Origin of the sequence: Methylobacterium sp. J-088, assembly GCF_022829295.1 — a bacterium.
GTDB lineage: Bacteria > Pseudomonadota > Alphaproteobacteria > Rhizobiales > Beijerinckiaceae > Methylobacterium.
This window is the reverse complement of the sequence record NZ_JAKSYH010000046.1, coordinates 1-111,422: the sequence shown is the minus strand read 5'-3', so window position 1 is coordinate 111,422 and position 111,422 is coordinate 1. Positions and strand designations below refer to the sequence as shown.

The following is a 111,422-nucleotide window of genomic DNA, read 5'->3' as shown; positions in this document are numbered from 1 at the left end:
GGCGGAGCGTTCGAGCCTCAATCCCATGGCCGCCGGCTATGCGGCCGGGCAGCTCGCCGGGATCCTGAAGGCGCTCCGGGTCGACATCGTCCACTGCATCGCGCTGCGCGGGATCCTGGTCGGCGGCACCGCCGCCGCGATGGCGGGCATCCCGGCGCGGGTCTACGCGCTGACCGGCCTCGGCCTCATGGGCGCCCGCAGCGACCGGCTGGGCTACGCGGCGCGGCTCGGCCTCCGGGGCTTGATCCGCGGCCCGCTCGCCTCTTCGCGCACCCGTTTCCTGTTCGAGAACCCGGACGACGCCCGGGCCTTGGGCCTCGACCCGCTGGATCAGGCGGTCACCGTCATCGGCGGCGCCGGGGTCGACCCCGCCGCCTACCGGCCGCACCCTCTGCCGCCGATGCCGCCCCTGCGCGTCGCCCTGGTGGCGCGCATGCTGTGGTCGAAGGGTGTCGACGTCGCCGTCGAAGCCGTCCGCCTCGCCCGTGCCCAGGGCGCACCGGTCGAACTCGATCTCTACGGCGCGCCGGACCCGTCGAACCGCCGCGCGATCGCCGAGGCGACGCTGCGGGAGTGGAGCCGCGACGGCGTCGCGTGGCACGGGCCTACCGCCGATGTCCCCGCCACCTGGGCGTCCCACCACGTCGCCTGCCTGCCGTCCCGGGGCGGGGAGGGCCTGCCGCGCACGCTGCTGGAAGCCGCCGCCTGCGGCCGGGCGCTGGTCGCCTCGGATGTCCCGGGCTGCCGCAGCCTCGTGCGCGACGGCGTCGAGGGACTGCTCGTCCCGCCGGAAGACGCGCCGGCACTGGCACGGGCTTTGGTTCGGCTGAGCCGCGACCCCGCCCTCGTGGCGAGCCTCGGCGATGCGGCGCGGGCGCGGATCGAGGCGGACGGCTTCACCGAGGCTGCGGTGACCGAGGCCGTCTGCGCCCTGTGGCGCGACCTGCTGGAGGGTTGAGGATGCGCCCGCCCGACGATCCCGCCGGCTTCATCCGTGCCAACACCCGCCTGATGCCGGTTCCCCACGCCCCCGAGATCCGGCTCCATGTCGCCGACGAGGCGACCGCGCTGTGGGAGAAGACCGAGGAAGAAATGGAGTCGATCGGCCTGCCGCCGCCCTTCTGGGCCTTCGCCTGGGCAGGCGGTCAGGCGCTCGCCCGCTACATCCTCGACAATCCGGACCGCGTAACCGGCGCCCGGATCATCGACTTTGCGTCGGGCTCCGGCCTCGTGGCGATCGCCGCGGCGCGGGCCGGCGCCCAGCACGTCACCGCCAGCGATCTCGATCCGTTCGCCATGGCGGCGATCCGCCTGAATGCCGCCGCCAACGACGTGGCGGGCCTGATCGAGCCGGTCTCCGACAATCTCCTGGGGACGGAACCTGAGGTCGATCTCGTTCTGGCAGCCGACGTCTTCTACGAGCGCGACCTCGCCGAGGCGGTGACGACGTGGCTCTTTGGCTTGCAGGCGCGCGGCGTTCAAGTCCTGATCGGCGATCCGGGCCGCACCTACCTGCCGCGCGACCGCCTCGAGTGTCTGGCGACCTACGCGGTTCCCGTCTCGCGATCCCTGGAAGACACCGAGATCAAGCGAAGCCATGTCTGGCGGCTGCGCCCATGAGTATCGCCAACGGCAAGCGTCTCGATCGATTCACCCAATCGCGGCGCGCCGACGCGCCGAGGGTTCTTCCGGGACCGAAATGCGCTACCCTCGCCTTGGCCCACGCGGCGTGTCGGGCAGGCGCCAGATCGTTCGACGTCCCGAATTCGGGCGTCCCGCCGCGGAAGGTTATCCGATGAATATGCAGTCGAGCGCCATGCCGCATTCCGCCCGCGTCGTCGCCTTCTCGGGAAGCGCCAAGCGCCCGTCCCGGACCCGCGTCCTGGTCGAGGCGCTCGGGGCCGAACTCGGCCGCCTGCGCCGGATCGACCTGACGGTCTACGACCTGATCGATGCCGGCCCGGGTCTCGGAGCGACGCAGCGCGACGCCTTGTCGGCCTCGGCCGCGCACCTGATCGCGGCGATCGAGGGCGCGGATGCGCTGATCGTCGGAACGCCCGTCTACCAAGGCGGTTACGCCGGGTTGTTCAAGCACGTGTTCGACTTTGTGGATCCGGCCCGGATGGCAGGAATGCCGGTGGCGATCACCGCCACGGGGGGCGGCCTGCGCCATGCCCTGGTGGTCGAGCACAGCCTGCGGCCCCTGTTCGGCTTCTTCGCCGCGCACGTGGCGCCGACCTCGGTCTATGCCGGCTCCGACGATATCTCCGACGGCCAGATCCTCGACCGGACGGTCGCGACCCGGATCGGATCGGCGGCGGCGGAACTCGCGGCGCTGATCGACGTGGCGCGGCCGGTGGACGTGGCCGTACTGAACGCCCGGTAGGGTTATTCCGGGCGTGGCGATCGGGGCGAAGCGCCAAGCATCCGACTCGCACCCTCGTCCAACCGACGACTCGAAATGACACGCGAAAGCGATGCGGTAACGCACTCCCCGGGGTCGCAGCCGGCCCTAAGTGCTGAGACGAGTCATGCTCATGCGCGAGGGATCATGTCAGGTTCTCCGATCTCGGTCGGCACGGCCGCGCCGACCGCGCTGCCCGCGACTTACGTCACGGCCTCCGGGATGCCGCGCTACAACCCGGTCGCGCAGGCCCTGCACTGGCTGACGGCCGCCCTGTTCCTGGCCGTCCTGCCGCTGGCCTGGGTGGCGATCAGCCTGCCGCCCGCGCCCGCCAAGGGCAGCATGTTTGTCCTGCACAAGTCGGTCGGCCTGACGATCCTGGCGATCGTGGTTCTGCGGATCGTCTGGCGCATGATCCGGCCCGCCCCGCCGGATCCCCAGGCGCCGCGGCTCCTGACGCTGATCGGGCGCATCAACCACTTTCTGCTCTACGCGATCTTCCTGATCATGCCGATCAGCGGTTACCTGCTGAGCGCCTTCTCGGGCCGCGACACGCCGTACTTCTGGCTGTTCACGATCCCGGGCCTGACCAAGGACGAGGGGCCCCAGAAAATCGCCGAATCGATCCACCTCGTCGGACAGTGGTTCGTCTACGCCCTGGTGCTCCTGCACATCGCCGGCACCGCGTGGCACCTGATCATCCGTCGCGACGGTCTTCTGGAGCGGATGCTGCCGGTTCAGGACGGCCGCAATTCGTCGCTGTAGCGGCTACTCCACGCGGCGCAGCACGAAGGTCGTACCGACCTCCGGATCGCGCCGCCAGCGGCCGTCGCCGCTCGGCACGAGGTCGATGCTGTGGCCGCGCTTGGCCGTGAGGGTCATCCGGCCGTTGGCGTAGCGCCAGCGGACCGGATCGAACACCTCCAGGCCGCCATCGTGGCAACCGGGAACGACGTGGACGCCGCCGCCCGCCGCATCGAGCGTGAGCCGGCAGGTGTCACGCTCCTGGAACCGGTCGAGGGTGTAGAGCCCCGGCGCTGGGCCGGGCGCCACGGCCGTGGCGGTCGCCGAGGGCTGCAACTCGGCCGGAAGGGGCGCCGTCGCCTGAAGCGGGGAGGGGGCGGAGGACGTCGCCGTGGTCGGCTCTGCCTCGGTGGCTGCCGCGGCGGCCGGACGCATGCCCACGGTATCGAGCGGGACGAGACTGTAGTGCTCGCCGTTCTCCAGCTTGGCGACGAGGCTGTGCTTGTCGGGGCGCCGGACGAATTCGAGGATCGGGCGCACGTTCTTATCGACCAAGCTCACGCCGTCATTGACGAACAGCCATCCGGCGATCCCGTTCATGATCGGCAGGGCCCGCCGGCAGCCCGCGGGAAAGCGCAGGCGCCGGCCAGCGTCGCCGCTGTCGAGGGCCAGCGTCATCACGCAGCGCCGGTTGGTCCCATCCCGCGACAGATCCCAGGTGCCCGGAGCCTCGCCGAGCCTCTCGGGGAGAGTTGGCAGGGCGGTCGGAACCGCAGGCGTCTCCACAGGTGCGGCCTCGGGCGGCGCATCCGGGGCATCCTGCGCCGCGGCGGGCCATGCCGACAGGGTGAGGGCGGCGAGCAGGGCAGCCGAGGCCGGCTTCACGATTTCGGTCTCCACGGCGTCTCGGCGACGGGCGTCAGCGGTCCCCGCCCCTCGAACCACGAGACGACGTTGTCGACGACGAGCTGGGCCATCGCCGCACGGGTGTGCTCGGAGGCCGAGCCGACATGTGGCAGGAGCACCGTGTTGTCGAGGGCGGCGAGATCCTCCGGCACGTGCGGCTCGTTCTCGAACACGTCGAGGCCGGCCCCCAGGATCGTGCCGGCCTTCAGCGCGGCGGTGAGCGCCGCCTCGTCGACCAGGGTACCCCGCGCCACGTTGATCAAGATGCCTTCCGGCCCCAGCGCCTCCAGCACGGCGGCATCGATCAGGCCGCGGGTCTCGGGCCCGCCGGGGGCGACCACGATCAGGATGTGGACCGCCCTGGCCATCCCGATCAGGCTGTCGTGATAGGTGTAGGGCACGTCCGCCTGACGGCGCCGGCCGTGATAGTCGATCGCGACCCCGAAACTCTCCAGCCGCCCGGCGATCGCCCGGCCGATCCGGCCGAGCCCCAGGATGCCGACGCGCCGCCCGCGCAGCGAGGCGGTGAGCGGGAAGGGGGCCTTGGGCCAGTGGCCGGCGCGCAGGTAGCGGTCGGCCTGCGGAAGCCGTCGCAGGGTGGCGAGGGTGAGGCCGATCGCGAGGTCGGCCACCTCGTCGGTGAGCACGTCGGGCGTGTTGGTGACGACGATGCCACGCTCTCGCGCCGCCACGGCATCGACCGCGTCGTACCCGACACCGAAATTGGCGATGAGTTCGAGCTTCGGCAGCCGGTCCATCAAGGCGGCATCGGCCCCGCCGCCGACGACCAAGGCTCGGATCCGCGGTCCGACCTCGGCGAGCAGGGTGTCGGGATCCGCGGCACCGGCGAGCCGATGGACGATGTGCCGCCCTTCGAAGGCCGCCTCCACCAGCGGGTGCATCTTCCGCAGGAACAGAATCTCGGCCGGCGCATCAGGCATCGCACACTCCCACCTTCGGCCGTTCGGCGGCACGGCCGGCTCCCCCATCCCGGCATAGGGCCTCGACGGGGTGCAACGCCAGCGGGATCCGGCGCGGCCCGTGACATCCGCTCGCCGGCGCCGGGCGGCCATATGACAGGGGCGGGGCTCGCCCCTTTCGCAAACCGACCGCGATGCCTACTAAGGAAGCCGCACCATCGCGAGAATTCTGCACCGCCCCAACGTCGAAGACGAAGACCGATGACCAGCCCGCGCACCCTCTACGATAAGATCTGGGACGACCACGTCGTCGATGTTCAGCCGGACGGCTCCAGCCTCCTCTACATCGACCGGCACCTCGTTCACGAAGTCACGAGCCCGCAGGCGTTCGAGGGCCTTCGCACGGCCGGCCGCAGGGTCCGCCACCCGGAGAAGACGCTGGCGGTGGTCGATCACAACGTCCAGACCTCCGACCGCAGCCAGGGCATCGAGGATCCGGAGAGCCGGACCCAGCTCGAGGCGCTGGCCGAGAACGTGCGCGACTTCGGCATCGAGTTCTACGACGCCCTCGACCGGCGCCAGGGCATCGTCCACATCATCGGGCCGGAGCAAGGCTTCACGCTGCCGGGCCAGACCATCGTGTGCGGTGATTCCCACACCTCGACGCACGGCGCCTTCGGGTCGCTGGCGCACGGCATCGGCACGTCGGAGGTCGAGCACGTGCTCGCCACCCAGACGCTGGTGCAGCGCAAGGCCAGGAACATGCGCGTCACCGTCGACAACACCTTGCCGCCGGGCGTGACCGCCAAGGACATCATCCTGGCGATCATCGGCGAGATCGGTACCGCGGGCGGCACCGGCCACGTGATCGAGTATGCCGGCGAAGCGATCCGCGCCCTCTCGATGGAGGGGCGGATGACGATCTGCAACATGTCGATCGAGGGCGGTGCCCGGGCCGGCCTCGTGGCGCCCGACGCTACGACCTTCGCGTACGTGAAGGACCGGCCGAAGGCCCCGAAGGGCGCGGCGTTCGAGGCGGCGTGCCGCCATTGGGAGAGCCTGGTCACCGACACGGGCGCCTTCTTCGACCGCGAGGTGCGCCTCGACGCCGCCAACCTGCCGCCGATCGTCAGCTGGGGCACCAGCCCCGAGGACGTGATCTCGGTCCAGGGCCGCGTGCCGGACCCGTCCGAGATCGCCGACGAGAACAAGCGTCAGTCGAAGGAGAAGGCGCTGGCCTATATGGGCCTGACGCCGGGCACGCGGATCACCGACATCACCCTCGACCGGATCTTCATCGGCTCCTGCACCAACGGCCGGATCGAGGATCTGCGCGAGGTCGCGCGGGTGGTCGGCGACCGCAAGGTGCACGACGGCGTCGCGGCGATGATCGTGCCGGGTTCGGGCCTCGTGAAGGCGCAGGCCGAGGCCGAGGGTCTCGACAAGATCCTGAAGGCGGCGGGCTTCGACTGGCGCGAGCCGGGCTGCTCGATGTGCCTCGGCATGAACCCGGACAAGCTGCGGCCGGGCGAGCGCTGCGCCTCGACCTCGAACCGCAATTTCGAGGGCCGCCAAGGTCCGCGTGGGCGCACGCATCTGGTCTCGCCCGCGATGGCGGCGGCGGCGGCGGTGGCCGGACGCTTCGTCGACATCCGGGAATGGCCACGGGGCTGAAATCCCGATTGACGGCGGCGGCTCGGTTGCCTAAACGGAGCCGTCGCCGGCCGATAGCCGGCGGCATGCCCAGGTGGCGGAATTGGTAGACGCGCTGGTTTCAGGTACCAGTCTCGCGAGAGGTGAAGGTTCGAGTCCTTTCCTGGGCACCAATTGAAAGATGCGAGCCCGCCAAGCTGTTGGCGGGCTTTATCTTTTCTGGGGTGCGCGTTTGCCTACGGCTCGCAGGCGATCGATACACTTCGCGATCCTCGCGGGCGCGGCACGCTCGCTGGCGATCCCAAACGTGCCGGGCGACGGCTGCTCCCTCACCGGCACGCCATAAGGCCGCTGACGGCCTTGGCTGCATCGGCGAGATCGGCCGGATCGAGCTTCGCTCGAGTGATCGCGCCGGGTCCGATCGCCCCCGTGTGCACATCAAGCCTCGACCGGACCACGGCAGCGACGTTGCCAAAGGTATCGCGGTATATAAGCGGTCAGGACGCTTTTAATCAAAAGTTCACGCTGCCCAACCAGTCTTCGACGGTCTGACGCGGCGGATGCAGGCGGAGACGTGGCGGAGGACAGCATGGCGCCGAGCGAGGTCGAGCGGTTCGCACGGGCTGCCTCCGAACTGACCGCCCTGGGCCAGCCTCCGCAGGCATCGCCGCACGATGCACGTCCAATTGCCATCGTTGTGCCCGTCTTCAACGACTGGGCCGCGTTCCGCATCCTCGCCCGCGCGATCGACACAGTTCTGGTTGCGGCCGATCTTCACGCCGACCTCATCGTCGTCGATGACGGGTCCTGGCAATCGGGGGAGGGCGTGCTGGCCGAGGTCGCGGAGGCGGCTCGCCGGCTGCGCCTGCGCCCGGCCGTCCTGGCCACCAATCTCGGCCATCAGCGTGCGATCGCGGTCGGTCTCGTCCAGGCGAATGCGCGGGCGAGTGCCTACCGCGCGATCCTCGTCATGGATGGCGACGGGGAGGATCCGCCGGAGCATATCCCGCGCCTCGTCGCGGAAGCCGAGGCCTACCCCGAGGCCGTGATCTGCGCCCAGCGCCGACGCCGCTTCGAGGGCGCCCGTTTCGCGCTCGGCTACGGGCTGTTCAAGCTGGTCTTCCGGCTCTGCACGGGGCGGCGCATCGATTTCGGGCATTATTGCGCGATTCCGCCGGCGCATCTGCCGCGGCTCGTCCATGCCCCGGCATTGTGGAGCCATTTCGCCGCGAGCCTGATCCGCTCCGGCCTGCCGCTCCGCCGCATCCCCCTCGACCGCGGCCAGCGCTATGCCGGGCGTTCGACCATGAACGCGACGGCGCTGATCCGGCACGGCCTCAACGCCATCGCGGTATTCGAGGATATCTGCCTCGTGCGCCTGCTCGTGCTCCTGGCCGCGTTCGGGTGCGGCGTGGTCGTCGCGATGATCGGCGTGGTGCTCGTCCGCTTTTGCACCGACCTCGCCATGCCCGGCTGGGCGACGAACGCGGGCGGCCTGCTCCTCGTCGTTCTGTTCCAGGCGGCCCTGCTCGCGGCGACGGCGGCAGCGGCCCACCTCAACCGGCGCGCACTGCCCGAGACCGTGCCGGCCCGCGATGCGCACTGGTTCCTGCTGGCCCCCGCCCCCGCGGAGATAACCGAAGACGGAGACGCGAAGTGGCCAGCGGATCAACGCGCGGCGTGACGGCGCCGCACGAGGGGTATGTCGGGACCGAACTGGAGTTGTTCGCGACCGCGCGCAACTGGAAGCGCTACTGGTCCGACGCGATCGCGCCGTTCGTCGGCGGCCGCGTCCTCGATGTCGGCGCCGGACTGGGCGCGACGGCCGAAATCTTCGCCCCGCGGACGGGCATCGCGGCCTGGACCTGTCTGGAGCCCGATGCACACTTCGCCGCGCACCTCGCGACGCGGATCGCGGCGGGCGGGCTGCCGCCGCGCACGCGGGTGCTGCGCGGCACGACCTGCGACCTCGACCCCACTGAGCGCTTCGACACCATCCTGTACATCGACGTGCTGGAGCACATCCGCGACGATCACGGCGAGCTTGCGGGGGCGGCTTCGCGCCTCGCGGACGGCGGACACCTCGTCGTGCTCTCGCCGGCCCATCCGTTCCTCTACGCACCCTTCGATGCCGCGATCGGACACGAGCGGCGCTACACCCGTGCGACCTTGCGCGCGGCTGCGCCGGACGGCCTGCAGCGCGTGCGCCTCGACTACCTCGATGCGGTCGGGTTCGGCGCCTCACTGGGCAACCGTCTGGTCCTGCGGAGCGCGATGCCGAGCGCGGGCCAGATCGCCGCCTGGGACCGCCTGATGGTTCCGATCTCGCGCCGGCTCGATCCCTGGCTGGGGTTCCGAGCCGGAAAATCGGTCCTCGGAGTCTGGACGCGATGAGCGCCGGGCTGATCACCGGTGCGGCGGCACCTGTCAGCCTGTCGCGCGGCACCGAACTCGGCTGGGGCCTGCTGACCGCCTGTCTCGCCGTTGCGACCGCGGCGATTCCGCTGGCCCACACACCGACCTTCTACTTCACGGACGATTACCAAGCCTACTTCATGCCGGGGTTCCTGGAGATCGCCCGGCTGATCAAGGCGGGGGAACTGCCGTTCCTGACGCCGCGCCTGTTCCAGGGGGGCGCGTTTCTCGCCGAGTACCAGTACGCGCTGTTCAACCCGGTCAGCGTGCTGCTCTACCTCGTGCTCGACGGGTTCGCGCGGCTCGATCAGGCCGCGGCCTTCTTCGCGCTCGTCCATGTCGGCCTGCTCGCCGGCGGCACTTACGCCCTGGCACGCGTGGTCGGTGTCAGCCGGGCGGCCGCCATGCTGGCCGGGCTGACGGCCGCGACCAGCGGATGGATCGTCTACTGGGGCGCGATCACGTGGATCCCCGGCCTCGTCAGCACCGCCTGGCTGTCCTGGGCGACCACCGCGTTGATCCGCGCCTATCGGGCACCGGGCTTCGTGCCCGCGGCCGCGGGCGCCGTCTCTATGACCATCGCGAGCGGCTGGCCGTTCTCCGACGCGGCGCTCATCGCCGGCCTCGGCGTCGCTCTCCCCCTGGCCTTCTGGGCCGGCCGCGACGGGCGGTCCTGCGCCCGTGCTGCCCTGGCTGCCGGGCTCGGCGGGCTGCTCGCCGCCCCGGCCTGGATGCCGCTCGTGGCCGCGATCGGGACGAGCTCCCGCCAGCCGGAGGTCCTGTTTCACGACATGCTGTCCACGCCGCTCGCCGTGATCCTGGCGATGGGCGTGCCGGTCTGGCCGGAGACCTGGCTCGGATTTAGCGGCTTGAAGATGCATGTCGGGCCACCGGCTCAGTACGTCTCCTGGTGGGTCCCGGTTGCCCTGGTGAACGCCTCCCGGGCGCGGCTGAACGAGCCGGAGGGCCGCGGCGTCGCCCTGTTGCTGGCCGTGACGGCGGTGATCGCGCTGCTCGCGATTTCACCCGGCGTGTCGCAGTTGCGCTGGCCGTTCCGCTTCCTGCCCTACGTCCAGATCGGCTGCACCATCGTGGCCGCCTGGTTCGCGACGCGGGATCGCTGGGCGCCGGGCCGGACGCTGGGGCTCATCGCGATCGGCGGCGCGGTCGCGCTCGTCCGCGATCCGGGCCTGCTCACGCTCCAGATCGGGCTGACGGCGCTCATCGCCCTCACGGCCGCGCTGGCGTTGCGGGCGCAGGGGACGACGCGCCTCGCGATCATCGCGGCGAGCCACGCGATCGTGTTCGCGATCCTCACCACGACGATGCCGGTCAACGAGCAGGTCGGCACATGGCCCGCGCCGATGGCACGCTCGGCCTATGTCGCTCTGCCCCTGCGCCCGGGCGACACGATGCTGGTCCTCCACAACACCGACTATCATCGCACACCGATGGCACCGCCGGCCCAGGGCGCCCTGTTCACCGAACTGCCGCATTCCAACACGCCGCTGCTGACGGGCGCCGCGGTGGTCGGCGGCTACTCGCCGATGCCGATGCGGGGCTTCCGTGCGATCTGCATGTGGCGGGGCGGGGCGACCTGCCCGGAGGCCGCCGAACGGCTGGCGCGCCCGGACCCAGTGACCGGCGCCAGCACCCTCGATCTCGCGCGCGTGGCGCGGGTCGCAGTGGAACGAGGGCCGCGCGCGGACGGCTTCGCGGCCGTCGCCGGGCCGGGCTGGACTCGGCGCAGCGGCGTGGCGGCCGAGCTGTTTGACCGGGTGGGCGGCGGCTCTATCTTGCCGGGAACGCTCTCGGCCGGGCCACCGGGCTTCACCGTCACCGCGGCCGCGGAGGGCGCGGCGTCGGGACGCTACACGGTCGCCTCACCGGGGGGCGGACGCGTCGTCTGGGCGCGCGCCTGGTATCCGGGCTACGCCGCGGCCTGGAACGGCGCGCCGCTGGCCGTCGAGACCGCCAACGACTTCCTGCTGTCGGCACTCATTCCAGCCGGAGACGGCGTGCTGACCGTGCAGTACGTGCCGGCCGGTCTGCGCACTGGCCTCGCCGTCTCGGCGCTCGCCGCGATCGCGCTGGTCGGCCTCGTGCTGTCGCGCCGGCGGATCGCCGGCTGAGACCGCATTGCCTTCCCGGCTGAGGTCCGAGAAGGGGCTCAATACCGGACGTCGGTGAACCCGCTCCGGCCCACGACGCTCTGGATCACGTCCCTGGTGGATGGGCTGAGCCCGCCATCGCCGCGCAGGCGGCGGCCATCCGCCCGTTCGAGGCGCGCGACGTCGTCGGAGCATCGGCCGAGCGCCTCGCGAATCCGCGACGACAGGGGCGCCCCCCGCGCCGCCGGAGCGCCGCTCATCTCGAACCGGAGGCAGGAGGCGAGGTAGCCTTTCAGGTCATCGAAGGCGGCGGCCTGCGCGCTCGACGTCAGGACGACGAAGAGCAGGGCGGATCGGGCGAGCATCGGGCGCTCCAGGTAGGGTCGGACGATCCTGACAACGCGCGGCCGGCGCTTTGGTGGCCCACGCTTTCGGATGCGGACCGCGGAGACCGGCGGCGGCATCCACGACAACGCCGCCCTGGCGGCGTTCGCGGGGCGGCGGTCCGAGGCGCCGGACTTCGCGTGCGTGTTCGTCGTGGCCGGCGTGGCGACGCAGGCTGGCACGCCGGGGCGGCTCGGCCTCATACACCCCGGATGGGTCTGCGTCGGCCTCGGCCGCCGCCGCGCGACGCTGGATGTCGAGACCAGCGCGCGCGGGATAATCGACCCGACCTGACGACGGTCTCAGGCGTTGTCGCCCCGGATCGCCGCGATCACGGCGTCCGTCACCTGACGGGTCGTGGCCGTGCCGCCGAGGTCGGGGGTGTGCAGGTTCGGATCCGCGGTCACGCGCTCGACCGCGCGCATCAGCCGGTCGGCGGCGGGCGCCTCGCCGAGATGCTCCAGCATCTGGCACGCCGTCCAGAAGGTCGCGACCGGGTTGGCGATGCCCTTGCCGGTGATGTCGAAGGCCGAGCCGTGGATCGGCTCGAACATCGACGGGAAGGTGCGCTCGGGGTTGATGTTGGCGGTCGGCGCGATGCCGAGCGACCCGGCGAGCGCCGCCGCGAGGTCCGACAGGATGTCGGCGTGCAGGTTCGTCGCCACGATCGTGTCGAGGGTCTGCGGCTTTACCACCATGCGCATCGTCATGGCGTCAACCAGCATCTTGTCCCAGGTGACGTCGGGGAAGTCTTGTGCCACCTCGGCGGCGATCTCGTCCCACATCACCATGGCGTGGCGCTGGGCGTTCGACTTGGTCACCACGGTCAGCAGCTTGCGCGGCCGGGACCGGGCGAGCTGGAATGCGTAGCGGATGATGCGGTCGACCCCGGAGCGGGTCATCATCGAGACATCGGTGGCGACCTCGTTGGCGTGGCCCTGGTGGACCCGGCCGCCGACGCCGGCATACTCGCCCTCGGAGTTCTCGCGCACGATCACCCAGTCGAGTTCCGGTCCCGAGACGTGGCGGAGCGGGCTGGTGATGCCCGGCAGGATGCGGGTCGGGCGGACGTTGGCGTACTGATCGAAGGGCTGGCAGATCGCGAGCCGCAGACCCCAGAGGGTGATGTGGTCGGGCACGTCCGGCGCGCCGACCGCCCCGAAGAAGATCGCGTCGTGGTTGCGGATCTGGTCACGGCCGTCGGCCGGCATCATGACGCCGTGCGTCTTGTAGTAATCCGAGCCCCAGTCGAAATGGTCGAACTGGAACCGGAAGGTGCCGGTCTTCTCGGCCAGCACATCGAGCACCTCGATGCCGGCGGCGATGACTTCGACGCCGATGCCGTCCGCCGGAATGGCCGCGATGGTGTAGGTCTTCATGGTGGGTCTCCGGGTCAAAAGGAGTCAGTGCAGGGCGACGCGGGCCTGTCCGGCGCGGTGACCGGCCCGGGCGACTGCGAGGGTCAGGATCGCGGAGAACAGGAGCAGGCCGGCCACGAACATCAGGCCGCCCGCGAAGCTGCCGGTCCGGTCCTTGATCCATCCGATCATCCACGGTCCGACGAAGCCGCCGAGATTGCCGACCGCGTTGATGGTGGCGATGCCAACCGCCGTGGCCGGGCCGGACAGGAACAGCGTCGGCATCGCCCAGAGGGGCGGCTTGGCGGCGCTGATCCCAACATTGACAAGGCTCAGCGCGGCGATGACCGCCACGACCGAGGTTGCGGCGCCGGCCAGCATCAGGCCCAGCGACGCGGCGAGGCAGGCGATCACCACGTGCCACGTGCGCTCGCCGGTCCGGTCGGAATGGCGCGCCCAGAGGATCATCGCCGCCACCGCGACGGTCGGCGGCACCGCGTTCAGCAGGCCGACATTCATGGTCGACAGGCCCAGCCCCTTGATGATCTGCGGCGCCCAGATACCGAGGGTGTAGAGCCCGGCCGAGGTGCCGAAATACACGAGGGCGAGCGCCAGCACCCGCGGATTGGTGAGGCCGCTGAGCAGACTGTGGCGGGCCTGCACCTGCCGTCCGGCGCGCTCCGCCTCCATCTCGGCCACGAGCCAGGCCCGCTGGTCGTCGGAGAGCCATGTCGCCTTTTCGGGCCGGTCGGTCAGGTAGACCAGCACGACGAAGCCGAGGATCACTGCGGGGACCGCCTCGATGAGGAACATCCACTGCCAGCCGTGCAGGCCGAGGAGCCCCTCCATCTCGAGCAAGAGGCTCGACAGGGGCGAGCCCAGCAGCACCGAGACCGGCGCCGCCGCCATGAACAGGGATACCACTGCGGCCCGGTAGCGGATCGGGAACCAGTAGCCGAGATAGAGGATGATGCCGGGGAAGAAGCCCGCCTCCGCGGCCCCGAGCAGGAAGCGCAGCCCGTAGAAGCTCGTCTCGCCCTGAATGAACGCGAAGGCGCCGGAGATGAGCCCCCAGGTAATCATCACGCGGGCGATCCAGAGCCGGGCACCGACCCGGTCGAGGATGATGTTAGAGGGCACCTCGAACAGAAAGTACCCAAAAAAGAATACCCCCGCCCCGAAACCGAAGACCGACGCCGAGAAGCCCAGGTCTTTGTTCATCGTCAGTGCCGCGAAACCGATATTCACGCGGTCGATGAAGGCGACGAAGTACAGCAGGCAGACGAAAGGGATCAGGCGCCACGCGACCCGGCGCATGGTCGCCTGCTCGAGCGAGCTGTTCATCATGTCCTCCCGTCGCCGGAGTGGCGCATCTGTTGCGCGCCATCTTCCATGCAAGCTTGAATACGGGTAGATCCGGGGCTGCGACGTGTCAACGGCCATTCCTCGACAGGGGCGGACGCTGTAAGGCCGGCGGACGAGGGGGGAGACGGTCAATGGCGCGGGCGCGGCCCAACGGGGATCCGGAGGCGCAAGGCGATGAGGACGGCGCGAAGCGCGGCTCCCTGGTCGACGACGCCTACGCGGCGATGCGTAACGCGATCCGCGACGCCAGCTTCGCCCCGGGCTACCAGGCCTCCGAGCAGGAGATCGCCCTGCGGCTCGGCATGAGCCGGACGCCGGTCCACGAGGCGGCGATCCGGCTGCAGGAGGATGGCCTCGTGCGCGTCCTGCCACGCAAGGGCATCCTGATCCTCGCCCTGGCGCCGGACGACATGCGCGAGATCTACGATGTCGTCATCGCCATGGACGGCCGGGCCGCCGAATTGGTGGCGACGCTCCCCGAGGCCGCGCGACTGGCCGCCGCGCAGGCCCTCGATGCCCACACGGATGCGATGGCGGCGGCGCATGCGCGGGGCGACCTACCGGGCTGGGGCCTCGCGGACGGGGCGTTCCACGCGGCGCTGATCGCCGAGGCCCGGAACGGACGGATGAGCCGGATCGTGCAGGCCATCAACGACCAGTCCCACCGGGCGCGGATGCTGACGCTGAACCTCCGCCGGACCCTGGACGCCTCGATCGCGGAACATCGCCGGATCGCCCAGGCCATCCGCGCGGGCACGACCGAGGTGGCTCTCGAGGCCGCGCGCCAGCATCGCATCCGGGCCCGGGACGAGCTGCTGCCGCTGCTGGAACGCTGCGGGCTCAAGCACCTGTAACGCAGCGCGGGCTGCGCGTTGGCCTACCGCACCCGCAGGGATCCGCGGTGCCGCGTCGGCCGAGGGAAGCGGCGCCAGCCCCTCTTGCGCCCGAACGATCGGCGCGGATCGGGCTGAGCCGAGTCCGCGAACCGACCAACAGCCCGCGGCGCGTGGGCGGCGCCGATAGCCACCAGTGCCGCGACGCAGATCAGGGCCACCAGCGTCGCGCCCCAGAACAGGTTCTCGAACATCGCGCGTACCGCCGCCGAGGAGCTTTGCCTCATCGGTATTAAACCACAGACGATTGCGTTCCGTCGGCAGCCACAACACTGTTTTCGTCGACCATCTGTGGATATCAGCACTATGTCCCACGCTGGCACGCAAATCCCGGATCGGATGAGAGGCTCGGCTACGAAGCCCAAGCCGGTGACGCCGGGCGGGGCGCAGGGCTGATCGTCGGTTCCGGGGCTCGCTCTGTGGCCCACCCATGATGGGCCGTTGGCCTCGACGAACCGGCGCGTGATGTCCGATCCGCCGAAGGCGCTCTCATGCACCGAACGGGTCTCCGCTTCGACGGATCGGAAGACGATACCGGCGCGACTAAAAGCGCGGCCGTCGTGCGGGCGAGGGCTTCACGCACGCCTCATTCACGTGAGGCCTGCCACTTGCATAGATGCTTTCACGGGCTGATCCGTCCGAGATCTATTGTGTTCGATCCTTGCTTTCGAACGCGGAAATCCGACATTGTTTTAACGTAAGATAGCGCACATTCACGGCGGTCATGGAATTTCTAATCCATGACAAGTGCGGGTACCCCGACATCCCAGTACGTCATCACCGCCCGGGGGCAGACGGGTCATATCCGCCAGACCAGGGTCCGGGCCGCGAGTGCGGTTGTGCTCGCCAGAACCTGGATCGCCGCCGGTTACGAGGCGGTGCAGATCGTCGACCCCCTGGGACACGTCCTCAGCCCGGAGCGTTACCGGGTCAAAATCATGAACGGCGGCCGGTTTTTCCGTTGAGCCTCTCCGAGCACGGCGAGATGCGGCGCTCCCGCTATCGCGCACAAGGCGGACGATCGGGTCCCGGAGAATTTACGAAGCGTTCATGCTCCGGGTGTCCCATCCGGTCCTCAGAGGCCGAAACGAGGACGCGATGCCGAGCGACACGACGAGAGCGCTCTCCGCCCAAGGTGACGTTGGTTCGGTGCATGGGAACGCGTCACGACAAGGTTTTGGAGCCGTCCGCGAGAGCGCTGCGATCGGAACCGTCTCCGAAACACAGGGCCCGATCCTGGAACCCTGGCGCATCCTGGCGCTCGCGCTGATCGTCGCCGCCGGCATGCTGTTCGTCCACTTGGTCGTTCCCGCCGACGCCGCCTCGGATCCCGCCAGGGCGACCCCGGCTGCAGTTCTCGGCCCGCAGCCGTAGATCGGCCGCGCTCCGGATCTCATTCGCCCGGCGCCCGTGGGCCGCCGGCCTTGTCGAGGGCGGTTGCGGCGGCGACCAGATCGCGCCGCGCCTCAGCGATCGCCGTGGTCTTCTCGGCCCGCTGCGCGTTGAGCGCTTCGAGGAACGCAGTCCAGTCGGCTCGGGCAGTCGTCGGGATCACACCGTCGAGCCGGTGGCGGAGCTCGGCGACCCGGCTGTCCGCCGTCGCCGGGGGTGCCGCAACGTCGGCGTCGTACACGCCGACCGCGCAGGTCTGATCGCCGGCCTTGGTGTAATACGTCGTCTTGGGCTCCTCGACGGTGCTGCCCGGCTTCGGAAACAGGTAGCGGATCACCGCGATCTGTCCGGGCTTGGCCGTCTCCATCATGGTTCGGATGAAGTGGTTGCCCGTCCTGTCATGCAGGTCATGGACATCGTGACCCTTCAGGATCGGGTTTGGGTGGGCCGACATGATGCCGTCCGGTCCGACACAGAATACGTAGGTGTCGGCGGTTCGGAAGCCCCGGGCCCCGTCGGTGAAGTCCTGCAAGGCCTGCGCCCTGTCGGCCGCGAGCGCTCGATCGACCCGGTGGAGCATCCAGGACGCGAAGCCGTTCGGGCTCGGATCGTCGCAGGCGGTGGGCGCCTCGCCGTCGCCGCACGCCCAGGCACAGCCCGGCGATGCCAGCCCGAGCAGCAGCCCGGCCGCAAGCGTTGCAGCTTTCAGCATCACGACGCGCCCCTCGAAAGCAGCATATTTCTGCGAATCGCCGCCATCAGAGACTGCATTCGCCGGCTTGGCAAGCGGCGAAGACAGTTTTCATGCGATCGTCGATCGGGCTGAATTCGGCGCGGGCCTATTGCAGCGGCAGCGGGATCGCCTCGACCGCGACCTCGCCGATCCCGTGGGCCGCCAGCGCGGTGCGCAGGGGATCGGTCAGGCAGGTCCCGGCTGTGAACGCCCCGTGTGCGGCACCGTGACCCTCCGCCCCTCGCGGTGCGGAGCCGATCAGCTGCACGACGCGCCGGGCGATGGCCGGCGCCGGATCGATCCAGGTCACCGGCCAGGGTGCCAGGGCTTCGAGGCGCGGCAGCAGCAGGGGATAGTGCGTGCAGGCGAGGCAGACCACGTCGGTGCGCCCTCCGTTCGCCCCGGTGACGAAGCAGGGCGCGATCTCGGCCGCCAGCGCGGCATCGTCAACGGGAAAACCGGCGAGTTCGGCCTCGGCATAGCCGGCGAGGTTCTGGGCGCCGACCAGCGTGACCGTACAGGCCTCGGCATAGGTGGCGATCAGGTCGCGCGTGTAGGAGCGGGCCACCGTCCCGGGGGTCGCCAGCAGGGAGACGAGGCGCGAGCGCGTGGCCGCGGCGGCCGGCTTGATCGGCGGGACCACGCCGACGAACGGGGTCGTGAAGCGCTGCCGCAGGGCCGGCAGCACCACGGTCGAGGCGGTGTTGCAGGCGATCACCACGAGGTCGGGTCGGTGGGTCGCGACCAGCCGCTCCATCACGGTCAGCACCCGGGCGACGAGGGCCGCCTCGGTGAGGCGGCCATACGGGAAGGCGGCATCATCGCCGACATAGACGTAGCGGGCGTCCGGCCGGGCGCGCCGCACGGCATCGAGCACGGTGAGGCCGCCGAGCCCGGAATCGAACACCAGGATGGTCGGCTCGGCGGCGCCGCGCAGAGCCGCGGAAGAGAGGCTGGCGCCGGCCATCAGATCGATCCGCATGTGACGTCCGGACTCCTCGCAAGGGTCCCGAGAATCGGCATCGCTGGTTAAGGCGGTGTCACTGCGGCGAGAGAAAGACCCGCGATCCCCAACCCGCCATGTTAACCGCGCCGCCGCGGTGGCGAACAGCCCTCGAACGACACCGAGCCGGAGGGACTCCGCCTGCGGAGGTTGTCTGACCTCGCCCGAGACATATCTTCTGCGCGCCAACCTGGGACCGAGGAAACGGTTCTCGGGCTGGCCGGGAAAGGGAACGATCGTCATGGCAGCGACGGCCGCACTGCGCACGGACGACACACACGCCCCCGGAGCGCCGGCCTTCCCGCCGCCGCCTGTCTCGGCCCGTCCGATCGACCGGGCCGCCTGGATCGCCGCCTACCGGCAGGTCCGGAGCGAGACCGAATGCCGCGCGGCGCCGCTCTCCGCGGAGGACCAGCAGGTCCAGTCCATGGCGGATGCCAGCCCGACCAAGTGGCACCGGGCCCATGTAACGTGGTTCTTCGAGCAGTTCCTGCTGCGCGAGCACCTGCCGGGCTACACCATCTACGACGAGCGGCTGCACTACCTGTTCAATTCGTACTACGTGGCGGCCGGTCCCCGGCAGCCGCGCATCCAGCGGGGCATGATCACCCGCCCGACGCTCGCCGAGGTCACGGCCTACCGGGTCCATATCGACCGGGCGGTCGAGTCCCTGCTGGGCCAAGCCTCCGAGCGCGCGCTGGAGGCGATCCTGCCCATCCTGGAGATCGGGCTCTACCACGAGCAGCAGCATCAGGAGCTCCTGCTCACCGACATCCTGCACGCCTTCGCGCAGAACCCGCTGAACCCGGCCTACGACCCGGACTGGCGCTTCCCGAAGGCTGCGGCGCAGCCGGGCCAGACCCGGCTCGACCGGGGCATCGCCTGGATCGGGCACGAGGGACCGGGCTTCTCCTTCGACAATGAATCGCCCCGCCACGAGACGCTGATCCAGGCGGGCCGGATCGACCGGGCATTGGTGACCAACCGCCAGTGGCTCGCCTTCATGGAGGATGGCGGATACGCCAAGCCCGAGCTGTGGCTGTCGGACGGCTGGTATGCCGGGCCGACAGAGGGCTGGGAGGCGCCGGGCTACTGGCGCCGAACCAGTGACGGCTGGGCGACCATGACGTTCGCCGGCGAGCGCCCGGTGGATCTCGACGCGCCGGTCACCCATGTCAGCTACTACGAGGCGGACGCTTATGCCCGCTGGGCCGGGCGCTTCCTGCCGACCGAGTTCGAGTGGGAGGTCGCGGCCCGCGACGGCGGCCTGCCGGACGCGTTCGGCCTCGTCTGGCAATGGACCCGCAGCGCCTACGTCGCCTATCCGGGCTACCGACCGCTGCCGGGCGCCCTGGGCGAGTACAACGGCAAGTTCATGAACAACCAGTTCGTGCTGCGCGGCTCCTCGGTGGCGACGCCCGAAGGCCATGCGCGGCTGCCATATCGCAACTTCTTCTATCCGCATCAGCGCTGGCAGTTCACCGGCCTGCGCCTCGCCGATGCCGCCTGACGCCCCCCGGAGCGACCCGTGACCATCAACCCGACGTTTTCCGACGCGACACCGGTCGCCCCGGCTTTCCTCGACGACGTGCGCGCGGGTCTCTCCCGCCCGCAGAAAGCGCTCTCGCCAAAGTACTTCTATGACGCGACCGGCTCGGACCTGTTCGAGAAGATCACCCGGCTGCCGGAATACTACCCGACCCGCACCGAGATCGGGATCCTCGACCGGCGCGGGCCGGAGATCGCCGCGCTACTGCCGGCGGGCGCAGCCCTCGTCGAGTTCGGCAGCGGCTCGACGGTGAAGCTGCGCCGCCTGCTGCGGCACCTCGACAAGCTGGCGGCCTACGTGCCGGTCGATGTCTCCGGCGAGTTTTTGCGCGCGCAGGCCGAGACCTTGAGCGCCGATTTCCCGCACCTGCGCGTCGAGCCGGTGGTAGCCGATTTCACCCACGATTTCAGCCTGCCAGAGAGCCTCGCGGGCCTACCGCGGGCCGGCTTCTTCCCGGGTTCGACGATCGGCAACTTCGAGCCCGAGGAGGCCGAGGCGCTGCTCGCCCGGTTCGGGCGGATCCTGGGATCTGGGGCTCACATGATCGTGGGCGTCGATCTCGTGAAGGATGCAGGCACCCTGGAGAGCGCCTACGACGATGCCCAAGGCGTCACCGCGGCGTTCAACCTCAACCTCCTGACGCGGATCAACCGCGAACTCGGGGGCGGCTTCGACCTCGACGCCTTCGCCCATCGGGCCGTGTTCAACCCGCAAGCCTCGCGGATCGAGATGCACCTCGTCGCCCGCGACGCGCAGGATGTGGCGATAGGCTCGGACACGTTCGCGTTCGCGGCCGGCGAGACGATCCACACGGAGAGCAGCTACAAGTACACGGCCGAGACCTTCCGGGCGCTGGCCGAGCGCGCCGGCTGGCGGTGGATCCAGGTTTGGACGGACGCGGACGGCCTGTTCTCGGTCCACGCCCTGCGGCTGGATTGAGGATCCGGGCTACGGCCGGGCCGATGAGGTTCCGGCCGCCCGGGTTCGTCCTCGTCGCCCCCGCGCTCGGCGCGCTGGCGGGCCTGCTCTATGGGGCGATCTTCGACGTCGGCCCCCTGGCCGGCGCGGCGATTCGCGGCGCGGTCATCGGCACGCCGATCATGCTGTACGAGCGGCGGCTCTTGTTCCCGACCCTGCGGGAGCGAATCCGGGGACTCGCCACGCCGCTGTTCCTGCTCGCCACGGTTGCGCTCTACGTCGCCCTGATCGTGGTCGGGAACGCGCTGGCCAGCACCGTGCTCAACCGCCTGTTCCGCTTCATGTACAGCGAGCGGAACGCGATGCTGATGACCGATACCGGGCTGCTCTACGCGCTCGCCATCTCGGCCGTCGTGGTGTTCGTGTTCCGGGTCCGCGACCTGATCGGCCCGGGGGTGTTCGCCAACCTTCTGATCGGGCGCTACCACCGGCCGATCAGCGAGGAGCGGATCTTCCTGTTCCTCGACGTGACCGGCTCGACTCAGTTCGCCGACCAGCACGGCGACCGGGAGGCGCAGGCTTATCTCGGGCAGGTGTTCAACGCCCTGGCGTTGCCGGTCTCCCGGGCCCGGGGATCGATCGACGATTATATCGGCGATCTGGCGCTGGTGACTTGGACGATGGAGCGCGGCGTCCGTGACGCCGCCTGCCTGCGGTGCGTGTTCGATTTCGAAGCACGCCTCGCCGCCGAGGCCGAAGCATGGCGCAACCGCTTCGGGCAAGTGCCGGAATTCCGCGCGGCCCTGCATTGCGGACCGGTTGTCACCGCCGAGATCGGGCTGGAGCGGCACAAGATCGCGTATTTCGGCGATGTGGTGAACACGACCGCGCGGTTGGAGGCCCTGTCGAAGACGCTGGGGGTCCACGTGCTGGTCTCGGCCGATCTCCTCGACCGGATCGGGCCGCTGCCCGACACCTTTATCGCGGAGGATCTCGGCGACCACACGCTGCGCGGGCGGGAGGCACCCCTGGCGGTCGCGGCAATCCGGCGCCGCCCATCCGGGGTTATCAGGGCCGGGTGAGGCCGGGGAGGGCGCATGCGCCTGTCCCCGGTATCCCCGCTGTCAACGGCGCGGAGCCGTCAGTTCAGGTAGGTACGGATCCAGTTGGGGGACAGGATCTCGCCCTCCTCGGTGATGATCCAGGGCTGCTTGGCCGGGTCGCCCAGGGCGCCGGCGGCGGCGTTGATCGCCTCGCGCAGGGTGTTGAACCGCTCGGGCTGCGCCAGCGGGGCGCTGGCCGGGGCCGTACGCCAGATCGTGAGATCGGCGGGCCGTTCCAGAGCTTCAGTTTCCATCGGTACTCGTCCTTCCGAACCGTGTGCGACCGTTCAGATACCCACCGCAGGCCTGAACCGGCTCGGCGCGGGGATCGAGGGTCTGAGCGTCAAAGCAAGCATCTCTGCGGCGGCTTTGCGATCAATTCGGGCGGTTTCCGAAACCAGCGTCCTCCGCGTAAGCACGATGGACGCAGCGGTCGCGTTTTCCCAGTCCGTATTAAGCGCGTACGCTTTGCCGAGAACTTGCGAGAATTGTGGTCCTCGAATGATGACCATTCCGTTAGCCAGTCTGTTCCGCCCGCCCGTGTGTGCCAGAACACGTCTGAGGCCCGCAGGCGGCGGTACGCACCTGTGTTGACGCTTCGATCCTGAACGCGCACTTAAGACCCGCGCCTGCCGGAGCCGACCTCCGGTTCTCTCTCGGAGACATCCGTGCCGGATCGTACCGTGCGCTTCGTGCTCGCCGCGGTTCTGGTCCTGCTGGCGCTGTACGTGGCCCAGCCCTACCTGCAGCCGCTGTTGTACTCCGCAGACACGCCCCGGGCCGTGACCGCCCGCGGCGATCTCGCGCAGTCCGAGCAGGCCACGATCCGGCTGTTCGAGCAGGCAAGCCCGTCCGTCGTCCACGTCTTCGCGCAGGGCGCGGCGCAGAACCGCGACCTGCTCGACCTCGACGACGAGGGCGGCGAACAACAGGGCGGCGGCACCCAGACCGGCACCGGCTTCGTCTGGGACGGGGCCGGGCACATCGTCACCAACACCCACGTCGTCCAGAACGCGGCGCAGAGCGGGGGCTCCGTCTCGGTCCGGCTGAGCGACGGCACGGTGGCGTCGGCGAGCCTGGTCGGGCTCGCGCCAAGCTACGACCTCGCGGTCCTGCGGCTGGGCCAGGTGACGCACATGCCGCCGCCGCTCGCGATCGGCACCTCGGCGGACCTCAAGGTCGGGCAATCGACCTTCGCGATCGGCAACCCGTTCGGCCTCGATCACACCCTGACCACCGGCGTCATCAGCGCCGTCCGCAGGCGGATGCCGACCAGCGAGGGGCGGGAGGTGTCGGGCGTCATCCAGACCGACGCGGCGATCAACCCCGGCAATTCCGGCGGGCCGCTGCTCGATTCCGCCGGTCGGCTGATCGGCGTCAACACCGCGATCGTGTCGCCCTCCGGGGCGAGCGCCGGCATCGGCTTCGCGATCCCCGTGGACGTGGTGAACCGGATCGTGCCGGAACTGATCAAGGTCGGCCGGGTGCGCAATCCCGGCATCGGCATCATCGCCGCGCAGGAGGCCGCCACCGCGCGGCTCGGCATCGACGGGGTGGTGATCGTGCGGGTCCTGCCCGCCTCGCCCGCCGCGCAGGCCGGCCTGCGCGGCGTGAATTCGCAGACCGGCGATCTCGGAGACGTGATCGCGGAAGCCAACGGCACTCCGGTCCATCGGCTGGCCGACCTCACCGCGGCGATCGAGGAGGCGGGGCTCGGTGCGGCGGTGACCCTGAAGGTCGAGCGCGACGGCCGGATCCGGCAGGTCCGGATCACCACGACGGATGTGGCGGAGAATCGCCAGTGAAGGCCCTGCTGCTCCCCGTCCTCATGGCCCTCGCCGCTGCCGGAGCCTCGCACGCCGCCGAGCAACCGGCGCGCTCACGCCTATGCCCGGAAGACCTGCCGGAGGGCGTGCGGCTGCCGCCGCAGCCCGGCTGCACGGCCGGCACCCGGCCCGCGCCGACGCGCCGGGAGGGGGTCTACGATCTGGGCGACGGCACGACCGTGCGGATCGGCGGCCATGCCTCGGCCGCGTACGGCGTGCGGCGCTGACCATGGCGCTGTTTGCCGGCCTGCTCGCATGCCTGACGCTCTGGTGGCTGTCGAAGAACAAAGACGGCCTCGGCCGGCGCCTGAGACGCGCCCTCGGCCAGGGGTTCGGCGCCATGATGGGCGGAACGCGGACACTCGGCGCGGTGTCGCTGCTGGCGGGCGGCTTTCTGCTCCTGCACGGCAACCTCGTTCTGGCGGCACTGCTCGGCCTGAGCGGCGTTTGGATGATCGAGGGACAGGACTCGATGACGGCGCGGCTGCGCCGCCTGATCCGGTCGGGGGCCGCGAACAATCCCCGTGATCCTCAAAATCCCCTTTATCCGGACCCGACCCCGGCGCCGCGCGATCCCCCGACGCCGCGCGCCCCCCCTGCGCCGCGCGATCCCTACGCGTCCCAGGATCGTCGCTTCCGCACGACGCTGATCGAGGCGCATCTGCGCCCCGACGGGAGCCTGCGCACCGGCCGCGTGACCGGGGGGCCACAGGCGGGGGTGTGGCTCGACGCCATGCCGACCGACGCGGTCGTCAGTCTGCTGCGGCTCTGCCGGGTTCGCGACCCGATGGGCGTCGCCCTGCTAGAGCCGTATCTCGACCGCCGGGCGCCCGGCTGGCGTGTAGACGCTGAGCGTGATCGCGACCCGGGGACGCGCCGCCCGCCGAACCCAGGGGCGCTGACGCAGGAGGAGGCGTACCAGATCCTGGGGCTTCAGCGCGGGGCGACCGCTGAGCAGATCCGGACGGCCCACCGGTCGCTGATGAAGCGCGCCCACCCCGACCAGGGGGGAAGCGCCGAGGGCGCGGCGCGCGTCAACGCCGCCCGGGACAGGCTTTTGAACCGACATCGCTGATACTCCGCGCGCGTTGTCAGAAAATGGATCGGTCTCGGCCGCGGGCGAACGGCGTCGCGGCACATCCTGTCGGCGCGGTCGGCGCCGGCCGGTCCTCGTCGGTCAGCTTCGGGTCGCGAAGCAGCTGAAGCCGCTGCGCTTCAGGGCCGAGCAGGCATCCTGCGCGGAATCCTGCTCTGCGAAGCCCGAGAAGCGGGCGCGGAACAGGGTGGTGCCGCCATGCTCGACCTTGACCGTGTAGGGGGCCGCCTTCGACAGGCTGCCGCCGACCTTGGCGCGGGCCTCCGAGAGCATCGAGCGGGCTTTGGTTTCGTCGTCCATGGCGCCGAGCTGGATCACCCAGGCGGTCGGCACGACGCGGGCGCCGGTGACCGCCTTCGGCGGCTCGTCGCGCTCGACCGAGGCCACGCGCGCCACTGTTTTGCTGGCACCGGGGAAGGGCGCCTGGGCGCTGCTTCCGCCGGCATACGCCTGGGCAGATTTCGGAACTCCCTGGGGACCGGGCTTCCAGGTTTCAAGCGGGTACTTGCCGCCCGGCGTCGTGGTGGCGGCGGCTTTGGGCGAGAGGTCCAGGGGCTCGCCGGTGGTGCCGGTGGTCTCGACATCCTCGTCGTCCGCGGAGACAACCTGCGTGCGGGTCCGCGACACGCCGTCGGCGACGACCGCCGGGCGGGCGCGCTCGGCGACCTCGGTGGTGGGCGGCGAGATCCGGGCGCCGGCATAGGCGTGCGGCAGGCTGGAGCGGACGAGGTCGGCCATGATCCGATCGCGGCCCGCGCCGGACTTTCCGCCCAGCACGATCGCCACGATCTGCCGGCCCTCGGACTTCGCCGCCGTCATCAGGTTGAAGCCCGAATCCCGGGTGTAGCCGGTCTTGATCCCGTCCACGCCCTGGACGTTGCCCAGCAGGTGGTTGTGGTTGCCGATGACCCGACCGCGGAACGCGAAGGACCGCGTTTGGAAGTAGCGGTAATAATGCGGGAAACGGTCCTGGATCGCCCGGGCCAGCACGGTGAGATCCCGGGCCGTGGTGAGCTGGTCGGGATCGGGCAGGCCCGAAGCGTTGGCGTAGTGCGTCCGGCTCATGCCGAGGGCATGGGCCTTGGCGGTCATCATCTGGGCGAAGCGCTCCTCGGAGCCCGCGATGTTCTCGCCGATGGCGCAGGCCACGTCGTTGGCCGACTTGGTCACGATCGCCTTGATGGCGTCCTCGACCGCAATGGTCTGGCCGGGCCGCAGGCCGAGCTTCGAGGGCGCCTGGGCGGCGGCATGGGCCGAGATGGTCAGATCGGAATCGAGGGCGAACTTGCCACGCTCCATCTGCTCGAACAGCAGGTAGAGGGTCATCACCTTGGTGATCGAGGCGGGATGGCGCAGCGCATCCTCGTTGACCGCGTGGAGGGTCTTGCCGCTCTTCACGTCGACCACCATGGCGGCGTAGGGCGGGTTGTAGCCGCCGCCGGCCGCGCGGGCGTGGTGGTGGTGTCGTCCACGCCGGGCCTCGGCCGGGGCGGCGAGGGTGGACAGAACCGCGGCGGCCAGGATCGCGGCCGGCAGCGCGGGAATCGTCCGAGAGCGGCCTACTACGCTACGCATCACGCCTGATTGCCTCGCGAGACCGGCACGCGCCGGTCGTGTCCCTAGAGCGGAGCGGCGCCGGTCGCGTGGCCCCGCTGCATCACCGCAGAGTTAGGCAAGTGCAGTTACAGGCCCGTTAATGCGATCGCCGCGCGTATCGGGTTGTGACGTTTCTGCTGATGGTTGCGGGCCGGACGGCGGGCCCGCGATACGCCCACAGCCGCGGAGGGGGGAGGGCGTGTCGCGCCGCGCCAAGTCCGCGCGCCAACCGAATTGTCGCCGCTTGACGCTGCCGGATACGGCGCACACAGTCGGAGACAGATCCGATACAGCTGCCCGGCCCCGACCGGCAGGCGGCGGCCGGGAGTTCGGCCATGCTGACGCGCGACCCCCACCCGTCTTTTCTGGATCCGGCCGACTTCGGCGCGCCGCGGCGGCGGCTCGGCGTCACCGGACGGACCGGCCAGACCCTCGAGATCACGTGGACCATTTCCATCAAGCAGGGCCTCGACGATCGTGCGGCCCCGGCCCGGACCCGCGCCGCAACCCGCGATCCGGCCGAGATCCTGGCGGCTCAGTCCACCTATCCCCAGCGGGGCGGAGCACGCCGGACCGCGCGTTCGGCGGTGACCGCAGACCAGATCACAATTCCCACCGCCGATCCGATGCGGCCGCCGGCCCCCCATCCCACCCGGGCGCATGAGCGGGTCGGGGGCCGTGCGCCAGTCGCAAGCTCAGCGGGACGGACAAGTGCGCGCAGGCGTCTGGCGAAGTCGGCTCACCGTCTGTAGATTAGGGACAGAGGAGCCGCGCGTTGCTCCCGGCAGGGCCAGGACGGGATCGGCCTTCGCAGTCGGCGACGCCCGCTCCAATCGAGGGATCGGTTCGACGCACATGACTCAGGTCCCCCACCAGGGCACCGCACGTTCGATGGGGATTGCGCGGCCGGTCACGGCCTCCGGCTCGCGCGCGCCGGGCGGCGACGACCGGTCCAACACCGCGATCATCACCCGTACCAAGACCCGGACGAAGCGACCGAGCCTCTACCGGGTCCTGCTCCTGAACGACGACTACACGCCGATGGAATTCGTCGTGCTGGTGGTCGAGCGCTTCTTCAACAAGAGCCACGAGGACGCCTACCAGATCATGATGCACGTGCATCAGAACGGGGTCGGCGAGTGCGGGGTGTTCACCTACGAGGTGGCGGAGACCAAGGTGACGCAGGTCATGGACTTCGCACGCAAACACCAACATCCTCTCCAGTGCGTTATGGAAAAAAAGTAGGCGCCGTTCGCGGTAGGCACGAAGGACAGAGGCCAGCTTTGCCAAGCTTCTCACGCAGCCTAGAACAAGCTCTCCACCGCGCCCTGGCGCTCGCGGGAGAGCGCCGGCACGAATACGCGACGCTGGAGCACCTCCTGCTCGCCCTCGTGGACGATCAGGATGCGGCCGCGGTCATGCGCGCCTGCAACGTCGAGGTCGACACGCTCAAGCGAAGCCTGATCGACTACGTCGACACGGAACTGTCCAACCTCACCGGCGACGGCCGGCAGGACGCCAAGCCCACGGCCGGGTTCCAGCGTGTGATTCAGCGCGCGGTGATCCACGTCCAGTCCTCCGGCCGCGAGGAGGTGACCGGGGCGAACGTGCTGGTGGCGATCTTCGCCGAGCGCGAGAGCCACGCCGCCTACTTCCTGCAGGAGCAGGACATGACCCGCTACGACGCGGTCAACTACATCAGCCACGGCATCGCCAAGCGCCCCGGCGCCTCCGAATCGAAGCCGGTGCGCGGCGCCGAGGAGGAAGGTGCTGCCGAGCGTCCAAGCGACGACGGCGATCCCCGCGGCGCCAAGAAGAAGGGCGACGCGCTGGACGCCTATTGCGTCAACCTCAACAAGAAGGCGCGTGACGGCAAGATCGACCCGCTGATCGGCCGCGAGACCGAAGTCCAGCGGACCATCCAGGTCCTGTGCCGCCGGCAGAAGAACAACCCGCTGCTGGTGGGCGACCCCGGCGTCGGCAAGACTGCGATCGCGGAAGGGCTTGCGCGCAAGATCATCCAGCACGAGGTGCCGGAGGTCCTGGCCGACGCGACGGTGTTCTCCCTCGACATGGGCACGCTGCTCGCCGGCACCCGCTACCGGGGCGACTTCGAGGAGCGCCTCAAGCAAGTGATGAAGGAGATCGAGGCGCACCCGAACGCGATCATGTTCATCGACGAGATCCACACGGTGATCGGTGCCGGTGCGACCTCGGGCGGCGCCATGGACGCGTCGAACCTGCTGAAGCCCGCTTTGGCCTCCGGCACCCTGCGCTGCATCGGCTCGACCACCTACAAGGAGTACCGCCAGTACTTCGAGAAGGATCGCGCCCTAGTCCGCCGATTCCAGAAGATCGACGTCAACGAGCCGTCGATTCCCGACACGATCGAGATCGTGAAGGGCCTGCGCCCGTACTTCGAAGAGTTCCACAAGCTCAAGTACACGACCGAGGCCGTGAAGGCCGCGGTGGAGCTGTCGGCCCGCTACATCAACGACCGCAAGCTGCCCGACAAGGCGATCGACGTGATCGACGAGACCGGCGCCTCGCAGATGCTGGTGCCGGAGGCGCGCCGAAAGCGCGTCATCGGCATCAAGGAGATCGAGGCGACCATCGCCACGATGGCGCGGATCCCGCCCAAGACCGTGTCGAAGGATGACGCGGTGGTGCTCCAGCACCTCACCGAGAACCTGAAGCGCGTGGTCTACGGCCAGCCGAACGCGATCGAGGCCCTGACTTCGGCGATCAAGCTGGCCCGGGCCGGCCTGCGCGACCCGGACAAGCCGATCGGCTCGTACCTGTTCGCGGGTCCGACCGGCGTCGGCAAGACCGAGGCGGCCAAACAGCTCGCCTCATCGCTCGGCGTGGAGATGCTGCGCTTCGACATGTCGGAATACATGGAGCGCCACACGGTGAGCCGCCTGATCGGCGCGCCCCCCGGCTATGTCGGGTTCGATCAGGGTGGCCTGCTGACCGACGGGATCGACCAGCACCCGCACTGCGTGCTCCTGCTCGACGAGATCGAGAAGGCGCATCCGGACCTGTTCAACATCCTGTTGCAGGTGATGGACCACGGCAAGCTGACCGACCACAACGGCAAGCAGGTCGATTTCCGCAACGTCATTATCATCATGACGACCAACGCGGGCGCCTCGGACCTGGCGAAATCGGCCTACGGCTTCACCCAGACCAAGCGTACGGGCGACGACGTAGAGGCGATCAACAAGCTGTTCGCGCCGGAATTCCGCAACCGTCTCGACGCGATCATCTCGTTCGGCCACCTGCCGAAGGAAGTGGTGGCGAAGGTGGTCGACAAGTTCGTCCTCCAGCTCGAGGCGCAGCTCGCCGACCGCAACGTCACGATCGAACTCTCCGATGAAGCTCGCGCGTGGCTGGTCGAGCACGGCTACGACGACGCCATGGGCGCCCGCCCGATGGCCCGGCTGATCCAGTCGACCATCAAGACGCCGCTCGCCGACGAGGTGCTGTTCGGCAAGCTGAAGGATGGCGGTGCGGTCCGGGTGATCGTGCGCAAGCCGGAGGACGAGGAGGCCAAGGCCGGCGCCAAGGACAGCCTGGGCTTCGACTTCCCGGCCGGTCCGGTCACGCCCAAGCCCGAGGCCGACGTCACCAACGCCGCCAAACGCCACAAGCGGGCCAAGCCCCGCACCGCGACGCGGAAGAAGACGCCCAAGGACGACAAGGACGACAAGGGCGGCGGTGGCGGCTCGGGCGGCGGCGTCCGGACCGTGCCGAAGGTGCCACTCGTGCGCGCCTAATGGTGTGCCTGCCGGCCGGCGGCCTTCCAGACTAGGAATTGCCGGTCTATGACCGCCGCGACGCGACAGCGCCGCGGCGAGGAGGCGTCCGATGACCGACAACCTGCACGAGGGTCCGCTCTCGCCCGTCGCGCAGACGGCACCATCCAGGAAGACGACTTGGCGGGAGGAGCGGCGTCAGCGCCGCCGCCGCCGGAAGCGCGGCGAAGAGATCCTGGCCTGGTTTCTCGTGCCGCTGATCTGCGTCGGCCTCTACCTGGGCGTCAGCGCGGGATTCAACTTCCTCGGGACTTCGCCGGGTCAGGTCTGGGACCAGCTGATGCAGGTCAAGGCGATGATGGAGAAGCGCTCCAGTACCCCGGGCGCGCGAGGCTAGAGCCAGCTCTCCGTTCGCCGGCTCCGGGGTTTGATCGAGGAGCCGCCATGCGACCGACCCGACGCGCGATCCTCGCCGCTCCCCTGCTCGCGGCTCCGGCGCTTCGCGTGGCGGCGAGCGGCGGCAGCGTGGTGGTGGTCGGCGCCGGGTCGGCGGGTTTGGCGGCGGCGTCTCGCCTGCGGGATGCGGGCCAGGGCGTCACGCTCCTCGAGGCGCGGGACCGCATCGGCGGCCGGGCCTTCACCGACACCGCCCTGGGCCCCGACTGCCCGTTCGACGCCGGTGCCGAGTACATTCACTGGGCCGAGCGCAATCCCTGGGCGCCGATCGCCCGGGCAGCCGGCGCGCGGTTCGCCCGCGAGGACGGCTGGGCGCGCACCCTCACGATCGACGGCCGCCCCGCCACGCAGCCCGAGCAGGCCGCCCGCCGGGCGGGGTTTTCCGGTCTCGACGCGCTGCTGCAACCGAAGGGTGGTGACCCGTCGCTCGCCGAGGCGGCCCGGGCCGGCGGTCCCGATACCGAACGGGCTGCGGCGGGCCTGAGCCGGCTGTCGCTCGGCGAGGATCCCGAGCGGGTCTCGGCGGTCGATTACGACCGGCTCTGGTCCGGAACCGACCTGTGGGTCGATGGCTACGGCAACCTCCTCGCGCGCCACTTCGCCGACCTGCCGGTGACGCTCGGCTGCCCGGTTCAGGCGATCGACTGGTCCGGGCCGGACGTCCGGGTCGAGACCGCGCGGGGCACCCGATCGGCCGCGGCCGTCATCGTCACGGTGCCGGTGGGCGTTCTGCACAGCGGCGCCCTCCGGTTCACGCCCGGCCTGCCCGAGCCGCACCGGACGGCGCTCGATGGGCTGCACATGGGCGCCTACACGAAGATCGGCCTGCGGCTGGACCCGGCCAAGATCGATCCGGCGGCATTCGGGGACGCGGTCTCGATCGCGACTGGCGGTCCGACGCTGTACTTCGAGATGGGCCCGTTCGGGCGGCCCCTGGCGGTGGCCAATCTCGGCGGCGACGGTGCCCGCGACCTGTGCCGGGCCGGCGAGGCGGCGGCGGTGGCGTTCGCCACCGAGCGCCTGGGCGCGATCCTGGGCGGCAAGGCCCGGGGCGTGGTCCAGGCGGGACGACTCGCCGCGTGGTGGACGGATCCCTACGCCAACGGGTCCTATTCCATCGCGGCGCCCGGCCACGCGGAGGCCCGCGACCGCCTGCGCGCACCGGTGGGTGGGCGGGTGTTCCTCGCCGGGGAGGCGCTGGCCGGCGGCGGCGCCATGACGGTCGGCGGCGCAACCCTGGACGGCGAGCGTGCGGCGCGGGACGTGCTCAAGGTGCTGGGGGCGTGACCGGAGCGAGCGCTTACGCGTCTCTCCCTCTTCCCTCTTCGGGCTACCAGATTCACATATCGGTGTTGGATAGGGCTGAGCGGCGACCGCGCATCTTCCTCCCCCCTTGCGGGGGAGGGTGGCCCCTGCGTCAGCAGAGGTCGGGAGAGGGGACACGGCTTCAGGATTAGGCGGAGCAGCGGTGAGCAGCGCGCCCCATTCTGCAGCGTCGCTCCCCTCTCCCGACCCCCTACGGGGGCCACCCTCCCCCGCAGAGGGGGGAGGGAGCGCGCAGTGGCCTTCGACCCGGATTGTTCTGCAGCCGTCGAACGCATCGAACCGCGATCTGTGAATATCGTAACTCTCTGCGGGGGGGGGAGGGAGAACGCGCGTTCAGCCTGACCGCCAATTCTACTCAGTCATTGAACGGATAGGCACCCCGCAGGCTCACTCCGCCGCGTCCGCCTGCCGAAACCCCGCGATCCCGATCTGATCGGGATTGATCGCGTGCAGCGCCCGCCGGGCCGCCTCCAGCGGATGCTCGGCCTCGATCCGGACGGAGGTCAGGTCCGGGCTCTTGTAGACGGTGACGATGGTGTCCATCACCTCGGTGAGCGTCGTGCGCTTGTCCTCGGGCGCGGCGATCAGGAGCTGAAGGCCCCAGGCCCGATAGAGATCGACCAGCGCCTGGCTGTTGCGCACGTCGAGCTTCGAGAAGGCCTCGTCGAGCAGGCACAGGCCGAGCCCCGGATTTTCGTCCCCAGGCCGGTCGCCCGGATAGTAGGCGCTGGCCAGCGAGGCCGCGATCGCCACGTAGAACGGTGCCTGCGCCTCGCCGCCCGAGCCGCGTAGCGCCCGGGCCGACATGGTGGTGCGGTTGCCCGCCCGGTCGCGCATGCCGATCTCGTACACGAAGTAGTTGCGGTAATCCGCCAGCCGGGCCGCATCCTCCTCGCCGGCGATGAGCGCGGTGATTTCGGCGAGCGCCGACGCCATCGGGCCCTCGGTGGCGCCGTCGAGCAGCGCCTGCGCGGCCTCGGGAGAGCGTGCGGTCTCGGTGGCGAGCGCGTGGACGGCGGCGTAGCGGCGGTCCACCGCCGCCTCGAACGCGTAGGTCTGGCCGGTGAAGCTGCGGGCCGAGAGCCGCTCGTTCAGCGCCTCCAGCCGGGCGTGGACCCGCTCGAACCGGTCGGCGAGGCGCGTCAGCAGATCCTCGGTCATCAGGCGGCGCATCTCGACCTCGGCCCGCTCGGCCTGGGCCCGGTAGCGCCGCAACTCGTGGCCCTCGACGGCGTCGTATTCGCGCCGGACCCAGGCGAACCCGTCGATCGCCGGCGCATCGCCCTGGTTCAGGGGATTCTCGACCCGCCACGCCGCGCAGGCCTCGGCCAGCTCCCGCTCGGCGACCCGCCCGTGGGAGCGGGCCGCCTCGGCGGCCTCCTTGGCGAGCCCGCGCTCGGTGGTGGCCCGGGACCCGGCGGCCTTGGCGTCGAGACCCGCCAGCGCGCCCCGGGCCTCCGCGATCACGCGCAGATCGAACACCTCCGAGCGGGCGAGGCGGACCCGGGCGGCGTCGCCGCCCATGACTTGGCGCAGGGCCGCGCGCCGCGCCGACAGGGCCGCGCGGGCGGCCTCGCGCATGGTCACCAGCCGGGCGCGGAGCGCAGCCTCGTCGGCGAGCAGGCGGTCGAGCTTCGGCTCCAGCTCCTCCGACAGCTCGCGCAGATAGGCGACGCGCTCCGTGGTCAGCGCGGCGATCTCGGCGGCGAGTCCGGCGGTGTCGCGCTTCTCGATCCCCTCGCGCTCGGTCTGGAGGGTGCGCCGCCGGCCGTCGAGACCGTCGAGCTCGGCGCGCAGCGTGTCGATATCGTCGAGGCCTCGAACGATGCGGGCCCGGATCGCCGCAGCGGTGCGGGCGGCCTCGCGCAAGACCGCCGCCTCGCCGCGCAGGCGTCGTGCTTCCACGACCGCGGCCTCGTGAACCCGGCGGCTGTCGACGGTCGGCCCACGATGGCCACGCGTCATGAGCAGATCGACACTCCGTGTCACCGAATACGCCATGCCGGCGGTGGTCCGCCCGCTCGGCGCGACGGCCCGGGCGAGGCGGGCGAGTTCGGCGTCATCCTTCGCGAGATCGTAGCCGCCGAGCCGCACCCCCAGGAACGCCTCCGCGTGCGGATCGCGGGTCTCGATCACCGTCAGCGGGCCATCGTCGTAGCGGCGGGCGCGCTGCTTGGCGGTGTCGGTGGTCTTGACCAGGATGCAGCGGTGGAACCGGTCGCGCCCCCCCTGGAGCACGCCCAAAGCCTCGTGAAGCCGGTCGGGTGCCACCACCAGGGCCTCCCGGGCGCGCCCGAGCAGACCTTCCAGCGCCGGCCCCCAGGTCGGATCGACGATCTCGGCGAGTTCGCAGATCGGCAGGGCGTCGATACCGCGCCGGTCCAGCTCGCCGCGGAATGCCACCGTGTCGGAGGACAGGCGCGCCGCCGGGCCGGCGCCGGTGCGGGGCGCGGTGCGCTCGGCCTCGCCCTCCTGGGCACGGGCCTTGAGCGCGGCATCCTCGGCAGCCCGCTCCAGGGCTTCGTCGAACTCGGGCAGCCGCGCCAGCCCGTCGATCAGCTCGGCCAGAGGGCCTTCGGGGCGCAGGATCTCTTCCGGCGGCGATTCCCGGCGCAGCCCGGCCCGGGCGCAGGATTCGGCGAGCCGCGCCGCCTGCGGACAGCCCTGGCGCAGGATCGGGGCGACGGGCTGGAGCTTGCCCATCTGGCCAATGAGCGCGACGAGGTCGGCGATCCGGCCCGCCAGCTCCTTCCGGTCGCGCTCCAGCATGGAGAGGCCGAGCGTCGAGGCGGCGAGCCGTCCCTCGGCGGCGCCCGCGGCGGCGAGCGCCTTCTTCTCGGCGATCTCCCCGTCGATGTCGCGCACGAAGCCGCGGCTCGCCGCCACGCGCTCCCGGGCGATGCGCAGGGCCTCGGCCCCCTCGCGCAGGCGCAGCCGGACCGCGACGAGGTCGAGGCTGCGGCGGCGCAATTCGGCGGAGGCCGCCCGCAGCTCATGGCTTGCCGTATCGAGGATGGCCTCGCTCCAGGCCTCGTAGCGGTCGCGCAGGCGCCGCAGGCGCGCGAGCCGGCTCTCCAGCTCGCCGATGGTCTCCAGCAGCCGGCGCCAGTTGGCGACGGACTGGCGGACGCGGTCCACGTCGAGCGGCTCCGGCTCCAACACGAAGGCGCGCACGAAGGCGCTGGTGTCGAAGATCGGCTTGAATGCCACCGCGTTGGCGAAGCTGCGCAGGAAGTGGCGCGGCTCCGGCGCTGGCGCGCCCTCGCGCAGGGTGGCCAGCACATCGGCCGTGAAGCGCTCGCCGGAGGTCCGGTACTCGGTGAAGCTCGACGCCCGCGCCCGCAGGTCCCCGGCGATCTCGCTCCAGGGGGCCGTGTAGGTGCCGCCGGGGGCGGTGCGGGCGTAATCGGCGATCTCGAACCGGTGCCCGACCGCGATGAAGCGCGACAGCACGGTCTCCTTCGGCTCGACCGCCCGGGCCGCGAGCGCCAGCCCGACCGTGACGATCCGCCCCGAGGCCGGGTTCTCGAACACCAGGGCCAGGACAGTCTCGCAGGATTCCCGGGTCGGGCGGCCGCCCTCCGCGGGGTCGCTGATCCAGCCCAGGCAATAGTCGCGCACCGTGCGCGCGCTGCGGCCGGACGCGGAGGCGTTCAGCGCGAGGCGGCTGGCATTGTTGCCGGCCAGCACCGTGCCGACCGCGTCGAAGATCGTCGACTTGCCGGCCCCGGTCGGCCCGACCAAGGCGGCCGCGCCCCGCAGCCGGATCTGCTCACGGCGGATCAGATACCAGTTCGCGATGGCGATATCGGTGAGGACGTACACGATGTCGGGGCCGGGGCGGAGAACGATCGGTTCAGTTGGCCGGACTCGGCCGCGTATGCAAGCCGGTGACAGAGGCTGCGGCGCCTCAAGTTCTGCGCGAACCGCCAGCTTGCTCCGGCCAACACCCCCGGTATCGTTGCCGAAGGCTAGAGATCTGACAAGAACATGTCCGCCAACATAAAAACAAAACTCAGCAGCTTGTTCCTGTTTCTGCTTATCGCAGCCGGGATACAAGGCGGAATGACGATCGTTCGGATGAAATCCGTCGATCATCAATTGACCGAACTGCTCGACCGGGCGATGCCATCCTTGGATGCGGCGGAAACCCTCAGCGCGCTGACTGTCAAAGCGCGTCTGCTGCAGGTGCGGGTCGCCACGGCGGACACGGAGGCCGAGCGCGATGCGGGCCGCGCAGCGGTGGAAGACATGCTGAAGGATCGGGCCGCGCGGGTCGAGGCCTACAAGGCCCGGATCGTCGCTCCGGACGAGCAGGCGCTCTTCGAGACGCTGATCGCCAAGCTGAAGACCCAGACCTACGATTGGGATCGGTTGCGCGGGATGAGCCTCAGCCAGCGCGAGGCGGCGATGTCCTATTACCGGGGCGCCATGAACGCCCATTACCAGGACGCGTCGAAGGCGGCGCGTGCGCTGGTGGAACGGCATGTCAGAACCGTCGAGGAGTCCGGCCGAACCGCCCGGGCGAGTCAGGCGCGCGCCGTGTCCTCGACCATCGCCATCCTGGCCGCCACGCTGGTGGTCGCCCTGGGCGCGATGCTCTACGCGCTGCTCGGGGTCTCGCGGCCGATCACCGTGATGACCGACGCCATGCGCCGGCTTGCGAGTGGCGATACGGACTCGGCGGTGCCCTATGCAGGGCGGCGGGACGAGATCGGGGCCATGTCGGCGGCCGTGCAGGTGTTCCGGCAGAACCTGTTCCAGACCCGCGCCCTGGAGGCCGAGACGAACCGGGCCCGCGCGGAGTCCGAGAGTCAGCGCCGCCAAGGAATGCGCGACCTCGCGGAGCGCTTCGAGACCGCCATCGGCGGCATCGTCCGCACGGTCGCGGCCGCGGCGACGCAGCTTCAGGCGACGGCCCAGGCCCTTACCGCGACGGCGACCCGGACGGCCGACCGCTCCGGCGATGCGCGCATCGCCGCCGCGGAGGCCGCCGCCAACGTCAACACCGTGGCGGCGGCGGCCGAGGAACTCGGATCCTCGGTGGACGAGATCGGCCGTCAGGTGGTGGCGTCGGCGGATCTGGCGCAGGTCGCTGCCCGCGAGGCGGCCACGACCACCGGCTTGGTCCAGGAGCTGAGCACCGGCGCCCGGACGATCCGGGAGGTGGTGACGCTGATCGCGGAGATCGCCGGCCAGACCAACCTGCTGGCTCTGAACGCCACCATCGAGGCGGCCCGGGCCGGCGATGCCGGCAAGGGTTTTGCGGTGGTCGCCGCCGAGGTGAAGCAACTCGCCGAACAGACTGCGAAGGCCACCAGCGAGATCAGCCGGCAGATCGGCCAGATGCAGGGTTCGACCGACCACGCCGTCCGCGCCATCGGCGGGATCGCGGGGCGGATCCGCGAGATCGACGCCACTGCGGCGACCATCGCCAGCGCGGTGGCGCAGCAGGGGGCGGCCACGCAGGAGATCGTCCGCAACGTCACCCAGGCGGCGTCCGGGACCGACACCGTCACGGCCAACATCACGGAGGTCGCCGGCGCGGCCGACGAGACCGGCGCGGCGGCCGGGGAGGTACTGAGCGCGGCCTCCGCGATGGCCGAGCAGGCCGCCCGGCTCGGGTCCGAGGTCGAGCATTTCCTTGCGACCGTTCGGGCGGCCTGATCGGGTGGCTCAGACCTCCCCGGCCTCCGTCCAAGCTCGCAGGCGCTCCAGCCACGCGTCCGAGGCCAGCACCGCCACGCCCGGCAGGAGCGCGAGCGGCGTCACCCGCTCGACCCGGTCGCGCTCGCCGAGCCGCAGGCCGCCGCGGCGCGCGTAGAGCCGCAGGATGTCGGCGAGCCGACCCTCCTCGGGGGGCTCGTTGCGCGCCACCGTCCGGATTTTTTCCACGATCTCGTCGGTGGTGCATTCGACGATCCCGTCCGTGCCGACGCGGTGGTCGCGCAGGCCCTCCTCGTAGAGCAACCGCAGGGCGAGCAGCACCAGGGTCTCGTCCTTGCGCAGGCGCTCCGACATGATGTCGTGCCGCGGCGCGTCGGCGGCCGGGCTCAGCGACACCATCTGGTCGCGGTGCGAGACCGTCAGCGCGTAGCCCAGGCAAGCGAAGTAGTCGGTGAAGAACGGCGCGTAGTGCCGGGCGAGCTCGTAGGAGCGTCCGATATTCGGGGTGTCGGCGTAGATCACCTGCCCCTTCAGCAACACCTGCAGGGCCCGGCTCAGCTCCTCGGCATCCGGCGCCCGGGTGCCCGGCGGCGCCGGCTCGTCGCCGTCGATGATGGCGCGGAACCCCTCAAGCACCGGGGCGGCGCTCCAGCAGGAAATCCGGGCAGTCGAGCCAGCCGTTGGCCACGCGCTCGGGCAGGCGGCTGACGGCGTAGCGCTCGCCCAGGCGTGCATCGAACAGCACGTCGATCTCGCGCAGGCGCTGGAACACGATGAAGTCATCGACGTCCTTGATCGCGATCTCGGAGCCGCGCAGCCGGATCGCCTGGCCGAGCCGGGCTTCCACGAAGGCGGTCATGCCCTCGGGCGTCACCGTGGTGCGGCGGCGGAACTCCGCCTTCGCGGCCGCGAACGCATCGATCACGGGATCGTCCTCGATGTCGGGCAGGGGCTCCATGTCGATGGCGAGTTTGCGGGCGCGGGGCGTCTGCAGATGCGCGTGGCCGATCGGCGGGCGCAGCAGCGACACGTCGGCCGGCACGTCGGGGGCGATCTCGGCGCCGCCGATGGCCCGGAGCATGGCGGCGGCGCGGTCGACGCCGCCGGGGTCCGGCCGATCCATGACGTGGAGCGCCGCGGCGATCCGGCGCTCCAGCCGCGCCACCACGGCATCGACCGCGTCGAGGTGGTTGTCGAGCCCCTCGAACACCGACAGGATCTGGGCGAGGTCGGCCCGCACCGCCCGCTGGGCCGCGTCGAGATCGGGGCTGCGGCCCTCGCGGATCAAGCCCTCGGCCAGCGCCCGCACCGTAAGGGCGTCGCGGAGCGCCCGGCCGGCCTCGCGCACCACGCTGGCGCGGAACCGGAACGGGTTGAAGCGGGTGTGCAGCGTCCGGTAGTCGCTGATCAGGTGGCGCTCGACGAAATCCTCGAAGAACAGCCGGAAGGTCTTGGCCCGGTCGGGCTCGCGCAGGATGCGCTCCTCGACCTTGCGCATCCCGGCGGCGAGGCCGCGCACGTGGGCCAGGAAGGCGGCGGACGCCCGGGCGGCGTTCGACAAGGCCTCCGAGCGGCTGCCGGGATCCGACAGGGCGCTCTCCAGCCCGCCCAACACCTCCAGCACGGCACCGCCATACGAGCGGGTCTCGCCCCGTTCGAGCCGGGACAGTTCCTCCAGCAGGAGCCGCGCCTCGGGGTCGAACTCCACCACCGGCACGTAGCGCTCGCGGCGCTCGATCAGCCAGCCGGTATCGAGCAGGCGGCGGTAAAGGGCGGTGCGGCGCTCCGTGGGGTCGGCCGAAATCGGCTCGTCGCCGCTGACCTCCGGATCGCTCCAGCCCGCGGCGAAGTCGCCGATCTCGGCGAGCAATTCGGCCTTGCGCACCGGCTCGGCCCCGAGGACGCGCCGGTGCAGGTGCAGCAGCAGGGCCGCGTTGAAGCCGCGGCTCGGGGCGGCCAGCGGCTTGAACAGCTCGTCGGGCAGCTGCGCGAACAGCATTCTTTTGGGACTCTCGCCGTCGCGCAGCCGCGCCGTTACGCAGCCGTGCCGTTACTTCGCGCCGAGGAGTTCGACGTCGAAGATCAGCGTGGCGTTCGGCGGGATGACGCCGCCGGCGCCCCGAGCGCCGTAGCCGAGTTCCGGCGGGATGATCAGGGTGCGCTTGCCGCCGGTCTTCATGGTGGCGACGCCCTCGTCCCAGCCCTTGATCACCTGGCCGGCGCCGAGGGGGAACGAGAAGGGCTGGTTGCGGTCGCGGGAGGAGTCGAATTTCTTGCCCTTCTTGCCGCCCTCGTCGAGCCAGCCGGTGTACTGGACGGTGACCTGCTGGCCGGCCTTCGGCTCAGGCCCGGTCCCGACGACCTCGTCCTGGTACTTCAGCCCGGAGGGCAGGGTAACGGTCTCGGCAGTTGCAGCTGTGCTCATGGCGATCAACGCGGCTCCGGCGATCAGGGTCAGGCGAGGCATGGTTTCTCCCTGGAGCCGGCGCCATGCGCGCCGGCCGTCGCCGCGCCTTCTAGCGACTCGCAAAGGTTGAGGCCAGGGTTGGGGCTCGCGAGGCGCGGACCGCGTCTTCAGGCTGTCATGCTCACAAACTGCTGGCTGCGGCGCTCTCCTACCCTTTGCGGGGAGGAGCCGGAGGTGGTGCAGAAGGCACCGTCACGCTCCATCCTGAACCACCCCCACTCCTGACCCCTCCCCACAAGGGGGAGGGGAAAAGTACTTTGGTCTCAGAGGCTTCAGCTTTGGAGGGATGGCCTCACCCACCCAACATTCCAGCGAGATAAACCACCAGCCTCCTGGCGACTTCGCCCTTGCCGAGGCGCGGCCAGGTCTCCATCGCGCCGTCCCGGTGGATCAGGTGGACCGTGTTGTCGGACCCGCCCATCACACCGCCCGCCGCCGAGACGTCGTTGGCCACGATCAGGTCGCAGCCCTTGCGGGCGATCTTGGCCCGGGCATGGTCCAGCACCGCGTCGGTCTCCGCCGCGAAGCCGACCACCAGGGGCGGGCGCCCCGTGGACCGGTGCGCGATCGTGGCGAGGATGTCGGGATTCTCGGCGAGCGGCATCGGCGCGTGGCCGGTGCCGTCCTTCTTGATCTTCTTCGTGCCAGCCTCCCGCGCCGGGCGCCAATCCGCCACCGCGGCGGCGAAGATCGCGAGATCGGCCGGCAGCGCCGCCTCGACGGCGTCCAGCATCTGCCGGGCGGTCTCCACCCGAATGACCGCGACGCCCGGCGGATCGGGGATCGCCACCGGCCCTGAGACCAGCGTCACGGAAGCACCGGCCCGCGCGGCAGCTTCCGCGATGGCGTGGCCCTGGCGGCCGGAGGAGCGGTTGGCGATGTAGCGCACCGGGTCGATCGGCTCATGGGTCGGGCCGGAGGTCACCAGCACCCGCCGGCCCGCGAGGGGGCGGGCGAGGCCCACGCCCAGCATCGCCTCCAAAGCATCGGCGATCTCATGGGGCTCGGCCATACGGCCGGGGCCGGTCTCGGCCTCCGCCATCCGGCCGGCATTGGGGCCGACGATATGGACGCCGTCGCACTCCAGGGTCGCGCGGTTGCGGCGGGTCGCCGGATGCGCCCACATCTGCACGTTCATGGCCGGCGCGATCAGGATCGGCAGGGTCGTGGCCAGCAGGATGGTCGTCGCGAGGTCGGCCGCGTGACCGCCCGCCATCCGGGCCATCAGATTGGCGGTGGCGGGCGCCACCACCACGGCATCGGCCTCCCGGGCGAGCTTGATGTGGCCGATCTCGGCCTCGCTGGCGCGGTCGAACAGGTCGGTATGGGCGCGCTCGCCGGCCAAAGCCGCGGCGGCCAGCGGCGTCACGAATTCCTGCGCCCCTTTGGTCAGGACCGGGCAGACGCTGGCGCCCCGCTCGCGCAGGCGCCGGATCAGGTCGAGGGCCTTGTAGGCCGCGATACCCCCGCCGATGACGAGGAGGACGCGACGGTCGGCGAGGGTCTCGTTCATGGCGGAAACCCTCTGCGCGACGTTACCCGCGCGTCAAGCGCCGCTCAGGCCGCCGCGGGGACGGCCGCCGTCTTCAGCCCACCGAACCGGCGCTCCCGGCTCCGGAATTCCGCCATCGCGGCGGCGAGTTCCTCGGGGCCGTAGTCCGGCCACATCCGCTCGGTGAAGTGCAGCTCCGCATAGGCCGCCTCCCAGAGCAGGAAGTCGGACAGGCGCTGCTCGCCCCCGGTCCGGATCAGCAGATCGACCTCAACCGGCGATCCGTGCATCGGGCCCGCCACCAGCGCGCCGAAATCCTCGCGTGTCACCGCCTCCTGCGCCTGGAGGTGCTGCGCCGCGGCGATGATCGCGTCGCGGGCGGAATAGTCGACACAGATCCGCAGGTGCAGGCGGCGCCCGGCTTCGGTGGCGGTCTCCGCGGCCATGATCGCCTCCGGGATGCCCGCCGGGAGCCGATCGCGGCGGCCCACGACGCTGAGCCGTGTGCCGGTGCGGGCCAGCCTCTGGGTCTCGTTGCGCAGGTAGGAGCGCAGGAGCCGCATCAGACCGCCGACCTCCTCGGCCGGGCGCTGCCAGTTGTCGGCCGAGAAGGCGTAGAGGGTCAGCGTGCCGATCCCGAGATCCGGACAGGCCTCGGCGGTCCGCCGGATCGCCTCGACGCCGCGGTGATGGCCGGCGAGCCGGGGCAGGCCGCGCTGCGTCGCCCAGCGCCCATTGCCGTCCATGATGATCGCGGCGTGCAGGGCCTTCGGCGCCGCCTCACTTTGCATCGTAAAGTCTCCAGGACACAGCGTATCGGTGAAGTTTATTGGAGCGACATTAACAGTCTTGGAACAGTGTAACGGTCTCACGCCGGTTTCGTGGCCGGATCGAGGCCGCGGCGGCCCGATTCAGGGCCGGGCTCGGCGGCTTCCGCAGCGTCGCGGACGACCTGTTCCAAGACGCCGAGATAACCGATGAAGCGCTGCCGTCCGTTCGCGGTCAGCCGGCACACCGTCTGCGGGCGGTTCTGCGACAACCCCTTCTGAAGCGTCACGAAGTCGGCCTCGCTCAGAACCGCGAGGTGCCGGCTCAGGTTGCCGTCGGTCAAGCCGCACAGCCGCTTCAGATCGGGGAAGGGGAGCCCCTTGGGGTGGGCCACCAGGGAGGTCAGCACGGAGAGCCGCGCCCGCTCGTGGATGATCCGGTCGAGCCCCTCGTAGGAGAAGCGGCCCACGTCGCGATCAGAGGCCATCATCGTAGGCCCGGGCGCCGTGATGAATGACCGCAGCCAGCCAGATCTGACCGACCAGGAAGGGCAGGCCCATGGCCCAGGGCGAGAGGACGCGCGTCTCCGCCGAGAAGGCCAGCACGCCGAGCCCGGCGAGCAGGTACCACGCGCCCACGCCCTGGACGCCCCGCGGCAGGATGCGCGCGGAGGCAAACAGGCCGAGGCCGACCAGAACCTGCCAGAGGCCGGGCAGCATCCAGACCTCCTGAGGCGCGAACCGGGCGATCACCAGGGCGAGGCAGGCCCCCGCGCCGGCCGCCGGCAGGAAGACCTCGATGGCGTTCCACACCATGGCGTCGGCGAGGCCGGAATGCAGGCGGCGCGTTCGCCGCACCGCCTCGATGCCGATCATCGCGAAGGCGGCCAGAGCGGCTGCGACCCAGAGGCCGAAGAACAGGCCGGCCCGGACCGCCGGGTCGCCGAGCCACAGGGCCTGGCCCGCCGCACAGGCCAGAGCGAGGCCGCCGGTACCGGCGATCGTCGCCGCCCCCACGCCGCGAAACGCCGTATCGCGGGCGATCTGCGAGCGGATCGCCACGATGTCGGCCAAGGCCTTGTCCAGGTCCTGCATCCGCCTCACGCCCCGGGCTGCATCGTTCTTGATCGTGCTTTGCGCCGCAAAGTAACGGCCCTTGCAATCCGTCGCAAGCCAATTCGGCCGGCTCGAAAGCCTGTTTTCCAGACATGAGATCGGCGAAACGAGCCGAAAATAACGCGAAAACTACCTAACGGTTGTATTCCGATGATCTCTCGGGATGAACGGCAGCGCACCGGGAATCGGACGGCCTCCTCCGGGCGCCGGCCGATCGGGCGCGGCGCGGCAAAACTCTCCGGCCGACAGGCTTCCGCGCGGCGGCCGCTCGGCCCATATTGAGCCCATGCCCGCTCCGAAGAAATCGCGCGCCGCGTCCGTGTCGACCACGTCCGCCAAGGCGTCGAAGCCCGAGCTGAAGCCGCTCGATACCTATCTCGCCGCGTTGCTGAACCCGGCGCTCAACCGCAACAGGCCGGCGCCGATCGAGGCGCCGCCCGAGCCGCCCGCCCGCCCGGGCAAGCCCAAGGGGCGCGGCGGCAAGGGCGGGACTCCGCAAGCCGCCACGCGCCGGGCGGAGATCGCCCGCGACGGCTTCGCGGAGGCACCGCAGGCCGGCTACGCGCTGGGCGATGCCGCGGATGTCGACCCGCGCCTGGCGCAAGCCCTCGGACTGACCCCGCCCGAGGACGGACCGGTGCCGGAGGGCGCCGACCTGCCCGATCCCGGCGGCGATGGCGGCGCCTCGGCGACGGTCTCGGCCCTGGAACGGCTGCTCATCGAGGGCAACCCGCTGTTCAAGGACGGCCAGACCTGGGTGCCGCACCGGCCGGAGCGGCCCCAGAAATCCGAGGGCGGCCTCAGATTCACACTGAAATCCGAGTTCACGCCGGCCGGTGACCAGCCCAGGGCCATCGCCGAACTGGTCTCCGGCGTTCAGGCCCATGAGCGCGATCAGGTGCTGCTCGGCGTCACCGGCTCGGGCAAGACCTTCACGATGGCCAAGATCATCGAGGAGACCCAGCGCCCGGCCCTGATCCTGGCGCCCAACAAGACGCTGGCGGCGCAGCTCTACGGGGAGTTCAAGTCGTTCTTCCCCGATAACGCCGTGGAGTATTTCGTCTCCTATTACGATTACTACCAGCCCGAGGCCTACGTGCCGCGCTCGGACACGTTCATCGAGAAGGAATCCTCGATCAACGAGCAGATCGACCGGATGCGCCACTCCGCGACCCGCGCCCTGCTGGAGCGCGACGACGTGATCATCGTCGCCTCGGTCTCGTGCATCTACGGCATCGGCTCGGTCGAGACCTACACGGCGATGTCGTTCACCGTGTCCCTCGGCGAAAGGATCGAGCAGCGGCAACTCATCGCCGACCTCGTGGCCCTGCAGTACAAGCGGATCCAATCGGATTTCGCCCGCGGCACCTTCCGGGTGCGCGGCGATTCGATCGAGCTGTGGCCCGCTCACTTGGAGGATCGCGGCTGGCGGATCGGCCTGTTCGGCGACGAGATCGAGAGCATCGTCGAGTTCGACCCGCTGACCGGTAAGACCCTCTCCGAGCTGAAGTTCGTGAAGGTCTACGCCAACTCGCACTACGTCACGCCGCGCCCGACGCTGCAGCAGGCGATCAAGGGCATCAAGAATGAGCTGAACGGCCGGATCGAGGAGCTGACCAAGATGGGCCGGCTCATCGAGGCGCAGCGCATCGACCAGCGCTGCACCTTCGACATCGAGATGATCGAGGCCACCGGCGCCTGCAACGGCATCGAGAATTATTCGCGGTATCTCACCGGCCGTAAGCCCGGCGAGCCGCCGCCGACGCTGTTCGAGTACCTGCCCGACAACGCGCTCGTCTTCACCGACGAGAGCCACGTCACCGTGCCGCAGATCGGCGGCATGTACCGGGGCGACTTCCGCCGCAAGGCGACGCTCGCCGAATACGGCTTTCGGCTGCCCTCCTGTCTCGACAACCGCCCGCTCCGCTTCGAGGAATGGGACGCGATGCGGCCGATGACCGTCCACGTCTCGGCGACACCCGGCAAGTGGGAGATGGAGCAGACCGGGGGCGTCTTCGCCGAGCAGGTGATCCGCCCGACCGGCCTCGTCGACCCGGTGATCGAGATCCGCCCGGCCCGCTCGCAGGTCGATGACCTGCTGGGCGAGGTGCGCGAGGTCGCCCAGGCCGGCTACCGGACGCTGGTCACGACGCTGACCAAGCGCATGGCCGAGGATCTGACAGAGTACTTGCACGAGAACGGCGTGCGGGTGCGCTACATGCACTCCGACATCGACACGCTGGAGCGGATCGAGATCATCCGCGACCTGCGGCTCGGCGCCTTCGACGTGCTGATCGGCATCAACCTGCTGCGCGAGGGCCTCGACATCCCGGAATGCGCCCTGGTGGCGATCCTGGATGCCGACAAGGAAGGCTTCCTCCGCTCGGAGACCTCGCTGATCCAGACCATCGGCCGCGCCGCCCGCAACGCCGACGCCCGCTGCATCCTGTACGCCGACAACATCACCGGCTCGATGGAACGGGCGATGGCCGAGACCGAGCGTCGCCGCGTCAAGCAGCTCGCCTACAACGAAGAGCACGGCATCACCCCGCAAAGCGTGAAGCGCGGCATCGCCGACATCCTGAGCAGCGTGTTCGAGCGCGACCACGTCCAGGTCGATACCGGACTCGCCAAGGATGCGGTCACGATCGGCCACAACCTCAAGGCCGTGATGGCGGATCTGGAGAAGCGGATGCGCACGGCCGCCGCGGATCTCGACTTCGAGGAGGCGGCTCGGCTGCGCGACGAACTCAAGCGGCTCCAGGCCACCGAGCTCCTGGTCTCGGACGATCCGATGGCCCGGCAGGGCGACGTGGAGCGCGAGGCGGGCAAGTTCGGCCGGAAAGCCCCGCGCGGAGCGGGGGGCAGCCGCATCACCAAGCCCGATCTGGACAATATGGGTCCGGGGACGGACCGGGAATTGCCGGCCAACGCGGTGGCTTGGCAGGAGCGGCCGAAGCCGCGCTCGACGCAAGGCCTCGGCGGACAGAAGCCGAAATACAAGGGCGGCGGCGGGCGCAAGCGGGGCTGATCGAGGGGCGGAAAGCCGCCGTCAGGCGGCCGCGTTGTCCCGGCCGGCATAGCGGTTGGCCACCGCTTCGCCCGCGTCGACGAGGGCTTCGGCGATCCGGAGGGCGAGGGCATTGCAGGCCTCGTCATAGGCATGGGGATCCGCCTGGACGGCCGCCCGCGTGACCGCACCGACCCGATCGCGGACGATCTCGCGGGCGATGCGCAGGGCATCGGCATACGGTTCATAGGGGCGCGGCATGGTCGCTCCGGCGCAGGTCGGGCTATCGCGGCCCGTGGCGCCAGCAACGGACATCCGTGCGAAACCGTTCCCGCCGGACGGACGCGCCCGGAAGCGATCAGCCCAGGCGGGAGACCCGGATCAGCTTGTCGGGATTGCGCACCACGTAGAGGGCAGCGACCGCGTCGGCGCGCAGCCACAGGGCCGTGGTCTGCACGATGTCGCCTGCCTCGACGGTGACGAAGCCCGGCAATCCATCGATCGTTGCGTAGCGCACGAGCCGGGACGGGTCCTGCTCGAAATCCTGTGCCATCGCGGCATGGCGCGCGAGCACCGCCTCCCGCCCGACGAGCGGCTTCGGCGACGCGGGGACTTTGCCGCCGCCATCGGCCGTGGCGACCACATCCTCAGTCAGGAGCGCCCGGAGTGCGGCCATGTCGCCGCTGCGCGACGCGGCGAAGAACGCGGCGGCGATCCTGAAGCCGTCCTCCCGGGCCACCGCGAAGCGCGGCCGCGCCTCCCGGACATGCACGCGGGCGCGGCTGGTCAGCTTCCGGCACGCCGCGGCCTCGCGCCCGATCGCCTCGGCTACCTCCGGAAAGCTCATCCCGAACACGTCGTGCAGGAGGAAGGCGGCCCGTTCGAGGGGCGAGAGGCGCTCCAGCGCCATCATGAGCGGCAGGGTGATGTCGTCGAGCGGCTCGCCATCCTCGGGATCGAAGATCGGCTCCGGCAGCCAGGGCCCGATATAGGTCTCCCGCCGGCGGCGGGCCGATGTCAGCTGGTTGAGGCAGAGGCGCGTGACCACGATCCGCAGGAACGCGGCGGGCTCGCGCACCGCGGCGCGGTCGGCGGCCAGCCAGCGCGCATAGGCGTCGTGCACCACGTCCTCGGCATCGGCCGTCGAGCCCAGCATGCGGTAGACGAGCCGGACCAGGCCGGGCCGGAGATCCGAGAAGCGTACTTCCACCGGATCCGCCGAATTCTGCGACGCCGTCACAGGCCCATCGCCTCACGGCCACGCACGCATTGAAGCGTGACCTGGGCCACACGCCGGCCGAGATGGCGTGCGGTCGCGAGGTCGGCTTCCGGGGGCACCCGCTCGGGGCCGACATCGGTGTTCGACTGCGCGGCGGCACCGAGCCAGTAGCCGAGCCGGTTCAGATCCTCCGCCGACCCGATGGAGGAATTGTTGGCGGGCGGCAGGTCGAGGCTCACCCAATGCATCCCGTGCTGCGCCGCGAACAGAGCCAATTGGATCAACGTCGCGAGCTTGTCGCCGGCCATCGACCCGGAATTGGTGAACCCGGCGGCGATCTTGTCCTTCCACAGGTAGCCCTGGGCCATCACGGCCCGCGATGTCGCCTCCTGGAACGCCTTGAACGCCGCGGAGGCCGCGCCCGTATAGGTCGGCGCGCCGAAGATAATGGCGGGGGCGGCGTGGAGGACGGCCCAGGATTGGTCCACGTCCTCGACGGGAACGAGCGCGGCCTCCGCGTCAGCGACGAGCCGGACACCCGCCGCGACGGCGTCGGCCTGGCGCGCGGTATGGCCGTAGCCCGAATGGAATACGATCGGGATCAGGATCGGCCGAGGCTCGCCCGGATCCCTGCGCATGATGATGTCGGCCATCGTTTCCCCTTGTCGGTTCAGCCACCGATGACATGACAAGGAAGCCCGGGCCGGTGTGACATCCGGCCGATGGTCCGCAGGGTTCGGTCCTGCGGTTCGCGCTTTCGGCGGCGCTGGACAGGGCCGTTCCGCCGACCCAGATCGGACGGTGATCTGAGCAGACGAGCACGCGATGACAGCCGAGACCAATGCACGCCCCGCCCTCGATGACGACACCCTGGCCTTCGCGGCCCGAGTCTTCCAGTACGCCCGGATGGGTCACGCCGAAGAGCTCGCTGAGCTGTTCGGCCAGGGGCTGCCGGCGAACCTGCGCAACGACAAGGGCGACAGCCTGCTGATGCTGGCTGCCTATAACGGGCAGGCGGAAGCGACGCGGGTGATCCTGGAGGCCGGCGGCGATCCGGAACTCGGAAACGATCGCGGCCAGACCCCGTTGGCCGGCGCGGCGTTCAAGAACGATCTGGCGATCGCGCGGCTGCTGCTCCAGCACGGGGCGGCGGTGGACGGGACCGGCGACGGCAGCCGCACGGCCCTGATGACGGCGGCGATGTTCGACCGGACCGAGATGGTCGACCTGCTGCTCCAGCACGGGGCCGACCCGGACCGGCGCGACGCCGCCGGCCAGAGCGCCGCCGACATGGCCCGTGCCATGGGTGCGCAGGCGACGCCGGGGCAGCTCGACGAGGCTGAGCGGCCGGTAGGGTGAACTCAGCCGGGATCGGCCGGTGCTTCGCCGTTCGGCACGACCGCAAGGCTGAAGCCGAGCGCGGCGACGACCCGTTGCACGGTCTCGAGACTCGGGTTACCGGTCTGCGAAAGGGCCTTGTAGAGGCTCTCGCGCCCGAGGCCGGTGGCCTCGGCGACGGCCGACATGCGTCCGGCGCGGGCGACATCGCCCAACGCCCGGCGGAAAGCCGCTGGGTCTTTCTCTTCCAGAGCGGCTGAGAGGTAGGCGGCCGCATCCTCGGGCGCGCGGAGATGCTGCGCGATTACGAAAGGCCGCGTCGGGGTCTTGGGAGGGGACTCAGAAGCCGCCATGGGCATATCCTCAAACCGTCAATGCGAGTTCATGGGCCCGCGCGATATCGCGCGCTTGGCTACCCTGGTCGCCGCCGCACAGCAGGATCACGATCGTGCCATCGTCCCGGTGGACGATGTAGATGCGGTAGCCCGGACTGCTGTCGATCTTCATCTCGCTGACCCCGCCACCGACAGGGGCCACCGTCCCCGGGTTGCCCTCTTGGAACCGAACGATCCGCCGGAGGATTCTCGCTCGGCCGACGCGGTCGCGCAGGCCTTCGATCCACCGGTCGAAGACGGCCGTCGTCACGATCCGCGGCACTTGAAAAGTATCCCATAAGATACGCTGCGTCGCAAAGCCTTCAACGCCGAAGCGGGCGATCGTCGAACGCCGGCACGGGCAGCCGCGCAAACCCGGGAGATGAAACGCCTTGCCTCATCACGCCATCCTGAGGGGTAGGGGACGCTCCCTGGCTTGCCTGGCGCTGTTCGCCACGCCGCTTGCAGCCTCCGCCGCCGAGACCCCCTGGCCGGCCTTCGGGCACGATCCCAGCAACCGCAATTTTTCCGAGCTGACCCAGATCGACCGCGATTCGATCGACCGGCTGCGACCCGCCTGGATCTTTCAGACGGGCGTGACCGGCTATTTCCAGGCCCAGCCCGTGATGGTGGACGGGACGCTCTACCTCTCCACCACCCAGAACAACGTCGCGGCTCTCGACGCGAAGACCGGCAAGCCGCTTTGGACCTACTCACACAAGCCGCGCACGGAGAAGATCTTCGGGCCGCCATCCAACCGTGGGCTCGCGGTGTCCGGCGGCCTCGTCTTTGAGGCGACCATGGACGGGCGGCTGATCGCGCTGGACGCGAAGACCGGCACGATGGTCTGGGACAAGGAGGCGGTCCGGCCGGAGGAGGGCGAGACCGAAACCGCCTCTGGGCTGGCTGCCACGCTCGGCGGAAAGCCCGTGCAGGGTTCGAGCCGGCTCGGCTTCAAGATGCCGCCGCTGGTCGCCGACGGGCTGGTGATCGTCGGCGTCACCGGCGCGGGCTACGGCTTGCACATCGAGGACGCGGCGGGCGGCCTCGACGGCGGCGCGGTGGTCGGGATCGAGGGCGGCTATGGCCGACGCGGCTGGCTCGCGGCCTACGATGCCAAGACCGGGGAAGAGCGCTGGCGCTGGTACGTCACGCCCTCGGAGGGCTGGGAGGGCGGTTTTGTCGAAAAGACCACCGACGGTACGCCGCTCCATCGCGACATCGCCGCCGAGAAAGCGGCGGCCCCCGCCAACCGCGACGCGTGGCGCGTCGGCGGCGGCTCCCCTTGGATGACGCCGGCCTACGATTCCGATCTCGGCCTGATCTTCCTCGGCACCGGCAACCCGGCACCGCAGAATTTCGGCCTGTCGCGGCCCGGGGACAACCTCTACACGATGTGCCTCGTGGCGCTGGATGTGAAGACCGGCGCGCTGCGCTGGTACTATCAGCAGGTGCCGCACGACGAGTGGGGCTACGATGTCGCCGCGCCGCCCTTCCTGCTCGATGGTCCGAACGGCACCAAGGCCGTGGCCTCGGCGAGCAAGACCGGCTGGATCTACGTCCACGACCGGGCATCGGGAAAGCTCCTCGAACGCTCGGCGCCGCTCCTCGACCAGAAGAACCTGTTCGCACCGCCGACCGCCCAGGGCACCGTCGTGGCGCCCGGGCCCCTCGGCGCGGTCTCCTGGCCGCCGACGGCCTATGATGGGCGCCGCGCCTACGTGCAGGTCCGCCACGGGGCGACGACCTACACGGTGAAGACCGTGCCGGCCGCCACAGGGCGGCCGGAGATCCGCTACACCGAGACCAGCGAGGCGAAGGGCGAGCCGTCCTTCAGCATGCTCACCGCCGTCGATCTCAAGGACGGCGGCACAATCGCGTGGTCGGTGCGGTCGGCGAGCCGGCTCTCGGGAGGCACGTTGGCGACTGCGGGCGGTCTCGTCTTCTCCGGCGAGGAGGATGGACATCTCGATGCCCACGACGCGCGCGACGGCCGCGTGCTCTGGCGATTCCAGTGCGGCGCGGGGATCAGCGGGCCGGCCATGACGTACGCGCTGGACGGCAAGCAATACGTGGCGGTGGCTGCGGGCGGCGCGTCCTACACCAAGGCGTCGGGTTTCGGCACCGGCGACGCGCTGCTGGTCTTCGCGCTGCCCGATTGACCACGGCCGAGCTTGACCGGAAGGATTCCAGCCAGGGGCGGGGACCCTTCCGGCTCCTGACAGAGGCGCAGAGCACGGACGGCGGGATAGCCGGTTCCCAGCCGACGGATCGCGGGTGATCCGCACCATCGCGATGCCGGCCGACACCAGCCCGGCCAGCGACATCTTCGGCGGCTGGCTGATGGCCCAGCTGGATCTGGCCGCCGGCAACGTCGCCGCGCGGCGCTGGCGTTGGCGCTGCGCCACCATCGCGGTCGACGCGATCACCTTCCATCACCCGGTCTTCGTGGGCGGCGAGGTCGGCCTCTACGCGTGGCTCGTCCAGGTCGGGCGCTCGTCCCTGTGCATCCAAGCGGAGGTCTGGCGGCGCGAGCGGGCGAGCGAGGCGACCATGAAGGTCACGGAGGCGACCATCACCTTCGTGACGGTCGGCGCCGACCGTCGCCCGCGGCCGGTGCCGCCGGAGGTGGCCGGGCGCGGAGCCTCACCGTAGAGTCGGCTGCGGCATCCCCGGCGCGATCCGAGGATCACCGCTTACGCACGTTGGCCCGGATCGCGCATGGTGTCGGTCAGTCCGGCTTTCGCGGCGGCGCCGGTCCGGCGCGCGCGTGGATGGCGGCCGCACGTCCAGGGATCGGAACCACACGATGGCGCAGCGGTCGGGACACGACTTCAAGTTCGGCATCGAGGAGGAGTTCTTCCTGGCCAGCGCTCGTTCGCGGGGCGCGCCGCGCGCGTCGATCCAGGGTTTCCACGACGCGGCCAAACGTCTGGGTTCGGTCGAGCGGGAACTCCTCGAAAACGAGGTGGAGATCTGCTCGAAGCCGACGGCGAGCGTCGAGGAGGCACGGGCCGCGCTCGGTGATCTGCGCGACAAGCTCCAAGCGACCGCCCGCGCGCACGGGCTCAAGCTGTTCGCCGCCGGCACGCACCCCACCGCCGTCTGGTCGATCCAGAAGGAGACGGACAAACCACGCTACCGGGGGATGATGGACGACCTTCAGATCACCGGGCGCCGCTCCGTGGTCGCTGGCATGCACGTCCATGTCGAGGTGCCGCGCCCCGAGGAGCGGGTCGACATCATGCGGCGGATCTACCCGTTCCTGCCGCTGCTGCTGGCTCTCTCGACGTCCTCGCCGTTCTACGACCGCCGTCGCACCGGCCTGCACGGCTACCGGTTGCGGGCCTACGCCGAGTTGCCGCGCACCGGCCTCCCCGAGCTGTTCGACGACGATGCCGATTACGCCCGGTATGTCCGGGTTATGACCACCGCGGGTGCCGTGCCCGATCCGACGTACTTCTGGTGGCACATCCGCCCATCGATCCGATACCCGACCCTGGAGTTGCGCGTCGCGGACAGCTGCACGCGGCTGGACGACACCCTGACCGTCGCCCAGCTCTATCGCTGCCTCGTCCGTCTGCTCGACCGTCGTCCGGACATCCACGCCGGCCTGACCGGCGCCTCGCGGGGGTTCGTGATGGAGAACCTGTGGCGGGCCGAGCGCGACGGCACGGGCGCGTCGCTGATCGATGAGGCGGCCGGGCGCGCCGTCTCCGTCACCGACGCCCTGGACGCGCTGCTGGACCTGATCGCCGAGGACGCGGCCGCGCTGGGCTGCACGGCGCAGGTGGCGCACGCCACGGTGATCGCCCGAAACGGCTCGAGCGCAGCCGGCCAGCTCGCTGCCTACACCACCGCCCGCGACGGCGGCGCCAGTGAGGGCGTGGCGTTGAAGGCGGTCATCGATTGGCTTGCACGGGAGACGGCCCCCCTGGGCTGACCGATCGATCGAGAGCGGCGAACGGATCGCGACAGGGCTGCATTCCCCTCAACCCGCCGCCAGCGCGTAGCGCGTCCGCAGGCGCAGGCCGAACACCGCCATCATGAACATGCAGCAGGTGGCGTTGTTGCCGTTCCACAGCACCGTCTCGAACGAGGCCGAGACCAGCCCGAGGAACCACAGCCGCAGGAACAGCATCGTCTCCGCGTCGAGCCGGGCGCCACCGGCCACGCGCTGGAGGTCGCGCACCGGCGCGAGCACGAAGGCCGCCACGGTCAGCGCGAGGAGCGGCAGGCCGCCGATCAAGGCGGTGTCCAGATAGGCGTTGTGGGCGTGATCGACGGTGTTGACCCAGGTCAGCTCCTCGGAGCCGCCATACATGGTCCGCTCGGTCATCCAGAAGGCGCCGATCCCCCAGCCGCGCCAGGGGCGGATCAGGATGTTGTCGATGGCGAACTGCCAGATCTCGCTGCGGCCGGTGAAGGTCGCGTCGGTCAGCAGCGACCCGACCGCCTCCTGGATCGGCGGCACCAGCACCGAGCCGATCGAGACCAGCGAGAACCCGACCACCGGGCCCAGCAGCAGCAGGCGCCGGGCGAACCCGCCCGTTAGCACCTGACAGAGCCCCGTCACGCCGAGGATCACCGGCAGCAGCAGGATCGCGGTCTTGGAACCGCTCGCCAGCAGGAACCCACCCGCCAGCAGCACGATAGCCCAGCCGAGGAACCGGTTGGCGGCCGTGGCGACGTAGAGGCCGACGATCACCAGGATCACCATGGCGGCGCCGGCCTCGTTCTTCTGCGGGAAGATCCCACGCCAGAGGCCCGGATGGCTCGGATCGGAATTGACGTCGAAGGCCGAATGGATGGCGAGGCTCGGCACGAAGGCGACCGCCAGATAGGACGAGAGCACGATCACCAGGGCCGCCCCGGCGAGGCTCAGGGCGAGCTGCCGCGGGGACCGGGCGACGATCAGAACCCCCGCCGAGAGCATCGCGGCGATCACGAACAGCGCCAGCCGACGCAGCGACAGGCTCGGCGCGATGGAGAGCAGCGTCGTCAGGCCAAGCCAGACGGCGCAGAGCACGAGCGGCCGGGTCATCAGCGGTTGGAGGTGCCGCAGGCCGATCCGGCGGATCGCCAGCGCCATGGCGGTGCCGGCGGTGAGGAACAGCACCTGGGTCAGCAGGCTCCCGTCCTCGGAGGCCGAGAGGATCGACCGGTCGGACAGGTCCTTCAGCCAGACGTGGTTCCAGAGCAGGACGAAGACCGCCCCGTTGAGGAGCACGCGCAGCAGATCGGGGACATCACGGGCCGTGCTGCCGTCCCGTCGCCCTCGGGGCGGGATGCCGATCGCTGCGTCCGCAGAAGCCATGTCGTCCCACCGCGAGGCCGCATCATGCGCCTATGGTCATTCTAGCGCCGGGACGGGCGCACGCGATGGCAAATCAAATATTGCGCCCAGAGATCGCGCGATAACCTTGACGAACGCCTGCCGCCCTCAGCGCCGCATCGTGTACTGGGTCCGACCGGCGGATTGGCGCATCAGGAACGCCGCCATCTCGGCGAGTTCCGGCGCCTTGGAGCGGAAGGTCACCGACAGGGCGAGCAGCGTGTCCTTGTGGTCGAGGCCCGGATAGATCCGCTCCTGCACGGGCACGTGCTCGGCGCGCAGGCGGGCGGCGAGGCTCACCGTGTGGCGGGGCTTCACCACCGTGTCGGCTTCGCCGGACGCCAGGAAGGCGGGGGGCGAGAGCGGGCCGACGAAGCTGCCCGGCTGGGTCGCGGCCAGATCGGGCGCCTTGCCGAACACCTTGAGGGTCGTGTCCTGATCGAGCGGCAGGAAATCGTAGGGGCCCGACAGGCCGGCCACCGCCTTGATCGCCTTGGGATCGACGCCCGCCGCCATCACGTAGCGCGGGTCGAGGCCGAGCATCAGGGCGTTGTAGGCGCCGGCCGAATGGCCCGCCAGTACGATCCGGCGCGGGTCGCCGCCGAAGGCTGCGATGTTGTCGCGCACCCAGGCCAGTGCCGCCGCCCCGTCTTCCAGGAAGCCCGGGAAGGCGGTCTCCGGATAGAGCCGGTAGTCGGGCAGCACCGTGACGAAGCCCTGGGCGGCGAGCGCATGCCCGACGAAGGCGTAATCGTCCTTCGCGCCGCTCTGCCAAGAGCCGCCGTAGAAGAAGACCAGCACCGGAGCGTTCTCGGCGCCCGCCGTGGGGACGTAGACGTCGAGGCGCCGCCGGGGCCCTTCGCCGAAGGCCTGATCCTTCGCGGCGAGGCGCCCGCCGGGATCGCGCGGGCCGATCGCGTCGAACAGGGCGAGCGGCGAGGCGGCGTTGAGGCCGAACGCTGCGAGTCCGAGGCAGAGCAGGCTGGCCAGCGCAGTGAGGAGTCGTGTCATATCCCGTCCGGTTGTCGCGACAGGAGCATACGGCACCGCTCTCGGGGCGGATTGATGACGCTCGCGCGGCGAAGCGCGAAAAATCAGGTCCGCAGCACGAAGCAGGCGCCGCCGACCTTCCGGATGCGGCCGCACAGGTCGTCGGCGGCCTGCCGACTCTGGGCCGGGATGCGGATCCGGTAGAAGGCCCGGGTGCCGCGGTTGCGCAGCCGCGTCCCGATGATCATTGGCCGCACCTCGCCGATCACGCCCGCATAGGTGCTCCGCGCCCGGTTGAAGCTTTGAAGCGCCAGGGATTTGGAGAAATTGCCGGCGAGCTGGATGCCCCAGGGGGCGGCCGGGCCCTCGTTGGCACCCAGCGCGAAGCGGTCGCCGCGGGACGGGATGCGCAGGCTGGCGGTGACCTGCAGGCAGGTCTGCGGCGCCTCCGGCTTGGCCGCCTTGGCGTCCTTCGCGTCAGGCTTTTCCGGTGCGCCGCCCTCCGGGTACTCGATCGCCTTGCCGGGGCCGGTCCGCCACGCGTCGGCCGGGACGCCCGTGATGGCGGCCACGTAGGCGCGGGTCTCCTCGGGCAGGCCGCCATCGCCCGCGAGCCATTTGCTCACCCGGCCCGCGCCGCCGTTATAGGCCGCCGCCGCGAGGCCGAGATTGCCGAACTGGGTTTTGAGATCCGCCAGCAGGTGGGCGGCGTGCGGGATCGCCTGCTCGGGGTCGAACGGGTCGAGGAGGCCGCGCTCCCGGGCCGTCCCGGGCATGAACTGGGCGACACCCTGCGCCCCGGCCCGGCTGACGACGCCCACGCGAAAACTGCTCTCGCGCCAGATCAGCCGCGTCAGGAACGGCACCGGCAGGCTGCGGGCCTTTGCGGATTCGTCGATCAGGCGGCACAGCGCCTGCTCCACGGTCTCGGTCGCCCCCTCGGAGGGGACGGCCTGAGCCGGGTGCGCCGTAACGCAGAAGAGGGCGAGGAGGGCGCCGCGGCGCAGGCGTGCGATAGTCACACCGGCGTTGTAGCGACCTTCGGTTGCGGATCAATCGATGCTGGTGGCCGCATGGGGCTCTGAGATGTGGTCCGGTCGAGCTGCGACGCGGCCTGGTCTTGTGCGGCCTCCCGGATCAGGTTCCGCTGACGCTCCACCTGTTCGGGACAGGGCGTCGCGTTTTATCCGATCTGCGCGACGCCCTTTCCCGGGCGCATGCAGCGCCAGCGGAATGCGTCCCGGGACCCAGCACGGGAGGCGGCGCCCTCAAGTCGCCACGCCATCGGCTGACCAAGCCGGTGCATCATCCCCGAGACGGCGCGCCGCCCGCGCCCAGCGCATCGAAACGCCGGCCACCTCCACCGGCGTCCGCAGCCGCCGCGCCGGTCCCCATGACGTCGCCTCGATCTCGGGCGCCAGATCCTCCGGCGACGCGGCCGGGCAGGCGGGCTCCGATTCGGCCGGACCGGCTGCGATCAGCAACGCAGCCGTGCGGGCGAGAGACAGCCGCGCCCCGCCCCCGGCCCCGTCGGCGAGCCGGCGCGCCAGCAACCGCAGAACCGCTGCGGCCATCATGTAGCCTGTCGCGTGGTCGAGCGCCTGGACCGGCAGCGGCACCGGCTTGGCGGCTTGCTTCCACGCCTGGCCGGCCTGCGCGATGCCGGTGCTCATCTGTACGAGGCTGTCGAACCCGCGCCGTCCGGCCCAGGGGCCGGTCCAGCCATAGGCGTCAAGGCAGACCTCCACGAGACCCGGCGCGAGGGATCGCCGAGCCTCCGCCCCGTATCCGAGGCCGTCCAGGGCCCCCGGCCGATAACCGTGGACCAGCACGTCCGCCCCCGCGAGCAGCGCCTCGAAGGTCACCCGGTCGGCGGCGCGGCGCAGGTCCAGCCGCGCGCAGGTCTTGCCGAGGGTCATCTCGGGCTCGATGGGAGCCTCGCTCCAATCGGGCGGGTCGATCCGCAGCACATCCGCCCCGAAACCCGCGAGAAAGCGCGTCGCCACCGGCCCGGCGATCACCCGCGTCAGGTCGAGGACGCGCAGGCCGGCGAGCGGTCGCCCGGGCCGGGGGACCCAGGCCGATGCCGATCGGTCATCGCTCGGATCGACCTGCACCAGCGACTCGGCCGCCACCGCGCGGCCCTGCGGATGCGCCGCCCAGTCGGCGAGGCCGCGCATCTCGGCCGCGCACCCGCCCTCGGCCAGGATCGCAGCCTCAAGCTCAGCCTTGGCCCGGCCCGACACCGCCCGCGCCATGCCGGCGCGATCCGCCTGGGCGCCGAGCACGCGCTCGGCCGCCGCCCGGTGATGCGGCGCGTTGGTGTGGAGCCGGATCCAGCCGTCCCGGGTCTCGTAGTCCCCCGCGACGGGATCCCAGGGGTCGGGCACGGGCCAGCCCTCGGGCTCCAGCGACCGCGCGAACCAGAACGCGGCGAGACGCCGGTTCACAGTGACCGGACCGGTCAGCCCCGCGACCTCCGCGAGCGCCAACGCGGCCGCCCCGACCGAGCCGGCCGCCAGATCGCTCACCGCGAAGGCGGAGGGCAGGGCGCCGGTCCCGGTGACATGCAGCGTGTCGAGGGCGCCGGGCGGCCCGTCGAGCGCCTGCCAGATCCGGGCCGCGAAAGCGTGGGCGCCATCCGTCATCGCGATCTCCCGCGCGATCCGCCTGGGCCCGGCGGACCTTCGTCGTAGCAGGATAGACTAGGGCCGCCGGCCCGGCGCGCTATAAGGAGCCGCATGACGTTGGATGAATCCCAGCCGCTCCTCGCCGTCGAGGACCTGTCCGTGGCCTTCCGCTCACGGGAGGGCGAGACCCGGGCGGTCGACGGCATCGGCTTCACCATCCGGCGCGGCGAGACCCTGGCGCTGGTCGGCGAATCGGGTTCCGGCAAATCCGTGACGGCGCTGGCGATCCTGCGGCTGCTCGATGGGGCCGCGCGCCAGGACGGGCGGATCCTGTTCAAGGGCCGCGACCTCACGAGTCTGCCGGAACGCGCGATGCGCGATGTCCGCGGCGCCGACATCACCATGGTGTTCCAGGAACCCATGACCTCGCTGAACCCGCTCCACACGATCGCGCGGCAGATCGGCGAGGTGCTGGGCCTCCATCGCGGGCTCTCCGGCAAGGCGGCCAGGCGGCGGATCCTCGAACTCCTCGACCTCGTCGGCCTGCGCGACGCGGAGAGCCGCATGGGCGCCTATCCGCACGAACTCTCCGGCGGCCAGCGCCAGCGGGTGATGATCGCCATGGCGCTGGCCTGCGAGCCGGACCTGCTCGTGGCCGACGAGCCGACCACGGCTTTGGACGTCACCGTTCAGGCGCAGATCCTGGCGCTACTCGCCGACCTGCAGAAGCGGCTCGGCATGGCGATGCTGTTCATCACCCACGATCTCGGCATCGTCGAGCGGATCGCCGACCGGGTCTGCGTGATGCTCAAGGGCAAGATCGTGGAGGCCGGCGCGACCAAGTCGGTCTTCGCCAATCCGCAGCACGCCTACACCCGCCGCCTGATCGCCTCCGAGCCGAAGGGCCGAGCCAACCCGGTCCCGGCCGATGCCGCGCCGCTGCTTGAGGCCGGGCCGCTGAAGGTCTGGTTCCCCCTGAAGGCGGGCCTGCTCCGGCGGGTCGTCGGCCACGTCAAGGCGGTGGACGGGGTCTCGCTCAAGGTCCGCGCCGGAGAGACCGTGGGGGTCGTGGGCGAATCCGGCTCCGGCAAGACCACGCTCGGCCTCGCCCTGCTGCGGCTGACCGCCTCGGAGGGACCGATCGTGTTCCTCGGCCAAGCCGTCGATGGCTTCTCCGTGGCGCAGATGCGGCCCCTGCGAAAAGACATGCAGGTGGTCTTCCAGGATCCCTACGGCTCGCTCTCGCCGCGCATGTCGGTGGCCGATATCGTGGCGGAGGGGCTGGTGGTTCAGGGCGCCGTGCGCTCGCGGGCCGAGCGCCGGGCCGTGGTCTCGAAGGCGCTCACCGATGTCGGACTCGACCCGGCCGCCATGGACCGCTACCCGCACGAATTCTCCGGCGGCCAGCGCCAGCGAATCGCCATCGCCCGGGCGATCGTGCTGAACCCGCGCTTCGTCGTGCTCGACGAGCCCACCTCGGCGCTCGACCGCTCGGTCCAGGCGCAGATCGTGACGTTGTTGCGCGACCTTCAGCGGGAGCGTGGCCTCGCCTACCTGTTCATCAGCCACGACCTGAAGGTGGTGCGGGCGCTCGCCAACTACGTGATGGTGATGCAGAACGGCCGCGTGGTCGAGGAAGGCCCCGCCGAGACGATCTTTTCCGATCCGCAGACCGCCTACACACGGGCGCTGTTCAAGGCCGCCTTCGCGCTCGACAGCGACGCGCCGACCGAGCTGGAGCCCGCCTGACCGTGCCACGTGCGCTGCTCATCGTCCTCGATTCCGTCGGGATCGGCGGCGCGCCGGATGCCGAAGCCTACGGCGATGCCGGTTCCGACACGCTCGGCCACATCGCGGAAGCCTGCGCGGCCGGACGCGGCGACCGGGCGGGGCTCCGCGCCGGCCCGCTGCGCCTGCCGCACCTCGCCGCCCTCGGGCTCGGGCTGGCAGCCGCCGGGGCCTCGGGCCGGATCCCGTCCGGTCTTGCGCCCATGGGCGAGCCCGAAGGCGCCTACGGGCATGCCGTGGAGAGAGCCGCCGGCAAGGACACGCCGTCGGGCCATTGGGAAATCACCGGCCTGCCCCTATCGAAGCCTTGGGGCCACTTTCCCGAAACGCAACCGGCCTTCCCGCCTGAACTCACCCAGGCGCTCGTAGCGGAGGGCGGGCTGCCCGGCATCCTGGGCGACCGGCACGCGCCGGGCGTCGCCATCATCGACGAACTTGGCGCCGAGCATGTCCGGACCGGCCGGCCGATCTGCTACACCTCCGCCGACAGCGTGTTCCAGATCGCCGCCCACGAGGAGGCCTTCGGGCTGGAGCGGCTTTATGACCTGTGCCGGGTGGCGCGGCGCCTGTGCGACCCCTACCGTATCTGCCGGGTGATCGCCCGGCCCTTTGTGGGCTCGGCGGAGGCGGGCTTCCGCCGCACCGGCAACCGCAAGGACTTCGCGGTCGAGCCCCCGGGCGTCACCCTGCTCGACCGGGCCGAGGCGGCGGGCCGCGCCGTGGTGAGCGTCGGCAAGATCGGCGACATCTTCGCCCACCGGGCCACGGGCCGGGAGCTCAAGCCGGGCCCCAACGCCGCCTGCCTGACGGCGGGGCTCGACGCGCTGAAGGATCTGCCGGATGGCGGCCTGATCTTCGTCAACCTCGTGGATTTCGACACCGAGCACGGCCACCGCCGGGACGTGCCGGGCTACGCCGCCGAACTCGAAGCGTTCGACGCCCGGGTCTTCGAGATCAGGACGGCGCTCCGGCCCGGCGATCTCGCGTTCATCACCGCCGATCACGGCAACGACCCGACTTGGACCGGAACCGACCACACCCGCGAGCAGGTGCCGATCCTGGCCTTCGGCCCCGGCGTGGCCGGCCGCTCCATCGGCCGGCGGGACAGTCTTGCCGATATCGGCGCCACGCTGGCGGCCCATCTGCGCCTGCCCTGGGACGGCGCCGGAACACCCTTCCTGTAGGAGGACACGATGCGGGACGACGACGACCGGCCGCGCAAGGCCGTCGCACACGAGATCGGTCAGCCGCTCGATACCCTGTCGCTCGCGGATCTCGACGAACGCATCGCGCTCCTGCGGGCGGAAATCGCCCGGATCGAGGCGGCACGGGCGGCCAAGCAGGCGGCGCAGGGGGCGGCCGACGCCTTCTTCAAGCGGGGCTGAGGCTTGGACCGGACCGAAACGCTGGCCGCCCTGCGGCGCGGCGACCTCGACGGCGCCCGCGAATTGCGCCTGCCCGACGGGCTGACGGAGGTGCCTCCGGAGGTCTTCGCGCTGGCCGACACCCTGGAGGTGCTGGACTTCGGCCGCGGCGGCCTGACCGACCTGCCGGCGGATCTCGGGCGGCTGCGCCACCTGCGGGTGCTGTTCGCCTTGGGCAACCCGTTCGAACGCCTGCCACCGGTGCTGGGCGATTGCCCGGCCTTGAGCCAGCTCGGCTTCCGCGGCTGCGGCATCGCGGAGGTGCCGGCCGAGGCGCTGCCGCGCGACCTGCGCTGGCTGACGCTCACCGACAACCGGATCGAGACCCTGCCGGCGGCGCTCGGGGAGCGGCCGCGCCTGCAAAAACTGATGCTGGCCGGCAACCGGATCGCGACGCTGCCCGACAGCCTGTCGGCGGCCGACAACCTCGAATTGATTCGGCTCGCCTGCAACCGGCTCGGCGCGCTGCCGCCCTGGCTGACGCGCCTGCCGCGCCTCGCCTGGATCGCCTATGCGGGCAACCCCGCCGAGCCCGTGACGGAACCGACCCCGGCGACGCGGGTGCCGTGGGGGGAGCTGGAGGTCGGCGCGTTGCTGGGGGAGGGGGCCTCGGGCCGGGTCCACCGGGCGGTCTGGCGCGGGCAAGCCGTGGCGCTGAAGCTGTTCAAGGGCGCGATGACGAGCGACGGCCTGCCCGCCCGCGAGATGGAGGCCTGCCTCGCCGCCGGCACGCATCCGGCGCTGACCGGGGCGCTCGGCCGGCTCGACGGCCATCCCGACGGGACCGAGGGGCTTCTGCTCCGGCTCCTCCCGCCGGATTGGCGCGTGTTGGCCGGGCCGCCGAGCCTCGCGAGCTGCAGCCGCGACGTCTACGCTCCGGATCTCAAGCTCGATCCGGAGCGGGCCCTGCGGATCGCGCGATCCGTCGCGGAGGCGGCAGCCCATCTGCACAAGCGCGGCCTGATCCATGGCGATCTCTACGCGCACAACACGCTCTGGGAGGCCGGAACCGGCGCGGCCGTGCTCAGCGATTTCGGCGCCGCCTCGGCGCTGCCGGACGGGCCGGCCGGCGCGGCGCTCGCGCGGATCGAGGCGCGGGCGATGGGGATCCTGCTCGGCGAGCTGCTCGACCGCTGCGATGCGCCGCCCGCGGAGCTGCGGTCTCTGGAACAGAGCTGCACGCAGCCCGACCCGGCCCTGCGGCCCGCCCTGCAGGAGGTGGTGGCCGCGCTGGCGCGGATAGCGAGCTGAGCCCTGCGGCCGCCCTGCGGATCTCAGCCTGAAAGCCTCAGTCGGGGATGTCGGCCTGCCGGCGTGCCACCACGGCGAACAGGTCGCCGAGCGCGGCGAGGCTCGCCGCCTGGAGCTGGGCGGCGGGCACCACGGACCCGTCCGGCCCGGGCAGGTCCCGCGTCGCCGTGGTGGAGGCCACGACGGTCGGGCGGAAGCCGAGGTTGAAGGCGCTGCGGGCGGTGGAATTCACGCACATATGCGTCATGAAGCCGGCCAGGACGACGTCCTTCACGCCCGCCGCCTCCAGTTGCGCCTGGAGATCCGTGCCCACGAAGGAACTCGGGTAAGCCTTGGTGATCACCGGCTCGTCGCCCTGCGGCGCCACCTCCGGGCTGATCTGGCCGATCGGTGCGGTGACGTCGTAGGGCGAGCCCGGCCCGGCATCGTGGCGGATGTGGAAGACCGGGATGCCGGCCGCGCGCGCCCGGGCCAGCAGATCCGCCGCCTCGCGGATCGCCGGCTCGACGCCGTCGAGGCGCATGATCCCCTCGCGGTAGGTCTGCTGCAGATCGATGAGCACGAGCGCCGCGCCCTTCAGGGCAGGGGGCTCCGGGCTGAGGCCCGACAAGCCGCGCAGGGTTGCGAGTTCGGACATTCGGGGTCTCCCAAGAAAGCGCGGCCAGCGCGGTTTCGCCGAATGCTATACCGCGTCGACGGATCGGCACCATCGGTCAAAGGTGTATCGCAGGCTCTGTCGGCTGGCCGCGTGATGCTACCGACCCGGCACCCCCGGATCGATCGCCGGCAATTCGCCCGCCGGGAGCCCCGCACCGGCCTGGGCCTGCGCACCGCCGGTGCCGCGGGCGCGATTGGCCAGCGCCACGGTCAGGCGTTCGGCGGTCTCGGGCTGCATCACGGCCAGCACCTCGGCCATCTTGCGCGGGTTCATCGCCAGCACGATCGGCACCAGCACGTCGTGGCCGAGCCGGTCGAACACCCGGGCGGCGTCCTTGGGCTTCATCGACTCGTACATCGTGACGATGTTCTTGAGCCCCTGCTTCTCGGCATCCTCCTTCGCCTTGGCGACCGTCTCGACCTTATCCTCGGCCTTCTTGAGATCGCCGAGGCCGGTTTCGAGCTTCCGCTCGGCTTCGCCCAGCATCTTCTCGCGCAGATCCAGCTCGTCGCTCTTCTCGCGCAGGGCGTCGCGCCGGGCGCCGAGCTTTTCCAGGAGCACGCGCTCTGTGGGCGAGACCGGGCCCTGTGCGGCGGGCGGCGCCTCCGGGGGCTTCTCGGCTGGCTTCTCGGCGGGAGCGGCCTTCTCTTCCTTGCCGCCCACCGAGCCCGTGGTGACGGGGTCGGGGATGTCGAAACCGGTGCGGGCGCGGGCCACCGCCCGTCCGTAATCCGGCAGCGCGCCGCTCTCCGGAAGGCCGACCTGGATCAAGCTGAGCAGCTTGAGGACAAGGAGCCCCGCCGCCGCCAGCGCGACGGCATCGACGAGACGCAGCCGCCTCGTTGATGCCGGCTTGGGGCGCACCGGCTTGGGAGGCGCGCTGCGCAGCGCCGTACCGGCGCGGCGAATCTTCGCCTCGGGATCTGGTTTCGGCGGCGGAATCTTCGGAGCCTTGACCCCGGTCACGCGGCGCGCGCCCGGACGCGGGCCAGCGCGCGCTCACTCATCGCCAGTGCTGCCGCGGCGGCGGCCCCAAGCCGCTCCCCGTTCGGGCTCGACGGCTCCGATCGACGCAGGGGCTGAACCTCGGGCTCGGTCACGATTTGTGCGGCAGGGACAGGCGCCGGCTCCGGCCGGGCCGGCACCGTGCGCATCTGCGCCACGATGGCGCCGATGCGCGTCACCACCGTCTCGCCGGCCTCGACCTGCAGCTTCAGCTCGGCGGATCGGGCAGCCGCGGAGTCCAGGCTGGCATTGAGGGTGCGATCGGCATCGTCGATGGCGGCGCGCAGGCCCGCGATGGCGCGCTCGGCCGACCCGGTCGCCACCATCAGATCGCCGATGGTCTGGCGCAGGGCCGCCTCGTCGCCCTTGAGCTGACCGATCCGGCGGGACAGGCGCAGGGAGGTGACGATCGTCGCCGCCAGCAGGACCGCCACCAGAATATCGGCGGCGAGGGTGACGAAGAGACTCATGACGGCACCCTCAACGACCCTAATTGTCCGACCGGTTGTTCATCGAGGCCTCGTAGGCCTGGATCGTCGTGCGCGAGCGCCGCAGCGGGCGGGTGACCTGCACGGCGATGTGGCCGTCGACCCGGCCGATCCGTCCCTGCGTCAGAGCCCAGTCGCCGCAGCGCACGGTGATCAGGTCCGACGGCTTGGCGTCGAACATCAGCGTCTCGCCGACCTTGAGGTTCATGACCTGCTTCAACGGCAGCATCATCTCGTGCAGCACCGCCTCCATGGTCACGTCGGCCTGCCAGATCTCGGTGGCGAGGTGGCCCTCCCAGACGTGGTCGCGGCCGAGCTTCTCGCCCATGAAGCTCTGGGTGAGCAGTTCCCGGATCGGCTCGATCGTGGCGTAGGGGAACAGGATCTGCAGCATGCCGCCGCGCCCGTCGACATCGAGGCGCAGGCTGATCAGGATCGCGGCGTTGCCCGGCCGCGTGATCGTGGCGAAGCGCGGGTTGGTCTCGATCCGGTCGATCCCGAAGGTCACGGGGGAAAGCGGCTGGAAAGACAACTCCAGGTCGCCCAGAACGATCTCAACGAGACGGCGCACCAGCGTCATCTCGATGGCGGTGAACGGCCGCCCGTCGAGGCGGCTCGACGTGCCGCCGCGTTTACCGCCCAGCAGCAGGTCGAAGGTCGCGTAGGCGAGGTTGGAATCGACCGTGACGAGGCCGGAATTCTCCCATTGCTCGGCCCGGAACACGCCGAGCAGGGTCGGCAGCGGGATCGCGTTGAGGTAGTCGCCGAAGCGCACCGAGGTGATGTTGTCGAGCGTGACCTCGACGTTGTCCTGGAACAGGTTGCGCAGGGAGGTCGACAGCAACCGGATCATCCGGTCGAAGACGATCTCCAGCATCGGCAGGCGTTCGTACTGGACGACGCCTGAATCGACGATGGCCTGCACGCCTCCGGCCCCGGAGGCCGAGAGTTCGCGCATGGAGAAGCCGAGGACGCCGTCGATCTCGTCCTGGTTCAGCACCCGGTCGTTGCCGGCGAGTTCGGGGAGGTTGTCGCTCTCCCCGTCCTCGATCATCGTCGCCCATTCGGCGGCGACGTCTCCGGCGCTGCGCGTGGTGCCCTGCTCGGCAAGCGCCGCGCCCCATTCCTCGGCGAGCGACGAGTCGCCGCCCTCGGCGCCTTGCTCCAGCAGGGCCGCCGACCAGTCGTCCTCGGGGAGTTCGTCCTCGGGTTCCATCAGGCGTGCGCCGAAAGGGTGACGGGAAGGGGTAGGGTCACTGGACGATCACGTCCTTGAACAACACCGCCTCGACCCGGGCCGGATAGAGGGCGATGTTCACGCGGCGCAGCAGCTCCTCGCGCAGCCGGAACAGACCGAGCGAGCTGGTGAGGTCGCTGGGGCGCAGCTCGCGCATGTAGACCTGCAGCGCGTCCTCGACGCGCGGCATCATCGGCTTCACTTCCTCCTCGACCTTGGCATCCTTGAGTTCGAGGGCGAGGCGGACCTTGGCGTACTTGGTCTTGTCCTGCGGCAGATCGGGGCTGAGGTTCAGCATCATCTCGCGGACTTCGACGAAAACGACCGGCTTCTTGCCGTCCGGGCCGGCCTTGTCGCCACCGCCATGCCCGCCCCCGTGGGAATCCCCGGCAGCCTCCGCGCCGTCGCCATGTCCGCCGCGGCCCATCATCAGGAAGGCGCCCCCGCCGCCGCCGAGCAGCAAGACCGCGGCGGCTACCATGATCATGAGCTTCTTCTTGCCCTTCGGGGCGGTGGCGGATCCGGCCTCGCCCTCCTCGGAAGAGGCCTTCTTGGGCGTCTTGGCCATGGAATAATGCTCTCTCGCGGATATCCGCGCTCGGGTACGGCCCGATATCGAAGCATCAGGGTTAACGCGCCGTTAAGCCGGCAATTGCTGCCGGGCGAGGATTGCCGCAGCACAACCGCGACCTGCCGCCAGGGTCAACAGACTCCGACCTAAGTCGTTATAATGAATTGCGAAATCAGATCCGTCGCCACTGGCACGGCGCATGCTGAATGGATCGTTGCCGCCACCGCGGCGGCGAGTCCCAGAGTTCACGATGCAGAATGCCCTCTTCATCGGCGTATCTAGCCAAGTGGCGCTCCAGCGCGAGCTGGACGTGATCGCCAACAACATGGCGAACGTCTCGACCAACGGGTTCAAGTCCCGCAGCAGCCGCTTCCAGGAGTACCTGATGCCGGTGGCGAGCGCGGATTCCTTCGCGCGCCCGGACCGGCGCCTCTCCTACGTCATCGACCAGGGCACCACCCTCGACCTCGGCCAGGGCCCGGTCGAGCAGACCGGCAACCCGCTCAACGTCGCCGTCAAGGGCTCGGCCTTCATCGCCGTGCAGACGCCCCAGGGCGAGCGCTACACCCGCAACGGCGCCTTCGAGATCAACCCGCAGGGCACCCTGGTGACCAGCGACGGCTACCCCGTCGCGGGCGACGGCGGCCCGATCTCCATCAATGCGCAGGAGACCGGTCTGGCCATCGGAGCCGACGGCACGGTCTCGACCAACCTCGGCATCCGCGGCCGGATCAAGCTCGTCAGCTTCGCCAACCCGCAGCAACTCACCAACGAGGGGGGCAACCTGTTCGCCTCGGGGGAGGCGGGCCAACCGGCCGGGCTCGACGGCCGCCTGGAGGCCGGGGCGCTGGAGCGCTCCAACGTCCGCCCGGTGCTCGAGATGACCCGGCTGATGGACGTGAACCGCACCTACACCATGGTGTCGAGCATGATCTCGCGCCTCGACGATTTGCGGGGCTCGGCGATCAGCCGCCTCGCCAATGTCGCCTAAGGGGGCCTCGAGCGATGCGCGCCCTCTACTCCGCCGCCACCGGCATGGCGGCCCAGGAACTGAACGTCCAGGTCATCTCCAACAACATCGCGAACCTGCGCACCACCGGCTACAAGCGCCAGCAGGTCCATTTCCAGGATCTGCTCTATCAAAACCTGCGCCGGGCCGGCTCCTCGACCTCCGAGCAGAACACGCAGCTCCCCGCCGGGCTGGCGATCGGCTCGGGCGTGAAGACGACCTCGACGGCCCGGGTGATGTCGCAGGGCACGCTCACCTCGACCGAGAAGGATTACGACGTCGCCATCCGTGGCGAGGGCTTCTTTCGGCTGACGATGCCGGACGGCCGCACCGGCTACACCCGGGACGGCTCCTTCGACCTCTCGGCCACGGGCCAGCTCGTCACCCGCGACGGCTACCTGCTCGATCCGGCGATCACCGTGCCGCAGACCGCGACCTCGGTGACGATCAGCGCCACCGGCGCCGTGCAGGCGACGCTGCCGGGCCAGACCGCGCCCCAGGCGCTCGGCCAGTTCCAGCTCTCGCGCTTCGTCAACAAGGTCGGCCTCGAATCGATCGGCGACAACCTGTTCGTGGAGACCGCCGCCTCCGGCCCGGCGATCAGCGCGCTGCCGGGGTCCGAGGGCTTCGGCAACCTCCAGCAGAGCTATCTGGAAGAGGCCAACGTGAACGCCGTCACGGAGATCTCGTCGCTGATCGCGGCCCAGCGCGCCTACGAGATGAACTCGAAGGTCGTCACCGCGGCCGACCAGATGCTCTCGACCGCCTCGCAGATGTTCCGCGGCTAACGCATCGCCCCGAACGGTGGCCGTCGGCCTCCGGCGGATGACGATGCCGATCAGACAATCAACGCTCAGGTTCCCGACGATGTATGCCGGCCTGCACCAGAACCCCGCCTTCCCGGACCCCGCCTTCTCGGACCCCGCCTTCGAGGCGGCCATCCTGCCGCTCGTCAGCACGGCGGCGGACGAGAGCGACCTCAGCCCGATCGTCCGCCATGCGCGCCCGCGGGTCGCGCCCCTCGGCATGGCCGTGGTGCTCCGCACGGTGCTGGCCGTGCTGGCCTTCGCGACGCTCGGCGCGCTGGCGATCCCCGCCATGGCGCGGGCCGAGGGCCTGCGCCTGCGCGGCGACGTGACCGCCCGCGGCGACGTGCTGACGCTGGCCGACCTCGTGGAGGGGGCGCCGACGGCGCTCGCCGCGCGGCCGCTGTTCCGTGCGCCCGCGCTGGGGGCCACCGGGACGATCCAGAGCCGCCGGATCGTTGAGGCCGCCGCCGCCCTCGGCCTCACCGGCCTGGAGACCGGCGGCCGCATGCAGATCGCGGTCCAGCGGGCCGCCCGCCGCATCGGCCCGCTGGAGATCGAGGCCGCGCTCAAGCACGGGCTGGAGACCGGCTACGGCCTCGATCCGCGCATCCTGTCGGTCCGGTTCGACGGTGACGGCCCGACGCTCCTGGCCCCGGCCGACCTCGCGGGCCAGGCCGCGGCCCTCGACCTGAGCTACGATCCGCGCTCCCGCCGGGTTGCGGGCCTGGTCAGCCTCGGCGAGCGGCAGGCGTCGCTGCGCGTCTCCGGCGTGGTTCTCGAGATGCGCGAGGTGGCTTTGCTCGCCCGCAATCTCGACCGCGGCGAAGCGGTGAAGGAAGGGGATTTCGCCCTGGAACGCCGGCCGCGCGACGCCGTCCCGGCGGACGCGCAGGCGAACGCCGGCGCCGTCGTCGGCGAGGTCGCCCAGCACGCGCTGGCGGCCGGGACCGTGCTCCGGATCAGCGACACGGCCCCGCCCGAGCTGGTCGCGCGGGGCGAGAACGTGACCATTGTGTACGAGACGCCGAGCGTCAGCCTCGCGATGCGTGGCCTCGCCAACCAGGGCGGGCGGCTCGGTGCCGTCGTCAACGTCGTCAACACCGCCTCGCAGAAGGTCCTGCAGGCGACCGTGATCGGCCCCGGCCGGGTCTCGGTCGGCCCCGGCCCCGCGCCCCAGCAACAACAGGCAGCCGCCGCCCCGCTCCAGGCGACCGCCTCCTTGCGCTGAATGCCCGCTCCGCACGCGTTCACGAGTATCCCGGAAGAGTCCCCGATGGCCCCTCGCATCGCCCTGAAGCCGCTCGCCGCCGCGCTGATCGCCGGCGCGCTCGGCGCCTGCAACACCGCCGACCGGCTCTCGCAGGTCGGCGCCACCCCGGCCCTGTCGGCGATCGAGGACCCGACCACGCAGCCCGGCTACAAGCCGGTGCGGATGCCGATGCCCGACGTGCAGCCGGTCTCCTACGCGCCGAATTCGCTCTGGCGCACCGGCTCACGCGCTTTCTTCAAGGACCAGCGCGCCGCCCGGCTCGGCGACATCCTGACCGTGAAGGTCAACGTCACCGATCAGGCCAACATCAGCAACGAGACCAAGCGGAGCCGGGCCAACACCGAGAGCTTCGGGCTGCCGAACGCCCTGGGCCTTGAGAACAACGCGGTCGGCAAGTCGCTCGGCGTGGGCGGCACGGCGTTGCTCGCCGCCACCTCGGCGACCGCCAATGACGGCGCCGGCTCGGTCCAGCGGGCCGAGACCGTGACGACCAACGTTGCCGCGGTGGTCACCCAGGTTCTGCCCAACGGCAACCTCGTGGTCGAGGGCAAGCAGGAGATCCGGGTCAATTTCGAGATCCGCGAGATGGTGGTGGCCGGCGTGGTCCGGCCGGAGGACATCGAATCCGACAACACCATCGACTCGGCCAAGATCGCCCAGGCCCGGATCGCCTATGGCGGCCGCGGCCAGATCACCGACGTGCAGCAGCCGCGCTACGGCCAGCAGATCGTGGATATCCTGCTGCCGTTCTGAGGCGGCAACCTGAAGCAGATCGGCCGTGGAGATGTCCGGTCAGATAGGGAAGCGGACGTGCTCAGATCGAACGTGCCTTTGCCCGGATATGAAGCTGGGGTTGGTCGAGATTGTCGTTGTCGATGATCGCGTCGCAATTCGCCTCCGGCTCAGCGATCTGCTCGTTCAGCGCATAGGCTGGACGGTAGCGCTGCGCGTACAGATCACGCGCCGCAGCTTCGCCCCCGAGCTTGGCCGCATCTCGACTGAGCCCGCGTGCCTCCGCCGTCGCAGCCGAGGCACGCACGAAGAGGGCCACATCCCAGTAGTCACGTAATTCGGGTCGCTGCAGGAAGGTGCCGTCGACGATCAGAATAGCATCCACGACGGCCGACTCCGGTTCCTGTGCAAGGGGCAGATCGGCGACTAGGTCAAAGGATGCCGTGCGGTAGCGTCGATTCCCTCCTGGCCAAAGCGGGGCCAGCAGGAGGGCGACAATGGCGGGTAGGTCGCGCGCATCGTGGTAGTACCCCTCGGCAGAATGCCGCCCCCGAGCGTATCGCTCCACCCGCGGGCGGTGGAAGCCGTCGACCGAGGTTCGGATCACGCTCCGGCCTCGCTTCGCGAGTAGACCCGAGAGTTCGTCGGCTAGGGTCGTCTTACCGGAGGCGGTTCGCCCATCGACGCCCACCCGAAGCGGACGGCCAAGATGCTGACGTTCGATCCACTTGGCCAGTTCACTCAGTAAAGCAGGTCTGTCCACGTGCCGGTCACACGCGTTGGGGCATGAAAGTGCTGAGCTGTAGCGTCACTTCATGACAACCTGACGGTGGTTCAAACCGCGCCTCGCGCCGTATGGCGGTGCCCTTAACCCGCCTCGTCCGGTTCCGGCCCCCGGGTGACGTCGAGTCCGGCACCGGCGCCTTGCGGCGGGCCGACCTTCACCGGGGCGCCGGTGCGGGCGGCCTCGTAGATCGCCTCCATCAGCACCTGATCCTGAAGCCCTTCCTCGCCGGGCGTGCGCGGGCGCAGGTTCTCCTGGATGCACCGGGAGAAGTGGTCCATCTCCAGGGCGAACTGGTTCTTCGGGCTGAGGATCCGCTCGTCCCGGGCCGCGTTCTTGCCGTCGCGGTGGCCGACGAAGAGCCGCTGGCCCTGGTAGGCGAAGGCGTTCTGAAGATCGATGGACGCGTTGCTCGTGTGCAGGGTGAGGCTGCGCGCCTCGTAGACGCCGTAGCTCGACAGGCACTGCGCGATCACGCCGGAGGGGAAGTGCAGCGTGAAGCTTACCGTCTCCTCGACCTCGCGGTATTTCGGGTCGTCGGGCGGCGAGTGGATCTGCGCCTGGATCTGGTCCGGCTCCTCGCCGAGCACCGCGCGGGTCGTGTTGAGGCAGTAGAGCCCGATATCCGGCAGCGAGCCGCCCCCCGCCAGCGCCTTGCGCAGACGCCACTGCTCCGGAAGGCCGGTGGTCTGTCCGTTGAAGGCCTGGATCATCCGCGGCTTGCCGAATTCCCCGGTGCGGGCGAGCTTGATGACCGCGCGGTTGTGCGGCTCGTACTGGCAGCGATAGGCGATCATCAGCTTGACGTTGGCCTTGGCGCAGGCCGCGATCATGTCGCGGCATTCCTGCGAGGAGACCGCCATCGGCTTCTCGCAGAGCACCTGCTTGCCGGCGGCCGCAGCCGCCAGGACGTTGTCGCGATGCACGCCGTTCGGCGTCACCACGTAGACCGCGTGGACATCCGGATTGGCCTTGAGGCGATCCCATTCGTCGTAGCCGTAGACCGCGTCTTCGGGCAGGCCGTACTGCCGCGCCACGAGCTTGGCCTTGTCGGGCGAGCCCGACATCACCGCGGCGAGCCGCGCGCGCTTGGTCTCACCGAAGGCCGGCAGGATCTCGTCGAGGCTCAGGCGCCCGAGGCCGACGACGCAGTAGCCGACGCGCTGGCTCGGAGGCTGCGGGGCGGGGGTCGGCGCCGGGGGACGGTCGCCCGATCCGCGCCAGTTCGGAAACATCACCTTCCCGCCCTGGACCGCGCCGGTATCGGCCGGGACCGCGGGCGCCGGAGGGGCCGCCTGCGCGCCGTTGCCGCCGATCGCAGCGCCCGCCAGGGCGCTGCCGGCAGCCAGGAGGGTGCGTCGAGAAAGCCGTGTGTCGTCGTCCGCCATGGGCCTCGCCGTCTTGCTGATCGGAGTGACGCACCGGGGCGCCGGGGGCGGGGCCACGCACCGCCGATGGCTGCCCCGCTCGCTCGTTGAACGCGGTTGGGCCGCGCGGTGTTTCCCGCGGCGCGCAGATGCGCCGTCATCACGCCGGCGGCGGCGGATCCGGAGCCTCGACCTCGCCGCGGCGCTGCAATTGCAGGGCGACGAACCAGCACAGGCAGGCCCAGGCGGCCCCGATGCACCAACCGGCCACGACGTCGCTTGGCCAGTGGACGCCGAGATAGATCCGGCTGATCCCGACGAGCAGCGTCACGCTCACGCCGAGGCCGAGCATCAGGGCCTTCGCGCGCCGGTTCCGCTCCACCCGCGCCACCAGGGTCGCCAGCGTCAGATAGGCGATGGCCGACATGGTGGCGTGGCCGCTGGGGAAGCTTGCGGTGAACACCTCCATGCCGTGCGGGACGAGATCCGGCCGGGGCCGCTGGTAGAAGAGCTTCAGCACCGTCGAGACCAGCTCGCCGCTGCCCACCGCGCCGAGCACGTAGAGTCCGATCCGCCGCCGGCCGGAGACGCCGAGATAGGCCGCCACCGCGCAGGTCAGGAACATCACCGTGAAGACGCTGCCCAGCCCGGTGATGTCGCGCATCGTCTCTTCGAGCCAGGGCGGCCCGATCGGATCGGCGAGGTCGGCCGGGTTGCGCAGGGCCAGCAGGATCCGGCGGTCGAGGGCCGCGGTCGAGCCCTCGCCGACCTCGTGGGCGAGGTAGAAGAATCCGTAGCCCAGGATGCTGAGGCCGAGGAGCGCCACGAGGGGCCCAACCTCGTTGAGGCGCAGCCGCAGCCAGACCCCCGTGGCGGGCTCGATCAGGCGGTTGTGCCGCAGGTTGCCCGGGACTCTCACGGCCCGGTCTCCGGGGACAGGACGGAGGTCATCAGGCGTTTTCCCCGAAGGCAACACGCGCGACCGCCTCCCAGGGTCCCCCGAGGTAACGCCAGAGCTGCGTCGCCGGGGCCGTGAAGCGGAATGGCGCGAAGCCGGCCTGAAGGTCGGCGTGGAGCGCGCGGGCCTTGTCCGGGGTGACCTTGTTCTGAACGGTCACGTGCGGGCGCCAGCCCTGCCGGTCCTGTGCGGTGAGATCGGGCTCGAACGCCTTCGCGAGGCGGCCGCGAAACGCTGTCAGCGCTTCGGATTCAATCACGTAGGCGACACCGCGGCCGGTGAAGCGAAGGCCCGTCACGGCGACCTCCGGCGGCGGCATCGTCCGGGCGAGGGCCGTGATGGTCTCGAGGACGCCACGCTCCCGATCACCGGGCAAATGGTGGAACAGCGTCGCATGAGCCGGGATGACATTCAGCTTTTCAGGGAAGAACCGGCGCCGCTCGCCGTCGAAGCGCGCGAAGGTCGGCTCGTCGAAGGCGAGTGTGAGGATCAAGGGGGCCGCATCTTGCATCGGGCCGAGATGGCGCCCTCGAGCCTCACGTCCAGTACAGCACCCGCGCCGCCGGCAGGTCCCGGGCAAGGCATTCGGTGAGATGGGTGCGCATCGCCTGCATCAGCGGCTTCGGGAAGACGTGCTTCACCGTGCCGAACTTGGTGCGCTTCTCCACCCGGTCGGCCTCGTCGAGGGGCAAGTCCGAGCCCGGATACCAACCGCGCAGCACCGCCTTCGAGCCGGGCGTGAAGCGGTGGGTGATGAGTTCGGCGGTCAGATCGAGATCCGGAGCGCCAGCCAGCGCGTCGGCGGCATCGCGGATCAGGGCGGCGTAGGCTGCCTCCCAATCCGGCACGGGCAGGATCGGCGCGATGGTCAGCCCGACCGGATAGCCCGCCCGCGCCATCTGGCTGAGCGCCGAGAGCCGCGCGTCGAGGGTGTCGGTGCCGCCCTCGTAACGGGCCGCCGGGCGGGCGTTGACCGAGACCCGGATGCGGGTGCGCCGGTTGTGCGGCAGGTCGAGGAGCGGCGCGACCGCGGCGAACTTCGTGGTGAAGCGCAGCTGCACCGGCGCATCCCAGGCTCCGAAATGCCGGATCGCCGCCGAGAGCGAGCCGGTGAGATGTTCGATGCCCAGCGGATCGGTGTAGCAGGAGGCCTCGAAGGTGGTGCCCTCCTGCGCCCGCTCGGCCGAGGCGGATGTCACCGCGCCGCGCCCCAGATAGGCATCGAGGTTGCCCAGGATCGCGTCGAGATTGGCGTAGGCGCGCGTCACCGGCGGCCCCTGGAGCGAGCCCGCGAGGTAGCAGTACTGGCAATGGGCCGGGCAGCCCTCCGCAAGGTCGAAGCGCCAGTCGGCCGAGGGCGGGATCGGCTGGAGCCGCAGCTTCGTCGGCGGTGCCACCGTGAGGGCGAGGGTCGCCTTGGCGGCCGTGTAGGCGCGCCGCGGGTCCGGCTCGCGCGGGCTCGGCAGGCGGTTGGCCGACAGGCGCTCGACGGCCAAGCCCAGCGCCTCGGCGCGCGCCAGCATCCCCCGGCCATGGTCATGATCGAGCGCCGCCGGCGTCACCAGTACCCGGCGCGGGCGCCACAGGCGAGCCGGGCGTTGCGGTTCGACCGGCGGTTCGACCGGCGCTTCGACGGGTTCTTCGAGAGCCAGGGCGGGGGAGGGAGGCATCCTTGTCGAACGCTGAGCTGCACGTCGCGGGTCCGGCCTAGTCGCCCGGTCGCGGTGCGGCTAAAGCACCGCCATGTCTGCAGGCAGGGAGAGCGTTCATGTCGGCCGCGATGGCTGGTTGTTTCTCATCGGGGGCACCAACCGCGTCCTCGACCGCTATCGCGGCGGTCTGCGCCAATGGCTGCTGCTGCGGGGCTGGGCGCGGCTGATCCGGGCCCGCGCCCGACGCGCGGAGCGGCACGGCATCCGCTGCCTCCACGTGATCGTGCCCGAGAAGCTTTCGGTCTACGACGACAGGACCGACGGCCTGCGCTACGACCCGGCCAAGGCCTCGACCCGCCGCCTCGCCAGGCTTCTCGCCCGTCACCCCGCCTATCTCGATCTCCTCGCCCCGCTCCGGGCCGCCCGGAGCGGGGCGGTGCCGCTCTATCTGCGCACCGACACCCATTGGACCCTGCAGGGCTGCCTGCTCGCCTACCGCGAGATCATGCGGGTCCTCGGCGCCATCCCGCCGGCGGATATCGGGGCACGCCCACAGATCGTCTCGGACGAGCTGATGGATCTCGGCGAGAAACTCCGTGAGCGGCCGCGGGAGCGCATCGAGCGGTTCATGCTGCAGCGCGATTCACGCCGGGTCGAAACCGGCCCGCTGCTGGCCGCCTACGAGGCGGAGGGGCGCGACCGGGAGGTGCATGTCGGCGCGCATGTCGTCTACCGGAACGATGCGCCGACCGCCGATCCGCGCCGGCTCGTCCTGTTCGGCGATTCCTGCGCGCATTTCGACCCGTTCATGCTGACCGGGCTCCTCGCCGAGAGTTTCAGCGAGGTCCACTTCATCTGGTCGTCAGGCTTCGACTGGACCTACATCGAGCGCGTCCGCCCCGACATCCTGCTGTTCGAGGTGGCGGAGCGGTTCCTCGCACGCCTGCCGAAGGACGATTTCGACGTCACGGTCGCGGGCCAGCGCGGCACCGGCGGACGACTGGCGCGGATCCGGCAGGGCGGCCTGAAGGCGCGATCGGCGGCCGATCAGTAGATCGCGGTCGCGGTGTCCATGACAGCGAAGTCGTTGATGCTCGCCGCCTGATACTTGGCGAAGGATTCCGGAGCGTAGGCGATCCCGATCATGAGGACGAGCAGGGTCGCGAGGCAGGCCAACGTCGCCGTGACCACGTCCGCATGGCGTCTCAGAGCGTGGATCATCAGGCATCCGAACGTGAACAGCGCCGCCTCGGCGACGGGCACCAGCGCGAACGTCATCACTCCATCTCCATACAGGTCTCACTCGGCCGGTCCGACCGCGCCGGATCGAGAGATGGCGCATTTTGCTGCACTGCAACAGAAGGGCACGCGCAAGCCTGCCTTGCGCAGGAATCGCGGGCCGCTGGGAACGCATCGCGCGCCGGCCCAAATGCGACCGGCGTCTTTCCCCAAACGCCGCGAGACCCATCTGAGCGACGGATCGCGCGTGGACGGGATACGGGACGGGATACGACGATGGGTCTTCTGGTGGACGGCGTCTGGCGCGATCAGTGGTACGACACCGCCGCCACGGGCGGCCGGTTCGAACGGAAGGCTTCAAGCTTCCGCAACTGGGTGACCGCCGACGGTTCGCCGGGGCCCTCGGGCGAGGGCGGCTTTCCCGCAGAGCCGGGCCGCTACCACCTGTACGTTTCCCTGGCCTGTCCCTGGGCCCACCGGACCTTGATCGGCCGCGCCCTGAAGGGGTTGGAGGCGGCGATCGGCGTCTCGGTGGTCGATCCGCATATGGGCGCGGAGGGCTGGGTGTTCGGGGACACGCCGGGTGCGACACCGGACCCGATCCATGGCGCGCAACGCCTGTACGAGGTCTATCTGGCGGCGGAACCGACCTATACCGGCCGCGTGACGGTGCCGGTGCTCTGGGACCGGCAGCGCGCCACGATCGTGTCGAACGAATCCGCCGAAATCCTTCGGATGCTGAACGGCGCCTTCGGCGGCACCGGCCCCGACCTCTATCCCGAGGATCTGCGCCCCGAGATCGACGCGCTGAACGCCCGTGTCTACGATCGGGTGAACAACGGCGTGTACAAAGCTGGCTTCGCCACCGCGCAGGCGGCCTACGCGGACGCCTTCGAGGCCCTGTTCGCGGAACTCGACGCCCTGGAAGCGCGTCTCGACCGCGGCCGATACCTGTGCGGCGCCCGGCTGACCGAAGCGGATGTCCGGCTGTTCACCACCCTGGTGCGGTTCGACGCGGTCTATGTCGGCCACTTCAAGTGCAACAGGCGCCGGATCGCGGACTACCCCAACCTGTCGAACTACCTGCGCGATCTCTACGCGCTCCCGGGCGTCGCGCCCACCGTGGATCTCACACACATCAAGCGGCACTATTACGAGAGCCACCCGACCATCAACCCGACCGGCATCGTGCCGCTCGGGCCGGAGCTCGATCTTTCTGCGCCCAACGACCGAGCGCTCCGATTCGCGGCGTAACCGAAACGCCCGGCGCGTGAACCCGACCGTGTCGGTCCCGGTAGCCCGACGACCGTCCGCCAAGCCCCGGCCCTCGACGGCCGGCGCGCGGGGCCTAGTTCGGTTTTCAACCGGAGGATGCCCGACACGCCATGACGAATCGTCTGCGCCTTGCCCTGTTCTGCGCCCTGTCCAGTCTGCCCGCGTCGGCGCACGCCCAGGCGGCGCTGCGGCTGGAGGGGACCTGCGAGAAGCTCGTGATCGGCACGCAGGATCTGAGCGCCGCCTGCAGCAACGTCCTGACCAATGCGGTGAGCCGCAACCGCACGAGCTTCGACTTCACCACCTCGGACGGCCAGACGATCGGCTTCAGCGGCAACGGAGCGCAGCAGGAGGCGACTGAGGAGTCCGACCCGCTGCAGCCGATCAACGTCGTGACCATCGGCAAGGACGCCGCACCGACGCTGGCGATCGGCGCCTGCCGCTTTTCCACACCGGAATCGGGGCGCACAGCGATCACCTGCGAGGCGAGCGCCGCGGACGGGCGCCCCTTCGCCGGGACCTTCGTGACGGCCGCCAAAGCCGCCAAGGGAGCGCCGGCCTCCCCGCCAGTTCGCTGAGCAGGGTCGCCCGATCCGGACTGGTCAGACGGCTTTGCAAGCCCCATTTAACAGGCTCCAGCAAAAAGGTTCCGAAGCCAGACCGATGCTTAATGACAGCCTCGCCGGGGGCGCTCCCTCGGCCGTCGATACCGGCTCCTTGATCAAGGACACGACCACAGCGAGCTTCCGTCAGGATGTGATCGCCGAGTCGATGCACCGGCCTGTCTTGGTCGATTTCTGGGCGCCCTGGTGCGGGCCCTGCAAGCAGCTGACGCCGGTCCTGGAGAAGGTCGTCAAGGAGGCTGCGGGCGCCGTCGCCCTGGTGAAGATGAACATCGACGAGCACCCCTCGATCGCGGGTCAGCTCGGCATCCAGTCGATTCCGGCGGTGATCGTTTTCCAGAAGGGTCAGCCGGTCGACGGCTTCATGGGCGCTGTCCCGGAGAGCCAGATCAAGGAGCTGATCGGGCGGATCGCCGGGCCGGCCGAGGATCCGGTCGAGGCCGCGCTCGCGGATGCGGCCGCCCTGATCGAGGAGGGCGACCTCGCGGGCGCCTCCGAGATCTACGCGGCGGTTCTGGAGCAGCAGCCCGACAACGTGCCGGCGCTGGCGGGCCTCGCCAAGATGCAGCTCGACGCCGGTGAGGTCGAGAACGCCAAGCGCGTGATGGCGATGGTGCCGGAGGCGAAGGCCAATGACCCGGCGCTCGCGGGCATCCGCGCCGCCCTGGAGCTCGCCGAGCAGGCTGCCTCGCTCGGCGACCTCGCCGGCCTGCAGCGGGCGGTCGAGGCCGATCCGGACGCCCATCAGGCGCGGTTCGACCTTGCCCTGGGGCTGGCCGCCCGGGGCGAGCGCGGACAGGCGGTCGACCACCTGATCGAGCTGCGCAAGCGCGACAAGGATTGGAACGAGGACGGGGCGCGCAAGCAGCTCCTGCAATTCTTCGAGGCCTGGGGCGTGATGGATCCGGACACGATCCGCGGGCGGCGCAAGCTCTCGACGCTTCTGTTCTCGTAGGGCGTCGTCCCGCGACCGGGGTACCCGTCAGGGCGCCCTTCGCCGGGCGGATTTTGGTTCGGCGCGGGCGAACGCATTACAGCAAGGCCGTGGGGCGAACCGGATCGCGCGACGATCGGGGACGTCGCCCCAAGCAGGTTTCGCACAAGTGGCCGCCGGTTTTGCGATAAAAACCTGCGAGCGGCCAAGAAACTAAGCAACGTTGCGTTGGCCCCCCGACGCAACGCTGCTTAGTCCCTCCGGGAGGCGCCATGAGCACCCAATCAAGCTACAAGGGCCCGGCGGATTGTCCCGCGGTGATCCCTGTCTTTCCCCTCTCGGGCGCGCTGCTGCTGCCGCGCGGTCAGATGCCGCTGAACGTCTTCGAGCCCCGCTATCTGGCGATGGTCGACGACGCGATGCGCACCGACCGGATCATCGGGATCATCCAGCCGGATCCCGAGAACTCGGGCGCCACGAATCCGAAACTCTACCGCGTCGGCTGCGCCGGCCGGATCACGCAATACGCCGAGACCGGCGACGGCCGCTACCTGATCTCGCTCACCGGGGTCAGCCGCTTCCGGATCGAGAGCGAGTTGGCCTCCGCCAGCCTGTACCGGCGCTGCCACGTCTCGTACGACACCTTCGCGGTGGACTTCGCGCCCCGCGCGGGCGAGGAGCATGTCGACCGTGCGGGTGTGCTCAAGGCGTTGCGCGATTTCGTGGATTCGAACGACCTGAAGGTGGATTGGGCGGGGATCGACGAGGCGCCCGACGAGGCGCTGGTCAACGCCCTCTGCATGATGAGCCCGTTCGGCGTCCGCGAGAAGCAGGCGATGCTGGAAGCCCCCGACCTGAAGACCCGGGCCGAGATCCTGATCGCGGTCACCCAGATGGAACTGATTCGTGGCGCAGGCCCCGAATCGACGATGCAGTAGGTTTCGCGCACGATGAGCAACGAGCTGACAGCCCCCGTCGAGGCGACCCGCGTCGACCCGAAGCTTTTGGAAATCCTGGTCTGCCCGCTGACCAAGGACACCCTGGAATACGACGCTGCCCGCCAGGAGCTGATCAGCCGCTCGGCCAAGCTCGCCTATCCGATCCGTGACGGCATCCCGATCATGCTGCCCGAGGAAGCACGGCCGCTGATGGATTGAGCCGAGGCGGGCGTCTGCGGGAAGACGAACAGCGTTTGCTGCGTCTCTCCCTCGCCCCTCTGCGGGGGAGGGGGACGCGCGGTTCCGTCGCGTCCCACCCGTCACATAAGGAGAGGTGAGGCGTACCCCGCCCTTCAAATCTTCGGTCAGCCGCCTGAGCACAAGCAACGCTCCGCCCTCCTGCAGGATACGGCCAAGCATCAGGTCGCCCCCGGGTCGACTTTCCGGCCCGATATAGATATAAGATCTGATCACGCCGCACACGACCGCGGCCATAATCTTGCTGCACCACGCGTTCAGCGTAGGGTCATCTGCGATCGACGATTCTGCGTGGCGCCCAGCGCGGCACCCGCATCGCTGAAAGATTGCTCTACATGCTGAAGCCCATTGCCCTTGCGGCCCTCGCCGCCGGCCTGTCCATGCCGATCTGTGCCTCCGCGTACGCGGAACCCGGCACGCATAACGGCCGGTGGTCGGTGGAGCTGGTGACCGAGAGTGGCCTGTGCAACGCCCGCTACAGCTACGCTCTGGCCATCCGGGAGGGGCAGCTGCAGCTCGTCTCCGGCAGCGCCGGAGCCCGGGTCAGCGGCCATGTCGGCGCCGACGGCGTTGTGGGCTTGAGCGTCAGCAACGGGACGGCGAGCGGCACCGGAACGGGCCGGCTGCAGGCCGGAACCGGTGCGGGCACTTGGAAAGTGTCTTCGCTCTGCTCCGGCCGCTGGACCGCGCGGCGCAGCGATACCCGCACCGCGCGGGCCGAATAGGCGCGCTCAGGCCGCTGCGGCGAGCCAGTTGCGCGCGTCTTCCAGCCGGGCGCGCTCGAACACCTTGATCTGCGTCGGCGAGACGAAGTTGAAGGTCTCGGCCAGAGCCTTCAGCCAAGGGGCGTCCGTCACCAGGGCGACGTGGCTGATGCTCTTCATCATCGAGATGCCGAAGCGCGGGTCCTTGAAGAACGCCGCCGGCTCCATGCCCTCGAAGGCGCGGATATCCTCGAGCAGCTTGATCTTGCCGCCCTTGTCGAGGTCGGCCTTCATGGCGGTCATCGCCGCGTTCATCTCCTCGTCGGTGATCTTCCCGTCGACCACGATCTCGGCGACATTCGAATCCGGCGTCTTGGTGTAGGTCAGCACTGATCGCTCCTCCGGGAATCGCCCGCGTCCCGTAGCCGGTGTCCGGCCCAGGTCCGCGGCCCCTTTAGACGAGTCTCCTACAAAAAGCTCTGCGGGTCGACATCGATCGCGACCCGGACGTTGCCGCGCACCTTCGGCCCCCGGGCCAGCCAAGCGCGCAGATAGCCCTGGAGATCGACGTTGCGCTCGGTCTTCACCAACAACCGGAAGCGGTAGCGCCCCCGGATCAGGGCAAGCGGCGCCTCGGCAGGGCCCAGCACCATCACGCCTTCGGGCGGGTCTGCGGCGCGGGCCAGCGCCTGCCCGTGCGCCTCGGCGACGGCCCGGTCGTTGGCCGACACGATCAGGGCCGCGAGCCGGCCGAAGGGCGGCAGTCCCGCCGCCTCGCGGGCCTGGATCTCCTCGGCGTAGAAGCGCTCGGCATCCCCCGACAGCAGGGCGGCGATCACCGGATGCTCGGGCTGGTAGGTCTGGACCAGCGCCCGGCCGGGCTTCTCGCCGCGCCCGGCCCGGCCGGTCACCTGCTGGAGCAGTTGGAAGGTGCGCTCCGCTGCCCGGGGGTCGCCCGAGGTCAGGCCGATATCGGCATCGAGCACGCCGACCAGCGTCAGGAACGGAAAATTGTGGCCCTTGGCGACGAGTTGGGTGCCGATCACGACGTCGCATTCTCCGGCCGCCACGGCGTCGAGTTCCTGCCGCAGGCGCTCGGCGCCGCCGGGGAAGTCGCTCGACAGGACGACGATGCGCCGGTCCGGGAACAGCTCGGTGGCCTCCTCGGCGATGCGCTCGACGCCCGGTCCGCAGGCCGTGAGATTGTCGAAGGTGCCGCACTCGGTGCAGGCCTCCGGCCGGCGCTCGGCGTAGCCGCACTGGTGGCAGACCAGCGCCCGGCGGAACCGGTGTTCCACGAGCCAGGTCGAGCAGTTCTTGCACTGGTAGCGATGGCCGCAGGCCCGGCACAGGGTCAGCGGCGCATAACCCCGGCGGTTGAGGAACAGCAACGCCTGCTCGCCGCGCTCCAGGGTGTGCTTCACCGCGTTGACCAGCGGCGGGCTGAGGAAGCGCCCGCGCTCGGGCTGGTCCCGGCGCATGTCGATCGCCGCGATATCGGGCATCTGCCGGCCGCCGAAGCGCTCGGGCAGGAGCACGTGCCGGTAGCGGCCACGCGCCGCGTTCACCCGCGTCTCGATGGCGGGCGTCGCGGAGGTCAGCACCACCGGGCAGCCTTCGAGGCGTCCGCGCACCACCGCCATGTCGCGGGCGTGGTAGTGGACGCCGTCCTCCTGCTTGTAGGCGGTCTCGTGCTCCTCATCGACCACGATCAGGCCGAGGCGTGCGAAGGGCAGGAACAGGGCTGAGCGGGCGCCGACCACCACCAGGGCCTCGCCCTCGGCCACCGCGGCCCGCAGGCGCTCGCGCCGTTTGCCGCCGATCCCGGAATGCCAGGCCGCCGGCCTCACCCCGAAGCGCGCCGCGAACCGGTCCAGGAACTGCGCCGTGAGCGCGATCTCGGGCATCAGGATCAGCGCCTGAAAACCCGCCCGGATGCAGGCCGCCACCGCCTCGAAATAGACCTCGGTCTTGCCCGACCCGGTGACGCCCTCCAACAGGACCGGCCTCGGATCGGCGGCCGCTTCCGGCTCGCCGGGCGGCCGGTGCCAGGGGAAGCCTTCGAGCAGCGCGGTGACGGCATCGCCTTGGGCGGGCGAGAGCGGCGTCCGCGGGAATGCGGGATCGGGCCGCGGCGCGACCGGCTCGGGCTCGACCGCCACGGTCTCCAGAACGCCGTCGTCGATCAGCCCATCGACCACCGAGGCGGAGACCCCGGCCTCCTTGGCGAGCGCGCTCTTGCCCCGCAGCGCGCCGTCGGCGGCGACCGCCAGGACCTTGGTGCGGGCGGCGGTCGGCCGGGACGGGGGCTTGTCGGTGAGGCGGACGGCGACCCGGATCGTCTCGGCGGCATTGGCCTCGTCGGGCAGGCGCAGCACCATGGCGAGCGCCGAGCCCTTCGGAGCCAGCGTGTAGCGGGCGATCCAGTCGACGAGGCTGCGCAGGGGCTCCGACAGGGGTGGGTAGGGCAGGCGGCCCGTCACCGGCCGCAGATTCGAACCGCCGGCCGTCTCGGCGAGGCCCCAGACGACGCCGACGATCTCGCGCGGCCCCAGCGGCACCTGCACCACGTCGCCGATCGCGAGTTCGAGCCCGACCGGCGCCACGTAGCTGTAGGGCGTGTCGAGGGCGAGCGGGATCAGGATCTCGGCGACAGACGGCATACTGGGCTTTTCGGGCGGCTCCGTTCCGGGTCCGTACCACACGCTCGAAAAAAGAACCCGTGGCTTCAGCGCGGCCGCAGGCCGGGCACCAGCGGCAGGGCGGCGAGACTCAAGCCCGCCATCGCCCAGAAGGCCTGCGCCCCGAACGCGCCGTAGAGCAGCCCGGAGGCCAGGGTCGCGAGCACGCCGGACAGTCCGAGCCCCAGGGTCCCGTAGAGGGCGAGCGCGGTGGCGCGCAGCTCCGGCGGCGTGGTCTGCTCGATCAGACCCAGGCAGGCGAGATGCAGAAGTGCGAAGCTCAGCCCGTGCAGCGCCTCGGCCGCGGCGAGCCAGGGCACCACGACTGTAGCGCCCAGCACCGCCCAACGGAGCGCGCCCGCGATGGCCGCCACCGCGATGCCGGCCGGAAGCCCGATCCGAGCCAGGAGGGGCGGTCCGGCCAGCAGGAAGACCAAAACCTCAGCGAGAACCGAAACCGACCAGAGCAGGCCCGCGACCCCGGCCGGGATCCCGGCAGAGCGCCACAGGATCATGGCGAACCCGTCATGCATGGCGTGGGCGCCGATCACCAGGGCAGCGGCCAGCACCGTGAGACGGAAGCGCGGGAGCGCAACGAGCGCGGCGAAGCCCCGCCAGGGCGGCCCGGCGGCAACGGACCTGGCCCGGTCGGACGGCGGCAGGGCCAGGGAAGCGGCAGCCGCCGCGAGGAACAGGGCGCCGCTCGCCCAGAGGGCAGCCGCGAGGCCGAGCGCCGCGATCAGCCAGCCGGCTGCGACGGTCGCCGCGATGAAGGCGGACGAGCCGGCGGCACGGACCCAGCCATACTGGAAGGCTGCACCGCCCCGCGCGGCGGCCAGCGCCAGTGCGTCGGCCAGCGGAGCGGGGGCGGCCGTTCCGGCCGCGTAGAGCAGGGCCGGCCCGATCAACTGAGCGAACCCGATGCCGGGCAGGTGGGCCAGGACGGCGAGGCTGGCCGCGGCGAGGCTCGCCGCCAGGATCGTCCGGGCCGCCTGCCGCCGGTCGGACCAGGCGCCTGCGAGTGGGCCGATGACGAGGCGCAGGGCGCCCGCTGCGGCGAGCAGCATCCCGATCGCGCCGGGATCGAGGCCGCGCATCGCCAGGAAGCCCGGCAGGATCGGCGAGAGAACGCCGTAGGCCCCGTAGAGTGTGCCGTAGAGGACGAGGAAGCCGACAAGGCCGCCCCTCCGCGTGCTGACCGTTTCCGCCCCCATGGGTGGAGCGTAGCACCGGTGCGGGCCCGTGTGTCAGGGCCGATGCTGGTCCGTCAGCAGGGGCGACGGACCGCGAAGCGATACCGGCGCCCCTGCGCGTCCACCAGTTCGCTGTCGGGGCTCTCCTGCCAGACCACCTCGTCCTCGGGACGGGCCGCATCGGTCAGGGTCGCGCCGCGGACGATGTCGAGGCTCAGGCCGAAGCCGTAATTCGTGGCGGTCGCGTCGGTGATCGCGGCCGAAATGTCGGCCTCGTCGGGCAGGCACGCGAACAGGACGCCGTCGGCGATCGCCAGGGTGTAGGTTTGCACGGATGCGCTCCAGCGGATGTTACGAGCATGGACCAGCATGCGAACGGCGGAACCTAAGCATCGCAACCCGGATGTGAACCCATCCAATCGCGATGCTGCATTGCACCATTGCGTGAGGACCAGCTGTCAGCGCCGCGATGGGCGTCAACGAACCGGACCATGTGGGACGCATTCGACGCGGCCAGCGGTTCGGCTGAGATACGCGGCGCGTTCAGGCGTCGAGCCGCGGGAGCGTGGCCGGGCGGTCCGGCTCGACCACCAGGGTCGCCGGCACGGCGCCGTCGCCTGCCAGTGCCTCAGCGATCGCCTCCGGTGCGATCGGGGCCTCCGCTGTCGGTCCGGCGGGATCCGGCGTGATCCGGGCGGTCTCCCGGCGCGGCCCGGTCTCGGCATCAGCGGCGTGCTCATCGGCGACACCAGTCACGGATTCGCGGGCGATCAGGCCGATCGCGGCGGCGTGCTCGGCCATGGCGACACTGTCGGCGGCGAGCACGAGGCTGGACCCCGCCCGGGCGACCGCACCGGCGAGGCGGACGATCTCCTCGACACGCCCGGAATCGCGGGACACGTTGCGGATGTAGACCGCCAGAACCCGCCCGGGATTCTCCTCGACGATCTGCGCGTAGACTTCCGGATCGTGCTGCCCGCTGTCGCCAATCAGGACGAAGGGCAGGTCCCGATAGAGCCCAAGCATGTGCCGGATCACCGCCTGCTTGTGGTCGGTGGCCCGGCGCGGCAGCGGGTGGGTCCAGGACAGGCCCCATTCCCGCAAGAACAGCACCGGCCCGGCCGGGATGCCGTGCCGCTGGAAGAATTCCGACAGCATCTCGTAGAGGCCCCAGGGGGCGCGGGAGACGTAGAGCATCGGATTTCCGTCCGCGCCGCCGACGCCCGCATGCAGGGCGCGGTACAGGGCGGCGACGCCCGGGAAGGCGACCCGGCTGTCGGCATCCTCCACGAACAGCCGCCAGAGCATCTTCAGTTTGTTGGCGACGCCGGTGCGCATCACCGTGTCGTCGATATCGCTGACCACGACGCAGCGGCAGTTTTCGGGGGGGATGAACACCGCGCCCTCGGCCGGGATCGGCGGATCGCTTTCGAGGACCAGCTCGACCGGATGCCACGCGGCCCGCTCCGCCGGTGGATCGTGCGGATGCAGGTGGATGCGGAAATAGCCGTCACGGTCGGTCTCGACCCGGACCGCATCCCCGCCGAACCGGGCCGATACGGATGCCCCCGCCACGGTCCGCCGGGCGATGCGGCGGCGCAGGTCGCGCCACTGTGCCCGCAGGGAATCCGGATCCTCCCCCGGGATACCGGGGGATTGGCGAAAGACCCGCCCGATCAGGAAAATCGCCTCCCGCGAGCCGTAGCCGCGATAGGACTCGACAACGAGCCCGCCGCGGCCCTTGCCGCCGTGGCCCTGCGCCCGGCGGACCGGCCGGACGAGGACGCGCAGCGCCTTGCCGGCGCCCCTGCGCACGCGGGCGCCCATGCGGGACGCCATGGTCGATCAGGCCTGAGGCAGCTCGGGGCTCAGCCCCAGCGCATCCAGGCCCTCCTCCAGCAGATCACCGGCATCGGGCGCGCCCAGCAGTTCCTTCACGGCGCCGTCGCCAGCCGCCTCCCGCTCCCGGGCGAAGCGCACAGCCTCACCCCACTCCTCAGGCTCCATGTCGCCGCGGCCGATGTAGAGCAGCGCCAGCAGCTCCGCGCGGGCATCGTCGTCGAGCCCGGCGATCATGCCGCGGACCTCTTCCTCCGTGGCATCGTCGGTGCCGGAGATCAGGACGTCCGTGGAGCCGTCGTCGATCGGGTTCGAGCCCGAATCCGGATCGGTGTCGCCCTCCTTCACCGCGATGGCGCGCAGCCGGAAGACAATGTCGGTGACGGTTTCGACGGCGATATCCATGCGGTGTGCTCCGGACGCTGAAACGGTCGGGCCCGCGGGGCCCTCAAGCGGCGACAACGGGCGAGCGGGCGCCGGGTTCGCCCCATCCTCATCGAACCGCGCCTCATCGAACCGTGCATGCGTGGTCCGCGCCCCTTTCCGGCCCCGTGGCCGTAGGCTAGAGCCGACGCGACTTCTCCGACGACCGGATCAAGACTGGCGAGTGACGTGGTTTCACAGAAGACTGCCCTCATATCGCCCGTCGATCGCGTCGCATCTCAAGTCCATGATTGCTCTTCCCGGCCCATTGCCGGGCGGCAGCGGGCGCTGGTCCCGACCTTGAGCGGCCTCGGCGCGCTGGTTGCCTCCGGGCTTCTTGCGCCCGGTGGCGCGATGGCCCGTCCGGCCGGCTTCGAGGGCAGTGCGCCGAGCTGCTACGTCACCGGCGGCGGGGGCCTGGAGATCTGCCGCGACGGCTCGGAGGCCGAGGGCGTGCTGATCGCGCCCGCGCCCTGCGCCTTCGTGCGCGGCGTGCAGATCCTGCGGCTTCCCCGAACCGAGGCGCCCGGTCCGATCCAGACACTGTTTCAGGGCCAGACCCCGATCGCGAGCCGCCGCGACGAGCCCTGCCCGGAGCGGCGCGCGATCGACAGTCGGGACGGCGGGTCCCTGCGCACGGGGCGCACCGTTGAGGCGCTGATCACGACGCTGCCGCCCACGGCCGACCGCTTCTGGGTCGATCTGCCGGAGGAGCGCACGAAGTCCCGCGGCTGGTCCGAGCCGACACCGGCCGCCGAGGGGATCGGCCCACGCGACCCGATCGCGGTGGCCGGCCGCGATTGGGCCGGCGAGGCCTACAGCTACGTGTTCCTGCTCGGGCAGGAGCGGGTAGGCGTGGCCAACGCCCAGGACGATGCCCAGGACGACGTGCCGACGCGCCAGCGGCGGCGGCGGGCTCAGTCCGATGAGGCGCCCGCCGATGTCCGGCGCCGGGTCCAGATCGAGGCCCGCACCCTGGACTTCAAGAGCTTCGAGATCCGCACCCGCGCCGCCGACGGCTACGGGCTCGCCTGGACGCCGTTCGAGCCCAAGGGCGGCACGAAGTCCGGCCGCGGGCGGAGCGACCCGCCGACGCCCGCGCCGGTGATCGACGCGACCGGCAAGCCGGTAGCCTCGGCCTGCACGGCCCCGGCTTTCGAGACGCACGGGCTTGCAGGCTCGATCAGCATCGTCGATCGCACCTATCACTACGTCTACACGGACGTGCTGCCCGAGGATTGCGGCCTCGCCCCGGAGAAGCGGCGCACGGGACTCTACCTGCGCACCGCACAGGACCTGTCGGGCCCGAAAGTCTGGTCGGTGGCGAAAAAGCTCGCCGGTCCGCTGCCGCCGGGGAGCCTCGTGCGGGTGGCCCGCGCCAAGGGCATGCAGCGCTGGGCGGTGTCGTACTCCTGCCAGAGGCCGGCCAACGCCCCGGGCGGCCCGGTGGCCGATATCTGCCTGCAATACACCGCCGACATGAATCTCGACGGGATCGGCGCCCTCAAGCTCTACGCCGACCCGATCGAGGCAGGCCGCTCGCCGGCCTATCTCGGCCTGCGCTCGGGGGGCGACGGCAGCGGCCGGTTCGACCGGAGCGCCCATTTCTGGATGACGGACGCACAAGGGAACCTCGATACGCCGTCGATCTACCCCAACAAAGGCGGCTTCCTGACCTGGCTCGACCGGCTCGCCCCCACGGCGTCGGGCCGCGACACGTCGAGCCTCTACGGCCGGCCGGTCTACTGGGCGACGTGGACGGTGCGCCGGACCGACGCGCAATAAGCCGCGCGAGCCGCTATATGGGCAGCCGACTCGCCGTACTGGGCTGGCCTGACGGAACCGATGGACACCGAAATCGACCTGTGGTTCGCCGCGAGCATCGTGGTGATCTCGCTTCTGCTCTCGGCCTTCTTCGCGGGCGCCGAGACCGCCTTCACCGCCGCCTCCCGGGCGCGGATGCACACGCTGGAGCAGGCGGGCGATCCACGGGCGGCGATCGTCAACCGCATCCTGGCGATCCGCGAGCGCTTCATCGGCGCCATGCTGATCGGCTACAACATCGTGGCGATCGGCGCCTCGGCGTTCACCACCAGCGTGCTGACGGCCCTGTTCGGCAAGAGCGGCGTGATCTACGCGACCGTCGGCATGTCGGTGCTGGTCATCGTCTTCGCCGAGGTGCTGCCGAAGACGCTCGCGATCTCCAAGCCGGACCAGACCGCCCTGGCCACGGCCCGGCCGGTCGCCTTCGCGGTGGCCGTGATGGGGCCGCTGGCGATCGCCATCGAGCAGCTGGTGCGGCTGATGCTGAAGCCCTTCGGTGTGACCATCGGCGAGCACCAGTCGATCCTCACCGCCGCCGAGGAGCTGCGCGGGCAGGTGGCGCTGATGCACCGGGAGGGCGGGGTCGCCAAGGCCGAGCGCGACATGCTCGGCGGCCTCCTCGACCTGTCGGAGCTGAACGTGTCCGACGTGATGGTCCACCGCACCAAGATGCGGGCGATCGACGCCGACCAGGCCTCCGAGGACATCGTGCGGGCGGTCCTGTCCTCGCCCTACACGCGGATGCCCCTGTGGCGGGGCACGCCGGAGAACATCATCGGCGTGCTTCACGCCAAGGACCTGCTGCGGGCGCTCGACGCCGCGGGGGGTGACGCATCCGGCCTGAAGGTCGAAGCGCTGGCTCTGGAGACGTGGTTCGTGCCGGGCACGACCTCGCTGCGCGCCCAGCTCAAGGCGTTTCTGACCAAGAAGACCCACTTCGCCCTGGTGGTCGACGAGTACGGCGAGGTGATGGGGCTGGTGACCCTGGAGGACATCCTGGAGGAGATCGTCGGCGAGATCGCCGACGAGCACGACGTGACGGTCTCCGGGGTGCGGCCGCAGGGCGATGGCTCGGTCAACGTCGACGGCGGCGTGCCGATCCGCGACCTCAACCGGGCGATGGACTGGAACCTGCCCGACGAGGAGGCCACCACCATCGCGGGCCTCGTGATCCACGAGGCTCGGACCATCCCCGACCAGGGCAACGCCTTCAACTTCCACGGCTTCCGCTTTCAGGTGATCCGGAAGGCGAAGAACCGGATCACGACGCTGCGGATCACGCCGCTGACGGCGACGGGGGTGCAGGTGACCGGGCAGATCGAGGGGCCGCGCGGCGCGGTGTGAGCGCGCAGTGCGGGAGCGGCGCCCGCTCCCACGACGCGCGCCCCTTACCGGGCGCATGCGCCGTCAGCGGCATGCGCCCGGGATTTCGCACCGGAGTCACCGCGCCAGCGGCACCGGTCGATCCGGATCGGCGCTTCGCAGAGACCTTGCGCTGGTTTCAGGATCACCTTCCACGTTCGTTCCAGGCGTCCGGGAAAGGGTTGGCCCAAAACCGGAGGCTATCCCGGCATCGCCTCCAGCCCCTCGGCGCGGATCCAGTCGCGGGTGCGGTCGAGCGCCCGGCCGAGGCGGTCGAACAGGGCGTCGATCTCGTCCGGCGTGATGATCAGCGGCGGGCAGACGGCGACCCGGTCGCCGGCGAGCGCGCGCACGATCAGCCCCTCGCCCTGCGCGAAGGCCACGCAGCGGGCGGCGACCCCCTTCTTCGGATCGTATTGCCGCTTGCTCGCCTTGTCGGCGACGACCTCCAACCCGCCGATCAGCCCGATGCCGTTGGCCTCACCCACGATGGCGTGGTCGGCCAGCGCCGCGAGCCGGCGCTGGAAGTGTGGCGCCTTCGCGGCCGCGCCCTCGATGATCTTGTCGCGCCGGTAGATCTCGATCGCCTTCAGCGCCACCGCCGCGGCCACGGGGTGCCCTGAATAGGTGGTGCCGTGGCCGAAGGTGCCGAGCTTCTCGCTCTGGCTGATCATGGCCTGATAGAGCGGCTCGTCGATGCTGACGCCGCCGAGCGGCATGTAGGCCGAGGTAAGCGCCTTGGCGAAGGAGATCGAATCCGGCCGGACGCCGAGCGCCTCGCTGCCGAACCACGTGCCGCACCGGCCGAATCCGCAGATCACCTCGTCGGCGATGAAACGCACGTCGTATTTCGCCAGCACAGCCTGGATCGCCGCGAAGTAACCGCGCGGCGGTACGATCGCGCCGCCCGCGCCCATCACCGGCTCGGCGATGAAGGCCGCCACCGTCTCGGGACCCTCGCGCAGGATCGTTTCCTCCAGCTCGGCGGCGAGCCGGGCCGAGTAGGCCTCCTCGTTCTCGCCTGCTTCAGCGCCCCGGTAATGGTGCGCGCACGCCACGTGCAGGAAGCCCGGCAGCGGCAGGTCCCAATCGGCATGGTTGGCCGTCAGGCCGGTCATCGAGGCGCTCGCCACCGTGACGCCGTGATAGCCCTTCTGCCGCGCGATGATTTTTTTCTTGTTCGGCCGGCCGAGCGCGTTGTTGTAGTACCATGTCAGCTTGACTTGGGTGTCATTGGCCTCCGAACCCGAGGACGTAAAAAAGATCTTCGAGGTCGGGATCGGCATCAGTTCCTTGAGCGTCTCGGCGAGCTCGATCCCCGGATCGTGGCTGCGGCCCGAGAAAAGGTGGGTGAACGGCAGCCGCGCCATCTGCACCTGAGCCGCCTCGACGAGTTCGGCGTTCGAGTAGCCGAGCGCCGTGCACCACAGGCCCGACATGCCCTCGATATAGGCGCGCCCCTCCGTGTCGTAGACATGGACGCCCTCGCCGCGCTCCAGCACCAGCGGACCGGTGTGTCGATGCGTCGACAGGTTGGTGTAGGGGTGGAGCAGGGTTTCGACGTCGCGGGTCGCGAGATTCGAGAGCATCGGCGGCTGATCCTCGTGCCGAGGGGATCCGCCACACTACCGACCCGATGCACCGGCAGGTAGCCCGGCGGACCCGCCTCCGGCCGTTGTCGGATGCATGCCGGACGCGCTGTATACCCGATGCTCAGACCCGAAGCCTTCGTCGCCCAGCCCGCCCCCGGCCGCGCCTGCGGCGCCTGCACGCTCTGCTGCAAGGTCTACGACGTACCGGCGGTCGAGAGCGTGGCGGGCCAATGGTGCCGCCACACCCGGGCCGGGCAGGGCTGCGCCATCCACGCCACCCGCCCCGATCATTGCCGGGCCTTTTACTGTCTGTGGATGACCGAGACCTGGCTCGGGCCGGAATGGAAGCCCGATCGCGCCAAGATGGTGCTCGCCCTGGATCCGCTCACCCGCAATATGAACGTGCAGGTCGATCCCGGGCAGGCGAATGCGTGGCGGCGCGAGCCCTATTATGGGCAGCTCAAGCGCTGGGCCGCGGCCTCGGTGCCGCTGCGCCGGCATGTGCTGGTTCACGTGAACAAGACCACCACGGTCGTCCTCCCGGACCGCGACGTGAGCCTCGGGGTGGTCTCGGCGCAGGAGCGCATCGTCTCGCGGGAACGGATGACGCCGCAGGGACCGAGCTTCGACGTGGAGAAGGTGCCGGCCTGAGCGGCAATTCCTGTCCCCCGGCAAACGCCGTCGCGTTGCGCTCAGCGTTCCAGGGCGGCGGCCCGGCGCATCACGGGCGATTCGATCACCAGGAAGGTCATCTGAAACAGGATCAGGCCCGTATGGTCGGTGACCTCGATGCGCCAATCCTCGCCGAGGGCGATTCGAGGTGCGTCGTGCTTCAGGATGTCGCCGGCGATCCGGATGGCTTCGAGCCGAGCGGCGTGCGCGTCCGGCAGCTCGGTCCCCTCCGGATCCAGCACGGAGCAGCCATCATGGACATGGAAGTGAAAGCGCGGCATCGACGTACCCTAATCAAGTCGAGGCGGGGGTACGGTCAGCCATCACCCGCATCCGTGCCGGTACTCATCGCAGAGATTATTCGATCTCTACACAAAGCAACGGGCTATGACTATAATCCACGTTAGAGTCATGTCTCCGCCCGACTACGGCGGGGGCTCCAAGGCCCGCGGCGACGGGGCCGGGCCGCCGACCTTGCGGCGGCGCCCGGTTTGTCCGACTGATCGGGCATGACGACAGTGCATGATTTCAGCGTCACCGCCGCCGACGGATCACCCTATCCGCTCGCGCAGCATCGCGGCCAGGTGTTGCTGATCGTCAACACGGCCTCGCGCTGCGGGTTCACCCCGCAATACGAGGGCCTGGAAGCGCTGTGGCGCCGACATCGCGACGCCGGCCTGACGGTCCTGGGCTTCCCCTGCAATCAGTTCGGCGCCCAGGAACCTGGCGACGCTGCCGAAATCGCGAGCTTCTGCAGCCTGCGCTACGACGTGAGCTTCCCCGTGCTCGCGAAGGTTGCGGTAAACGGATCGGAGGCCGACCCGCTCTTCGCGTATCTCACCCGCGCCAAACCCGGGCTGCTCGGTACGCGGGCGGTGAAGTGGAACTTCACGAAGTTCCTCGTGGGGCGCAACGGCCGCGTCGTCGCTCGCTACGCCCCCGGTACGAAGCCGGCCGCCCTGGAGGCGGAACTTCAGGCGGCGCTCTCCGCGGCGGCGTGAGGCTGGTCCGGCGCCACTCCGCTGCGTCTCAGGCAGTTTCCGAGCCCGCGGATCCACAGCACCGTCCGCAGGGACGCGACGGGAACGGGACGCACCGCCTCGCGCAGGATCCCGACGAGGAAGCGGACTTCCGCAATCTTCCGCAAGGTCAGGGGCGAAGCCCCTCCGCCGCGCGCGCGATCTTCCAAGTCCACCAGGGCATCGAAGACGGCATGGCGGTCGCGGCGCGTATCGCACGACTGCATGCGCGCCATGAGCGCAGCGATATCGCGCTCAAAAACACAGTGCAGGGGTCCGGCAATGAACATGGTCGATCCGAATTCGACGAGCCCGGACCTTAAATCAGTCTCCGCGCGGTGTCAGCCGACAGAACGGCGGTCGCCCCGCAAGTTTTCGGTTGTTGCGCGTTTGCATCTGCGCGATCGAACCGGCCCGTTCAGCGCTGCAGCGCCACCAGTTCGGCGGCGGCCTCGAATTCGGCGCGGCGCGCTTCAAGACGCGCCTCCGCCTCGGTATCGCGGCCCCAGACCGCCGCCTGATAGGTCTCGTCGACATGGGCGGCCGCCCAGGCCTCGGCCGGCGTCAGGCGGCCCCTGAGCACCGCCAGCGCGATCAGCAGGGAGCCGGTCAGCGTCGTCAGCGTGTGCAGGCCCGCGAGGCAGAACGGCTCTGTCACCGCCTGCACCGCGGCGGAGAGTGCGCGCACGGTGTCGTCCGGCTGGGTGACGTGCATCACGCCCTCGCTCAGGATCACCCGGGCGCCGAACGTGTCCCGCGCCCAGGCGAGGATCGGGTCCCAGGCCGCGGCCTGCGCCGTCACCAGCCGCTCCGGGTCCCCGGCCCGGTAAGCGACGAGATCGGTGCCGGCATAGGCGGACAGGTCGGCTGCAACCGCGTCCAGCCGGGGGGCGACGCCATCGATGGCCGTGTTGGCGAGCCGCGTCAGGGGCATCCGGGCCGGATCGATCTGCGTCTCCTGAGCCGCCCACTCGGCCGCGACCCGCGCGGCCAACGCCCGGGTGGGCAGGCGCAGCGGGTTGCGGGCCGGCGTGTTGGCCGGTCGCCCGTCCAGGGTCAGCCGGAACCCGTCCGGACTCTCCGAGAAGCCGGCTTCCGTGTAGAACCGGCGGGGCAGGGCGGGCTTGGCGTGGCCGCGGGCGGCCCGCACCGGATCGGGTGTCCCGTCGTCTTGCGGCTGGCCGAGCCAGTCTGTCGTCTCGTCGCTCATGGGGGCGAGATAGGCCCTCCCAGGCCGGCGCGCGAGCCTCCCGGGGTCAGGGACGCGTCGCCGCAGCGTCGAACAGCCGGGCTTCAAGCGCGCCGGCGCTCGGCACCACGATGGCGGCGCCCGCTCCGTAGAGCGCCTCGGGCGGGTGGTAGCCCCAGGCCACGCCCACGGATTCGGCCCCGGCGGCGACGCCCATGGCGATGTCGAAGGTGGTGTCGCCGACCATCACGGTGGTCTCAGGCCCGCAGCCGGCCTGGTCCATGGCCTGCTGGAGCATGGTCGGATCCGGCTTCGACGGTGCGTCGTCCGCGCTCTGCGTGGTGACGAACCAGTCGCCCCAGCCGTGATGCGCGACCAGCCGGTCGACGCCGCGCCGGGACTTGCCGGTGGCCAGGCCGATCAGGACATCGTCGCGGGTACGAAGCCGGGCCAGGAGGTCGGCCATGCCGGGGAACAACGGCTCCTCGTAGGCGGGATCGAGCCGGAGCCGGTTGTAGGCCAGCTTGTAGCTCTCCGAGAGTTCGGCGATCGGCCCATCGTCGCCGACGAGGCGGCGGAACGCCTGCGGCAACGAGAGGCCCACCACCGACAGGGCCTCCCGTCGTCCGGGGGCGGGCAAGCCGATCTCCGCGAAAGCGAGCCCCTGCGCCGCGACGATGAGGTGCTGACTGTCGACGAGCGTTCCATCGACATCGAAGACCACGAGCCTCATCGTGGGCATCGGGCCTGTGGCAGGCCGGCCGATCGGCCGGGGCGGGCGCCAAGCCGAGTCATGGCTTCCGGCCCGGCTGCACCGGCTGCCCGGCGGGCTGGCCCGGCTGCCCGCCAGCTTGCCCTGCAGGTTGACCGGCTTGACCGCGGGTGCGCTCGTAGCCGAGCCGGCAGCGGATCAGGAAGCGGCGGCGCTTGCCCCCGCGCAGCCCGCGCTGATGCGAGGCGCGGTTGCAGGCCGCGTAGGAGCGGCGGCGGCGCTCGACCCGGGCACTCGTGCCCGGCCGCGCCTGCGCGGGCACCGCCTCGGCCGGCGCCGTGGCCGGATGCGGCATCGTGGCCGAATGCGGCGTCGGCGTCTCGACCGACTTCGCGCCGGCGGCCGGCTTGGACGCCTCGCCCGGGGCGGCATGCGCGATCGGCCCGACAAGGCACAGGGCGGCGAGGCAGGCCAGCATCGCGAGCTTCATGCGTCAGGGTCTCAAGCCGGGGAACGGAGCCGCGATGGAACGGCGGCGCGGGGCAGCATATGAGGCGGCGCCTCCGCTTGCCAAGACCTCGCCAAGACCTGACTCCGATACGGTACCCTGGAAGGCCCCCGGATCGTGATGCGAAATCCACCGGAGATGGGATCGGGCGCGAGCCCAGCCGGCGACGGGATGACGATCTTGCGATGAATCTTCTGCTGCTTCCGGGCTTCATGACCGATCACGACCTGTGGTCCGATCTGGCCGACGACCTCGCGCGGGTCGGTCCGATCACGTACGGCGATCCGAGCCGGGACGCCACGATTCGCGACCTCGCCGACCGGGCCATCGCCGCGGCGCCGGACCGATTCGCGCTGATAGGCTTCTCCATGGGCGGCTACGTGGCCCGCGCGATCGCCCGCAGCGTGCCGGACCGGGTGCGCGCCCTCGTGCTGATCGCCACCTCGGCCCGGGCCGACACGCCGGCCCAGGCGCAGCGGAAGGCCGCCGCCGTCGCCCATGTGCAACGGCAGGGCTTCGCCGGCCTCAGCCGAAGCGCCATCCTGCAAGCGATGCATCCGGCACGCGCGGGCGATGCGGCCCTGATCGCGCGCATCCGGGCGATGGGCGACCGGCTCGGCGGCACGGTCTTCCTGCGTCAAGCCGGGCAGATCCGCGAGTCCGACCACGCGCAGCTCGGGCATATCACCTGCCCGACCCTGGTGGTCGCGGCCGCGCAGGACGCCCTGCGCAGCGGCAACGAGGCGCGGGAGCTGCGAGACGGCATCCCCGGCGCGACCCTGACGGTGATCGACGGATCGGGGCACATGCTGCCCCTCGAAGCCCCCGACGCCCTGGCGGCGGCAATCGTGCCCTGGCTGCGGTCTCAGGCCTCCGGCGCCTCGACGATCGGATCGTAGCGAGCGGCGTCGAAGCCGAGCAGGTTCCAGCTCTGGGCCATGTGGGGCGGCAGCGGAGCGCTGACGTCGATGGGCTTGCCGGTGCGCGGGTGCGGGATCACGATCCGGCGAGCGAGCAGGTGCAGGCGGTTCTGGATCCCGCCCGGCAGCTCCCAGTTCTCGATCGAGAAGTACTTCGGGTCGCCGACGATCGGATGACCGATATGGGCCGCGTGGGCGCGCAACTGGTGGGTGCGGCCCGTCACCGGCTTGAACGACAGCCAGGACAGCTTCTGAGCCGCCTGATCGACCATCGCGTAGTAGGTCAGCGCGTGGCTCGCGCCCTCGTCGCCGTGCTTGGCGACGCGCATCCGCGCGTCGGCGTCGGTCGGCTCGTCCTTGGCGAGGTAGGTCGAGACCCGCCCTTGGCGGACCCGCGGCACGCCGGCGGAGAGCGCCCAGTAGATCTTGCGCGCAGCCCGCGAGCGAAAGCTCTTGGCGAGCGTCGCGGCGGCGAGCCGGGTCTTGGCGATGATCAGGCAGCCGGCCGTGTCCTTGTCGAGCCGGTGGACGAGACGGGGCTTCTGGCCGTCCGAGCCCGTCAACGCGGCGAGCAGGCCGTCGACGTGCCGGACCGTCCCGGATCCGCCCTGGACCGCGAGGCCGAACGGCTTGTTGAGAATCATCATGTCGGCATCCTCGTAGAGGATCAGCGACCGGATGAACTCGGCGTCGTCCTGCTCGCGCGCCGGGTTGCGCGGCCGTTCGGAGGGCTGGTCGAGGCGCAGCGGCGGCACGCGCACGTTCATGCCCGGCTCCAACCGGTCGTTGGGCTTGGCGCGCTTGCCGTCGACCCGCAATTCACCCTTGCGGACGATGCTCTGCACCCGGGTGAACGGCAGCAACGGGAAGCGGGCGGTGAGGAACCGGTCGATGCGCATGCCGGCCTCGTCCGCCTCGACCGTCAGGGTCTGCACCCCGGAGGCGAGGGTCGCGGATGCGGCGGCGCGTTGCTCGCGGCGGGTCGGGCCGACCTGCGGGGCAGGGGCCCGCTCCGTCGGGTTCGGCCGTGCGGCGGGCTTGATCGCGGACCGCGGCGGGCTTTTCCGTGGAGCGGCCTGAGCTTTTGCCTCGACCTTTGCTTCGCCGTCCGCGGCGCGGGGTGCCGGTTTCTTCGCCGCGGGGGTCGCGCGGTCGGCGGTCCCGGCGGTCCAGGGGTCGCGGGCACCGGCATCGTCGCCCCGGTTCCGGGCCGCGCGTTCGGCGGCGTCGCGGGCGCTGGTGCGAGGGCCCGTGCGGGCGCGCTCGTCGCCCCAAGGCGCACCGGGCGGGGATCTGCGCCCCTTCGGGCCGCCGCGTGAGGGGGATCGTGTCGTCATGAATCTGCCAGAACCCGCCCCGCTGCGGACGGACCAACCGGGCGCAGCGACCTCCGCTTCGCGGGATTGTGCGCACCGAGGAAGGGGACGGTCTAGCATCGCGGGCATGCCGCGGCAAAGGCGGGCGGCCGAGTTCCGAGACGACCCAGCCGACCCGAGGCCAGCCGGGATTACGCCCGGGCGAAGCCCCGCCGGATGATCGTCTGCTGCGGGGGCTCAGGCGCCGGATGCACCGATCCGGCCATCGGGTCTCTCGCCTTGGCGGCGAGCTCGGTCCGGAGCGGTTGGAATTGCCTGCGCGCTTCAGCGATATCGAATTGGCTTTGCATCTCCATCAGCGTCTCCATCTCGATGCCGAACACCGTTTCGATACGGAACGCCAGCTCCGCGGTCAGGGGCGCCTTCTCGTTGATGAAGTCGAACAGGTCGTGACGCGGCACGTCGAGCAGGCTTGCGGCGTCCATGACGGTGAGGTCGCGCGGCTCGATCACGTTTCGGAGAACGTAGCCGCCAGGATGACCGGGATTTTGCAGTCGATAGCCCATAATCGGCATGCCTTTCGCGAGATATATTTTCGGTCGACCCATCCTTTGGGCCAGAATCCGAAATCAAAACTCAGAAAGCTTCGACATTTCTCGATTTCCGAAGCAGACCGGATGATTACGCAGAACCCTGCGCAAGGTTCCACGATCAGGCCCGATCGATGACCGCCCGTCGATCTGTGCTTGCCTTGAATTGTCTTTCTACCTTGTAGATTTTCCGATCTCGTCTTACAAAAAATTGCCTTTCGACAACACGTGCGTGTTTCTCGTGTCACGATACAGGCGCCGTGATCTTGATATCGAAGGCTTCGTCGCAGATATGCGCCCGGCCCGCGCGGTGTTGCAGTCCGTTTGCCCGCAGGACCGATCCCGTTCCAGTTCCTTCCCGCGCAGGCTCGACGGGATCTGCCGTCACACACCCCTGAAATGTACGCGCGCCCTGGCGTGACGCGGAAGCGGTTCCTGTTCGATGCTGCTCAGGAACGACTCCGCGTCATCCGCGACGTGGCTGCCAGCGGGAAGGGTCTCATCCGCGGCCGTCAGGCGGCCGATCGACGGCCCGACCTGCTCGGTTGCGAGGCCTGCTTGGCGACGATCTGCATCTGGGCGGCGCGGTAGCGCTGGCGCAACAGGGTGAGGTCGAAGCGCGTCTGCATCTCCATGAGTTCTTCTGCGTTGAAACCGAAGGCCTTCTCGATCTCGAAGGCGATCTCGACCGTCAGACTGGCCCGCTCGGCGAGAAAATCGGACAATCCCTGGCGCGTCACCCCCAATGTGGCTGCGGCCCCCATGATCGTCAGGTTGCGTGGCTCGAAGATCGTGCGGCGGACGAAGCCGCCGGGGTGAAATGGCTTTGCCAATGTGTAACCCGTATTCATCGTTCAATCCCCCAGTTTATGTCGAGCGATGCCCAAGTCTTACCAACGTGCTTGCCGTTTCGAGGTGCGAGCCAGCACTTCCAGAGTGCCGAACGTGACTTGCGCGTGAAGGATAAAAATTCTAGCGGCTCGCGTGCTCGCGTTGAAGATCGTGCGTTTTGATTAACAGCAAACTCATTATGGACATGAGTCTGAGCAGATCGATTGCAGTTAAGCGCCTGATGATCTGCCCCTTTATAACTGATTACATCTTACAGATCATCAAGATGCGCCTCAGTTACCAAGCGCTCCACTGGCAGTCAAGCAATCAGCGGCTGAAATAGCTTAGAGAGTTAGGACGATTCCTCGAATTTATCTATTTTTTGTAGAGGCGGCAAATGAAAGATCTTGGACATATCAAAGGCCGCCAGAAGAAATTCTTTGTCAGAAGAACATGATTCCGGCTCACCGTCATCACACAGCGGGCGGTGAATTCGATCGCCGGCTCAGCAAATGTTGTCTGCGTTATCCACAAGCTTGACGTTGAGGGTCGAAACGACCAAGCTCGGCCGTGACGGTTCCCTTCGGGGATCAAAAGGGAACGTGGTGTGGGGCTCGCCCCGAGGCCGCGGCTGCCCCCGCAACTGTAAGCGGCGAGCCCTTCACCACCATGTCACTGGGTCGCGAGGCCCGGGAAGACGGTGTCAGGGCGGCGACCCGTGAGCCAGGAGACCTGCCGTCAGCCGTGGTCACACGCGAAACGCGTCGGGCGGGGTGTCCTGACGGGTGTCGAGCCGCCTGTGCCCAAGCACGGTCGACACGGCCTCGTTCGCGGTGACGTGCCACAGCAAGCGCGACCGCGACACTGTTCGATGTCCGTCCACGCCATCACCACCTTGCTTTTGCCCGTCCGGGACGCCTGCGCGCACCGATGGCGGCCAGGGCTGGGGAATGGCGGCGCATTTGTAATGTTATTACATTATGCGTACAGGATGTGGGCAGCGCGGGCCGCGCCAGGATCCCGTTCTCCATGTCTGCATCGACGCTTCGCACCCGTTCCGGACGGCCCGCACCGCTGTATGGCGGCCTCCTCCTCGCTCTCTTCGCGAGCCCAGCCGCCGCGCAGGAGATCGTCACGCTCGACCAGCTCTCCGTGGAGGGTGAGGGCGGAGACCCGAACCGTGCCAGCCCGACCGGACTCAACCTGCGCACCCGCGACCGGACCGCGAGCCGCCTCGGGTTGACGCCGCTGGAAACGCCCGCCAGCCTCGACATCGTGTCGGGCGAGACGGCGCGGCTGCGCGGCCAGGACACGATCGCCGAGGCCGTGACGCAGGACGCCACCGGCATCACCACGATCGCCGCGCCCGGCAACGGCAACGGCGCGTTCACGTCCCGCGGGTTCGCCGGCCCGAATTCGATCCAGCAGCTCTACGACGGCACGCGCTTCTATGTCGGCGCCAACACCGTGACCTTCCCGTTCGACACGTGGAACGTCGAGCGGATCGAGGTGCTGCGCGGGCCGTCCTCGGTGCTCTACGGCGACGGCGCGATCGGCGGCGTCATCAACGTGGTGCCGAAGAAGCCGGTCTTCGTGCCGATCAACGCCGCCCGCGCCGTGGTGGGCACGGACGGCGTGGCGCGGCTCGCCTTCGATTCCGGCGGTGGGATCGGGCAGGCGGAGTTCGGCGATACCTTCGCGTATCGCCTCAATGTCAGCGGCAACCGCGCCGACGGCTGGATCCGGCCCGAGGGCGATTTCCGCAACCTCGCGGTCTCGGCTGCACTGCTGTTCCGGCCGAGCACCGACCTCGCCTTCACGCTGAGCCACGATCTCGGCTACCAAGAACCCGCCCGCTACTGGGGCACACCACTGGTCGAAGGCCGGATCCCGGACCTGATCCGGTTCAACAACTACAACGTCCGCGACGCGAAGATCACCTGGGCCGACAACTGGACCCAGTTCAAGACCGAGTGGTCGCCCTCAGCCGACATCACGATCCGCAACACCGCCTACCGGCTCACCAGCCGGCGCCACTGGCTCGATGTCGAGCAGTATTCCTACAGCCGCGGGACCGGGCTGGTGGACCGGGGCGACTACCTCGAGATCTACCACAGTCAGGAGCAGGTCGGGGACCGGCTCGACGCGACGTTCCGGGGCAGCCTGTTCGGCTTGCCGAACCAGTTCGTGGCCGGTTTCGATGTGAACCACATCGATTTCCGCCACACCAACAACTTCTATTTCGACCAGAGTACCAGCGTGCCGCTCACCGGCTACGATCCAGGTTTCTTCCCACAGAACGGTCGGGCTCGTCCGGCCTATGCCACGCAGACGAACCAAGCCTCGGTCTTCGCCGAGGACCGCGTGATCCTGTCGGAAAAACTCTCGTTCCTCACGGGCGTGCGCCTCGACGTGCCGACGCTGAACCGGGAGGATCTGCAGACCGGCTCGCGTTTCGAGAAGACCTACCGGGCCCTCGGCTACCGGTTCGGCCTCGTCTACAACCCGACGCCGGACAGCGCGCTCTACGCCCAGTACAGCGTCGCGACCGATCCGGTGAACAGCCTCATCACGCTGAACCAGTCGCTGGCCGGCTTCCAGCTCGCCACCGGCGATCAGGTCGAGATCGGCGCCAAGGGGCTGGCCTTCGGCGGCGCCCTGGAATGGACGATCGCCGGCTACCGGATCGTCAAGGATAACCTGATCTCGGCGATTCCGGGGCAACCGACGCTGTCCACGCAGGTCGGAAGCCAGTCCTCGCAAGGGTTCGAGCTGGCCCTCGGCTGGCTCTTCGCCCCGGGCTGGCGGCTCGACGGCAACCTCGCGCTCCTGCACGCGCAATACGACCGGTTCGACCAGAGCGTGAACGGCGCCACCGTCTCGTATGCCGGAAACCAGCCGATCGACGTGCCCGAGCGCGTCGCCAATCTCTGGCTGACCTGGGATATCGCACGCGATTGGACCGCACGCGTCGGGCTCCAGAACGTCGGCCAGGTCTACAGCGATTTCGGCAACACGGCGCGGCGGCCGGCCTACAATCTCGTCAACGTGGTGCTCGACCGTCAGGTCACGGCGGATTCGCGCCTGTCCCTGCGGGTCTACAACCTGTTCGACAAGGTCTACGCGATCTCGGGCAACGCCGTGAACGGGGTCGGGACCAATTGGCTGCTCGGGCGCCCGCGCTCGGTCGAGGTCGCCTATACGGTGACGTGGTGAGGCTGTCGCGGCCGCTCGGCAAGGCGGGCCGCCGCTGGCTGCTGCTGTTCCACCGCTGGGCCGGGATCGCCGCCGGGCTGTTCTTCGCCCTGTGGATCGGCTCCGGGCTGGTGATGCTCTACGTGCCGTTCCCGACGCTCACCGAGGCCGAGCGTCTGGGGCGGCTCGTGCCGATCGCCTGGGATCGAGTCACGGTCTCACCGGACGACGCGCTCGGCGCCGGTGGCCTCGGCGGCGTACCCGTCGCCTTCGCCCTGGAGATGCAGGGCGCCGAGCCGGTCTACCGGATCGCCGGTCAGGATGGCGCCCGCGCAACGGTCTCGGCGCGGACCGGCGTGCGGCTCGGCCCGCTGACGCCCGCAGACGCGCGGCATCTCGCGGCCGACGGGGCTCCGGATGCGCGGGTCGAGCCGATCGATCGCGACCAATGGACGGTCACGACGCGGTACGATCCGCTCCGCCCCTTCCTGAAAGTCGCCCTCGGCGACCCGGCGGGGACCGAACTCTACCTCTCGCAAAGGACCGGCGCAGTCGCCCTCGACACGACCCGGTTCGAACGGGGCTGGAACTGGGTCGGCGCGGTGACGCACTGGATCTACCTCACACCTTTGCGCGCCCGCGCGGAGCTGTGGCGGACGGTGCTGCTGTGGCTCTCCGGCTTCGCGGCCCTCGGCGCGCTGAGCGGAGGCGCGATCGGGATCTGGCGCCTGCGCCTCCGGCGCCGCTACGCGGGCGGGGCCGTGACCCCCTATCGCGGGCTCGCGCGCTGGCATCATCTGCTCGGCCTCGCCGGCGGTTTCGGGCTGAGCGTGTTCATCGTCAGCGGCTGGATTTCCATGAACCCGAACCGCTGGTTCGCGTCGACCAGCCCGCCCGCTGCTTTGCGAACCGCCTATGCCGGATCCTTGCCGGCCCTCGCGCTCGCCCCGCAACGCCTGCGGGATTTCGCCGTGTCAAATACCCGCGCCCTGCGCTTCGCCGCGATCGGCGGACGCTGGTGGATCGTCGCCGAGGCGCCGGACGGCCCCCGAACGGTCGGGGCGGACGGCGCGGCCACGCTGGACGCGCGCACCATCGCGGCGGCCGCGTCGGGCGGTTTTGCGGACGGCCCCCTCCGGTCGATCCGCCCGCTGACGGCCTACGACGCCTACTGGTATCCCCACGGGACCGATCCGCGGCCGCTTCCGGTGTTGCGCCTGCGCTTCGGCGATCCAGCCGCCACATGGCTCCACGTCGATCCCCGGGACGGCACGATCCTCCAGCGCCTGGACCGCTCGGGCCGGATCAACCGCTGGATGTTCGACGCCGCGCACCGGCTCGACCTGCCGGGGCTCACCGGCAATCGGCCCCTGCACGACGTGGCCCAGTGGGTACTGAACTTGCTGGCAGCGGGGATCGCGGTGACGGGGATCGTGGCGGGCTGGCGCAGGCTGCGCCGGATCCGCTCGGCGTGAGGATGATCCCACACGCTTCGCGGGGCGGTTGCGATGAAGCACGGCTCTCAGCCCGTGTCGTGACGCCCTCTAGTGCGCCGAACCGGTGGCCACCACTTCGGCGGAGAGTGCTCGCGGTGGTGCGAGATGGCGGGCTTGGCGTCTGATGACCTGGGGCGGCTGGCCGAACGCCCGCAGGAAGGCCCGCCGCATCCGTTCCCGGTCGGCAAAGCCCGTCTCCTGGGCCACCGTGTCCAGCGAATGCCGACCGTCCTCCAGCATCGTCCGGGCGGCCTCCAGCCGAAGGTTCTCGACGGCCTTCGCGGGTGATTGGCCGGTTTCCTCCCGGAAGATGCGGCTGAACTGGCGCGGACTCAGATGGGCCGCCTCCGCCAGCTCCTCGACCGAGAGCGCATTCCCGAGGTTGCTCCGCGCGTAGGCCAGGACCTTCTGGACCCGATCGGACCGTGGCTGGAGCTCCAGCAGGGCGGAGAACTGCGATTGGCCGCCTGTCCTGCGGTGATAGACGACGAGCTTTCGGGCGATCCCCTTCGAGATCTCGGGCCCGAGGTCGTCCTCGACCAAGGCCAGCGTGAGGTCGATCCCCGCCGTCATGCCGGCCGAGGTCCAGACGTTGCCATCCGAGACGAAGATGCGGTCGTCATCGACCCTGATCGACGGGTAGAGCCGTTGCAGGTCGCGGGCATGGGCCCAATGGGTCGCTGCCTTCCGGCCGTCGAGCAGGCCCGCTTCGGCGAGGAGGAACGCGCCCGTACAGGTCGCGGCAACCCGGCGCGCGGTGGAGGCCGTCTCGCGCAACCGCGCGATCAGGCCGGGGGCCGCCGGGTCGACCTTGATCGCGCCCACGACGAGGACCGTGTCGAAGTGCCGGCCTGCGAAGGGCTCGGTCTCGATGACCATCCCCATGGAGGTCCGAACCGGCCCGCCCCCCTCGGACAGGAACGTCACGTCGTAGAAATCGCGACCGAGTTCCAGGTTGGCGAACTCGAACGTCGATAGGGGGGCCAGGTTCATGACCTGGAAGCCGGAGAACACCACAACGCCGATGGACGGCATGGAAACCCCTCAGCCGAATGTCCGAAAAAGGTGGATCTTCGACATATGGGATATGCCGGCGGACGTCTAGTTTTGATCGCAGCACGCGTGGGCATCACCCCGCGCAGACCCGCCGAAGGATCCGGACTGCCATGACCGCGCACGTCGCCACTGCCCTCGGCCTCGAAGCTCAGAATTACGCCCGCCGTTGGCTCAAATGCGGTGAGATCGCCGTCGCGACCCTGCGCGATGGGACCCGCATCCGATACGTCCGGGTGGGCCGGGGCCCGAACCTCGTCCTGACCCACACGGTGCGCACCCAACTCGACCTGTTCCAGCGCGTGATCCCGCTGCTGTCGCCGCATTTCACGGTCTACGCCCTCGATCTACCGGGCTTCGGCTGGTCGGACTTGAAGCCCGACGCTCCGAAGGACGAGCCCACGCTCCGGGCAGCCCTCAAGGATTTCATCGCCACCCTCGGCATCGAGCGTCCGATCCTGGCGGGCGAGTCCATCGGAGCGACGCTGTCGCTGTCGCTCGCCGCGGAGGTCGGTGATGCGGTCGAGCGGGTCTTCGCCTTCAACACCTACGACTACCTGCCGGGGCTGGAGCGGTCGAACCTACTGGCTTCGATCATCATCAAGAGCGTGCGGGCGCCGGTCGTCGGCCCGGTCTTCGCAGCGCTGGAGAACCGGGCCATCACCGGCGGCATCATGAACGGCGGCTTCCATGATCCGCGCAGCCTGCCCTCCGACCTGCTGGACGAATACGCACGGGTCGGCGGTCGCGCCGGCTACAGCAAGGCCGCGCGGACGCTGCTCAGGGCCCTCCCGAGCTTCGTCGCCGCCCGCGCCCGCTATCGCGCGATCACCGCGCCGGTCACGCTCGTCTGGGGGGACAAGGACTGGTCGACGCTCCGCGACCGTGCCGGCGTCGAGGCCGCCGTTCCCGCGCCGGACGTCATCACCCTGGAGCGGACGGGACACTTCAGCGCCCTGGAACGCTCCCAGACCTGGGCCGACATCATCCTGGCGGCGACGGCGGCGGCGAAGGCCACGGCGATCCGCTGACGACGTGCCGTCGTCGGCCGCACCCGGACACGCGACGACCGGCCGTGACCTGCGTCCCCGTCAAACCCAACCCAGGAGCCGACCCCATGAGCGAGCAGACCACCTCGACACAGATCGCGATCGATCACGTAACGCTCCGCTCGCCCAAATCCTACGAGGCAGTGCGGGCCGCCCTGGAGGCGTCGGTGCCGCCCCTCGACCACGCCTACGCCAAGCTCCTGCAGGACGGGAAGGTGGACGCGGCACGCGATCTCCTTGAACGGCAGGCGCCCTTGTCGATCTTCGGGGCCCGGGACCATGGCGGCCTGCTCCTCACCGCCGGCCTGATCCGCAAGGCCATCCAGTACGACATCGGCAATCCGCTGACGGCTGCGCGGATGACCCGGCACGTCCTCTCGGCCGCCCTCTACGCGCCGATCCGGGTGCTCCTGCGCGAGGATGCCGAAGGGGGCGTCGCGTTCGAGTACGACCGCCCGGCTACCACCTTCGGGCAGTTCGGGAACCACGAGGTCGACAGCGTCGCCCGGGAGCTCGACGACCGGCTCCGGACCGTTCTTGCGGACGCCGCGGGTTGAGCCGAACCAGTCCTCCCGCGACGTCCGCTGCGCCGACCTGATCGCGGGACGGCACAGGGGCGCCAGATCACCCCTGTCGAGCAGCCGCGCGGCCGGGCTGGTGCAGGCCCGTCAGAACCGCGCCGTCAAAAACACCCGCACGTTCCGCCCCGGCAGCAGGATCTCGTCTTTCTTGAACGAGGTGGAGTTGCGGATGTCGTCGTTCAGCAGGTTCCGGCCCTGCACTCCGAGGGTGATCGCGCTCGCCCCATAGACCGCCGGATCGACGGCCTTGGTGTAGCTCAGCTCGGCGCGCAGATCGTCGTAGCCGGGGGTCGGCGTCTCGAACACGGCGGTCGCGTCGTGGCTGAAGGCGTGGAGCAGGTTCACCCGGGCGAACCAGCCATCGGCCCGCAGATAGACGCCGCCGCCGAGCCGGTAGGGCGGGATCCGCGGCACGTTGGTGCCGTCGTCGAACTTGGCGCGGACGAAGTCGAACTGCCCTTCGATACCCGCAAAACCGTTGCCCACCGGCACGAGGTCGTACTGACCGATGATCTCGGCGCCGTAGAAGGTGGCGTTCTGCTGCTGATAGACGATCTGCCGGTTTTCCGTGCCGGTGCCGCAGGAGGCGAAATCGTCGTCGCAGCTGAGCCCGGTGTAGTTGCGGTAGATGAAGCCCGTATAGCGCGTGAAGTAGCCGGTGGCGTCGAGACGGAACGGCCCCTCGGCCCGGCGGATGCTGGCCTCCACCGTGCGGGCGCGCTCCTTCTTGAGGTCCGGATTGCCGATCTCGAAGGTCGCGGTGGCGTCGTGCGGCCCCTGCGAGAACAGCTCGTAGCCCGTCGGCCCGCGCTCGACATAGGAGCCGGTCAGGCTCGCCACGAAACCGTAGGGCAGGTCCTGCAGGGCGCCGATGCTGGCGCTCTTGGGGGCGAAGCGCCGGGTCCGGGCGTACTGGAACGGCTCCTGCCCATCCACCGGCAAGTAATCGGCAGGGAACTGGGCGGCGGTGCTCGACAGCCGGTCGACCTCGTAGCGCCCGGCCGCCTGCAGCCGCGTGCCCGGGCGCAATTCCAGCTCCTCGAACAGGTAGACCGCGTTGGCGCGGGACTCGGTCTTGGGCAGGAACGATTCGAGCTGGGTGTTGATCACCCGCCGGTCCGACTGGAAGCCCAGCGCGCCGGTGAGTTTTCCGAGTTCCGTGAAGACCGGGACGTGCTGCAGTTCCAGGCGCCCCTCGGCCTCGCGATTCTTGAAGATCGCCTGGACGCCCTCGATTCCGTCCTCGCCGATCCCGACCTCGTTGTGGCGGTAGACCGAGTAGCCCGCCCAGTAGCGGATCACCTCGAACGGGCCGTCGAGCGGACGGTACTCGCCCCGGGACAGGACCCGGTCCTGATTGGGCGTCAGACGGGTGCGGTCCTGCTCGGCCACCCCGCCGGGAATCGCGTAGACCGCGTCGTAATGGCTGAACGAGATGCCCACGAAGCCGCGGTCGCCGATCGCCGAGATGCCGACCGCGCCGCCCTGTGATTCGTTGTAAGAGTTGCGCTGGATCCCGCCGGGGATCGCGTAGCTGTCGTTGCCGGTCTTGAACCCGTCGGCGTGGACCGCGATGCCGTCGCCGCCCGCATCCACCGTGGCCGCCCCGAGGCGACCGTTGTCCACGCTGGAAAAGCCGCTGGTCACCTGACCCTGGATGCCGTTGGTCGGAATGAAGGTCGGCACCCGATTGTTGTCGGCCGAAACCACACCGCCGATGGCGCCGGAACCGTAGCGCAGGGTCGCGGGTCCGCGGATCACCTCGATCCGGTCGGCGACCAGCGGGTTCACCGGCACCGCGTGGTCCTCGCCGAGATCCGACACGCCGCCGTTGACGATGCCGTTCTCCTGAATCCGCACACGGGCATTGTCGAGACCGCGGATGATCGGCCGGGACGCCGCGCCCGGCGCGTAGCTCGTGCCGGAGATGCCGGGCCGGTCGAATAGGGCGTCGCCCAGCGTCCGGGGCTGGTCGCGGGCGATCTGGTCCTGCGTGATCACGGTGACCGGTGAGAACGTGTTGGTCGCCACCGGGAGCACGCCGACCGGAACCGCGGCATCGGCCGCGACCGCCGCCCGCGTCGGCTGAATCGGGCTCGGGCTGGTGACGCTGATCTCATCCAGGGCGACGGCCTGCTGCGCCTGCGCCGAAGAGGCAGTCAGCAGAACCGTGCAGAAGGTCGACGGCAGGATCGTGCTGGCGAGAAGGCGGGAGCGACGCGAAGGAGACATCGAGACTCACGGAGTGTTATAATGTTTCATTGTTGCCGGATGCGCCGCTGGCGCAAGGGCGTATCGCCAGCCCGATCGCGACGCTCCCCGAACGTTACATCATTGCAACATGGCTGCGCCTTGGTCGCGCGCGACCGCTCCCATCGGCCTTGACTTTGAAACGCTATAACATTGCTCTAGCACGATGACACAGCCCGATCGCCGCCTTCCCGTCACCGTCCTGTCCGGCTTCCTCGGCGCCGGGAAGACGACGCTGCTCAACCATGTGCTCAACAATCGAGACGGCCGCCGGGTGGCGGTGATCGTCAACGACATGAGCGAGGTGAATATCGACGCCGACCTCGTCCGCGCGGGCGGCGCCGACCTGTCGCGGACCGACGAGACGCTCGTCGAGATGACCAACGGCTGCATCTGCTGCACCCTGCGCGACGATCTGCTCGCGGAGGTGCGCCGCCTGTCGGAAGCGGGCCGGTTCGACTACCTGCTGATCGAGGGCACCGGCATCGCCGAGCCGCTGCCGATCGCCTCCACCTTCTCGTTCCGCGACGAAGAAGGCCGCTCCCTCTCGGACCTCGCCCGGCTCGACACGATGGTCACGGTGGTCGACGCCGTGAACCTGCTCAAGGATTACGGCTCGGCCGAGTTCCTGCGCGAGCGCGGCGAGACCGCGGGCGCGGAGGATACCCGCACCCTCGTGGACCTGCTGGTGGAGCAGATCGAGTTCGCCGACGTGGTGGTGATCAACAAGGCGCAGGACGTCACGGATGAGCACCGCGCCCTGGTCCGCTCCGTGGTGCGTGGCCTGAACGGCGACGCCCGGATCGTCGAGACCGACCATGGGCGCGCGCCGTTGCCTGAGATCCTCGATACCGGGCTGTTCGACGAGGAGAAGGCGCAGCAGCACCCGCTCTGGTTCAAGGAGTTGTACGGCGCGGATGAACGCGTGCCCGAGACGGAGGAATACGGCATCTCCTCCTTCGTCTACCGGGCCCGGCGGCCGTTCGATCCGGAGCGCTTCAACGCCTTCGTGAACGCCACCTGGCCCGGCCTGATCCGGGCCAAGGGCCATTTCTGGCTGGCGACGCGGCCGGACTGGGTCGGCGAATTTTCCGTGGCGGGCGCGGTGGCGCGGGTCTCCGCCATGGGATTCTGGTGGTCGGCGGTGCCGCGCAAGCGCTGGCCCGAGGTCCCCGAGTTCCGGGAGCGTCTGAAGGATGTGTGGAGCGAGGTCTGGGGCGACCGGCGCCAGGAATTGGTCTTAATCGGAACGGGCATGGATCAGGCCGCGCTCACCGCCGCGCTGGATGCCTGCCTCGTGGCGACCGGAGCGGATGCCGGCCCGTTCGACCCCGCGCCCTACCGCGACCTGTCGGATCCGTTCCCGGCCTGGCGCCGCGCCGCTTGACGCCTTCCCACCGGCTTCCCGAAGGGTTTTGCACCAGCCCTTTTTAGGTGTTTTCGGCCCTGTGGGATACCGACCGGAGGCGCTCTCCTCCCCCTTGCGGGGAGCAGTTGGAGGTGGCGGTGGCTCAGGATCGAGCGCTGCGGTGCCTTCTGCACCACCCCCACCCCTGACCCCTCCCCGCAAGGGGCAGGTGAAATACGCGTGCTCTACTGATGCTTGAGAAGGGCCCTAGCTGGGATACCTGCGCTTAGCCCAGACACCTTAAACGGGCTGGGTCTCGACCTTTCGAAACCAGGACGTGATCCGGCCGCGCGAAGCGTGGGACCTTGCGCTCCAGCGAGCGCCGATCAGGTCGGCAGACCCTCGACCTCGTCGTCCACCTCGGCCTCGATCTCGGCATCGACGTCGGTGGATTCGCCGGCGGCGCCCGCCGCTTCGGCCAGGCCGCGCGC

At 70.1% G+C, this 111,422-nt stretch carries 109 protein-coding genes, 1 tRNA gene and 1 riboswitch (1 of these 111 running past the window's edge); of the genes, 55 read left to right on the top strand and 55 right to left on the bottom strand.

The features are described 5' to 3' along the window. The 4 genes from MKK63_RS04850 to MKK63_RS04835 form a co-directional block, all read left to right on the top strand. Positions 1–958: the 3' portion of a glycosyltransferase family 4 protein gene (locus tag MKK63_RS04850; RefSeq protein WP_243999205.1), read on the top strand. 203 nt of this gene lie to the left of the window's left edge; only the last 958 of its 1,161 coding nucleotides appear in the window; its start codon lies off the left edge, out of view; it ends in the stop codon at positions 956–958. Positions 959–960: 2 nt separating this feature from the next. Continuing rightward, entirely contained in the window at positions 961–1,620 is a 660-nt protein-coding gene (locus MKK63_RS04845) for a class I SAM-dependent methyltransferase (RefSeq protein WP_243999203.1), read from the top strand. A gap of 175 nt (positions 1,621–1,795) precedes the next feature. After that, on the top strand, positions 1,796–2,386 hold the full coding sequence (locus tag MKK63_RS04840) for an NAD(P)H-dependent oxidoreductase (protein ID WP_243999202.1): 591 nt from the start codon (positions 1,796–1,798) through the stop codon (positions 2,384–2,386). A 165-nt stretch (positions 2,387–2,551) separates the two neighbouring features. After that, positions 2,552–3,169, top strand: a complete 618-nt coding sequence (locus tag MKK63_RS04835; RefSeq protein WP_243999200.1) for a cytochrome b — start codon at positions 2,552–2,554, stop codon at positions 3,167–3,169. A 3-nt stretch (positions 3,170–3,172) separates the two neighbouring features. Here the strand turns inward: MKK63_RS04835 and MKK63_RS04830 are convergent, their stop codons facing one another. Next, positions 3,173–4,033: an AprI/Inh family metalloprotease inhibitor gene (locus MKK63_RS04830; RefSeq protein WP_409564474.1), complete on the bottom strand. Its 861-nt coding sequence runs from the start codon at positions 4,031–4,033 to the stop codon at positions 3,173–3,175. Then, on the bottom strand, positions 4,030–4,995 hold the full coding sequence (locus tag MKK63_RS04825) for a 2-hydroxyacid dehydrogenase (protein WP_243999196.1): 966 nt from the start codon (positions 4,993–4,995) through the stop codon (positions 4,030–4,032). Before MKK63_RS04825 ends, MKK63_RS04830 begins: the two co-directional genes overlap by 4 nt. A gap of 240 nt (positions 4,996–5,235) precedes the next feature. Here MKK63_RS04825 and leuC point away from each other — a divergent pair, with 240 nt between their 5' ends. From leuC to MKK63_RS04800, 5 genes are all read left to right on the top strand, one after another. After that, on the top strand, positions 5,236–6,648 hold the full coding sequence (gene leuC / locus MKK63_RS04820; protein ID WP_243999194.1) for a 3-isopropylmalate dehydratase large subunit: 1,413 nt from the start codon (positions 5,236–5,238) through the stop codon (positions 6,646–6,648). Between the two features lie 67 nt (positions 6,649–6,715). Next, a tRNA-Leu gene (locus MKK63_RS04815) sits at positions 6,716–6,800 on the top strand. 416 nt (positions 6,801–7,216) lie between these two features. Continuing rightward, positions 7,217–8,311 carry a glycosyltransferase gene (locus tag MKK63_RS04810; RefSeq protein ID WP_243999192.1) on the top strand — a complete coding sequence of 365 codons (1,095 nt, stop codon included), beginning with the start codon at positions 7,217–7,219 and terminating at the stop codon, positions 8,309–8,311. Further along, complete coding sequence (locus tag MKK63_RS04805; protein WP_243999190.1) at positions 8,284–9,021, top strand: class I SAM-dependent methyltransferase; 738 nt, start codon at positions 8,284–8,286, stop codon at positions 9,019–9,021. The genes MKK63_RS04810 and MKK63_RS04805 overlap by 28 nt, the downstream gene beginning before the upstream one ends. Then, on the top strand, positions 9,018–11,174 hold the full coding sequence (locus MKK63_RS04800; protein WP_243999188.1) for a hypothetical protein: 2,157 nt from the start codon (positions 9,018–9,020) through the stop codon (positions 11,172–11,174). The genes MKK63_RS04805 and MKK63_RS04800 overlap by 4 nt, the downstream gene beginning before the upstream one ends. Positions 11,175–11,212: 38 nt before the next feature. Here the strand turns inward: MKK63_RS04800 and MKK63_RS04795 are convergent, their stop codons facing one another. Continuing rightward, on the bottom strand, positions 11,213–11,518 hold the full coding sequence (locus MKK63_RS04795; protein ID WP_243999186.1) for a hypothetical protein: 306 nt from the start codon (positions 11,516–11,518) through the stop codon (positions 11,213–11,215). A 70-nt stretch (positions 11,519–11,588) separates the two neighbouring features. Here MKK63_RS04795 and MKK63_RS04790 point away from each other — a divergent pair, with 70 nt between their 5' ends. Further along, complete coding sequence (locus tag MKK63_RS04790; protein WP_243999184.1) at positions 11,589–11,831, top strand: hypothetical protein; 243 nt, start codon at positions 11,589–11,591, stop codon at positions 11,829–11,831. Between the two features lie 8 nt (positions 11,832–11,839). Here the strand turns inward: MKK63_RS04790 and MKK63_RS04785 are convergent, their stop codons facing one another. Both MKK63_RS04785 and MKK63_RS04780 read right to left on the bottom strand, forming a co-directional pair. Continuing rightward, complete coding sequence (locus MKK63_RS04785) at positions 11,840–12,916, bottom strand: tartrate dehydrogenase (RefSeq protein ID WP_243999182.1); 1,077 nt, start codon at positions 12,914–12,916, stop codon at positions 11,840–11,842. 24 nt (positions 12,917–12,940) lie between these two features. Next, positions 12,941–14,239, bottom strand: coding sequence for an MFS transporter (locus MKK63_RS04780; RefSeq protein ID WP_243999180.1), 1,299 nt, complete (start codon positions 14,237–14,239; stop codon positions 12,941–12,943). 152 nt (positions 14,240–14,391) lie between these two features. Between MKK63_RS04780 and MKK63_RS04775 the strand changes: the two genes are divergently transcribed. Further along, positions 14,392–15,114, top strand: coding sequence for a GntR family transcriptional regulator (locus MKK63_RS04775; protein WP_243999178.1), 723 nt, complete (start codon positions 14,392–14,394; stop codon positions 15,112–15,114). Between the two features lie 23 nt (positions 15,115–15,137). On the opposite strand, the gene MKK63_RS04770 is transcribed toward MKK63_RS04775, so the two are convergent. Then, complete coding sequence (locus MKK63_RS04770) at positions 15,138–15,380, bottom strand: hypothetical protein (RefSeq protein WP_243999176.1); 243 nt, start codon at positions 15,378–15,380, stop codon at positions 15,138–15,140. A 513-nt stretch (positions 15,381–15,893) separates the two neighbouring features. On the opposite strand from MKK63_RS04770, the gene MKK63_RS04765 reads away from it, so the two are divergent. Both MKK63_RS04765 and MKK63_RS04760 read left to right on the top strand, forming a co-directional pair. Next, on the top strand, positions 15,894–16,118 hold the full coding sequence (locus MKK63_RS04765) for a hypothetical protein (RefSeq protein WP_243999174.1): 225 nt from the start codon (positions 15,894–15,896) through the stop codon (positions 16,116–16,118). A 133-nt stretch (positions 16,119–16,251) separates the two neighbouring features. Next, positions 16,252–16,527 (top strand): hypothetical protein, encoded by a 276-nt coding sequence (locus MKK63_RS04760; protein ID WP_243999172.1) that lies wholly within the window; start codon positions 16,252–16,254, stop codon positions 16,525–16,527. A 19-nt stretch (positions 16,528–16,546) separates the two neighbouring features. On the opposite strand, the gene MKK63_RS04755 is transcribed toward MKK63_RS04760, so the two are convergent. Together MKK63_RS04755 and murI are read right to left on the bottom strand one after the other, a co-directional pair. Next, the gene (locus MKK63_RS04755; RefSeq protein ID WP_243999170.1) at positions 16,547–17,257 is read right to left on the bottom strand and encodes a cache domain-containing protein; all 711 of its coding nucleotides are present in this window, start codon (positions 17,255–17,257) and stop codon (positions 16,547–16,549) included. A gap of 127 nt (positions 17,258–17,384) precedes the next feature. After that, positions 17,385–18,260, bottom strand: coding sequence for a glutamate racemase (gene murI, locus MKK63_RS04750; protein WP_243999168.1), 876 nt, complete (start codon positions 18,258–18,260; stop codon positions 17,385–17,387). Positions 18,261–18,522: 262 nt separating this feature from the next. Here murI and egtB point away from each other — a divergent pair, with 262 nt between their 5' ends. Genes egtB through MKK63_RS04735 form a run of 3 tightly spaced genes read left to right on the top strand, consistent with a single transcriptional unit; the run spans position 18,523 to position 21,830 of the window. Beyond that, entirely contained in the window at positions 18,523–19,791 is a 1,269-nt protein-coding gene (egtB, locus tag MKK63_RS04745; RefSeq protein WP_243999166.1) for an ergothioneine biosynthesis protein EgtB, read from the top strand. A gap of 18 nt (positions 19,792–19,809) precedes the next feature. After that, positions 19,810–20,769: an L-histidine N(alpha)-methyltransferase gene (gene egtD / locus MKK63_RS04740; RefSeq protein ID WP_243999164.1), complete on the top strand. Its 960-nt coding sequence runs from the start codon at positions 19,810–19,812 to the stop codon at positions 20,767–20,769. 23 nt (positions 20,770–20,792) lie between these two features. After that, positions 20,793–21,830, top strand: coding sequence for an adenylate/guanylate cyclase domain-containing protein (locus tag MKK63_RS04735; RefSeq protein ID WP_243999162.1), 1,038 nt, complete (start codon positions 20,793–20,795; stop codon positions 21,828–21,830). 59 nt (positions 21,831–21,889) lie between these two features. Here the strand turns inward: MKK63_RS04735 and MKK63_RS04730 are convergent, their stop codons facing one another. Further along, positions 21,890–22,105, bottom strand: coding sequence for a hypothetical protein (locus MKK63_RS04730; RefSeq protein ID WP_243999160.1), 216 nt, complete (start codon positions 22,103–22,105; stop codon positions 21,890–21,892). A gap of 414 nt (positions 22,106–22,519) precedes the next feature. Here MKK63_RS04730 and MKK63_RS04725 point away from each other — a divergent pair, with 414 nt between their 5' ends. The 3 genes from MKK63_RS04725 to MKK63_RS04715 are packed head-to-tail and all read left to right on the top strand — an operon-like array spanning position 22,520 to position 24,752. Then, positions 22,520–23,656 carry a S1C family serine protease gene (locus tag MKK63_RS04725; RefSeq protein WP_243999157.1) on the top strand — a complete coding sequence of 379 codons (1,137 nt, stop codon included), beginning with the start codon at positions 22,520–22,522 and terminating at the stop codon, positions 23,654–23,656. After that, the gene (locus tag MKK63_RS04720) at positions 23,653–23,904 is read left to right on the top strand and encodes a hypothetical protein (RefSeq protein ID WP_243999155.1); all 252 of its coding nucleotides are present in this window, start codon (positions 23,653–23,655) and stop codon (positions 23,902–23,904) included. The genes MKK63_RS04725 and MKK63_RS04720 overlap by 4 nt, the downstream gene beginning before the upstream one ends. A gap of 2 nt (positions 23,905–23,906) precedes the next feature. Further along, positions 23,907–24,752: a J domain-containing protein gene (locus MKK63_RS04715; protein ID WP_243999153.1), complete on the top strand. Its 846-nt coding sequence runs from the start codon at positions 23,907–23,909 to the stop codon at positions 24,750–24,752. A gap of 102 nt (positions 24,753–24,854) precedes the next feature. On the opposite strand, the gene MKK63_RS04710 is transcribed toward MKK63_RS04715, so the two are convergent. Continuing rightward, positions 24,855–26,348 (bottom strand): serine hydrolase, encoded by a 1,494-nt coding sequence (locus tag MKK63_RS04710; RefSeq protein WP_243999227.1) that lies wholly within the window; start codon positions 26,346–26,348, stop codon positions 24,855–24,857. Positions 26,349–26,704: 356 nt separating this feature from the next. Between MKK63_RS04710 and MKK63_RS04705 the strand changes: the two genes are divergently transcribed. The 5 genes from MKK63_RS04705 (at position 26,705) to MKK63_RS04685 (ending at position 31,870) form a co-directional block, all read left to right on the top strand. Next, entirely contained in the window at positions 26,705–27,121 is a 417-nt protein-coding gene (locus MKK63_RS04705; protein ID WP_243999151.1) for a hypothetical protein, read from the top strand. A gap of 103 nt (positions 27,122–27,224) precedes the next feature. Beyond that, positions 27,225–27,614, top strand: a complete 390-nt coding sequence (clpS, locus tag MKK63_RS04700; protein ID WP_409564472.1) for an ATP-dependent Clp protease adapter ClpS — start codon at positions 27,225–27,227, stop codon at positions 27,612–27,614. Positions 27,615–27,652: 38 nt separating this feature from the next. After that, complete coding sequence (clpA, locus tag MKK63_RS04695; RefSeq protein ID WP_243999149.1) at positions 27,653–30,148, top strand: ATP-dependent Clp protease ATP-binding subunit ClpA; 2,496 nt, start codon at positions 27,653–27,655, stop codon at positions 30,146–30,148. Between the two features lie 91 nt (positions 30,149–30,239). Next, complete coding sequence (locus MKK63_RS04690) at positions 30,240–30,524, top strand: hypothetical protein (RefSeq protein WP_243999147.1); 285 nt, start codon at positions 30,240–30,242, stop codon at positions 30,522–30,524. 47 nt (positions 30,525–30,571) lie between these two features. After that, positions 30,572–31,870: a flavin monoamine oxidase family protein gene (locus MKK63_RS04685; protein ID WP_243999145.1), complete on the top strand. Its 1,299-nt coding sequence runs from the start codon at positions 30,572–30,574 to the stop codon at positions 31,868–31,870. Positions 31,871–32,296: 426 nt separating this feature from the next. Here MKK63_RS04685 and MKK63_RS04680 read toward each other — a convergent pair whose 3' ends face one another. Next, on the bottom strand, positions 32,297–35,734 hold the full coding sequence (locus tag MKK63_RS04680; protein ID WP_243999144.1) for an SbcC/MukB-like Walker B domain-containing protein: 3,438 nt from the start codon (positions 35,732–35,734) through the stop codon (positions 32,297–32,299). A gap of 165 nt (positions 35,735–35,899) precedes the next feature. On the opposite strand from MKK63_RS04680, the gene MKK63_RS04675 reads away from it, so the two are divergent. Then, entirely contained in the window at positions 35,900–37,576 is a 1,677-nt protein-coding gene (locus MKK63_RS04675; RefSeq protein WP_243999142.1) for a methyl-accepting chemotaxis protein, read from the top strand. 9 nt (positions 37,577–37,585) lie between these two features. Here the strand turns inward: MKK63_RS04675 and MKK63_RS04670 are convergent, their stop codons facing one another. The 7 genes from MKK63_RS04670 to MKK63_RS04640 all read right to left on the bottom strand — a co-directional run bounded on the left by MKK63_RS04670 (position 37,586) and on the right by MKK63_RS04640 (position 43,397). Further along, a complete protein-coding gene (locus tag MKK63_RS04670; protein ID WP_243999140.1) occupies positions 37,586–38,212 on the bottom strand; it encodes a DUF4194 domain-containing protein in 627 nt (208 codons plus the stop codon). Further along, positions 38,205–39,575, bottom strand: a complete 1,371-nt coding sequence (locus MKK63_RS04665) for a Wadjet anti-phage system protein JetA family protein (protein WP_243999138.1) — start codon at positions 39,573–39,575, stop codon at positions 38,205–38,207. Before MKK63_RS04665 ends, MKK63_RS04670 begins: the two co-directional genes overlap by 8 nt. Before the next feature lie 51 nt (positions 39,576–39,626). Continuing rightward, positions 39,627–40,043 carry an FKBP-type peptidyl-prolyl cis-trans isomerase gene (locus MKK63_RS04660; RefSeq protein ID WP_243999136.1) on the bottom strand — a complete coding sequence of 139 codons (417 nt, stop codon included), beginning with the start codon at positions 40,041–40,043 and terminating at the stop codon, positions 39,627–39,629. Positions 40,044–40,335: 292 nt separating this feature from the next. Then, positions 40,336–41,556 carry a bifunctional phosphopantothenoylcysteine decarboxylase/phosphopantothenate--cysteine ligase CoaBC gene (gene coaBC, locus MKK63_RS04655; RefSeq protein ID WP_243999134.1) on the bottom strand — a complete coding sequence of 407 codons (1,221 nt, stop codon included), beginning with the start codon at positions 41,554–41,556 and terminating at the stop codon, positions 40,336–40,338. A 44-nt stretch (positions 41,557–41,600) separates the two neighbouring features. After that, positions 41,601–42,326, bottom strand: a complete 726-nt coding sequence (locus tag MKK63_RS04650) for a di-trans,poly-cis-decaprenylcistransferase (protein ID WP_243999132.1) — start codon at positions 42,324–42,326, stop codon at positions 41,601–41,603. Between the two features lie 77 nt (positions 42,327–42,403). Next, complete coding sequence (locus MKK63_RS04645) at positions 42,404–42,793, bottom strand: transcriptional regulator (protein WP_243999130.1); 390 nt, start codon at positions 42,791–42,793, stop codon at positions 42,404–42,406. Further along, entirely contained in the window at positions 42,780–43,397 is a 618-nt protein-coding gene (locus MKK63_RS04640) for a hypothetical protein (protein WP_243999128.1), read from the bottom strand. Before MKK63_RS04640 ends, MKK63_RS04645 begins: the two co-directional genes overlap by 14 nt. 307 nt (positions 43,398–43,704) lie before the next feature. On the opposite strand from MKK63_RS04640, the gene uvrB reads away from it, so the two are divergent. Further along, positions 43,705–46,449, top strand: a complete 2,745-nt coding sequence (uvrB, locus tag MKK63_RS04635) for an excinuclease ABC subunit UvrB (protein WP_243999126.1) — start codon at positions 43,705–43,707, stop codon at positions 46,447–46,449. Positions 46,450–46,470: 21 nt separating this feature from the next. On the opposite strand, the gene MKK63_RS04630 is transcribed toward uvrB, so the two are convergent. The 3 genes from MKK63_RS04630 to MKK63_RS04620 all read right to left on the bottom strand — a co-directional run bounded on the left by MKK63_RS04630 (position 46,471) and on the right by MKK63_RS04620 (position 48,300). After that, complete coding sequence (locus MKK63_RS04630; RefSeq protein ID WP_243999124.1) at positions 46,471–46,689, bottom strand: hypothetical protein; 219 nt, start codon at positions 46,687–46,689, stop codon at positions 46,471–46,473. 97 nt (positions 46,690–46,786) lie between these two features. Next, complete coding sequence (gene sigJ / locus MKK63_RS04625; protein ID WP_243999122.1) at positions 46,787–47,668, bottom strand: RNA polymerase sigma factor SigJ; 882 nt, start codon at positions 47,666–47,668, stop codon at positions 46,787–46,789. Further along, complete coding sequence (locus MKK63_RS04620; RefSeq protein WP_243999120.1) at positions 47,665–48,300, bottom strand: flavodoxin family protein; 636 nt, start codon at positions 48,298–48,300, stop codon at positions 47,665–47,667. The genes sigJ and MKK63_RS04620 overlap by 4 nt, the downstream gene beginning before the upstream one ends. Positions 48,301–48,472: 172 nt before the next feature. Here MKK63_RS04620 and MKK63_RS04615 point away from each other — a divergent pair, with 172 nt between their 5' ends. Then, a complete protein-coding gene (locus tag MKK63_RS04615) occupies positions 48,473–49,006 on the top strand; it encodes an ankyrin repeat domain-containing protein (RefSeq protein WP_243999118.1) in 534 nt (177 codons plus the stop codon). 2 nt (positions 49,007–49,008) lie between these two features. On the opposite strand, the gene MKK63_RS04610 is transcribed toward MKK63_RS04615, so the two are convergent. Continuing rightward, positions 49,009–49,338, bottom strand: coding sequence for an addiction module antidote protein (locus MKK63_RS04610; RefSeq protein ID WP_243999116.1), 330 nt, complete (start codon positions 49,336–49,338; stop codon positions 49,009–49,011). A gap of 10 nt (positions 49,339–49,348) precedes the next feature. Next, positions 49,349–49,642, bottom strand: coding sequence for a type II toxin-antitoxin system RelE/ParE family toxin (locus MKK63_RS04605; RefSeq protein ID WP_243999114.1), 294 nt, complete (start codon positions 49,640–49,642; stop codon positions 49,349–49,351). Between the two features lie 109 nt (positions 49,643–49,751). Here MKK63_RS04605 and MKK63_RS04600 point away from each other — a divergent pair, with 109 nt between their 5' ends. The 3 genes from MKK63_RS04600 (at position 49,752) to MKK63_RS04590 (ending at position 53,302) form a co-directional block, all read left to right on the top strand. Next, the gene (locus MKK63_RS04600; protein ID WP_409564471.1) at positions 49,752–51,521 is read left to right on the top strand and encodes a pyrroloquinoline quinone-dependent dehydrogenase; all 1,770 of its coding nucleotides are present in this window, start codon (positions 49,752–49,754) and stop codon (positions 51,519–51,521) included. 133 nt (positions 51,522–51,654) lie between these two features. Continuing rightward, positions 51,655–52,014 (top strand): acyl-CoA thioesterase, encoded by a 360-nt coding sequence (locus MKK63_RS04595; RefSeq protein ID WP_243999223.1) that lies wholly within the window; start codon positions 51,655–51,657, stop codon positions 52,012–52,014. 154 nt (positions 52,015–52,168) lie between these two features. Beyond that, positions 52,169–53,302 carry a carboxylate-amine ligase gene (locus MKK63_RS04590; protein ID WP_243999112.1) on the top strand — a complete coding sequence of 378 codons (1,134 nt, stop codon included), beginning with the start codon at positions 52,169–52,171 and terminating at the stop codon, positions 53,300–53,302. Positions 53,303–53,350: 48 nt separating this feature from the next. On the opposite strand, the gene MKK63_RS04585 is transcribed toward MKK63_RS04590, so the two are convergent. The 4 genes from MKK63_RS04585 to MKK63_RS04570 form a co-directional block, all read right to left on the bottom strand. Continuing rightward, positions 53,351–54,676, bottom strand: a complete 1,326-nt coding sequence (locus MKK63_RS04585; protein ID WP_243999110.1) for an O-antigen ligase family protein — start codon at positions 54,674–54,676, stop codon at positions 53,351–53,353. Between the two features lie 126 nt (positions 54,677–54,802). Continuing rightward, positions 54,803–55,705: an alpha/beta hydrolase gene (locus MKK63_RS04580; protein ID WP_243999108.1), complete on the bottom strand. Its 903-nt coding sequence runs from the start codon at positions 55,703–55,705 to the stop codon at positions 54,803–54,805. Positions 55,706–55,788: 83 nt separating this feature from the next. Beyond that, entirely contained in the window at positions 55,789–56,700 is a 912-nt protein-coding gene (locus tag MKK63_RS04575) for a lytic transglycosylase domain-containing protein (protein ID WP_409564473.1), read from the bottom strand. Positions 56,701–56,952: 252 nt separating this feature from the next. Next, on the bottom strand, positions 56,953–58,332 hold the full coding sequence (locus MKK63_RS04570) for a CoA transferase (protein ID WP_243999105.1): 1,380 nt from the start codon (positions 58,330–58,332) through the stop codon (positions 56,953–56,955). Positions 58,333–58,425: 93 nt separating this feature from the next. On the opposite strand from MKK63_RS04570, the gene MKK63_RS04565 reads away from it, so the two are divergent. Genes MKK63_RS04565 through MKK63_RS04550 form a run of 4 tightly spaced genes read left to right on the top strand, consistent with a single transcriptional unit; the run spans position 58,426 to position 62,777 of the window. Beyond that, positions 58,426–60,063: an ABC transporter ATP-binding protein gene (locus MKK63_RS04565; RefSeq protein WP_243999103.1), complete on the top strand. Its 1,638-nt coding sequence runs from the start codon at positions 58,426–58,428 to the stop codon at positions 60,061–60,063. Between the two features lie 2 nt (positions 60,064–60,065). Next, positions 60,066–61,286: a phosphopentomutase gene (locus tag MKK63_RS04560; protein WP_243999101.1), complete on the top strand. Its 1,221-nt coding sequence runs from the start codon at positions 60,066–60,068 to the stop codon at positions 61,284–61,286. Between the two features lie 9 nt (positions 61,287–61,295). Next, positions 61,296–61,487 carry a DUF1192 domain-containing protein gene (locus MKK63_RS04555; protein WP_243999100.1) on the top strand — a complete coding sequence of 64 codons (192 nt, stop codon included), beginning with the start codon at positions 61,296–61,298 and terminating at the stop codon, positions 61,485–61,487. Positions 61,488–61,490: 3 nt separating this feature from the next. Beyond that, positions 61,491–62,777: a leucine-rich repeat-containing protein kinase family protein gene (locus MKK63_RS04550; protein WP_243999098.1), complete on the top strand. Its 1,287-nt coding sequence runs from the start codon at positions 61,491–61,493 to the stop codon at positions 62,775–62,777. Between the two features lie 37 nt (positions 62,778–62,814). Here MKK63_RS04550 and MKK63_RS04545 read toward each other — a convergent pair whose 3' ends face one another. The 5 genes from MKK63_RS04545 to fliL form a co-directional block, all read right to left on the bottom strand. Further along, the gene (locus tag MKK63_RS04545; protein WP_243999096.1) at positions 62,815–63,414 is read right to left on the bottom strand and encodes a cysteine hydrolase family protein; all 600 of its coding nucleotides are present in this window, start codon (positions 63,412–63,414) and stop codon (positions 62,815–62,817) included. A gap of 117 nt (positions 63,415–63,531) precedes the next feature. Then, positions 63,532–64,401, bottom strand: coding sequence for a MotE family protein (locus MKK63_RS04540; RefSeq protein ID WP_243999094.1), 870 nt, complete (start codon positions 64,399–64,401; stop codon positions 63,532–63,534). After that, a complete protein-coding gene (locus tag MKK63_RS04535) occupies positions 64,398–64,910 on the bottom strand; it encodes a DUF6468 domain-containing protein (protein WP_243999092.1) in 513 nt (170 codons plus the stop codon). Before MKK63_RS04535 ends, MKK63_RS04540 begins: the two co-directional genes overlap by 4 nt. A gap of 19 nt (positions 64,911–64,929) precedes the next feature. Continuing rightward, a complete protein-coding gene (gene fliM, locus MKK63_RS04530; protein ID WP_243999221.1) occupies positions 64,930–66,147 on the bottom strand; it encodes a flagellar motor switch protein FliM in 1,218 nt (405 codons plus the stop codon). Positions 66,148–66,181: 34 nt separating this feature from the next. Then, on the bottom strand, positions 66,182–66,733 hold the full coding sequence (gene fliL / locus MKK63_RS04525; protein WP_243999090.1) for a flagellar basal body-associated protein FliL: 552 nt from the start codon (positions 66,731–66,733) through the stop codon (positions 66,182–66,184). Between the two features lie 253 nt (positions 66,734–66,986). Between fliL and flgF the strand changes: the two genes are divergently transcribed. The 4 genes from flgF to flgH all read left to right on the top strand — a co-directional run bounded on the left by flgF (position 66,987) and on the right by flgH (position 70,577). After that, positions 66,987–67,727: a flagellar basal-body rod protein FlgF gene (gene flgF / locus MKK63_RS04520; protein WP_243999088.1), complete on the top strand. Its 741-nt coding sequence runs from the start codon at positions 66,987–66,989 to the stop codon at positions 67,725–67,727. Between the two features lie 14 nt (positions 67,728–67,741). Next, entirely contained in the window at positions 67,742–68,533 is a 792-nt protein-coding gene (gene flgG, locus MKK63_RS04515) for a flagellar basal-body rod protein FlgG (protein ID WP_243925238.1), read from the top strand. Between the two features lie 79 nt (positions 68,534–68,612). After that, complete coding sequence (gene flgA, locus MKK63_RS04510; RefSeq protein ID WP_243999086.1) at positions 68,613–69,782, top strand: flagellar basal body P-ring formation chaperone FlgA; 1,170 nt, start codon at positions 68,613–68,615, stop codon at positions 69,780–69,782. A gap of 45 nt (positions 69,783–69,827) precedes the next feature. Beyond that, entirely contained in the window at positions 69,828–70,577 is a 750-nt protein-coding gene (gene flgH, locus MKK63_RS04505; protein WP_243925240.1) for a flagellar basal body L-ring protein FlgH, read from the top strand. A 61-nt stretch (positions 70,578–70,638) separates the two neighbouring features. On the opposite strand, the gene MKK63_RS04500 is transcribed toward flgH, so the two are convergent. The 5 genes from MKK63_RS04500 to MKK63_RS04480 all read right to left on the bottom strand — a co-directional run bounded on the left by MKK63_RS04500 (position 70,639) and on the right by MKK63_RS04480 (position 75,335). Further along, positions 70,639–71,319 carry a uridylate kinase gene (locus MKK63_RS04500; RefSeq protein WP_243999084.1) on the bottom strand — a complete coding sequence of 227 codons (681 nt, stop codon included), beginning with the start codon at positions 71,317–71,319 and terminating at the stop codon, positions 70,639–70,641. A 104-nt stretch (positions 71,320–71,423) separates the two neighbouring features. Further along, positions 71,424–72,728, bottom strand: coding sequence for a Gfo/Idh/MocA family protein (locus MKK63_RS04495; RefSeq protein WP_243999083.1), 1,305 nt, complete (start codon positions 72,726–72,728; stop codon positions 71,424–71,426). Between the two features lie 139 nt (positions 72,729–72,867). Continuing rightward, on the bottom strand, positions 72,868–73,626 hold the full coding sequence (locus MKK63_RS04490; protein ID WP_243999081.1) for a phosphatase PAP2 family protein: 759 nt from the start codon (positions 73,624–73,626) through the stop codon (positions 72,868–72,870). A 31-nt stretch (positions 73,627–73,657) separates the two neighbouring features. Next, positions 73,658–74,176: a 2'-5' RNA ligase family protein gene (locus MKK63_RS04485; protein WP_243999079.1), complete on the bottom strand. Its 519-nt coding sequence runs from the start codon at positions 74,174–74,176 to the stop codon at positions 73,658–73,660. Between the two features lie 25 nt (positions 74,177–74,201). Further along, the gene (locus MKK63_RS04480) at positions 74,202–75,335 is read right to left on the bottom strand and encodes an SPL family radical SAM protein (protein ID WP_243999077.1); all 1,134 of its coding nucleotides are present in this window, start codon (positions 75,333–75,335) and stop codon (positions 74,202–74,204) included. A 73-nt stretch (positions 75,336–75,408) separates the two neighbouring features. Here MKK63_RS04480 and MKK63_RS04475 point away from each other — a divergent pair, with 73 nt between their 5' ends. Further along, complete coding sequence (locus MKK63_RS04475; protein WP_243999076.1) at positions 75,409–76,371, top strand: alginate O-acetyltransferase AlgX-related protein; 963 nt, start codon at positions 75,409–75,411, stop codon at positions 76,369–76,371. Here the strand turns inward: MKK63_RS04475 and MKK63_RS04470 are convergent. Further along, the gene (locus MKK63_RS04470; protein WP_243999074.1) at positions 76,365–76,595 is read right to left on the bottom strand and encodes a hypothetical protein; all 231 of its coding nucleotides are present in this window, start codon (positions 76,593–76,595) and stop codon (positions 76,365–76,367) included. The genes MKK63_RS04475 and MKK63_RS04470 overlap by 7 nt on opposite strands. Positions 76,596–76,832: 237 nt before the next feature. Here MKK63_RS04470 and MKK63_RS04465 point away from each other — a divergent pair, with 237 nt between their 5' ends. The 6 genes from MKK63_RS04465 to MKK63_RS04440 all read left to right on the top strand — a co-directional run bounded on the left by MKK63_RS04465 (position 76,833) and on the right by MKK63_RS04440 (position 81,309). Beyond that, a complete protein-coding gene (locus MKK63_RS04465) occupies positions 76,833–77,810 on the top strand; it encodes a glutathione S-transferase family protein (protein WP_243999072.1) in 978 nt (325 codons plus the stop codon). Between the two features lie 131 nt (positions 77,811–77,941). Continuing rightward, complete coding sequence (locus MKK63_RS04460) at positions 77,942–78,409, top strand: hypothetical protein (protein WP_243999070.1); 468 nt, start codon at positions 77,942–77,944, stop codon at positions 78,407–78,409. An 85-nt stretch (positions 78,410–78,494) separates the two neighbouring features. Next, entirely contained in the window at positions 78,495–79,409 is a 915-nt protein-coding gene (gene trxA / locus MKK63_RS04455) for a thioredoxin (protein ID WP_243999069.1), read from the top strand. A 251-nt stretch (positions 79,410–79,660) separates the two neighbouring features. Continuing rightward, positions 79,661–80,326 (top strand): LON peptidase substrate-binding domain-containing protein, encoded by a 666-nt coding sequence (locus MKK63_RS04450; RefSeq protein ID WP_243925252.1) that lies wholly within the window; start codon positions 79,661–79,663, stop codon positions 80,324–80,326. Between the two features lie 12 nt (positions 80,327–80,338). Then, positions 80,339–80,545, top strand: coding sequence for a Trm112 family protein (locus MKK63_RS04445; protein WP_243999067.1), 207 nt, complete (start codon positions 80,339–80,341; stop codon positions 80,543–80,545). Positions 80,546–80,919: 374 nt separating this feature from the next. Then, the gene (locus tag MKK63_RS04440) at positions 80,920–81,309 is read left to right on the top strand and encodes a hypothetical protein (protein ID WP_243999065.1); all 390 of its coding nucleotides are present in this window, start codon (positions 80,920–80,922) and stop codon (positions 81,307–81,309) included. A gap of 6 nt (positions 81,310–81,315) precedes the next feature. Here MKK63_RS04440 and MKK63_RS04435 read toward each other — a convergent pair whose 3' ends face one another. From MKK63_RS04435 to MKK63_RS04410, 6 genes are all read right to left on the bottom strand, one after another. After that, complete coding sequence (locus MKK63_RS04435) at positions 81,316–81,678, bottom strand: STAS/SEC14 domain-containing protein (RefSeq protein WP_091719129.1); 363 nt, start codon at positions 81,676–81,678, stop codon at positions 81,316–81,318. A 77-nt stretch (positions 81,679–81,755) separates the two neighbouring features. After that, positions 81,756–83,951, bottom strand: a complete 2,196-nt coding sequence (locus tag MKK63_RS04430) for a primosomal protein N' (protein WP_243999063.1) — start codon at positions 83,949–83,951, stop codon at positions 81,756–81,758. Between the two features lie 65 nt (positions 83,952–84,016). After that, positions 84,017–85,183, bottom strand: coding sequence for an MFS transporter (locus tag MKK63_RS04425; RefSeq protein ID WP_243999061.1), 1,167 nt, complete (start codon positions 85,181–85,183; stop codon positions 84,017–84,019). Between the two features lie 53 nt (positions 85,184–85,236). After that, positions 85,237–85,494 (bottom strand): hypothetical protein, encoded by a 258-nt coding sequence (locus MKK63_RS04420; protein WP_243916667.1) that lies wholly within the window; start codon positions 85,492–85,494, stop codon positions 85,237–85,239. A gap of 211 nt (positions 85,495–85,705) precedes the next feature. Continuing rightward, positions 85,706–86,989, bottom strand: coding sequence for an App1 family protein (locus MKK63_RS04415; protein ID WP_243999219.1), 1,284 nt, complete (start codon positions 86,987–86,989; stop codon positions 85,706–85,708). Between the two features lie 18 nt (positions 86,990–87,007). Next, on the bottom strand, positions 87,008–87,406 hold the full coding sequence (locus MKK63_RS04410) for a DUF3775 domain-containing protein (protein ID WP_243999059.1): 399 nt from the start codon (positions 87,404–87,406) through the stop codon (positions 87,008–87,010). A gap of 372 nt (positions 87,407–87,778) precedes the next feature. On the opposite strand from MKK63_RS04410, the gene MKK63_RS04405 reads away from it, so the two are divergent. Further along, positions 87,779–89,209, top strand: coding sequence for a hypothetical protein (locus MKK63_RS04405; RefSeq protein WP_243999057.1), 1,431 nt, complete (start codon positions 87,779–87,781; stop codon positions 89,207–89,209). Between the two features lie 60 nt (positions 89,210–89,269). Continuing rightward, entirely contained in the window at positions 89,270–90,592 is a 1,323-nt protein-coding gene (locus MKK63_RS04400; protein ID WP_243999056.1) for an HlyC/CorC family transporter, read from the top strand. Between the two features lie 218 nt (positions 90,593–90,810). Here the strand turns inward: MKK63_RS04400 and MKK63_RS04395 are convergent, their stop codons facing one another. Beyond that, positions 90,811–92,199 carry an aminotransferase gene (locus MKK63_RS04395; protein WP_243999054.1) on the bottom strand — a complete coding sequence of 463 codons (1,389 nt, stop codon included), beginning with the start codon at positions 92,197–92,199 and terminating at the stop codon, positions 90,811–90,813. 120 nt (positions 92,200–92,319) lie between these two features. Here MKK63_RS04395 and MKK63_RS04390 point away from each other — a divergent pair, with 120 nt between their 5' ends. Beyond that, positions 92,320–92,853, top strand: coding sequence for a hypothetical protein (locus MKK63_RS04390; RefSeq protein WP_243999052.1), 534 nt, complete (start codon positions 92,320–92,322; stop codon positions 92,851–92,853). A gap of 41 nt (positions 92,854–92,894) precedes the next feature. On the opposite strand, the gene MKK63_RS04385 is transcribed toward MKK63_RS04390, so the two are convergent. Next, positions 92,895–93,155, bottom strand: a complete 261-nt coding sequence (locus tag MKK63_RS04385) for a DUF6894 family protein (RefSeq protein WP_243999050.1) — start codon at positions 93,153–93,155, stop codon at positions 92,895–92,897. 228 nt (positions 93,156–93,383) lie between these two features. Here MKK63_RS04385 and MKK63_RS04380 point away from each other — a divergent pair, with 228 nt between their 5' ends. After that, positions 93,384–93,875: a glutathione peroxidase gene (locus tag MKK63_RS04380; protein WP_243999048.1), complete on the top strand. Its 492-nt coding sequence runs from the start codon at positions 93,384–93,386 to the stop codon at positions 93,873–93,875. Here MKK63_RS04380 and MKK63_RS04375 read toward each other — a convergent pair. The 4 genes from MKK63_RS04375 to MKK63_RS04360 all read right to left on the bottom strand — a co-directional run bounded on the left by MKK63_RS04375 (position 93,848) and on the right by MKK63_RS04360 (position 96,284). Beyond that, on the bottom strand, positions 93,848–94,183 hold the full coding sequence (locus MKK63_RS04375; protein WP_243999047.1) for a hypothetical protein: 336 nt from the start codon (positions 94,181–94,183) through the stop codon (positions 93,848–93,850). The two genes, MKK63_RS04380 and MKK63_RS04375, sit on opposite strands and share 28 nt — an antisense overlap. A 128-nt stretch (positions 94,184–94,311) precedes the next feature. Then, positions 94,312–95,103: an ATP12 family chaperone protein gene (locus MKK63_RS04370; protein ID WP_243999045.1), complete on the bottom strand. Its 792-nt coding sequence runs from the start codon at positions 95,101–95,103 to the stop codon at positions 94,312–94,314. Positions 95,104–95,149: 46 nt separating this feature from the next. Beyond that, on the bottom strand, positions 95,150–95,815 hold the full coding sequence (locus MKK63_RS04365; protein ID WP_243999044.1) for an HAD-IA family hydrolase: 666 nt from the start codon (positions 95,813–95,815) through the stop codon (positions 95,150–95,152). A 58-nt stretch (positions 95,816–95,873) separates the two neighbouring features. Further along, positions 95,874–96,284 (bottom strand): hypothetical protein, encoded by a 411-nt coding sequence (locus MKK63_RS04360; protein WP_243999042.1) that lies wholly within the window; start codon positions 96,282–96,284, stop codon positions 95,874–95,876. 203 nt (positions 96,285–96,487) lie between these two features. On the opposite strand from MKK63_RS04360, the gene MKK63_RS04355 reads away from it, so the two are divergent. Continuing rightward, a complete protein-coding gene (locus MKK63_RS04355; RefSeq protein WP_243999040.1) occupies positions 96,488–97,201 on the top strand; it encodes an alpha/beta fold hydrolase in 714 nt (237 codons plus the stop codon). Here MKK63_RS04355 and MKK63_RS04350 read toward each other — a convergent pair. From MKK63_RS04350 to MKK63_RS04340, 3 genes are all read right to left on the bottom strand, one after another. Beyond that, the gene (locus MKK63_RS04350) at positions 97,168–98,559 is read right to left on the bottom strand and encodes an RluA family pseudouridine synthase (protein ID WP_243999038.1); all 1,392 of its coding nucleotides are present in this window, start codon (positions 98,557–98,559) and stop codon (positions 97,168–97,170) included. The genes MKK63_RS04355 and MKK63_RS04350 overlap by 34 nt on opposite strands. Positions 98,560–98,729: 170 nt before the next feature. Next, positions 98,730–99,146, bottom strand: a complete 417-nt coding sequence (locus MKK63_RS04345) for a HigA family addiction module antitoxin (protein ID WP_243999036.1) — start codon at positions 99,144–99,146, stop codon at positions 98,730–98,732. 494 nt (positions 99,147–99,640) lie between these two features. After that, on the bottom strand, positions 99,641–99,979 hold the full coding sequence (locus tag MKK63_RS04340) for a HigA family addiction module antitoxin (protein WP_243999034.1): 339 nt from the start codon (positions 99,977–99,979) through the stop codon (positions 99,641–99,643). A gap of 537 nt (positions 99,980–100,516) precedes the next feature. Next, positions 100,517–100,714, top strand: a riboswitch (cobalamin riboswitch). Between the two features lie 274 nt (positions 100,715–100,988). Here MKK63_RS04340 and MKK63_RS04335 point away from each other — a divergent pair. Together MKK63_RS04335 and MKK63_RS04330 are read left to right on the top strand one after the other, a co-directional pair. Continuing rightward, on the top strand, positions 100,989–103,175 hold the full coding sequence (locus tag MKK63_RS04335; RefSeq protein ID WP_243999032.1) for a TonB-dependent receptor: 2,187 nt from the start codon (positions 100,989–100,991) through the stop codon (positions 103,173–103,175). Continuing rightward, positions 103,169–104,629: a PepSY domain-containing protein gene (locus MKK63_RS04330; protein ID WP_243999031.1), complete on the top strand. Its 1,461-nt coding sequence runs from the start codon at positions 103,169–103,171 to the stop codon at positions 104,627–104,629. The genes MKK63_RS04335 and MKK63_RS04330 overlap by 7 nt, the downstream gene beginning before the upstream one ends. Before the next feature lie 69 nt (positions 104,630–104,698). On the opposite strand, the gene MKK63_RS04325 is transcribed toward MKK63_RS04330, so the two are convergent. Next, positions 104,699–105,685 (bottom strand): GlxA family transcriptional regulator, encoded by a 987-nt coding sequence (locus MKK63_RS04325; protein ID WP_243999029.1) that lies wholly within the window; start codon positions 105,683–105,685, stop codon positions 104,699–104,701. Positions 105,686–105,816: 131 nt separating this feature from the next. Here MKK63_RS04325 and MKK63_RS04320 point away from each other — a divergent pair, with 131 nt between their 5' ends. Together MKK63_RS04320 and MKK63_RS04315 are read left to right on the top strand one after the other, a co-directional pair. Beyond that, positions 105,817–106,734 carry an alpha/beta fold hydrolase gene (locus MKK63_RS04320; RefSeq protein WP_243999027.1) on the top strand — a complete coding sequence of 306 codons (918 nt, stop codon included), beginning with the start codon at positions 105,817–105,819 and terminating at the stop codon, positions 106,732–106,734. Positions 106,735–106,820: 86 nt separating this feature from the next. Further along, complete coding sequence (locus tag MKK63_RS04315) at positions 106,821–107,309, top strand: DUF302 domain-containing protein (RefSeq protein WP_243999025.1); 489 nt, start codon at positions 106,821–106,823, stop codon at positions 107,307–107,309. A gap of 111 nt (positions 107,310–107,420) precedes the next feature. Here MKK63_RS04315 and MKK63_RS04310 read toward each other — a convergent pair whose 3' ends face one another. Then, entirely contained in the window at positions 107,421–109,565 is a 2,145-nt protein-coding gene (locus MKK63_RS04310) for a TonB-dependent receptor (protein WP_243999023.1), read from the bottom strand. Positions 109,566–109,749: 184 nt separating this feature from the next. Between MKK63_RS04310 and zigA the strand changes: the two genes are divergently transcribed. Beyond that, positions 109,750–110,970, top strand: a complete 1,221-nt coding sequence (zigA, locus tag MKK63_RS04305) for a zinc metallochaperone GTPase ZigA (protein ID WP_243999021.1) — start codon at positions 109,750–109,752, stop codon at positions 110,968–110,970. Positions 110,971–111,422: the final 452 nt, after the last annotated feature.

Coding starts and splice junctions, on each gene's coding strand:
- MKK63_RS04845 (WP_243999203.1), top strand. CDS start 961: ATGCGCCCGCCCGACGATCCCGCCGGCTTCATCCGTGCCAACACCCGC.
- MKK63_RS04840 (WP_243999202.1), top strand. CDS start 1,796: ATGAATATGCAGTCGAGCGCCATGCCGCATTCCGCCCGCGTCGTCGCC.
- MKK63_RS04835 (WP_243999200.1), top strand. CDS start 2,552: ATGTCAGGTTCTCCGATCTCGGTCGGCACGGCCGCGCCGACCGCGCTG.
- MKK63_RS04825 (WP_243999196.1), bottom strand. CDS start 4,995: ATGCCTGATGCGCCGGCCGAGATTCTGTTCCTGCGGAAGATGCACCCG.
- leuC (WP_243999194.1), top strand. CDS start 5,236: ATGACCAGCCCGCGCACCCTCTACGATAAGATCTGGGACGACCACGTC.
- MKK63_RS04810 (WP_243999192.1), top strand. CDS start 7,217: ATGGCGCCGAGCGAGGTCGAGCGGTTCGCACGGGCTGCCTCCGAACTG.
- MKK63_RS04800 (WP_243999188.1), top strand. CDS start 9,018: ATGAGCGCCGGGCTGATCACCGGTGCGGCGGCACCTGTCAGCCTGTCG.
- MKK63_RS04795 (WP_243999186.1), bottom strand. CDS start 11,518: ATGCTCGCCCGATCCGCCCTGCTCTTCGTCGTCCTGACGTCGAGCGCG.
- MKK63_RS04790 (WP_243999184.1), top strand. CDS start 11,589: ATGCGGACCGCGGAGACCGGCGGCGGCATCCACGACAACGCCGCCCTG.
- MKK63_RS04785 (WP_243999182.1), bottom strand. CDS start 12,916: ATGAAGACCTACACCATCGCGGCCATTCCGGCGGACGGCATCGGCGTC.
- MKK63_RS04780 (WP_243999180.1), bottom strand. CDS start 14,239: ATGAACAGCTCGCTCGAGCAGGCGACCATGCGCCGGGTCGCGTGGCGC.
- MKK63_RS04775 (WP_243999178.1), top strand. CDS start 14,392: ATGGCGCGGGCGCGGCCCAACGGGGATCCGGAGGCGCAAGGCGATGAG.
- MKK63_RS04770 (WP_243999176.1), bottom strand. CDS start 15,380: ATGAGGCAAAGCTCCTCGGCGGCGGTACGCGCGATGTTCGAGAACCTG.
- MKK63_RS04765 (WP_243999174.1), top strand. CDS start 15,894: ATGACAAGTGCGGGTACCCCGACATCCCAGTACGTCATCACCGCCCGG.
- MKK63_RS04760 (WP_243999172.1), top strand. CDS start 16,252: ATGCCGAGCGACACGACGAGAGCGCTCTCCGCCCAAGGTGACGTTGGT.
- MKK63_RS04755 (WP_243999170.1), bottom strand. CDS start 17,257: ATGCTGAAAGCTGCAACGCTTGCGGCCGGGCTGCTGCTCGGGCTGGCA.
- murI (WP_243999168.1), bottom strand. CDS start 18,260: ATGCGGATCGATCTGATGGCCGGCGCCAGCCTCTCTTCCGCGGCTCTG.
- egtB (WP_243999166.1), top strand. CDS start 18,523: ATGGCAGCGACGGCCGCACTGCGCACGGACGACACACACGCCCCCGGA.
- MKK63_RS04735 (WP_243999162.1), top strand. CDS start 20,793: ATGAGGTTCCGGCCGCCCGGGTTCGTCCTCGTCGCCCCCGCGCTCGGC.
- MKK63_RS04730 (WP_243999160.1), bottom strand. CDS start 22,105: ATGGAAACTGAAGCTCTGGAACGGCCCGCCGATCTCACGATCTGGCGT.
- MKK63_RS04715 (WP_243999153.1), top strand. CDS start 23,907: ATGGCGCTGTTTGCCGGCCTGCTCGCATGCCTGACGCTCTGGTGGCTG.
- MKK63_RS04710 (WP_243999227.1), bottom strand. CDS start 26,348: ATGCGTAGCGTAGTAGGCCGCTCTCGGACGATTCCCGCGCTGCCGGCC.
- MKK63_RS04705 (WP_243999151.1), top strand. CDS start 26,705: ATGCTGACGCGCGACCCCCACCCGTCTTTTCTGGATCCGGCCGACTTC.
- clpS (WP_409564472.1), top strand. CDS start 27,225: ATGACTCAGGTCCCCCACCAGGGCACCGCACGTTCGATGGGGATTGCG.
- MKK63_RS04690 (WP_243999147.1), top strand. CDS start 30,240: ATGACCGACAACCTGCACGAGGGTCCGCTCTCGCCCGTCGCGCAGACG.
- MKK63_RS04685 (WP_243999145.1), top strand. CDS start 30,572: ATGCGACCGACCCGACGCGCGATCCTCGCCGCTCCCCTGCTCGCGGCT.
- MKK63_RS04675 (WP_243999142.1), top strand. CDS start 35,900: ATGTCCGCCAACATAAAAACAAAACTCAGCAGCTTGTTCCTGTTTCTG.
- MKK63_RS04665 (WP_243999138.1), bottom strand. CDS start 39,575: ATGCTGTTCGCGCAGCTGCCCGACGAGCTGTTCAAGCCGCTGGCCGCC.
- MKK63_RS04660 (WP_243999136.1), bottom strand. CDS start 40,043: ATGCCTCGCCTGACCCTGATCGCCGGAGCCGCGTTGATCGCCATGAGC.
- coaBC (WP_243999134.1), bottom strand. CDS start 41,556: ATGAACGAGACCCTCGCCGACCGTCGCGTCCTCCTCGTCATCGGCGGG.
- MKK63_RS04650 (WP_243999132.1), bottom strand. CDS start 42,326: ATGCAAAGTGAGGCGGCGCCGAAGGCCCTGCACGCCGCGATCATCATG.
- MKK63_RS04645 (WP_243999130.1), bottom strand. CDS start 42,793: ATGATGGCCTCTGATCGCGACGTGGGCCGCTTCTCCTACGAGGGGCTC.
- MKK63_RS04640 (WP_243999128.1), bottom strand. CDS start 43,397: ATGCAGGACCTGGACAAGGCCTTGGCCGACATCGTGGCGATCCGCTCG.
- uvrB (WP_243999126.1), top strand. CDS start 43,705: ATGCCCGCTCCGAAGAAATCGCGCGCCGCGTCCGTGTCGACCACGTCC.
- MKK63_RS04630 (WP_243999124.1), bottom strand. CDS start 46,689: ATGCCGCGCCCCTATGAACCGTATGCCGATGCCCTGCGCATCGCCCGC.
- MKK63_RS04620 (WP_243999120.1), bottom strand. CDS start 48,300: ATGGCCGACATCATCATGCGCAGGGATCCGGGCGAGCCTCGGCCGATC.
- MKK63_RS04615 (WP_243999118.1), top strand. CDS start 48,473: ATGACAGCCGAGACCAATGCACGCCCCGCCCTCGATGACGACACCCTG.
- MKK63_RS04610 (WP_243999116.1), bottom strand. CDS start 49,338: ATGGCGGCTTCTGAGTCCCCTCCCAAGACCCCGACGCGGCCTTTCGTA.
- MKK63_RS04595 (WP_243999223.1), top strand. CDS start 51,655: ATGCCGGCCGACACCAGCCCGGCCAGCGACATCTTCGGCGGCTGGCTG.
- MKK63_RS04590 (WP_243999112.1), top strand. CDS start 52,169: ATGGCGCAGCGGTCGGGACACGACTTCAAGTTCGGCATCGAGGAGGAG.
- MKK63_RS04585 (WP_243999110.1), bottom strand. CDS start 54,676: ATGGCTTCTGCGGACGCAGCGATCGGCATCCCGCCCCGAGGGCGACGG.
- MKK63_RS04580 (WP_243999108.1), bottom strand. CDS start 55,705: ATGACACGACTCCTCACTGCGCTGGCCAGCCTGCTCTGCCTCGGACTC.
- MKK63_RS04570 (WP_243999105.1), bottom strand. CDS start 58,332: ATGACGGATGGCGCCCACGCTTTCGCGGCCCGGATCTGGCAGGCGCTC.
- MKK63_RS04565 (WP_243999103.1), top strand. CDS start 58,426: ATGACGTTGGATGAATCCCAGCCGCTCCTCGCCGTCGAGGACCTGTCC.
- MKK63_RS04555 (WP_243999100.1), top strand. CDS start 61,296: ATGCGGGACGACGACGACCGGCCGCGCAAGGCCGTCGCACACGAGATC.
- MKK63_RS04545 (WP_243999096.1), bottom strand. CDS start 63,414: ATGTCCGAACTCGCAACCCTGCGCGGCTTGTCGGGCCTCAGCCCGGAG.
- MKK63_RS04535 (WP_243999092.1), bottom strand. CDS start 64,910: ATGAGTCTCTTCGTCACCCTCGCCGCCGATATTCTGGTGGCGGTCCTG.
- fliL (WP_243999090.1), bottom strand. CDS start 66,733: ATGGCCAAGACGCCCAAGAAGGCCTCTTCCGAGGAGGGCGAGGCCGGA.
- flgF (WP_243999088.1), top strand. CDS start 66,987: ATGCAGAATGCCCTCTTCATCGGCGTATCTAGCCAAGTGGCGCTCCAG.
- flgG (WP_243925238.1), top strand. CDS start 67,742: ATGCGCGCCCTCTACTCCGCCGCCACCGGCATGGCGGCCCAGGAACTG.
- flgA (WP_243999086.1), top strand. CDS start 68,613: ATGTATGCCGGCCTGCACCAGAACCCCGCCTTCCCGGACCCCGCCTTC.
- flgH (WP_243925240.1), top strand. CDS start 69,828: ATGGCCCCTCGCATCGCCCTGAAGCCGCTCGCCGCCGCGCTGATCGCC.
- MKK63_RS04495 (WP_243999083.1), bottom strand. CDS start 72,728: ATGGCGGACGACGACACACGGCTTTCTCGACGCACCCTCCTGGCTGCC.
- MKK63_RS04485 (WP_243999079.1), bottom strand. CDS start 74,176: ATGCAAGATGCGGCCCCCTTGATCCTCACACTCGCCTTCGACGAGCCG.
- MKK63_RS04480 (WP_243999077.1), bottom strand. CDS start 75,335: ATGCCTCCCTCCCCCGCCCTGGCTCTCGAAGAACCCGTCGAAGCGCCG.
- MKK63_RS04475 (WP_243999076.1), top strand. CDS start 75,409: ATGTCTGCAGGCAGGGAGAGCGTTCATGTCGGCCGCGATGGCTGGTTG.
- MKK63_RS04470 (WP_243999074.1), bottom strand. CDS start 76,595: ATGACGTTCGCGCTGGTGCCCGTCGCCGAGGCGGCGCTGTTCACGTTC.
- MKK63_RS04465 (WP_243999072.1), top strand. CDS start 76,833: ATGGGTCTTCTGGTGGACGGCGTCTGGCGCGATCAGTGGTACGACACC.
- MKK63_RS04460 (WP_243999070.1), top strand. CDS start 77,942: ATGACGAATCGTCTGCGCCTTGCCCTGTTCTGCGCCCTGTCCAGTCTG.
- trxA (WP_243999069.1), top strand. CDS start 78,495: ATGCTTAATGACAGCCTCGCCGGGGGCGCTCCCTCGGCCGTCGATACC.
- MKK63_RS04450 (WP_243925252.1), top strand. CDS start 79,661: ATGAGCACCCAATCAAGCTACAAGGGCCCGGCGGATTGTCCCGCGGTG.
- MKK63_RS04445 (WP_243999067.1), top strand. CDS start 80,339: ATGAGCAACGAGCTGACAGCCCCCGTCGAGGCGACCCGCGTCGACCCG.
- MKK63_RS04440 (WP_243999065.1), top strand. CDS start 80,920: ATGCTGAAGCCCATTGCCCTTGCGGCCCTCGCCGCCGGCCTGTCCATG.
- MKK63_RS04430 (WP_243999063.1), bottom strand. CDS start 83,951: ATGCCGTCTGTCGCCGAGATCCTGATCCCGCTCGCCCTCGACACGCCC.
- MKK63_RS04425 (WP_243999061.1), bottom strand. CDS start 85,183: ATGGGGGCGGAAACGGTCAGCACGCGGAGGGGCGGCCTTGTCGGCTTC.
- MKK63_RS04415 (WP_243999219.1), bottom strand. CDS start 86,989: ATGGGCGCCCGCGTGCGCAGGGGCGCCGGCAAGGCGCTGCGCGTCCTC.
- MKK63_RS04410 (WP_243999059.1), bottom strand. CDS start 87,406: ATGGATATCGCCGTCGAAACCGTCACCGACATTGTCTTCCGGCTGCGC.
- MKK63_RS04405 (WP_243999057.1), top strand. CDS start 87,779: ATGGCCCGTCCGGCCGGCTTCGAGGGCAGTGCGCCGAGCTGCTACGTC.
- MKK63_RS04400 (WP_243999056.1), top strand. CDS start 89,270: ATGGACACCGAAATCGACCTGTGGTTCGCCGCGAGCATCGTGGTGATC.
- MKK63_RS04395 (WP_243999054.1), bottom strand. CDS start 92,199: ATGCTCTCGAATCTCGCGACCCGCGACGTCGAAACCCTGCTCCACCCC.
- MKK63_RS04390 (WP_243999052.1), top strand. CDS start 92,320: ATGCTCAGACCCGAAGCCTTCGTCGCCCAGCCCGCCCCCGGCCGCGCC.
- MKK63_RS04385 (WP_243999050.1), bottom strand. CDS start 93,155: ATGCCGCGCTTTCACTTCCATGTCCATGATGGCTGCTCCGTGCTGGAT.
- MKK63_RS04380 (WP_243999048.1), top strand. CDS start 93,384: ATGACGACAGTGCATGATTTCAGCGTCACCGCCGCCGACGGATCACCC.
- MKK63_RS04375 (WP_243999047.1), bottom strand. CDS start 94,183: ATGTTCATTGCCGGACCCCTGCACTGTGTTTTTGAGCGCGATATCGCT.
- MKK63_RS04370 (WP_243999045.1), bottom strand. CDS start 95,103: ATGAGCGACGAGACGACAGACTGGCTCGGCCAGCCGCAAGACGACGGG.
- MKK63_RS04365 (WP_243999044.1), bottom strand. CDS start 95,815: ATGAGGCTCGTGGTCTTCGATGTCGATGGAACGCTCGTCGACAGTCAG.
- MKK63_RS04360 (WP_243999042.1), bottom strand. CDS start 96,284: ATGAAGCTCGCGATGCTGGCCTGCCTCGCCGCCCTGTGCCTTGTCGGG.
- MKK63_RS04355 (WP_243999040.1), top strand. CDS start 96,488: ATGAATCTTCTGCTGCTTCCGGGCTTCATGACCGATCACGACCTGTGG.
- MKK63_RS04350 (WP_243999038.1), bottom strand. CDS start 98,559: ATGACGACACGATCCCCCTCACGCGGCGGCCCGAAGGGGCGCAGATCC.
- MKK63_RS04345 (WP_243999036.1), bottom strand. CDS start 99,146: ATGGGTCGACCGAAAATATATCTCGCGAAAGGCATGCCGATTATGGGC.
- MKK63_RS04340 (WP_243999034.1), bottom strand. CDS start 99,979: ATGAATACGGGTTACACATTGGCAAAGCCATTTCACCCCGGCGGCTTC.
- MKK63_RS04335 (WP_243999032.1), top strand. CDS start 100,989: ATGTCTGCATCGACGCTTCGCACCCGTTCCGGACGGCCCGCACCGCTG.
- MKK63_RS04325 (WP_243999029.1), bottom strand. CDS start 105,685: ATGCCGTCCATCGGCGTTGTGGTGTTCTCCGGCTTCCAGGTCATGAAC.
- MKK63_RS04320 (WP_243999027.1), top strand. CDS start 105,817: ATGACCGCGCACGTCGCCACTGCCCTCGGCCTCGAAGCTCAGAATTAC.
- MKK63_RS04315 (WP_243999025.1), top strand. CDS start 106,821: ATGAGCGAGCAGACCACCTCGACACAGATCGCGATCGATCACGTAACG.
- MKK63_RS04310 (WP_243999023.1), bottom strand. CDS start 109,565: ATGTCTCCTTCGCGTCGCTCCCGCCTTCTCGCCAGCACGATCCTGCCG.
- zigA (WP_243999021.1), top strand. CDS start 109,750: ATGACACAGCCCGATCGCCGCCTTCCCGTCACCGTCCTGTCCGGCTTC.